The organism is Halosimplex halobium, assembly GCF_051414055.1.
Classification (GTDB): domain Archaea; phylum Halobacteriota; class Halobacteria; order Halobacteriales; family Haloarculaceae; genus Halosimplex; species Halosimplex halobium.
Map to the genome: position 1 here is coordinate 53241 of NZ_JBLKNX010000004.1, position 113036 is coordinate 166276.

Sequence of the window (113036 nt, forward strand, 5' to 3'; positions counted from 1 at the left end):
CGCGACGCTCGTCCATCGATCCCGGGTTAGGTTCTCCCCGGTATAAATCCCGGGACACCGCCGGCGACCGACGGACGTTCGTCGGCGGTCAGCCGGCCCGACGGGTCGACGCAGTCGACGACGCCGGCCGCGCCGCTGGCCAGCTAGCGCGGAGAGAAAGCGGGGCCGGGACGCCCGCGCCCGGGCGTCCCGCAGGGGTGTGGTGAACGGATGGTGTTCGGATGTGGTGTTCGGGCGCCGGTGCGTGTGGTGGGGTGTGGACGGGGTCGCCGTCCGGGTGTGGATGGGGTCGGGGGTCGGAGCGTCGGTGTCGCGAAGCTCGGGTCAGGCGACTTCGACGCGCCACGTGGTCGCGCTCGTGTAGGACCACTTCTCGACCTCGAGGTCCGTGGCCGAGTCGCGGATCTTCACCATGAGCGCGCCGATCTCTTTGGGCGACAGGCCGACCTCGTCGGCGATGAACTTGCTCTTGAAGTACATCTCGCCGTCTTCGGCCTTCCCGCGCAGATACGCCTTGAGTCGCTCTTCTTTCGACGGCGCGTCGTCGTTGGAGGGCTGGAGTATCGAGCTCATGTTGACACCTCGTTTCCCTCTGGGACCGGTAACCCCATATAAAGGGAGGAAGCTTCGGGTGGCTTCGTGTCGTTTCACGAACGACCCGGGGGAGTCGGCCGAGTCTCGAACTTTCAAAACGTTTTCTGACACTCTTAGACATTTTATACTCTTCTCTGAGTCGTCGAGACGTTTTTGCGCCCCGGTCGCACGGCCGACCGAAAAAGCGATGCGAAACGCGGATTCAGTCCGATCTTGAGGCAACGATTGCTGGTTCTTGCGGGCGGGCGGCCGCGTGGCGAGGTCGCGGGCGCCCGGGGCAGCGAGTGGTCGTGGATGGTATCGCGGGGGCGACGGCGGGGCGCTCGACCGTCGGGCTTGACAACCCTTAAGACGGGCTCGCGGCTACGCCGTCCCAATGAAAACTGTCGTCTCTATCGGCGGGAGCGTTCTCGTCCCGTCGGTCGGTCCCGAGCGGGTCCGGGCCTACGCGGACGCGATCGAATCGCTCGACGCCGACGGGCACACGCTCGGTACCGTCGTCGGCGGCGGGCCGACCGCCCGCGAGTACATCGAGGCCGCACGGGAACTGGGCGCCAACGAGATCGAACTCGACCAGCTTGGGATCGAGGTGACCCGACTCAACGGCCGCCTGCTGATCGCCGCGCTCGACGAGCGGGCCGCGCCGACGCCGCCGGAGAGCTACGAGACCGGACGGGAGGCGATCCGCCGGGGGGACATCCCGGTGATGGGCGGCACCGTCGCCGGGCAGACGACCGACGCCGTCAGCGCCGCCTTCGCCGAGTACGTCAACGCCGACCTGCTCGTCTACGCCACCAGCGTCGACGGCGTCTACGACGCCGACCCGGGCGAGGACCCCGACGCCGCGAAGTTCTCCGAGATCACCGCCGACGAACTCGTCGGCCTGATCGCCGACCTGGAGATGGACGCCGGGAGCAACGCGCCCGTCGACCTGCTCGCCGCGAAGATCGTCCAGCGGTCGGGCATCAGGACCGTCGTCCTCGACGGCACCGACCCCGAGGCCGTCGAGCGGGCGGTCCGCACCGGCGACCACGACGGCACCGACGTGGTCCCCGAGGGCCTGAGCGAACCGCCGGCCGAGTGGAGTCACTGATGAACGCCCGCCCCCTGGAGACAGCATGAGCGAGAGCGACTCCGACGCGACGACGGACGGGCCGAGCGCCACCGCGAGCGCCGACGGGACCGACGCGGCCGGCGACACGGAGGCGACGGACGACACCCGCAGCGACGAGACCGACGGGGAGGACCGCTACGCCTTCTGGGCCGACGAGGTCGCCGACGCCGTCGAGGCCCGCGACCCCGAGGAGCCGATCGTGATCAAGGGCGGTATCTCCCCCTCCGGAGTGCCCCACCTCGGCAACGTCAACGAGATCATGCGCGGCTACTTCGTCGCCGAGGTGCTCCGGGAACGGGGCTGGGAGGTCCGGCAGGTGTTCACCACCGACGACCGCGACCCGCTCCGGAAGCTCCCCCGGAAACTCGCCGACCTCGACGGGAAGATCGTCGACCTGGGCGACGTGAACGCCGGCGCGCTCGGCAAGAACCTCGGCCACGCGTACACGGACATCCCCGACCCGTTCGGCTGCTGTGACTCCTACGGCGAGCACTTCTCGACGCTGATCGCCGAGTCGGCCGACCTGCTCGACGCCCCCATCGACGTGGTCTCGACCACCGACCTCTACGAGTCCGGTCGGATGGACGACGTGGTCGAGCACGTCCTCGAACACCGCGAGCAGGCCCGCGAGGTCCTCGCGGAGTACCAGGACAAGGTCGACGAGGAGTACGTCCCGTTCAACCCGTTCTGTTCGGAGTGCGGGAAGGTGACCGAGACGGTCACCGCCGTCGACGTGGACGCCCGGGAAGTCGAGTACCGCTGTACCGACATCGAGGCCGGCAACCGGACCATCGAGGGCTGCGGCCACGAAGGGACGGCGACGTTCCGGGAGGGGAAACTCCCCTGGCGCTTCGAGTGGCCCGCCCAGTGGCAGGTGCTCGGCGTCGATTTCGAGCCGTTCGGCAAGGACCACGCCGAGGGGTCGTGGCCCTCCGGCGTCGACATCGCCGAGAACGTCCTGGACATCGAGCCGCCCGAGCCGATGGTCTACGAGTGGTTCACGCTCGACGGCCAGCCGTTCTCCTCCTCGGAGGGCAACATCGTCCTCGTCCACGACGTGCTGGAGATGCTCGAACCCGAGGTCGTCCGCTTCTTCTTCGCGAAGGACCCCAACCGGGCCAGGGACTTCAGCATCGAGCGGCTCGACCAGCTCGTCGACGAGTTCGACCGCGTCGAGCGACTCTACTACGGTGAGGAGTCCGGTACCGGGAAAGAGCAGCGGCGCGCCGACCGGGTGTACCCGTTCCTGCTCTCGCTGGCGGACGTGCCCTCCGAAGCGCTCGCCGCGAGCGACGTGTTCGCCGTCGGCGATACGGAGGAGGCGGCGACGCTGGCCGCCGACTTCGACCACAACGACCCCGAGGACCGCCGGCGCCGCCGCGAGTTCCTCGATGGCGAGTTCGCCGAGCGGGTGCGCCTCCCCTATACCTTCGCCGCCGTTCTGGGGATGTTCGACGACGCCGAGGCCCGCGCGGCGACCGCGCGCAAGGAGGGTCACGTCACCGACGGCGACCCCGAGTGGGCGGTCGACGACGCGTTCGGCCGCGTCGCGCTGGCCGGCGAGTGGGCCGACCGCACCGACAACGAGTACAACTACACCGTCTCGCGCTCCGAACTGCCCGACGTGAGCGTCGACGAGGCGACCGCCGCGGCACTGGACGACCTGGCCGACTTCGTCGCCGAGGGGGCCGACGGCGAGGCCATCCAGGGCGAGATCTACGAGACGGCCAAGCGCCACGGACTGGAGATCGGCGAGTTCTTCGGCGTCGGCTACCGCCTCTTTTTCGGCGAGGACGAGGGCCCGCAACTCGGGCACTTCCTCGGCGACCTCGACCGGGAGTTCGTCGTCGAGCGGCTGCGACGCGAGCGGTAGACCGGCCGTCAGTTTTCCGTGGCTCGGCGGCGTTCAGTAGGTATGCAAACCCACTTTTTGCGACGGAGAGCTCCTCGCTCGGCCTTCGGCCTCGCTGCGGGGATCCTCCGTCGCAAAAACTTGGGGAAAAAGACCGGACGGCGCGCTCGCTTCGCTCGCTTGCGTCCGGTGAACCGCCTCGCTCACTGCGTTCGCTCGACGGATGCTCGCATGCTAAGTCCATCACCTGCATTGAGCATCCGGCGCCGAAGGCGCCGGTTCACCGCATCGAGGCCGAAGGCCGAGATGCGGCCTTTTTCACCCATGTTTTTGGCGGGTGGGTTCCCACAGCGAGCCGGCGGCTCGCGAGGAAACCCACCCGCGAAAAAGATGGTAACCAAACCCTCTTGGCGGGGAGGCCCCTGACTCCGGGTAATGGTAAGCCCGCTGTACTGGGTACTCGCTGCGATCGTCGTCTTCACCGTGGGGACGATGGCGCTGCAGGCGAGGGGCAAGCTCCCCGACTCCGTCCGGGTCTCCGGACCGATCCTGACGCTGCACACCGGCCGCGGCCGGGCGTTTCTCACGTGGCTCGCCGAGCCGAAGCGGGTCTGGCGCGCCTGGGGCAACTTCGGCGTCGGGATGGCGCTGGTGACGATGGTCGGGATGTTTATCGCCGTCTTCAACGCTGGCATCCAGGCCATGCAACAGCCCGAGCGCCAGCCCGTCCAGAACCCTCAGAACGTGCTGGTCATCCCCGGCGTCAACGACTTCCTCCCGCCCGCCGCCGCGCCGGAGATCATCCTGGGCCTGCTCATCGGCCTCGTCGTCCACGAGGGGGGCCACGGCCTGCTCTGTCGCGTCGAGGATATCGACATCGACTCGATGGGGCTGGCCTTCTTCTCGTTTATCCCGGTCGGCGCGTTCGTCGAACCCGACGAGGAGAGCCGCCTCCGGGCGAGCCGGGGGAGCCAGACCCGGATGTTCGCCGCCGGCGTGACGAACAACTTCCTCGTCGCGTTCGTCGGCTTCCTCCTCCTCTTTGGCCCGGTCTCGGGCGCCATCGCCACCGCCGCGGGCGTCCCGGTCGGCAACGCGGCCGCCGGCTCGGCCGCCGACGAGGCCGGGCTGGCGTACGGCGACCTGGTCACCGAGGTCGAAGGCCAGCCTATCGCCAACGTCTCGGAGTTCGAGGACCGGCTTGCGGCGATCGACGAGCGGTCGGTCGATCTCACGCTGCAAAGCGGGGAGACGACCACGCTCGAACGGAAGCTCGCCCTCGTCCGGTCGGTCCCGTCGGTGACCGACGGCATCGAGCCGAACCAGGACAACGCCACCATCGTCGAGGCGGTCGACGGGACTCCGGTCTACACCGAGCACGGGTTCGCCGAGGCGATGGCCGGCCGCGAGACGGCGACCATCGAGACCACCCGCGGGACCGCCACTTTCCCCGTCGGCGCCTACGGGCTCGCAGTCGAGGACGGCCCGCTCGCCAACGCTTCCGTTCCCGCTGACGGGACCGACGTGATCGTCCTCTCGGTCGCGGGCGAGCGCACGCCCAACGCCTCCGCGTACGGCGACGCGGTCGGCGGCCTCGAATCGGGGCGGACCGTCGACGTGCGGGCGTCGGTCGGCGGCCAGATCGACACCTACAGCGTCACTGCGGGGTGGGGCGGGTCCGGCGACGCACTCGGGCTCCGCACCCAGCAGGGCTTCAGCGGCATCACGGTGACCGACGCCGGCATCGACGTCTACCCCGCGGCGCAGTTTCTCGCCTACCTCGGCGGGTTCAGCGGCCCCTGGGGCGGGCTGTTCTCCGGACAGTTCCTCCAGCAGATGTTCGTCGTGCTCCTGCTCCCGTTCCTGAGCACCATCGGCGCGGGCTTCGGCTACAACTTCGCCGGGTTCGTCCCCGACGTGGCGAACTTCTACACGGTGACGGGGCCGCTCGAACCGCTCGGCGGCGGCGTCTTTATGCTCGCGAACATCCTGTTCTGGACGGCCTGGGTGAACCTCAACCTCGGCGTGTTCAACTGCGTACCCACCTTCCCGCTGGACGGCGGGCACATCCTCCGGGCGTCGGCCGAGTCGCTGGTCGCCCGCCTCCCCGTCGAGGACGGCCGCCGCGCGACCACCGCCGTCACCGCCTCGATCAGCCTGCTGATGCTCGCCGGCCTCTTCCTCATGCTGTTCGGGCCGCAACTGCTGAACTGAGGTGAGCAGTCCGGCGCCCTCTGGGCGCCGGCACCGGACTCTCGTTCGCGGCCGCGACGGGCGGGAAAGGCAACTTTCCTAAACTGCGACCGGCTACTTCGGGTATGGTCAGACGCGAGCCGCCGCAGACGGAGGAGGGCTGGTACGCCCTCCACGACCTCAGGACGGTCGACTGGGAGGCCTGGCGGGACGCCCCCGAGCGCGTCCGCGAACGCGCCCTCGAAGACGCCGTCGACTTTCTCGGGTCGGCCGAGGCCGTCGCCGACGCCGACGAGGGCCAGTCGGCGCTGTACGCCGTCGTCGGGCACAAGGCCGACCTCATGCTCGTCCACCTCCGCCCCTCGCTGGCGGCGGTCGAACGCCTCGAACGCCGGTTCGAGCGCACCGAGTTCGCGCGGTTCACCGAACAGTCCTCGTCGTACGTCTCGGTCACGGAGGCGTCGGGCTACTCCGAACGGGCCCGCGAGTACTTCGACGGCGAGGTCGACGACGACTCCGGGCTCGCCCAGTACATCCAGTCGCGGCTCCACCCGGAAATTCCGGACGCCGAGCACGTCTCCTTCTACCCGATGTCCAAGCGCCGCGACCCGGACCAGAACTGGTACGACCTGCCCTTCGAGGAGCGGGCCGAACACATGGAGAGCCACGGCGACATCGGCCGCGGCTACGCCGGGAAGGTCGAGCAGATGATCACCGGGTCGGTCGGCATGGACGACTGGGAGTGGGGCGTCACGCTGTGGGCCGACGACATGACGGACGTGAAGGACCTGCTCTACGAGATGCGCTTCGACCCCTCCTCCTCGAAGTTCGCCGAGTTCGGCCCCTTCTACGTCGGCCGCCGGTTCCCGCCGGCGGACCTGGGCGCCTACCTCGCCGGGGAGTCGGTGCCGACCGCCGACGCCGCCGACGCGGGCGAGGCGTCGACCGGCGAGCGCGAGGCCCACGCCAGCGCCTCGAACGCCGGCCACGACGGCCACACGGGCGACAGTGCCCACGGCAACGGCGCACACGGCTCCCGGAGCGACGACGAGTCGGCCGATCCGCCCGCCGAGAGCCACGCCGGCGGGGCGACCGACGGGGCGACCGAGACAGTCGACGAGTCCAGCGAGGACACCGCCGCGAGCGGTGGCCGGCCGGCCGCGGCAGGGAAGGAGGTCGACGCCGAACGGCTCGACACCGACGAGACGGTCCAGACGCTCGCCAACTTCGGCGTCTACCCCGAGGAGTACGGCGCGGGCGACCACGCGCTGGTCTGTTACGCCGACGCCGACGCCGAGGCGATCGTCGACGAGGTCGACGGCCTCCGGAGCAACTTCGACCACTACGACACCCACGTGCTGACGAGCGTCCGGGCCAACCAGGGGCAGACGGCGGTCGTCAGCGTCTGGGAGACGGAGAGCGCCGCCGACACGGCCATCGGCTTCCTGACCGACATCGAGGGCGTCACCCGCAGCGCCCGCGGCTCGCTCGGCGACGCCGGCGAGGCCGACGGCGATGGGAGCGGCGACCAGTCGGCCGACGGCGACGCGGCGGGCGCCGAGACACAGGGCGACGACACCACGGCCGCGGACATCCGCGAGGAACTCGCCGAGGAGGGCGTCTACGCCGGCCAGCCCCACGGCGAGGACGTGTACGCGCTGGTGCTGTACTCGGAGGCCGACCCCGAGACGCTGGACGCGGAGGTCGCGGACCTGCGCGACGGCTTCGACCGCTACGACACCCACGTCAAGACCGCCGTCTACGGCGACGTGGCCGACGACTCGGACACCACGGCGGTCGTGAGCCTCTGGGACACCGAGAGCGCGGCCGACACCGCCGCGGACTTCCTCACCGACCTGCCGGGGGTCGTCGGCCGCCCGAGCGAGCGCGAGGGCTTCGGCACGATGGGGATGTTCTACACCGTCAAGCCCGACTACCGCGAGGAGTTCGTCGACACGTTCGGCGCCGTCGGCGAGCAGCTCGCCGAGATGGACGGCCACCGCGAGACGGCCCTGCTGGCCAACCGCGAGGACGAGACGGACATGTTCATCGCCAGCCGCTGGGACGCGAAGGAGGACGCGATGGCCTTCTTCCGCTCCGACGACTTCCGCGACACCGTCGAGTGGGGCCGCGAGGTGCTGGCCGACCGGCCGCGCCACGTGTTCCTGGCCTGAGCGGCGAACGCGGTTCCCGGCCGGCTTCGGTCGCCGACAGCTACAAGCGGGAGATAGCCGAACGGCGAGCCATGACAGGACGAGTCGCGGACAGCGTGGCGGTCGTGACCGGCGGGGCGCGCGGCATCGGCGAGGCGACCGCCCGGCGGTTGGCCGAGGAGGGCGCGGACGTGGCCGTCGTCGACGTACTGGGCGACCGGGCCGAGGCGGTCGCCGAGGACATCGCGGCCGAGACCGGCCGGGAGACGCTGGCCGTCGAGTGCGACGTGGGCGACGAGCGCGCGGTCGAGGAGATGGCCGAGCGGGTCGCCGACCGGTTCGGTGAAGTCGATGTCCTCGTGAACAACGCCGGGATCCGCGTCGACCCGAAGCCCGTCACCGAGGCCGACGAGGAGAGCTGGGACCGCATCCTCGCGGTCAACCAGAAGGGCGTCGCCTTCTGCGCGAAACACCTGATCCCGCTGATGACCGGGGGCGGGGACGACGAGCGCGGGAGCGGTAGCGGGGCCGACGCGAGAATCGAGGGCAACGGCTCGGTCGTCAACGTCGCGTCGATGGGCGCCGAGGTCGGGCGACCCGACTGGGCGCAGTACGACTCGACGAAGGGGGCCATCGTCGCGATGACGAAGGACATGGCCTGCGACCACGCGCCCGACGGGGTCCGGGTCAACGCGGTCTCGCCGGGCTACGTCGTCACCGAGTACCACCTCCCCGACGACCCCGAGGAGGCCCGCGAGTACCGCGACGAACAGACGACGCCGAGCGCGGACGGCCCGGGGATCCTCAAGCGCGCGGCCGAGCCGCGGGAGGTCGCCGACGCTGTCGTCTTCCTGGCCTCCGAGGAGGCGTCGTTCGTCACCGGGACGAACCTGCGGGTCGACGGCGGCGTGTCGGCGGTGGGGACCGGTTTCGACTGGGACCCCGATCAGGATTCCTGACCGGTCGCCCACAGGACGAGCGTCAGCGCGGTCGCGGCGACCAGTGCGGCCGCGAGCAACTGGAACGCGGGAGTGAACCCGGCGGTCTCGGAGAGGTAGCCGACGACGGCGGGCGAGGCGGCGCCGGCGACCATCAGCAGGGTCCTGACGACGCCGAGGCTGCCGCCGGCGACCGACTCGGGCGTGACCGTCATCATGTAGGCGCCGCGGACCGGCCGGTAGCCGTGGGCGCCCAGGCCCAGCAACACGACCGCGCCGCCGAGCACGAGCGGGCCGCCGGTCGCCGAGAACGCCAGCACGGCGACCATCCCGGCGGTGGCGACCGCGAGCGTCAGCGCGAGGATGGGTTCGACGCCGAACCGGTCGCTGGCCTCGCCGGTGACCAGCTGCACGAGGCTGACGACGAACAGCGCGCTGAAAAGCAGGTTCGCCGTCGCGGACGACACCGCGGTCTCCTCGGCGAGGTACAGCGGGAGGAACGCCACGGCGCCGTTGTAGGTGAACGAGAAACAGACCGTGACGACGACGAACAGCGTGAACCGGGGGTCCCGGAAGAGCGCGACGTACGCGCCCAGCGGGACGGATCCATCGCCATCGTCGTCCCCCGTCGCGGCGGCCGGCTCGTCGGGAAGCCGCCGCGGGGTGGCCCAGGCGAACGCCGCGGCGAGGCCGACGCCGACGACGCCGGCGACCAGGAACAGCGTCCGCCAGGGGGCGCCGAGGACGCCCGGTGCGGCCGAGGCGAGGACGACCGCAGCCGGCGCGGCGGCGCCGCCGAAGGTCCCGAACGTGTCGAACACGCCCAGCGCGCGGCCGGTCCCGCGGGGGTAGGCGCGTGCGAGCAGGCTGACGCCGACGGTCTTGTAGGTGCCCGTCCCCGCGCCGACCAGCGCCATCGCGCCGACGAGCACCCAGAGGGGGGCGTCGACCGCCAGCACGACCGCGGCGGCGGCGGTGAGCAGCGCCCCGGCGGTGATCACCCGGACCGACCCGATCCGGTCGGCGAGCAGGCCCGACGGGAACTGCATCAGCGCGTAGACGAGCATCAGGGCCGTGAAGGCCGACCCCAGGACGGTCCGCGAGACGCCGTAGGTCGCGCCGATCGTCTCGAACAGCGGCGGGAAGGCGTACCGGAGGAACTTCCCGAGGAACCACACCAGCGCGGTCGCCACGAGCGCGTCGAAGCGCGCGAACCGGCGCGGGATCACCGGCCCGACCCTCCCGGACCCGGTCGGGGCCGGGTCGACGCCCGCACCGGTCGCGCCGCTGGTCGCCGCTGACGAGCGGGCACGGGGGTCCGAGGCCGCTGTACTCGCACGGTATCGGAGAAGGCGGGTCGCGGGGAAAATACGTCCCGGTTTCGGCGAGGGCGACCCCGTCAGAGCCAAGGGACTCGGCGCCGAACCCGCTGTCGTGCCAGACGACAGCAACGACGGGGACGACCACCCGGGCGGCCCGACGCCGACGGAGCTGGACGACGCGCCGAAGGTGAGCTGCTCGCGCTGCGACCGCGAGTGGGACCTCGGGTACGAACTCGACGAGCTGGGGGTCGGCAACCAGGCGATCGAGCAGTTCGCGCTCGACCACAAGCGCCACACCGGTCACTTCCCCGACGACGTGGCCACGTGGTTCGCCGAGTGTCGCCGCTGTCCGGAGGGCTCCGAACACCTCGCGCGCCACGCCGCCGAGCGCTGGGCCAAAATTCACGCGCGCCACACGCGCCACTCGGTCGCGATCGAACACGCGGTCGACGACGAGACGACCGTCGTCGAACCCGAAGACGCGCAGTAGAAACGAGCGCCCGTCGACAGCGCGCAGCGACGCCTCGCGAGCCGGTCCCGGTGGGCGAGTCGGCTACTCCTCGTCGTCCTCGGTGGTCGTCTTCTCGACGTCCAGTTCGTCGAAGTAGATCTCCGCGCCGTCCTGTGCGACCTTCTCGGCGAGGACCGCGCACTTGACGCGCATCGGCGAGATGTCGACGCCGAGCATGTCGATCACGTCGTCCCTGTCCATCTCCTGCAGTTCCTCGACGGACATGCCCGCGAGCTGTTCGGAGAGCATCGAGGCGGAGGCCTGGGAGATGGCGCAGCCGTCGCCGCGGAAGGCGACGCGCTCGATGGTCTCCTCGGCGTCGTCGAGGACGACGTCCATCTCGATGGTGTCGCCGCACATCGGGTTCTCGCCGACGTGGGTGTACGTGGCCTCCTCGAGCTCCCCGTAGTTGCGCGGGTTCTTGTAGTGGTCGAGGATCTGCTGTCGGTACATGTCCGATCCGCCGATACCCATTGTCGGCCGACGATACGCCCTACCCGCGGAAAAGGATTCCGAGGGAGCGGTTGGCACGCGCCCGAACGATGGCGGGGTATACACCCTATACTCCGGATCGACAGGCAGTTTCGCGCCGTGAACCTACACCGAAGTTTATTACCTACCGTCCGGAAATACACGACAACCACAGGGCAATGTTCGACCGAGTAAACGACGCGATATCCGGTGGTGGGTCCGGGGAGGTCGACGCGGAGCATCTCGACGACCTGCTCCGCGACGGCGAGGAGCTGCAGCACGCGCTCGCCAACGACGGCACGATCGAGCACACGGAGGACGGTCGAACGACGACGATCGAATCGGGGGGCGGCCACGGCGCCTACATGCTCGTCACCGACGAGCGGGTGCTGTGGGTGCTGGGCGACCAGCCCGACGAGCCCGAGATCGCCTTCGAGCTGACCCGGCTGCAGACCAGTCACGTCCGCAAGGGGCTGATCAACAGCAAGCTGGAGGTCCAGACCTACGACGAGACGGTCGTCTTCGACCCCGACGAGGGCGACGCCGAGGCGGCCGAGGACTACATCAGCAACGTCGGCTCGTCGTGGGCGGACATGTCCAGCGCGCTCTCGCAGGCCCGCGACGCCATCGCCGCCTACGAGGACGCCTGCCAGCGCGGCGAGGACCCCAACCAGCACGCGCTGGCCGCCCGCTCGCAGTTCTCCCAGGCCCGCCGGTCGGCCACCCGCGAGGACCGCGCCCCCGAACAGAAGATCCGCGCCGAGATCCGTGAGGTCGTCGCGGAGCTGGCCCACACCCGCGTGACCTCGTGGCTCGACCGCGCCGAGGCACAGTACGAGGATGTCGAGACGGCGCTCGACGAGGGCCGCTACGGCGACGCCTGCGAGGCGTACGTCGACGCCGCCGAGGCCGTCGAGGAGGCGAGCGACGTGATCGACGACGTGGACGACGTGCCCGAGGGCGCCGAGGACCGTCTCGAAGCTATCGAGGCGGACCTGCGCGGGGCGGGCGAGCGGTTCCTCGACGACGCCGCGGGGCGCTGCGAGACGGCGCTCGACGCCGAGGACGCGACCGTCGCCGTCGACGCCTGGGAGGAGGCGTTCGACCGCTACCGCGCGGCCGCCGACGCCGGCTGGAACGGCCACGCCCCCGTCTCCGAGGACGCGCTGGAGTACCAGCTCACCTGGGTCACCGCCGGGCTGCTGGAGGCGATGAGCGCCCACGCCGCCGCGCTCGAACGCGAGGGCGACGAGACCGACGACTCCGACGCGGCCGGCGACTACTACGAGGACGCCGAGGAGTGGTTCGAGCGGGCCCGCGACCTGGCCGACGAACGCCCCCACCACGATCCGGGCGACTACGAGGCCGAGCGCGACCGCGTCGAGGAGAAGCGCCTGGAGAGCGCCGGCTGGGAGTTCGGCGGGTAACCCCCCTACTGCGCCAGCACCACGACCCGCATCGAGTCGAGTGTGAGGTCACTCCCGTCGAACCCACCGAACAGCGACACCGACTCGAACCCCGCGGACTCGCTGAGGCGCCAGAGAGCAGGCAGAGCGCGCAGTCGGTTCTTTCATCCCGCCCCGTCGCAGTACCGCAACCGTCGACGACCGTATAGAGCAGGTCGACTGCGTCGTCAATCGAACCATCGAGGCTCTTGGCGAACCGATCGCCCGTCCGCGAGACGTTCCGTCGGCTTCGCAGGTCACAGACATTCGGTCGGCCACCCTAGAGGCAGTTTTCGAAACTGCCCTCAGTGAGCAACGGCTGTGATTTCCCCGACGTGTGTTGCTCGTCTTTCGGGTTTTACTCTGTCGTGAGCAGGTAGAACGTAACACAACAGCCGAGTAGTATAATTATAATATCACCTTACAAGCGAAGAAATTAGTTATATTTATATACAAGACGAATGACTAATCAGTCGTATGAATAGACGGAATTTCATGCAAGCAACGGGCATTGTTGGAGCAAGTACTCTTGGGCTAGTCGGTAATGTACAGGCGAAAAAGCCAAAACAATACAAACACTTTGTGAAAGATTTCGACAAGAAAGTATCAAAAGAAGGATATCCGAGTTACAATCGGTTACTTTCGAAAGTAGACGGTGAAGTACATCAGGAGGACGAAGACGCGATGGAAAAAGTCCCCGAGGCTGACGACTACGAGACGATGATTGTGGACGAAGTCACGTTTGGAGACGGGCCGACTGAGAAAATAAAGTACTTTTCCGAAACTGAGAACGGTATTCGGTCCGAATTCGATGGGAAAACGTATAACGTAGATTACGACCGGTCGGGTGTTCGCGACAAAATAAAGAAGAAAAAGAAAGAATGGAAAAAAGATAAGGATAAAAAAGATAAGAAGGACGATAAGAAAGAGGAAGCCGGTATCACTCAACACAGAAAATCGGGTCGGGCCGCAAGGCGGTCGTCCAATGTGCTAGAAAATATCACAAGCACGGAGAAACATAATAAAGACGGTATCGACTTCCATGGCGGCGTCGCGAAAGGTGGTGTCGAGCACTTCGATAGCAAGGCAGAGAGCACAGTTCAGGTAGCGTATTTAGCCGACGTCGAGACAGGAGTAGAGATATGGAAGGACGTGTATCTCGACGATGATAACGGGTTGATCAAAATTTACGGATGGGGCGATTACGCAGGGGTCGCCGCATCAGCACTCGCAGGAGGCCTCATAGAAGGCGGAGTGTTTTTCCGACGACACTGGGCAAATATGTACAACGAGCGTGAATACGAGGAGGGGCTTTCTGTCGACCTAGGACTCGCAGACGGATGGGGAGAGTCGTCTAATTGGGAAGCCGAATTCTATACAGACGATTACGAGACTGGATGGTGGTCCGTGGGAATGCGGTTGAAAGTGAATGCTGCCGCCGCTGGTCCCGCCAGTGCTGTCGTAGATGTTGGTAATTACAAGGACTACAAGTGGGATCACAACGGTTACTTCAGCTTCGATTACATAAACGTGATCGACGCGTGATTCTGCGATAGGTATATAGGTGGATCGTACGCAACCAACATAGCAATCGAAATCATGGACATACTCACGAACGAAGAAGAGGCGTCACGCCTTCGGAGAGCGAGTGATTTTATAGTCATCTGGACACTGCTGTTCGTTGTGTTTCATTTTATTCTGGAGATCTCTTTCACACCGGGTGCTCTCTTGCTGTCTACGGTGATCTCTCTCGGGCTCACGTTCGCCATCTCGGCTGTGATATTCCGGTATCTGAAAAACGCATAGACGGGGCCGATCCGAGATCAGACAGGTGTCGCAGAAACAGATCTCACGAAGACAGATCTACCGGTCTATTCTCACTTTCACGACGAACTGTAGTAGAAGTCGGGCACGATGGCAAGACAGCGACGGCCCGCTACGACGTCGCTATCGCGCCAGCGCGACGACCCGTTCTGACTCCAGCGTCAACTCGCTCCCGTCGAACCCGCCGAACAGCGACACCGTCTCGAACCCCGCGGACTCGCAGAGTTCTCCGAGCACCGGCGGCGCGTACAGCCGGTTCTCCCACTCCATCGTGTCCACGTAGTCGTATCCGTCCCCGGTCGCGTCGAACACGTCGATAGTCGTCTCGAACTCCCCCGTCGCGGGGTCGTACGCCTGCCGATAGATCGAGAGCCGGCCGTCGCTCTCGCTGACGGTCGCCTCGTCGAAGTTCCGGAGCAGGAAGTCCCGATTGGAGAGTTCGACGGCGAGCACCCCGTTGTCGGCGAGCAACTCGCGAGCGTCCGCGAGAACTTCCTCGTCGGTCTCCCGACCGTAGTACCCCAGCGAGTTCCAGAAGACGGTGATCAGGTCGTACGTCCCCGACAACTCGTCGATATCGCGCATGTCGTGGTGGTGGAACGCCGTCCGGTCGGCGACGCCCCGTTCGCTCGCGCGGTCGCGCGCCCGGTCGAGGAACGGTCCGGAGAAGTCCAGCCCCTCCGCCTCGACTCCGCGGTCGGCGAGCGCGAGCACGTGCCGGCCGACGCCGCAGGCCACGTCGAGCGAGATGTCGGGTTCGCAGCCGTACTCGGCGGCCAGCAGGTCCAGCAGGGCCGCGACCTCTTCGTCGGCCGCCGCGAACATGTCCTCGAAGTGCTCGGCGAACAGATCCGCCTGCTCCCGGAAGACCCGGTCGGCCCAGTGAGTCACGGCCGGCCAGTCGTGCCGGTCCCCGAAAAATCCAGGGGTGCCGTGGAACCGAGTCCCCCCGGTCAGTCGTCGTGGGCCTGCTCGAACGGCCGCGGCGGGAGCAGCAGATCCTCCAGTTCGGGCATCGACTTGACGTTGTACAGCACCTGCAGTTCGTCGGTGACCGGCATCCCGTTACACGACAGCTGGAACCCCTTCTCGAGCATCTCCGGCGGGAGGACGTGGTCGACGCGGGTCCGCATCTCGCCCTCCAGCACGATGACCGCGCAGTTGGCGCAGGCGCCGCCGCGGCAGGCGAAGGGCCAGGCGAAGCCGTGGCGCTCGGCGGCCTCCAGCAGCGACTCGCGCGGGCGGACCCAGAACTGGCCGTAGTCCTCGCGGTCGAGGCCGCCGTCGGCGGCCATCTCCATCAGGTCGGGGTCGTCGACGCCCCACCCGTGGTCGTCGAGCACCTCGTAGTTGAGATACTCGACGCGACAGCGCTGCTCGCGGCGGGGTTGCTCGTCCTCGCCGGGCGACTCGGCGGCCGCCGCCCGCTCGGCCGGCGAGCGGTCCTCGCCCTCGCTCCCGTCTTGCTCGACCGCGTCGCCGCCCCCGTCCTTGATCTCCTCGTAGGCGGCTCTCACGAGTTGGAACTCGCGGGCCGACCCCCCGTGGTCGGGGTGGGCGTCCTTGACTCGCTCCCGGTAGGCTTCCCGTATCTCCGCCTCGTCGGCGTCGGGCTCGACCGAGAGAACCTCGAACGGCGACTCCACGCCCGCCCCTAGCGGCAAGAGGCGCATAAACCCATCTTTTCCCCCGTCCGGGTCCCGCGAGCCGCGGGCGTCCACCGCCTGCTGTCCCGTCGGGTCAGGGCTGGCCGGCGAGCGCCCGGAGGGATCCATCGCTCACCGAGCGTGGCGATCTCGACCGGTTCGTGGCGGTTAGTCCGATGGTTCCCCGGCCGAGACGGATGGCGTAACACATATCCCGAGCGTCGCGCGAAGTGGGGTCGTATGGACACGCGGTCGCGACTGGCCCGCGCGCTCGACACGCCGGTGCTGTTCTGTCGGCACGCGAACCGGCTGTACCACCGGCGGTTCGGGCTCCGCCGGTACAACGAGCGCGGGGTCGACCCGTTCGAGGCCGACTGGGACGCGCTGGTCGTGCTCGACGCCTGCCGGTACGACATGTTCGAGCGGCGGTCGACGCTGCCGGGCGACCTCGAACGCCGGGAGTCCCGGGCCTCGACGACCGTGGAGTTCCTGCGGGCGAACGTCGACGGGCGGGACCTGCGCGACACCGTCTACGTGACCGCGAACCCGCAACTCCACCAGCACCGCGACTCGATCCGGGCGGAGTTCGCCGATGTCGTCGAGGTCTGGTCGGGCGAGGGCTGGAGCGAGGAACACGGGACGGTCCTCCCGGAGACGATGACCGAGGCGGCGCTGCAGGCTCGCGATGACTACCCCCACAAGCGGCTCGTCGTCCACTACATGCAACCGCACTACCCGTTCGTCGGCGCCGAGACGGACTTCGACGGCGGCGACTTCACCGACCCCGGGGCGACCGAGGAGAACGTCTGGGTGCAGCTGCTCCGGGGGGACCTCGACGTCGACCGCGAGGAGATCTGGGAGATCTACGAGGCCAATCTGGACCGGGCGCTGCCCCACGTCGAACGACTGCTGGACGACCTCGACGGGCGGACGGTCGTGACGGCCGACCACGGGAACATGGTCGGCGAGCGGGCGTTCCCGGTCCCGTTCCGCGAGTGGGGCCACCCCCGCGGGGTCTACACGCCGGAACTGGTCGACGTGCCGTGGCTCGTCCACGAGGACGGCCCGCGGCCGTCCATCGACGCCTCCGAGCCGGCCGCCGGCGGCGAATCGCTCGCCGACGACGTGGTCGCCGACCGACTGCGGGACCTGGGGTACGCGGAGTAACCGTGCGGGTCGGCTTCGTCCATCCCACGTACCCGCAGGGCGAGGGGACGGGCGCGACCCACAGCGCCTCCCGTATCGTCTTCGAGCTGGCCGACCGCGGCCACGACGTGACGGTGTACTGCTGGGCGGACCCGCCGGACGGCTGGACGGTCGACGCCGACCTCGCGGTGCGCCCGCTCGACACCGACGGCGCCCCGTACCACTCGGCGCTGCAGCTGGACCGCGCGCTGCGCGAGCGGGTCCCCGAGTTCGACGCCTACGACGTGGTCCACAGCTACGTGATGAACAGCCTGCCGGCGCTTGGCGAAGTCGCCGCGGAGACGGGCGCGGCGACGGTCCTGACGCTGAACGCCTACGGGGCGGTCTGTCCGAAGAACGACCTCCGGTACATGGACCGCGAGCCCTGCGGGAGCAACGGGCTCGCGAAGTGCGCGGCGTGTTCGGTCGCGACCAGCGGCGGCCACGACGAGCACGGCCCCCTCTACCGGTCGGCCAGCCGACTGGGCTACCTGAAGCTGGTCCGCGACGGCGAGCGCGTTGCCGACCGGATCGACGGCTACCACGCGCTGTCGCCGCACATCCGCGAGACCTACGCCGACTTCGGCTTCCCGCGCGAGCGCCTCTCGGTGATCCCGAATATCCTCGACGAGCGGTTCGACAGGCCCCACGACAGCGACTTCGAGCCGCCCTACGAGCTGCTGTACGTCGGCTCGCTCGACGAACACAAGGGCGTCGACCGCCTCCTGCCGGTCCTCGACCGGCTGAACCGTTCGGGCGAGTCCTACCGGCTGACCGTCGTCGGCGACGGCGGGCTGCGGACCGACCTGGCGGAGTCAGCCGCGGAACGGGGGCTCGACGAGGCCGTCACGTTCACGGGCTGGCTCGCCAACGACGACCTCCCCGAACTGTACGCCGCCCACGACTGTTTCGTCTACCCCGGGCGCTGGGACGAACCCTTCGGCCGGGTGTTCCTCGAGGCGCTCGCGACGGGGACGCCCGTCGTCGCCAGCGACGTGGGTAGCGTCGCCGCGATCGTCGGCGAGGGCGGTCGGACCACCGACGGCTCCGTCGAGGGGTTCGTCACCGCAATTCGGGAGCTGTTCGACGGCGACCCCGAGGGTGTCTCCGCGGCGGCGACGCGGACCGTCGACCGCTACCGGGCCGACGCCGTCGTCCCGCAGTTCGTCGACCTCTACGAGCGAGCGGTCGAGCGGGCGACCCCGGGCGACCGGTAGCGTCCTCGAGAGTAGCGTCCCCGGCCGGACGGCGACTGTCCCCTGTCGACCCCGCGGATCCGTGATGTCGACTTATGGCGGTAGACAGACGCCGAGGAGCCTGTTTTAGGCCGACCAAACGATATGTGAAAGCCTTTTACCGTCGACCGAAGAGGTGCGGGTACGCTGATATCGCACATGCGACCGACGCCATCGCAGTCGTCCCCCGGGGGCGTGCTCCCGTGACGGTCATCGACGAGTCCGGCCGCCTGTTCGGCCTGGTCAACGTCTACGACGCGCTCGTCGTGGTCCTCCTCGTCGGCGCCGTCGGCGCGGGCGTCCTGTTCGTCGACCCCTTCGGCGGGGGCGGCGAGCCGGCCACGCGCTACGCGACGGTCGACCTGGGCAGCCAGCCCCTCTCGACGGCCGCGCGCATCGCCGAGGGCAACGACTCCGGCGGCGCGCTGACGGTCACCGACACCTACGTCGGACCCGGCGACGGCGACGGCGTGTCGGTCGTGGCCCGCGTCCGCGTCAACGGGACGCTCGTCGACGACCCGCAAGCGGCGGCTCCCGTCTTCGAGTTCGAGGGCGAACCGCTGCGTCGCGGTGACGAACTGGCCCTGGAGACGGCCGCCTACGACGCCGAGGGCGAGGTCGTCGAACTCGGAGGGCGGTCGGCGACGCTGGAGACGGGGCGGCTGCCCGTCCTCGTCGAGGCGAGCGTCCCGCCGGCGACGGCCGACCTGCTCGACCGCGGCGACGGCTACCGGATCGACGACCGGACGGTCGCGACGGTCACCGACACCACGGTCGCCTCGGTCGGGGCGGGCAACCGGACGGCCCTGCTCGGCCTCTCGCTGCGGACGGTCCGCTACGGCGGGGCCACCTACTTCGGCGACAGGGAGTTGCTCGTCGGCCAGACCGTCCCGTTCCGCACGGACCGCTACGCGCTGTCGGGGTCGGTGACCCGGTGGGGCAACGCCTCGCTGCCGGGCGCGCCTGCGACGGTGACCGCCGTGGTCCGGCTGGACGGCGTCGAGCCGGACATCGCCGACGGGCTCGAGGCCGGGATGGTCGAGCGCCGCGACGGGCGGACGGTCGCGGAACTGACCGACGTGCGGTCGGAGCCGGCGTCGGTCATCCTCACCAGCGAGGACGGCAACATCTACGAGCGCGACCACCCCCGCAACCTCGACGTCTACCTCACCGTCGACCTCCGGGTGCGCCGGACCGACGACGGGCTCCGGTTCCGCACCCGGCCGGTCCGGGAGGGCTCGGACGTGCTGCTGGACTTCCGGTCGGTCGTCGTCGACGGGACCGTCATCGATGTGGAGAGCTGAACCGGGTCGGCCGCCCGACCCGCGAGCGCGCCGCGTGGCGACCCTCTCGCGTCGGACACGGGTGGCGCCCGGTTCGCTCCGGGCCCGACCTGCGCCCCTATCGCGCCGTTCGCGGCCCAGCGCGGGCCGAAACTCCGGTTTCGGCCGCCCTAAAAAATCGGAACCGTTTTGAGGGTCGCCTAAAATTGATCCAGTCAACGAGGGCAACGCGAATGAGACTGCTAATCGAGTGCACGTGTTCGGGCGCGAACTGCGCCGGGACGGGGCCGGTTCGGGCATGACTGGGCCGCAGGAGGTCGTCAGTTCGAACTACAGTTACGTCACCGTCGACGAGGACGCGGGGAAGACGATCGGCTTCCGCGAGGTGGAGATCGAGCGGGACCTCGGGCGGCTGCACGCCTGGCTGAACAGCGAGCACGTCCTGCCCTACTGGACGCAGGACGACCCGCTGCCGGTCGTCCGCGAGACGATCGAGGAGCGGGCGAGCGACGATAGCCAGACGCTGTACATCGGCTCGCTCGACCACGTGCCGATGAGCTACTGGGAGTCCTACTGGGCGGCCGAGGACCGCATCGCCGACTACTACGACGCCGACCCGGCCGACCGGGGGATCCACCTGCTCATCGGGCCCGAGGAGTACCTCGGCGAGGGCTACGGCGCGCCGCTGGTGCGGGCGATGGTCGCCTTCCAGTTCCGCCACCCCGAGACCGACCGGATCGTCACCGAGCCGGACGCCCGGAACGAGCGGGCCATCCGCGTCTTCGAGCAGAGCGGTTTCGAGCGGGTCCGCGAGGTCGAACTCCCCGACAAGACGGGCCAGCTCATGTTCTGTGACCGCGAGCGCTTCGAGGAGGGATACGCGTGACCGACCACGTTCACGACGTTATCGGGATCGGTGTCGGGCCGTTCAACCTCGGGCTGGCGGCGCTGCTGGACGGCGCCGACGCCGACCTGGACGCCCGCTTTCTCGAACAGGAGCCGGCGTTCAACTGGCACGAGGGGATGCTCGTCGAGGAGACCACCATGGAGGTGCCGTTCCTCGCCGACCTGGTCACGATGGCGGACCCGTCGAACCCCCACAGCTACCTCAACTACCTCCAGGCCGAGGGCCGCCTCTACGAGTTCTACTTCTACGAGGAGTTCTTCATCCCGCGCCGCGAGTACAACGAGTACTGCCGGTGGGTGGCCGACCGGCTCCCCTCCCTTGCGTTCGACACCCGCGTCACCGACGTCCGGGTCGAAGACGACCTGTTCGTCGTCGAGACGGTCGACCCGAAGACGGGCGAGCGGGAGCGCTACGCCGCCGAGGACGTGGTAATGGGGATCGGAACTCAACGGCACGTCCCCGAGCAGTTCGAGGACTGCCTCGGCCGCGACGTGTTCCACTCGGCGTCGTATCTCCACAACCGCGACCGCTGTCTCGACGCCGACTCGGTCACCATCGTCGGGTCGGGCCAGAGCGCCGCCGAGGTGTTCCGCGACCTCCTCGAGCGCCAGGCCGACCGCTCGTTCAGCCTCGACTGGATCACCCGCTCGCGCGGTTTCTTCCAGATGGTCGACGGCAAGCTCGGCCACATGATCTACACCCCCGACTACACGGAGTACTTCTACGACCTCGACCAGGAGCGCAAGGACGACCTCCTCGAGGACCAGGACCACCTGTACAAGGGGATCGACGAGCGGACGAGCGCGAAGATCTACGACACGCTCTACCAGCGGTCGGTCGGGGAGGGCGACCCCGACGTGGGGATGCTCGCCGCGACCGAGGTGACCGACATCGGCACCGTCGACGTCGGCACCGACCGGACGGACCGCCACCAGCTGATCTGCGAGCACTGGCAGGAGGACGAACGGTTCCTCCACGAGAGCGAGGTGGTCGTCCTCGCGACCGGCTACACCCGGACGGACCCGCCCTTCCTCGCGCCGCTGGAGGACCGGATCCGCCGCGACGGCCAGGGCCGCCTGCAGATCTCGAAGGACTTCCGGCTGGAGACGGACCTGCCCGGCGAGATCTTCGTCCAGAACGCCGAGCTGCACACCCACGGGATCAACGCCCCGGATCTGGGGCTCGGACCGTACCGCAACGCGACGATCATCAACCAGCTCGCCGGCGAGGAGGTGTACGACGACTCGCGGGCCGACACCTTCCAGCAGTTCTCGGTCGACGACTTCGTCGCCGAGCGGGCGGCCCGGCGCATCCCCGAGTCGCGACCGCGGCTCCGGGGCGACGACTGAGATGGTCGGCCTCTCCGGGGTGTTCGGGGCGGGCGCCGGCAGCTGCGACGTGGAGACGGTCCCCGCCGCGGTCGACGACGAGGTCACCGACCGCTACCGCGACTCCGACGCCCAGGTCCGGTCGGCGTTCCACGCGGGGACGGCGACCGACCAGCCCGCCGAGACCGACGACGGCGCGCTCGTGTGGGTCTGGGGCGAGGTGTACAGCGTCACCGACGGCGGCGACCGGACGACGGTCGACCCCAACGAGTCCGCTCGCGTGTGCGCGCGCGAGTACACAGAACACGGCCTGGACTTCGTCGAGCGGCTCGACGGGGAGTTCGCCGGCTGGGTGTACGACCCCGGAGCCGGGACGGTCTCGCTGTTCCTCGACCGCCTGGGCGCGCGGCCGCTGTACTACGCGGACGCGGGCGAGGGCCTCGCCGTCTCCACGAACGTCCAGACGGTCCCGGTCGTCCCGGGCTTCGAGCCCCAGTTCGACGAGGAGTACCTCGCCGAGTACCTCTACAGCCGGCGGACGCTCGGCACGGAGACGCCGATCGAGGGCGTCCAGCAGCTACCGCCGGCGACGGTCCTGACTTACGACACCGACACCGGCGAGGCCGAGCGCTGGACCTACTGGGAGCCGCGCCACCGGCCGGTCGACGAGCCGCTGTCGTACTTCGCCCGGGAACTCGCCGAGCGCTTCGAGCGGGCGGTCGCCGACCGGACGGCCGACGGGGGCGACCACGGCCTGCTGTTGAGCGGCGGGAGCGACTCCCGGGCGGTGCTGGCCGCCGCCGACGAGTCGCTGGCGGCGTTTCACCTGGCCGACGGCGAGACTCGCGAGGCCCGCGTCGCAGAGCGGGTGGCCGACGCCGCGGGTGCGGAGTTCCACCGGCTGGACCGCGGGCCCGGCTACCACGCCGAACTGCTGGAGCGGGCGGCGCCGATCCAGGAGTTCGTCGGCCCGTTCCACACGGGCCACGCGCTCGGGTTCGCCGACGAGATCCGGAGCGAGGCCGACACGCTGCTGACGGGGCTGTACAGCGACGACCTCTTCGGCTCCTGGAGCGTCTCGCAGGCGACGCTGGACCTGCCGGCGGGCGTCCGGTTCTGGCTCCCCGTCGAGCGGCTCCCCTCGACGACCGACGCGTTCGTCGACGGCCAGGTGACGGCGGGGCCGACGCGCCGGCCGGCCTTCCTCGACGCGACGCCGCTGGGCGAGTTGCTCGCCGACAACGTCGAGGCCCGGGACGGCCGGGTCGACTACCACGGCGTCGGCTACGAGTCGGTCGAACAGCTCAGCCTCAGTTCCACGCTGTACCCCATCACGAACGGGATCGGCTTCGATCTGTACAGCGCCCTGCAGATCGCGCCGACGCGCAACCCGTTCCTCGACCGCCGGCTGGTCGACCTGCACCTGTCGATGCCCCTTCGGTATCGGCTGCGCGCGGACCCGCTCCACCGGGCGATCGACCGCCTCGACGGGTCGCTGGCCGCGATCCCCCACGCGGGGACGCGGCTGCCGCTGACCTACCCGAAGGCGGCCCACGCGGTCGGCAACCGCGTGGTCAACCAGCTCGACAAGCTCGGCGGGGCCGGCTACCGGACGGAGGGCCCCTGGCAGGACAGGGACGAGGTCGTCCGGACCGACGACTTCATCGGCCGGGCCCTGGAGCGCAACGCGGCCCTGCTCCGCCGGCTCCCGGGGGTCGACGCCGCGGCCGCCCGCGAGACCTACCGGCGCCACCGCGCGGGCGAGACGGACGCCGCCGAGGAACTCTACCGGCTGGTCAGCGTCCTCGAGATGCCGCTGACGCGGCGCGTGATCGGCGGGAACGACGCGGGGGACGACGAGAGTGACGGCGACGACGCTGGCGACAGACGTGACGACGGCGACAGAAGCGACGGAGGTGACGACGCCGACGACGACGCGGAGGGCGGCGACGAGCCGCGAAGCAAACGGGTCCGGGCCTGAGTGGGGACGGAAGCGACGGCGAAGCGAGCGCTCGCTCGCGGCCACTGATTCCCGGAGAAACGGGTTCCGCCGACTCGCTCACTCCCGCGGGAACCACTGCAGCGGGTGGTCGGCGACGACGTCGACGCGGACCGGCTGACCGATCTCGAAGACCTCGGTGTGGTTCTGGAGGCAGTGGACCGTGTCGCCGCCCGCCGTCTCGACGCGGTAGACGAACGAGGGGCCCTGGTACTGCCGGCTCGTGATCGTCCCGTGAGCGTCGGCCTCGTTGGTCGGCGTCGCCCGCAGGTCGTCCGGGCGGACGAGCACGTCGACTACCTGGCCGTGCGTGGCGTCGAGGTCGGCGACCCGGTCGGCGTCGATCCGGCCCAGGTCGGTCGCGAGGCCGTCGCCCTGGCGCTCGGCCGCGAGGAAGCCCGTGCGGCCGAGGAAGGAGGCGACGAACCGCGAGGCGGGCCGCTCGAAGATCCGCTCGGGGCGGCCGACCTGCTGGAGGCGGCCGTCGTTCATGATGCCGACGCGGTCGGCGACCGACAGCGCCTCCTCCTGGTCGTGGGTGACCCAGATGGCGGTGACGCCCGTCTCGTCGATGATCCGGCGGATCTCCTCGCGCATCGAGACGCGGAGGCTCACGTCGAGGTTGCTGAGCGGCTCGTCGAGCAGCAACACGTCCGGTTCGGGCGCGAGCGAGCGCGCGAGCGCGACGCGCTGTTTCTGGCCGCCCGAGAGCTCGCCGGGGTAGTCGTCGCCGTGCTCCGCGAGGTCGACCAGCGAGAGCAGCTCGGCGACGCGCTCGCGGCGGTCGGCCTCGTCCCAGTCGTCGAGGCCGAAGGCGACGTTCTCCGCGGCGGTCATGTGGGGAAAGAGGGCGAAGTCCTGGAAGACGAGGCCGATGCCGCGCCGCTCCGGCGGGACGAACGTGCCGTCGTCGGCGTCGGCGATCGCCGCGTCGCGCAGCTCGATCGACCCGGCGTCGGGGTGTTCGAGGCCGCCGACCAGCCGCAGGGTCGTCGTCTTCCCGCAGCCCGACGGCCCGAGCAGCGTGAGCACCTCGCCGTCGCCGACGGTCAGCGACAGGTCCTCGACCGCGGTCTCGGTGGCGTACGACCGGACGACGCCGTCGAGTTCGAGCACGGGCTCGCCGACGGGACCGTCGACGGCGTCGGTCGATGCTGCGGGCGCGGCGGACCGTTCCTGGTGGATATCGCGTGACATGAGTTCAGTCCTCCTGTGAGAGGATGACGACCATCGAGAGCCCCGAGACGACGATCAGCGCGAGGGCAGGGACGGCGATCTCCCCGTAGTTGCCACTTTCGCGGAGGCTCCAGATATACGTGACGAGTGTCTCGAAGCCCGTCGGGTGGAGCAGCAGCGTCGCGGGCAGTTCCTTCATCGTCGTGAGGAAGACGAGCGCGGCGCCGCCGATCACGCCCGGCGCGATCAGCGGGAGCGTGATCCGGCGGAAGGCGGCCGACCGGCTGCGCCCGAGGGTGCGGGCGGCCTCCGTGAGACTGCGGTCGACGCGCTGGACCGACGACCGGGTCGCGCCGACCGACTGCGGGAGGAAGCGGACGACGTAGGCGAATATCAGCAGCGGCAGCGCCTGGTAGAGCTGGGGGGCGTAGTCGGCGCCGAACAGCGACTCCGAGATCCCCCCGGCCGTCGACTGGTACCAGACGCCGAAGAACACGAGCGCCAGCCCGAGCACGATCCCCGGCATCGCGTAGCCGACGTAGGTCGCCCGGTCGAACAGCTCGGCCAGCCGGGAGCGATGGCGCGCCGCGTGGTACGCGACGGGGACCGCGGCGGCGGCGCAGACCAGCGCCGTCAGCAGCGACACCTTCGTCGAGTTGACGGCGAAGCCCCACTGGAACTCGGTCCCGAGCCGGGTGGCCGCCTCCGGGCTCCGGAGCAGCCACACCAGCAACACGGCGACCGGGACGACGAGACACAGGCAGGCGACGACAAAACAGAACAGAAGCGCCGGGAGCTTCCACCGGCCGAGCGAGACCGTCGTGTCGCTCTCCGGGTCGGGGCTCGTCCCGACGTAGGCGCCCTGCGTCGAGTCGCCGACCCGCGACTCGACGGCGAGGATGACTGCCGTGATCGCCAGCAGCTGCAGCGACAGCATCGCGGCGGTCGACCGGCCGAAGGCGTTGTACTCGACCATGATGACCCGGGTGAACACGTCCAGGCGCAACAGCGCCGGCGTCCCGAAATCGGAGAGCGCGTACAGCGCGACCAGCAGCGCGCCGGACGCGATCCCCGGCAGGAGCTGGGGGATCGTCACCCGTTTGAACGCCGCCCACCGGGAGGTCCCCAGCGTCCGGGCCGCCTCGACGAGCTGCTGGTCGAAGGAGAGCAGCGACGCCCGCGTCGTGATGAACACGTACGGGTACGTGTACAGCGTGAGCACGAGCGTCGTCCCGCCGAACCCGTAGATCGAGGGGAGCGACTCGACGCCCAGCGGCGCGAGCAGCTTGACGAGCTCCCCGCCCGGGCCGAAGGCCATGATGAACGTCAGCGCCCCGAGGTAGCTCGGGACGACCAGCGGCAGCGCGACGGCGACCGTCCAGAACCGGCGGAAGGGCAGGTCCGTCCGGACGGTCAGGAACGCGAGCGGGACGCCAAGCAGGACCGACGCCGCGGTGACGGCGGCGACGAGCGCGAGGCTCGTCAGCGTGATCTCGACCGTCGTCGGCCGCGCGAGGATCGACAGCGCGTAGTCGGTGTCGACCTGGAGGACCCGGAGGACGATCCACGCCAGCGGCGAGAGCACCGCCGCGGCGACGGCGCCGCTCAGCAGCGCCAGCCCGACGGGCCGGCGCTCCGTCTCCTCGCGGTCGAACGGCTCGGCCAGCCGGTCGACGACGGACATCTTACAGCACGCCGGTGTCGCGGAGCAGTTGCAGGGTCGGCTCGAGGTCGGACAGCTTTGCCAGGTTGAGGTCCGGCGGGTTCAGGTCCTCGATGCGGGGGATGTCGCCGACCGGCGGGACGCTCGGCAACAGCGGGTACTCGTAGCCGCGCGTCCCCAGGAACTCCTGGGCCTCGATGCTGAGCAGGTGGTGGATGAGGTTCGCGGCCGCCTCCTGGTTCGACGACCCGCGGATGATCTGGGCGCCCGAGCAGTTGATGAGCGCGCCGGCGTCGCCCTTCGTGAACGCCAGCTCCAGCGGCGCGTCCGGCCGCTCCTCCCGGACCAGCCGCGAGTAGTAGTGGTTCGAGAAGCCGGCGGTGAGCTCGCCGCTCGCGACCCGGTTGGCGACGACCAGCTCGTTGTCGTACGTGCTGATGCCCTGCTGTTGCATGCCGTTGAGCCACTGTCGCGTGGCCTCCTCGCCATCGAGCAGGCGCATCGCGGTGATGAACGACTGGAAGGCGCCGTAGGTCGGCGCCCACCCCATCGCGCCCTGGAACCGGTCGTCGTCGGGGAACGCGGCCACCTCGTTCGGGATGTCCTCGGCGGAGAACTCGTCGGTGTTGTAGGGGATGCTCCGCGCGCGGCCCATGGTCCCGACCCACTGGTCGGTGGGGTGGAACGTGTCCGGGATGCTCCGGACGACGCGGTCGGGCAGCTCCACCGTCGCGTCGTTCTCCGCGACGATCCCGATCGACCCCGCGTCGATGGCCCAGAAGATGTCCGCCGGGCTCGACCCCGCCCGCGCCTCCTCGATGATGGTGTTGGCGAGCTGCGAGGACGGCGCCTTGCGGACGTCGATGGTGAAGTCCCGGTAGCTGCTCTCGATCTGCCAGAGGAGGTTCTCGTAGAGACCGCCCTCGCCGCCCCCGAGATAGACCGTCAGTTCGCCCCCGGGGTTGGGGATGTCGTACATCGAGATGCCAGTGTACTCGTCGGGGCGGTCCTCGATCAGCGGCCCCGAACCGCGCCACTCCTCGATTTTGAACAGTTCGTCCTCGGAGTAGGTGCGCGGTTCCGGCACCGTCCCGGTCGGCGTCGCGCCCTCGCTGGTCGTCCCCGGCGCGGGGGTTGCGGTCCCGCCACCGCCGTTCCCGCTACACCCCGCGAGCGCGAGCAGGCCCGCCGTCGAACCGGCCGCCTTCAGGAACCGCCGCCGTCCCGGCGTCGACACCCGCCCGGTCGCCGGGCTCCGGTCGCCACCCTCGCCCTCGTCGCTCCGGTCTTCGTGCATGGGTGGTGATGGATTTTGGCCGACCTAAAACCTTGTTATGTTCGGCCGCAGGCGGGCGACGACGACGGTGTCCCGCGGCGCTGACTGCCGGCTCCGGGACCGGAACGCGGACGTTCGGCGCCCTCGCGACCGATCCGTTGCGTAAGATTTAGGCGTGCCTAAATGGACTGGCCGGGTATGAGAGACGGGCATCGGACGCTGCGGGCGAACGGGGAGTCGAGCGCGGGTCGCGCGGGGCGGCCGTAGATGGTCGGACTGTCCGGCGTCGTCGGCGCGCACGCGGACGCCGCCGTCGAGACGGTGGCGCCGACGGTCGACGACGAGCGGGTGAGCACCTACCGGGACGGGGGGATCGCCGTCCGGTCGGCGTTCCACGCGGGCGCGGCGGCCGACCAGCCGGTCGAGACCGCCGACGGCGAACTCGTCTGGACGTGGGGCGAGGTGGTCGCCGTCACGGACGAGAGCGGCGAGCGCCGGCGGGTCGACCCCACCGAGTCCGCGCGGGTCTGCGCCGCGCAGTACGCCGACCACGGGACGGAGTTCGTCGACCGCCTCGACGGGGAGTTCGTCGGCCTGGTCTCCGACCCCGACGCGGAGCTGGCGACGTTCTTCGTCGACCGCGTCGGCGCGCGGCCGCTGTACTACGCGCGCGGCGACGGGACGCTCGCCTTCTCGACGAGTATCCAGACGGTGCCGTCGGTGCCGGGCCACGAGCCGTCCTTCGCCGGGGAGTACCTCGCGGAGTACCTCTACGCCCGGCGGACCCAGGGCACGAAGACGCCCGTCGACGGGATCGAGCAGATCGCCCCCGCGACGCTGCTGTCGTACGACGCCGGGGGCGACCGCCTGGACGACCGCCAGTACTGGCGGCCGCGGTACGACCCGGTCGACGAGCCGCTGTCGTATTTCACCCGCGAACTCGCCGAGCGCTTCGAGGCGGCGGTCGCCGACCGGATGCCCCGCGAGGACGGCGACTACGGCCTCCTGCTGAGCGGCGGGAGCGACTCCCGGACGGTGCTGGCGGCCGCCGACGACCCGCCGGACTGCTACCACATGGGCGACGGCTGGAACCGCGAGGCCCGCTACGCGAAGGAGGCCGCCGACGCCGCGGGCGCACGGTTCGAACGCCTCGACCGCGGCGTCGACTACCACGAGACGCTGCTGGAGCGGGCCGCGCCGATCCAGGAGTTCCTCGGCCCCTTCCAGTCGGGGCACATGCTCGGGTACGCCGACACGCTCGCCGGCCACGACGCGCTGTTCTCGGGGCTGTACTCCGACGTGCTGTTCGGCTCCTGGAGCGTGCCCCAGCTGGAGCTGTCGCTGCCGTTCGGCGTCACGCTGTGGCCGCCCGTCGCGGACGTGCCGGAGACGCCCGGCGACCACGCCGCCTGGCTGGCCGCCCGCGGGATGGCGCGCGACCCCGCGTTCGTCGACGCCGCCCCCTACGAGGAGATCCTGACCGCCAACCTCGCCGAGCGAGGGGGGTACGTCGAGGACCACGGCGTCCCCTGCGAGTCGGTCGGGGCGCTCTCGCTCGGGACGTACCTCTTCCCGGTCACGAACGGGATCGGCTTCGACATGTTCGCGTCGGCGCAGATCGCCCCGACGCGCACGCCGCTGCTGGACCGCCGGCTCATCGACCTGCACCTGTCGATGCCCCTGAAATACCGGCTGCGGGCGGACCCGCTCCAGCGCGCGCTCAAGCGGATGGACCCGTCGCTGGCGGGGGTCCGCCACGCCTCCTCCGGCGTCCCGGTCGGCGCCCACCGGGCCGCCCACCTCGTCGGCGACCGGATCACGAACCAGATCGACAAGGTCCGCGGCCCCGATTCCTTCCGGACAGAGGGGCCGCTGCAGGACAAAAACGAGGTGATCCGCGAGAGTGACTTCCTCGAGCGCGCGCTGGAGCGCAACGAGGCGCGGGGCCGCGCGCTGCCCTGCGTGGACTGGCCACGCGTCGAGGAGACCTACCGCCGCCACCAGGCGGGCGAGACCGACGCCGCGGAGGAACTCTACCGGCTCGTCACCGTGCTGGAGAGTCCTATCGCCGAGCGCATCCTCGACTCCTGACCGCTCCGAGTCGCCCGACGACCGCGGCGGCCGCGACGCGCTTGCAGTCGCCGACCGACGCCCCATCGCGTCGCGCTCACCGACGCTGCATCGCGTAGAGGTCGGCGTACTCGCCCTCCCGTTCGAGGAGTTCGTCGTGGCCGCCGACCTCGGAGACCCGGCCGTCCTCTAGCGTGTAGATGCGGTCGGCGTTCTCGACGGTCGACAGCCGGTGGGCGACGGTGACGGTGATGTACTCCCGGTCCATCGCCTCGATGCCGCGCTGGACCTCGCGTTCGAGGTTGGCGTCCAGGTCGCTGGTCGCTTCGTCGAGACAGAGCACGTCCGCGTCGTCGAGCAGCGCGCGGGCGATGGCGACGCGCTGTTTCTGCCCCCCGGAGAGCCGGACGCCGTCGTCGCCGACGTAGGTGTCCAGCCCGTCCGGGAGGTCGTCGAGGAACTCGTCGACGCGGGCGATCGCACAGGCCCGCTCGATCTCCTCGCGGGAGGCGTCGCGGTCGGCGATCGTCAGGTTGTACCGGAGCGTGTCGTCGAAGACGTACGGGTCCTGGCCGACGACGGCGACGCGGTCGCGCCACTCGTCGACGGGCATCTCGTCGATCGGGACGCCGTTGGCGCGGATCTTCCCCTCGGTCGGCTCGTGCATGCGCGCGAGCAGCGAGACGACCGTCGACTTGCCGGCGCCCGACTGGCCGACGAAGGCGACGAACTCCCCCCGCTCGACCGAGAGGTCGACCCCGTCGAGGACGGTCGTCTCCTCGTCGTAGGCGAACGAGACATCGTCGAAGGTGACCGACTCGACGCGGTCGGGCGCCTCGCGGCTGGCGCCCTCGGGCTCGGCGTTCTCGGCCAGTTCACGCGTGAACTGCCGGGTCCGCACGAGATGAGGGAGGTCCTGGCCGATCCGGTAGTACAGCTCGTTGGCCCGGCTGGCCTTGGGGCCGAGCCGGAACATCGCGAACAGGAAGAGGCCGAGCGAGCTCAGCGTCAGCTCGACGTAGGTCAGCGAGACGTAGATGAGCACGAACACCGACACGGCCACGGTCAGCTGGTAGGCGTTGTTGATCGCGGCCTGGTTGCGCCGCAGCTTGACGCGGGCGCTGGTGTACTGCTGGACGGCGTCGACGAAGTCGCCGTACAGCTCGTCGGTGAGCCCGAAGATCCGGCTCTCGCGCATCCCCTGGGTGCCGGCCTGGGCGGCCGCCTGGCGGCGCTCGTTGGCGTCGGCGACGCGGTCGCCCAGGTCGTCCTCGGGGTCGACGACGCCGCGCAACAAAAGCGTCACGCCCCCGAGGACGGCGGCGGTCAGCAGCGTGAGCCGCGGCGAGATGAACAGGGCGATCAGCCCGTAGACGATCCCCAGGAACGACTGCTCGATGAACAGGACGAGCCGCCGGATGACCTGGCCGGCGTGGTAGGTCTGGGTGATGATCGCGTTGAGCACGTCGTCCGAGCCAGCCTCGTCGAGGTACGTGATCTCCGCGCGGAAGGCGTTCGCGAACGCCTCGGTCTGGAGGTGCTCGATGTAGGCCATCCGGAGCCGCTCGCGGAGCCACGCCACGAGGAAGCTCGCCGCGAAGCGGACGGTCATCACGACCGCGACGCCGACGACGGCCGTCGCGAGCGTCAGCGGGACGTTCAGCAGCCGGTAGGCCGTCGCGAACAGGCCGGCGGCGCCGCCCTCCAGCGACCCGCCGCCCGACTGGACCAGCTCGATGATCGGGAGGATGAAACTCAGGCCGACCCCCTCAAGCACGGCCGCGATCATGCCGACGCCGACGATCAGCCCCGTGAGCCGCGGGTCGTACCGCAGGACGCTCCGCAGGGCGTCGAGCTTCTCGCCTCGGGTCGCGGTCGGTGTGTCGGGATCTGTCATCGTGGGTGTCGAGAGGCCGTTCGTACAACGGTGCTTCTCGGTCGGGCGTATAAATCCATTCAATTTTGCCCGGATAATCGAGAGAACGTTGTTGTTTAGGTCGGCCGAAGCGAGCGGCCGAACCGGGGCGTTGATGGGTCCCCGTCCGCGATGTCGGGACGATGCAGCCGGGTCCATCGCGGACGTGTCGGGTGGTCGCGGGGGCGACGTGGACGTGAGTCCCCCGACGAGCGTCGTCGTCCCGGTGTACAACGACCCCGACGGCCTGGAGCGGACCCTGTCGTCGCTCGTCGAGCAGACGGCCGAAGCCTACGAGGTGGTCGTCGCCGACAACGGGTCGACCGACGGAACGGCCGCGGTCGCCCGCGAGTTCGCCGACGGCGAGCGGGTCCGCCACGTCGTCGCGGACGCGGTCCAGAGTTCCTACGCCGCGCGCAACGCCGGTATCGAGGCCGCCGAGGGCGATATCGTCGCCTTCCTCGACGCGGACATGTGGGTCGACGCCGACTACGTGGCGTCGGTCACGCAGGTGATGGAGTCGGGCGACCGCGACTACGTGGGCTGTCGCGTCGAAGTGGTCGGCGACGGCGGGCTCGTCGCCCGCTACCGGCGCGCGACGGGGTTCGACGTGGAGACCTACCTCCGCGAGAAGCGGTTCGCGCCGACCTGCTGTCTGGTGACTCGCCGGCGCGTGTTCGACGCCGTCGGCCGCTTCGACGGCCGGTTGCGGTCGAACGGCGACCTGGAGTTCGGCCGGCGCGTGGCCGCGGCGGGGTTCGACCTCGACTACGCCCCCGAGGTGACGGTGTACCACCCGGCCCGGTCGTCGCTCGGCGCGGTCCTCGCCCAGAGCGCGCGCATCGGTCGCGGTCGCGCCGAACTCCGGGCCCGCCACGGCGACCGGTTCGACGTGCGCCACCCGCTGGACCCCCGGCAGTTCCTCCCGGTGAACCCCCTCGCGTTCCGGGACCGGGCGGCCGACGCCGCCGACGGACCCCCCGAGGCGGCCGGCTGGTACCTGGTCGCCTGCCTCCAGAAGTGGGCGCTCGCCGCCGGCCACCTGCGCGAGCGTGCGCTTCTGGAGGCCGACGAGTCAGACCCGCGTTGATTCCGGGCGATCACTCCTCGCGGAGGACGCCGTCTTCGAGCGTGAAGCGGTCGGGGAACCGCTCGCCGAGCTGGGGGTCGTGGCTCACGACGACGAGCGCGGTGTCGAACGTCTCGCGGACGGCGAACAGCGTCTCCAGCACGGCGTCGGTCGTCTCGGGGTCGAGCTGGCCCGTCGGCTCGTCGGCGAGGACGACGCTCGGCCGGTTGGCCAGCGCGCGGGCGATGGCGACCCGCTGGCGCTCGCCGCCCGACAGCGTCGGGGGCGTCCGGTCGGCCAGGTCGGCGATCCCGAGGCGGTCGAACAGCGTGTCGAGCCACGCCTCGTCCACGTCGCCGGCGTGTTCCTGGGGCGCCCGCGCGTTCTCGTAGGCGGTGAGGTCGTCGATGAGTCGGAACGACTGGAAGACGAACCCGAGGTGGTCGCGGCGCAGCGCCGCCCGCTCGCGCTCGGAGACCGACGCGGCGTCGGTCCCGCGAACGACGACCGACCCCGAATCGGGCGTCGCGAGCAGGCCGAGCACCTCGAACAGCGTCGACTTCCCGGCGCCGCTGGCCCCGCGGACGAGCATCCGCGCGTCGTCGGGGACCTCGACGGAGAGCCCGTCGAGGACGCGCCTGTCGCCGCGGACGACCGACACGTCGCGGGCGGCGAGCACGGGGTCGTCGCTCACGGCGCCACCCCCGCGCCGATGGCGCGACACTCGCCGGGGTGCCACCGGAGGGCGATCGACGAGCCCGCGCCGCCGTCGTAGACGATGTCTCCCGTCACGGTCCACTCCTCGTAGCGCCGCGCTGATAGCTGGACCGGTCCGGTGCCGGTCGGCGCGCCGACGGTCGTCCACGACTCCCGGACCAGCGTCGGGCAGTCTGGGGGCGGGGCCGCGCCGCGGAGCCACGCGGTCGTCGGCGCGTCCGTGACCGCGGCGCCGCGGTAGTTGTACGCGACGTAGGTGAGGTGGTCGTCGGTGGCCCACCCGCCGTCGACGCGCTCGGTCGCGAAGGTCGCGGCGTCGAACTCGTCGGGTTCGGTCACGGGTTCGAACGGGAACGCCGCCAGCCCGGCGAAGGGGTACGGCGCGGAGACGAGCACGGCCGCGGCGACGACGACGACCGCCACCCGCCCGCGGGCCGGCCGGCGGGCGCCGTACCACGCCAGCGCGACCGCCGTCGCGACGGCCAGCCCGAGGTGGAGGTGCGTCGTCGAGCGGACGAACAGATCCAGGTACGCCGGGGTGCGTCCGCCCGTGAGCGCGAACCCCATCGCGGCCAGCGGGCCGACGACGGCGGCGAACATCGCGCGGCCGCGCTCGCTCGCCAGCCGCGGGAGCCCGCCCGCGGCGACGAGGACGACGAGCACCAGCGGGAGCGTGAGCACGACCAGCAGCGGCGAGGTGGTCGCCTCCCCCGGGAAGATCGACACGACGGCGTTGGCGGCGAGGACGGCGACGCCCACGCCGCAGATCGCGAGCGGGAAGCCGCGCTGGACGCGCCGCGGGGCGACATCGAGCCACCGCGCCAGCGCGACCGCGAGGATCACCCAGGCGAGGAAGAGCCCCAGCGAGCCGGAGACGGCCTCGGTCCGGGCCAGGTCGGCGAGTTCGTAGTAGCCGAACGCGAACAGCCAGAACCCGGCGACCCCGGCGGTCCCGCCGACCGCCCGGCGGAGCGTGAACCGGCGGGCGACGGCGAGGGCGACCAGCGTCGTGCCGGCGAGCCCGGCGACGACGGTCGAGAGGTTGTGGCCGAACGGGAGCAGGAGGCCGAGCGCGACGGCCGCGCCGAGCCAGCGCCGCCGGCCCGTGGCCAGCGCCCGGTCGAGCGCGAGGAGGAAACAGGCCAGCAGCGCCAGGCCGTACACCTCGGCGTTGACCGACATTGAACGGAACAGGTAGGGGCCGTTGACCGCCAGGACGAGGCCGGCGACGGCGGCCGCTCCCCGACGATACGGCCGCGGGAGGTCCGCGGTGAGCGACCGGGCGTAGGCCATCGCGACCAGCGCCGGGACGACGCCGAGGCAGGCGACCAGCGGCTGGGCGACGGTCATCGCGTCGAGGCCGACGACCGCGCCGGCCGTCGCAACCAGCGTCACGAAGAGGTACGAGTCGGGCGCCGGCGCCCCGGGCCCGGAGAGCGCCACGCCGTCGGTCGCAAGGACCCGCTCGGCGTCGCTGACGAACACGAACGCGTCCGTGTTGTACGGCAGCGGCGAGAGGTGTAGCGACGACAGCCGGGCGGCCACCACGACCGCGAGGACGGCCGCGACGAGCACCACGTCCGGGCGGCGCGCGCTCACGACTCACCCCCGAACAGCCGCGACGGGTCGACCGAGCTGTACCACCGGGCGACGGCGCCCGCGCTCGCGAGCGCCAGTCCCAGCGACCCCAGGGCGAGCGGGCCGACGACCCCGAGGGGGACGCCCGCGGTCACGCGGACACCGAACACGGTGAACGCCCCGGCCCACGAGAGCGCCCACAGCGCCAGCACCGCGAGTGCGACGCTGGCGAGCGTGGCCGGGACGCCGATGCGGAGGGCGTCGCCGAGCACCAGCCGGCCGACCCGGCGCGGGCCCGCGCCGACGGCCCGGTGGATCCCGATGTCGCCGCGGCGGGCCTGGACGGCGTCGGCGAACGCGGCGACGGTGCTCCCGGTCGTCATCACGACGCCGAGCGCGACCAGCGTCGCCAGCACCAGCCAGATGTTGCCGAACACGCGCGACAGCAGCCCGCTCGTGCCGGCCGCGCCCGAGACGCGGCCGCTCGACGCGAGCGCGCTCGCCAGCCGGTCGTCGCCGGCCACCCGGTAGGCCCGCTCGACGGCGGCGCCGCCCGCGCTCGCCCGGACGGTGTACGTCCCCGGCGGCCTGGGGTCCAGCGTCGCCGTCCGCGTCAGGTCCGCCCCGGGGGACAGCCGGACGGACGCCGAGCGGTCGACGCCCGGGCCGGCGAGCGTGACCGTCCGTTCGAGCGCGCTCGCCCACGGGTTCGTCACCCGGACCCGGGCCGTCGGCTCGGTGAGCGCGCCCGTCTCGTTGGGGACCACGAGCCTGAGCCCCGGCTCCCGGGGAGCGCCGTCGACCAGCCGGATCCGGGTGGTCGCGGCCCGGTCGCCGGCGGTCGCCCGGACCGCGTACGTCCCGGGCGTCTCGGGCAACCGGAGTCGCGCGACCCCGTCCTCGCCGGTTCGGGCCGTCCGGTCGCTGACCGAGACGGTCGCGTCCCCGACACGCTCGCCGGCCAGCGTGCGGACCGGGAGCCGGAGGGTGGTGCCGGGCGGCCCCTCGTCGGGCAGCGGCGGGAGGGTGAGCGTCTCGGGTGCGCGGACGCGGACCTCCCGCGTCGTCGACCCGACGGTCACCCGCCGGACCCCCTCGCCGGCCGCGTCGAACTCGACGGTGACGGTCCGGCGCTCGTCGGGGTCGAGCGACACTTCGGCTCGCTGGGTCCGGTCGCCGAATCGCACGCGGACCGTCCGGGTCGTCCGCTCGGCGCCGACGTTGCGGAGGTGGACCCCGACCGCGACCGTCTCGCCGCGGGCCACCTGGTTCGGCGCGTCCACGCCGAGGACGACGACGCCGTCGGACGACCCGTTCGCGGGGGGTTCGCCGACCCGGACCAGGTTCGCGTAGCCCGGGTACACGTCCGACAGGTGCCGCGCGAGCGGCAGCGAGACGAGGAGGTGGTCGTCGGCCGCGCCGCTCGCGTCGAACGCGCCGACGACGTCGACGGTGGCGACGGCGCGGCTCGTGCTCCCGCCGATGGCGATCGTCTCGCCCGGTTCGACGCCGAGCGTCCCGGCGAGGTCGGCCCCGATCACGGCTTCGTCGGTCCCGTTCGGTGCGCGCCCCGCGACGATGCGGGCGTCCGAGACGGAGCGGTAGGCCTCGAACGACGCACCGCGGGCGGGGAACGGCCGGCCGTCGTGGACGAGAAACAGGAGGATCTCGGCGCTCGCGGACGTGCCGGACTGCCGGAGGGCGTCGGCGTAGCCCGCCGGGACGCTGCTGTCGACGGGGTGGAGCGCGTCCGGCCCGACGATCGTCGCGCTCCCCTGGGTCGCCGTGGCGCCGACGCCGCCGACGACGCTCCCCAGCGAGACGACGACGAGGACGAACGTGACGAACACGGCCAGGGTGGCCGTCGTCGGCACGGCCGCCCCGGCCGGCAGCAGCGACGGCCCGTCGAACCACCCGGGCCCGCCGTCGAAACCGGGCAAGCCGTCGAACCCGAATAGGCGGTCGCCGTCGGGTTTCGGGTCCAGCGGCGCCCCGCGGGTGACCGACCGGGACGCGAGCGCGCCGGCGACGACGCCCACGGCGACGAACGTCGCGCAGACGGCGGCGACGAGCGGCGCGGTCCGCCCGTCGACCGCCAGCGGGAGCCCGACGGGCAGTCCCAGCGTCACCGCGGCGGCCGTCGCCGCGTTCGGCACGACGACGCCGATGGCGTAGCCGAGTGCGACCCCCGCGAGCGTGAGCAATCCGGCGCGGGCGGCGACGACGAGGCCGATGCGCCGCGGGGTCGCGCCGGTCGCCCGGAGGACGACCAGCGCCGCCCGCCGGTCGCGGACGGTCATCCGCGTGACGCTGAACACGACCACGCCGACGAGGACCGCGGCGCTCGCACAGACCACGGCCAGCACGCCGAGCATCTGTCGGGTGCCCGCGAGGAAGAACGCCAGCGCGCCCGTCAGCGGCGTCCCGCTGTCTGGAACCGGTGCGGACGCCGGGCGGACCACGAGCGCCCGGTCGGCGCCCAGTGCCCGGGCGGTCCCCGCGTCGGTGACCAGCCACGAGTCGGGGAACAGAGCCGTCTCCGCGCGGTGGTCGACCGTCCGGTCGAGCGTGGTCTCCTCACCGACGAGCGTGACCGCGTCGCCCGTCACCGGGCCGGCGACGCCGTCGGGTACCGAGACGCCCGCGATCCCGCTCCCGGAGGGCGAGGTCCCGTCGGTGGTCGAAGCGTCGTCAGCAGGCGTGGAGTCGTCAGAACGAGCGGCGTCGTCGGTTCCTCCGGCGGGGACCCCGACGACGGTCCGCGATTCCCCGTCGACCGTGGCGGTCGCCACCGGCAACGCCGTCCCGTCGGCCGGGGCCGCTCCGGGGTCGTCCGTCAGCGCGACCGTCGTCTCGGCCCCGTGTTCGCCGGCGATCGCCGTCGTCTGCCCGGCGACGCCGAGCAACACGAGCACCGCGCCGACCAGGAACGCCGTCGCCACGGCGACGACCAGCACCGCGAGCTGGTCGCGTGCCGACCACCGGGTGACGAGCGCCCGTGCGTAGTTCATCGGGACCGGACTGTCGTTGTCCGACCCCACCGGGGTTCCACCAATATATCTTGCTGTCGAGCCCGCCTCCGCCGGCGAGGCCGCCGCTCCGTCCCGCTCAGCGCCGGAACCCGGGTCCGATCGCCCGGAGGAGGCGATTCACCCGGTCGACGACCGCGGCGAACCGGGGCGATCCGGTCGACGCGTCGGTCGGGGCGTTTGGCTCCGCTTGCGGTGCGTCGGTCCCCGAGTCGGCGTCCGAGTCCGAACCCGCGCCGGTGCCTTCCGAATCCCGGGCGTCGCCGTCGTCGGCCGGTTCGCTCGCCGGCTCGCAGCCGACCGAGATGTTCATCTCCCCCTCGCAGGGGCTGCAGGTCGACGTGTCGAGCGCGTCGCGGACCGCCCGCGCGTCGTCGTAGTGAGTCTCGGCGCAGTCGTTCGGGTTGAGACAGAGCCAACACCCCTCGTCTTTTTTGTACTCGTCCTCGGCGACGTAGCCGACGACGACCTCCCCGTCGCCAGCGGTGTAACAGTGGGCGTCCCAGTCCCAGGGCACGTCCTCGCGCGGCCCCCGCTTCTCCAGCAGCCGGCACTCGTAGCCGTCGTCGACGGCGACGACCGCGTAGTCGCCGTCCGTCCCGCTGCACACCCGCTCGCAGCCGAAGAACTTCCCGTTGTGCGCGCTCGCGGTCCCCGAGAAGGCCGTCACGGCGACGGCCGTCCCGCCCGCCGCCTTCAGCACGGTTCGTCGGTCGACCCGTCTCGGTTTCTCGTCGGTCGCTCCCTGCCCGTCGTGGTCCGGGTTGCTGGTTGTCATCGAGTACGTGCGCCTCGCTTGTTTCGTGTCGACCAGTCGCTCGTGGTTTGTAATGGCGCGACTGAACCTCTCGCAGGCGGTGCTTACCGGTGTGTTCTCGTCGTCCCGGCAGGGAGTGCCAGCGCACCGTGGCTTCCTGGGGCTTCGTCGACCGGTGGGAATGCGCGACCCCCGCGAGTCGGACAGTCGCCTTCGACCCCTCGATCGGTGATGTTCATCCGGACCGACAGTGGGCAACGAGCGGCCGCTCGTCCGGACGGGGCATCGAGTGTGTCAACGTCCGGACTATCTTCGCCGAACCGGCCGCGATCTCCAACCCCCCGAAATTCCCGGATCGGTCGGAACAACCCTGTGTATTCCCTTTGATCGGGCGGTACACCCTGGGCGGATCACCGCTATAATCACGATTTTCGCCCCAATTCGCGCCGAGACACACCCCAAGTCCACCGGTCGAAGCCCGTCGGCTGCAAACCTGTCTCGGCCATATTCACGGTACAGACGCGCTACAGCGGCCGAACCGCTGCACACGCGACTCGCCGAAACATGTCAACACCCCCATCGCGGCGAACCACCGAAATCGGAAATACCTAGCAATAGAGACGCTCTAACACGTGGTATGTGACAATTCAGAATGATTATATGTGTCGGCTGGACGCCAGCCGCCGACCGCGCTCCGTCGGCATTTCGGACAGCTGAGCGACCCTGGGGTGGGTCCAGTCGCTCGCGTCGGCGGGTCTCTGGGTGTCTCGCTTCAGTTCGGAGGATTGTCCGCTATACTAGCGGGGATCGCCCAGCTATGCTATCCGAAATACTTCGACAGTCAGCGCGTGGTACCGGCAACCAGTCGATTAACGAGGGGTGCAGCGATGACACATCGCTGACTAGATTGCACTCCGCGGACAGCTGGTGTCACCGGTGGGTCCAGTCCCGCTCGACCGCGGGGTGAGCCGACGACTGCCGATCGAGACGCGAGACGACGCGCTATCGACGCCGGGCGCACACCCGCGCTCGCTCGATTCGGTCGCGTTCGTCACCCGGTTCGTGCCCGGGCGGGCGGCTGGCTCGCCCCGCGGACGCTACTCACCGGCGACACCAGCTGTCGCCGGGGCTGATGTCTCGGCGTCCGCTGGCTCGTCCGTCGAACGTGTTTCGCCAGGGATTGCTGCGTCCGCTGGCAGCACCACCCGGCGTTCCCTGTCCTGGCGGCCGTCGGCACGTCGCGACCGCAACTCGTCGTACAGCCGGTGGTTCGCCAGGTCCAGCAGCGCGTCGATCGTCCGCCGGGCGAGCTTCGTCGCGTAGTCCCGGCTCACGTCGCCCTCCTGGATCCGGATCCACGTCGCCAGTTCGCCGGCGTCGCGGTACTCCCGGACACCGTTGCACCCCTGGTTCCAGCGGTCGCCAGTGGACTCCTGGCGGGCGTGCCAGCCCTGTGCGGCCAGTCGCTCCGGGCGCGGGGGCGCTGCTCGCGCTGTCGGCCCGGGGGATGCTCGTCTTCTTCGGGATCAGCGTCACCCCCTCGCTCACCCCGGTGCGGCTCGCCCTCGTCGCCGGCGGGGCGCTCGTGCTGGTCGCCGTCGGCGTCGTCGTCCCGGCGCTCGCCCTCGTCCGGCGGCCGCCCGCGTCGCTGTTCGGCGGCGACACCGGCGCCCCCGCCGACTCCGACGCCGGTATCGCACTCCCGGGCGACGAAATCCCCGTCGGATCCGGTGGCGACGCTGCGGTCGGGTCCGGTGACGACCCCGGCGGCACGGAGGGGAGCGAGCCGTGAGCGAGCGCTGGACGCCCCGTCGGACGGCCGCGGCGCTGGCGGCCGTCTTCGCGGTCGGGGTCGCGCTCCGCGCGCTCCCGCTGTGGCAGTCGCCGCTCCCGTTCAACCCCGACGGGCTCGTCCACGCGCGCAACGCCCAGCGGGCCGTCCGGACGGGCCGCCTCCCGCTGGCGGTCATGGCGACCGACGACCTGGGGTTCGGCGCCCTCCTCGCGGTCGCCCAGTCGGTCACCGGCATCCGCAGCGTCGCGCTCGGCCAGCCGCTGATCGCCGCCGTCGGGACCGTCCCCGCGCTGGTCGCCGGCGCGCTCGCCGCGCGGACGAGCCGGCGGCTCGGCCTGGCGCCCGGCCGCGCCCGGTTCGCGGGCGTCCTCGCGGCGCTGCTGCTCGCCGTCGAGGGGATCTACCTCTACCGGTCGATGCCCGTCGACGAGCAGACGCCCGGCCTGTCGCTGCTCGCGGTCGCCGTCCTCGCCACCGCCCTCGCGCTGTGGTCGACCGACCGGCGCTGGTTCCTCGTCGCGCTCCCCGCCGCGCTCGTCCTCCCGCCGCTGCACAACCTCGAGGGGTTCGTCCTCGGGCTGTCGCTGCTGGTCCTCGCCGGGCTCGCGGCGTACCCGCGGACCCGCGGCCGGGCCCCAGCGGGCGTCGCCCTCGCGCTCGCGGTCGGGTTCTGGGCGTACTTCGCGGCCTACAACGTCGGCCTCGCGCGATTCACGCCGGCGCGGATCATCCAGACCGGCCGGCTCACGGCCGCGCCCGGGCTGCTCGTCGCGTGGCTGGTCCTCTCGCTGGTCGTCGTCGTGCTGCTGTCGCGGTCGCGGCCCCGCTCCCAGCGGCTCCTCCTCGCGACCCCGTTTCTCGCGCTGTTCGCCCTGCTGGCCGTCAACCTCCTCGGCCCGGTGTTCCCGGGGACGCCCGCGACGGCGCGGGGGACCCTCCTGCCCGCGCTCCCCCTGCTCGTGCCGACGCTCGTCGCCGTCTGGGCTTCCCCGTACCTCCGCCGTGCGCCGGACGCGAACGCCGCGGTGGTCGCGCTCGCCGCCGGGCCGCTCGCGCTCGTCGGGTTCGCCCTCTCGGCCGCGCTGACGCCGGCGTATCTCGACACGGCGGTCCGAACCCACTGGTTCCTGCACCTCCCGGTGCTCGCCGTCGCGGCGGTCGGCTGCGCCCTCGCCTTCCGGTCGGTCGCGCCCGACCGACAGACCCTGCGGACCGTCGCCGTGGTCGGGCTCGTCGTCGCCGTCGCGGTCAGCATCCCGGTCGCGTTCGCCGGCCTCTCGCTGCACCCCTACAAGGGCGTCACGACGACCGGCGAACTCGCCGCCTCGACGTTCGCCCACGACCACGTCGACGGACCCTGGACGAGCGACAACCACCTCGTCAGGATCACCCGCTACCACGGCGCCCGGATCGACGGGACGGAGACGCCGCTGTACGACTGGGTCCACAACCCCGGCGCGGCGCCGCCCGGCTGCCCGGTCGTCACGAAGTCCACCTGGCCCACGGTCGGCGCGCAGTTCTTCCCGCGGCCGCCCGCGACCGTCGCGCCCGACCGCCTCGCCGACCTGCAGCGTGGCTCACATCGCGTGTACCACGGCGGATCGGCCCAGTCGCTTACCGTGCTCGTCCCGCGGACACCGGGCGGGGCCGACTGCTGAGACAGGTTGCACCGGGCGCTGACGGGCGGGTGGCACCGGGCGCTGACGGGCGGGAGGTCTACCGGGTCGTCCACTCCCCGTCGTCGAACTCGAGGACGGTGTCGAACACCGCGCTCAGTTTCGCGACCGTCTGCTCGTCGTGGGCTTTCGGGTCGATGTGGTAGTGGGCGACGGCGTCGGCCGCCGCGCAGCGGTCGGTGACCACGTCGAGGAACCCGACGGCGTTGTCGACCTCGACGTACTGCAGCAGCGTCGTGAGCGACTGGAAGCAGACGGCGACCGTCTCGGGCGACTCCTCCCACTCGTCGAGACAGTCGGTGACTCTGACCCCGAGACGCGTCAGGTTGTGCGGCGAGTTGACCCGTTCGACCGACCGGTCGGCGTCGGTGCCCGTCTCACCCCCGGAGTCGTCCGACGTGTCGGTGCCGCCTCCCTCCCGGCTTCCATTCGAGCGGGCGTTCGCGTCCACGGTGACGATCCGCATCCGGGTCGGGAAGGCGCCCGCGATCCGCTGCCAGGTGTCGACGTACTCGCCCGGTGACTGGGTGAACAGTACCGAGAGCGCGCGCACGTCGGTCGACCCCTCGGGCGTCAGCAGGTCCAGACAGACGCGCGGCTCCGCACCCGTGAACGACGGGCAGCAGACGAGGACGTTGTCGCCCCGTCGTATTGTCATCTCTGACTGTTCGGTGACCGGACACATGCGCGGATAGTCGTTCATACCCGGCTGTCGGTCATAAAGCTACGTGTCCCCGCAGCCGACGTGGCCTGGTCAACCATGTTCGCGCGCCGGTCCCGCCGGGCCCGCGGCGTCGAACCCGTCCGGCCGAGCCGGTCGCCCCGGGTGACCGCGCGGTCACCGTCGACTCAGGAGTTGCGGACGAGCGGTTCGTACCACTCGCGGTTCGCCCGGTACCACTCGACGAACGCCGCGACGCCCTCGCGGATCGTGTAGGTCGGCTCGTAGCCGATCAGCTCGGCGGCCTTGGACACGTCGGCGTGGCTGTGGTCGGCGTCGACCTCGTAGGCGTCGGTGTACTCCAGGTCGAGGTCGGGCGCCAGCTGGTCGCGGATCTCCTCGGCGAGCGTCTCGATATCGATGTTGTCGGTGCTGCCGACGTTCATCACCTCGCCGTCGGCGGCGTCGGTTTCGAGCAGCGTCCGGTTGGCCGCGAGGATGTCCGCGACGTAGGTCATGTCGCGGGTCTGGGAGCCGTCGCCGTAGATGACCGGCGGCTCGCCGTTCATGCAGCGCGAGACGAAGTTCGAGATGGCCATGTTCGGGCGCATCCGCGGGCCGTAGACGGTGAAATACCGCAGCGCGACCGCGGGGACGCCGTAGCGCTCGGCGTACACCATCGCGTAGCGCTCGCTGGCCAGTTTCGAGGCGCCGTAGGGGCTGATCGGCGTCGTGGGGTGGTCCTCGTCGTAGGGGAGCGAGCGCGGCTTGCCGTACACCGACGAACTGCTGGCGAACACGAGCCGTTCGACCCCGTGGTCGCGGGCGGCGTCCAGCACGTTCAGCGTCCCGTCGACGTTGACCTCGTCGTACTTGCGAGGGCTGTAGTCGGTGCGGACGCCCGCCTGGGCGGCCTGGTGGTAGACGTACTCGGCGTCGGCGACGAGGTCGTCGACGAGTTCGCCGTCGCGCACGTCGCCCTCGACGAGTTCGTAGCTGCCGTCGCTGCCCTCGGCGGCCTCGCGGGCTGTTTCGACGTTGTGCTCCTTGATCCGCGTGTCGTAGTAGGGGTCGAAGTTGTCCAGCACGACCACGTCGTGGCCGTCGCCGGCGAACGTTTCGGCGAGGTGTCCGCCGATGAAGCCGGCCCCACCGGTGACCAGGATTCGCATTGTCGTATCGCTCGCGCGACGGGAGAAAAAGTCATCGGCATGGCGCGGCCCTGTACCGAACGTCCGTCTCACCGGCCCGAATTCTGTCTCTCGCCGGCGCCCCGGTCATTAAATAGAGTCGACCCGTGAGAGACACGCATGGAGCGCATCGGGGAGCTCGATCTCGAGTCTACCGTTCCGGTCCAGCGGCTTCAGTCGCGGCTCGACCAGGCGCCGGTGCGAGTCGCGATCCTGTTCGGCTCCCACGTGACTGGGCGCGCTCACGCCCGGAGCGATGTCGATATCGCCGTCGAGTTCGAGGACATCGAGCCGGGCGACACGGCGTACAACGAGACGTTCTTCGGTCTCAGTGCGGACCTGAGCGGGTTGCTCGGAACAGACGATGTCGACCTCGTCGATATCAGGTCGCTGTCGCCGTCGCTCGCTCGCTCTGTCTTCGATACCGGCGTGCTTCTGGTGGGGTCCGAGGAGCGCGTCGAGACACTGCGCGCGACGCTGGTGAGCGACGACCCGGACGAGCGCTCACCGCACGAACGGTTCGACGACGCGCTCCGCCGGATCGACGAACATCTGGCATGAGCGGCGGGCTCCCCGCGGACCGTCTCCAGCGGATTCTCGACGCCGTCGACACCATCGAGGACTCGCTGGGCGTTCTCGCCCGGAAGCGCCGGACAGTCGACCGCGAGACGTACAAAAACGATTCCGACACCAGAGACGTCGTCGAACGCCGATTCGTGAAGACGACCGAAGCCGCGCTCGACATCGGGACCGTGCTCGTCGTCCACGAACGCGGTCACCCGCCCGAGAGCAATCCCGAGACGATGCAGGCCCTGAGCGACATCGGCGTCCTCTCGGAGGAGTTGGCGGACGAGATGGCCGCCGCGGCGAGGTTCCGGAACGTGCTCGCGCACACGTAGGGCGATGCCATCGAGGACGACATGGTGTACGACGCACTCGAAGATCTAGAGCGGTACCGGTCGTTTCTGGTCTCCGTCCGAGAATATCTCGACGCGATCGGGGCGTTCGACGAGTAACCGGAGCGTCCGGTGACATCCTCCGCGCCGTGAACGGCGCGGCTTCCCTGCATGGGAATACCGGCTAACTACCGGCAGTGGGTTCCAACCCAACCTCTCCGAGCGTCATCTGCCGTGGTTGACTCTGCTCGGTGGGGGTCGCGGCGCTGTCACAGGCGCTCCCATCCCGTGGGATGTCATCGCCCGCCGGTTTCAGCGGCAGGCTCTCACCCCACGGGTCGTGGCGGTCAGCAACATTGACCGCCGCGTTGATGTCTGCGTGATACTCCGACACCCAACACTCGTCGTTCTGACACCGGAACTCATCGCCGTCCCGATATCCGATGTGGCCGCACTCGTGGCACGTCTGCGACGTGTAGGACGGTTCGACGTATTCGACCGGGATGCCAGACTCTCGCGCTTTGTCCTCGATGCGCTCCTGCAAGCGAGCGAACGCCCAGGCGTGGAGGCGTCGGTTCATCCACTCGCCGTAATCGAGGTCTTCGCGGATGTCCGAGAGGTCTTCCAGCACGATCACAGGCTTCTCGAACCGGCGAGCGTACTCGATGGCCTGTCGGGATGCCTTCTCGATGATGTCTGTGAGTGCGTTCTGGTAGTGATCGAATCGCTCGTCAATCCGCCACTGGGCGGCGTCACGCTCTTGCAGCCGCTTGAGCGTCGTGAACATCTCTTTGCGGAGGTTGCGAGCGTGGCCACCGGTGATGAGCAGTGGGTCAGTCGGAGTGCCCTGCTTGCAGGCACAGCCCGCGAGCAGGTGTGCTTCGCCGATGTCGAAGCCAACTGGTGTTACATCGTCGTCGGTGGGTTCGTAGCCCGGATTTTCGACCGGGAACTCGACGGTGACGTGGAGCGTCCACGACGTGCGGTGGCGTTGCAGGCGGAGTTGGCCTGCCGACGCCTCACCGTCCACGAGGTCGTGCCACAGTCCCTCCTGGGCGGGATTAATCCGAAGTGGTATCCAGAAGTTGGTGCCGCGACCGGGCTGTGGCACCCACCACGTAAACTCGTAGTCACGCGCCGCCGAGTGGTCGAACTCGGCAGCTTGGTTGGTGAGCCGAACCGGATGGTCGTCGTCCAACGCCTGTGCGTCGTAGGTGCCGTGCAGTTGCGGGACGTAGTTGCACAGGGCCGCTTTCGACTGATACGGCAGGTCGTAGGGCGTCACCACGTCGCTGGTGGCGGTCATCGTCTCGCACCCGGCCTCGAACGCCTCGTGGAGTCCTGCCCGGTAGGTGTCGAGCAGGTCGCACAGTTTGCGCTTTTTGTGGGCTGTCGGCGGGGCGAGCGTCGCCTCCAGCGTTTTCGTGGTTGTTGCGGTCATGCTACTGGTCGTCCACGTAGTCCATCAGCACGTCGATGCTCACTTGGCCGGTCGTCGCGAGGAGATATCCCGGTTGCCAGAAGGCATCTTCGAGCGTCTGTTTCACCTCCGGGTACTCCTGCCGAATCCGGCGCGAGGTGACACCTTTGAGCGAGTTGATGAACTTCGTGAGGTCGGTGGTGGGTTTGGTCGTGAACAGGATGTGAACGTGATCGGTGCCGCCGTCTACGTTCTTGATGTCGGCCTCAAAGTCCTCTGCAATCTCGTGAGCAACTTCGGCGACGCGCTCCAGTCGCTCATCGGTGAGGATGTCGGCGCGATACTTCGTGACGGTCACGAAGTGGTATTGGAGTGCGTATACCGTATGCGACCCGGATTGCAGGTGATACTCCATTTGGCCTTACCAAATTCAGACACCCAATTTCAATAACTCTTGTGGAGGTGGGTATTCAGTCGAGCAGACCCACGTGGACTGGGGCACCGGGCTTACGCGATTCACGCCCGCCGTGAACGGCGGGATTCTCTCGCTGAACCAAGATAGAGCGCTTACTCCGCGGTGGCGTCGGCCTGGTCGGCGTCGCTGGTGTCGACGACGCCGGCCTCTTCGAGCCGCTGTTCGGCTCTGTCGCGGTCCTCGGGGTAGCCCACGTCGGTGCGCCAGCCGTCCATGCGGATGGCGTCGATAGTCCGCCCGGAGTGGATGAGCAGGTCGATCGCATCCGAGATCTCGTACTCGCCCCGATCGGAGGGCTGGACGAGGTGGCAGGCGTGGAGGATCTCGGGGGTGAACGTGTAGAAGCCGGTCATCACGAGGTTCGACGGCGGGTCGTCGGGCTTCTCGACGACCTCGGTGATCTCGCCGTACTTGTTGGTGTCGCAGACGCCGTAGCGGCTCGCTTCTTCCCAGGGGACTTCCTCGACGAGGAAGGCGGCGTCGGCGCGGGACTCGGCCTGGCGGTTGACCACGTCCTGGAGGTTGGCCTGGAAGATGTTGTCGCCCAGCATCAGCATGAAGTCGTCGTCGATGTGCTCCTCCACAGTGAGGAGGGCGTGGGCCAGGCCCTTCTGCTCGCGCTGGTGGGCGTAGGTGATCGGCACGCCCTCGAACTCGTCCTCGTAGTGCTCGATGATCGCCTGTTTCTTGTAGCCGACGACGACCAGCAGCTCGTCGGCGCCCAGCTCGACCAGCTGCTCGAAGCAGTGTGTGAGGATGGGCTTGCCCGCGACCTCGACCATTCCCTTGGGTTTGTCCTCGGTCAGCGGACGCAGCCGCGTCCCCTCACCGGCGGCCAGCACGACGGCTTGCATACTACCGACTGGTTTGTCATCGCGTAAAACTCTTGCCTGACAGTATTCGGGTTGATACTCGGCGGTTCGTCCGGCGCTTCCGTCGGGTTCGCACCGGGGCGTGGCGCTCGCGCCCCCGCTTCGCGCCGGGACCACGCAGTTTCCGGCACCAGCGCCTTTGGCGTCGCCGGACAAACGGAGGCGATGGCTGGCCTCGACGACCCGGGTTTTGAGCGCTCGCGGATCGGCTGGTGGCTGTTCGTCGCGCTGCTGGCGGCCGCCGCGGCCTACGTCGCCTGGCAGTTCGTCGGCCTGTTCGTGCTCGGCGTGTTCGGCTACTACGCGACGCGGCCGATCAACGACCGCGTCGCCGCGGTCGTCGACACCGACTGGATCGCCGCGGGGGTCACCGTCCTCGTCGTCCTCGTGCCGGTGATCGCGCTCTCGCTGTACGCCGGCTACCAGCTCCTCCTCGCGGTCCAGGGGCTGGTGGCCGGGAGCGTCGACCCGGTCGCGCTGCTGGGCCAGTACGTCGGCCTCGGGGAGGTCCCGCTCGCCGAGCGCCGGTCGCTCGCGAGCGCGCTCGAGGACCCCGGCGAGTCGCTGTCGAACCCCCGGGAGACGGCCGCGACGGTGCTCCGGACCGGCCGGACCCTCGTCTCCGCGGTGGCGGGCACCGCCCTGCTGCTCGCGCTCTCGGTCACCCTCGCGTACTTCCTCCTCAAGTACGACGACGACATCGCCGCGGCGCTGGAGCAGCTGTTCGGCGGGAGCAACACCGTCGGCTACGCCTACGCGACGGCCGTCGACGCCGACCTGGAGTCGGTCTTCTACGGGAACCTCCTGTTCGTCGTGATCATGGCCGTCGTCGCTGGCACCGTCTACCTCGGGACGAACCTCCTCGCGCCGGCCGGGCTGGCCGTCCCGATGGTCGCCGTCCTCGCCTTCCTGACGGGCATCGCGAGCCTCATCCCGCTCGTCGTGGGGAAGATCGTCTACGTCCCGGTGCTCGCGCTGCTCGCCCTCCAGGCCGTCCGGTCGAGCGGGGTCGCGCTCGCGTTCGTCGGCGTCGTCGGCGCCGTCTACTTCCTCGTGCTCGATTTCCTCCCGCAGACGTTCCTCCAGCCGTACATCTCCGGCCGGGACCTCGACGGGATCATGCTCATGTTCGCCTACCTGCTCGGGCCCGTCATGTTCGGCTGGTACGGCTTCTTCCTGCTGCCGATCCTCTTCGTCGCCGTCCTGGAAGCCGTGCGGATCGTCCTCCCGGAGCTACTCCACGGCGAGCGGCTCACCCTCGACGCCTCGATGGGCGGGTCGGTCGGCGCCGACCCCCAGGCCGAGGGGGACGTGCCCACCGACGAGTTCGCGAACAACCGCTTCGAGGAGCGTGACCCCCGGTCGTCCGACGACGCCGACGACGGCACCCCCTCCGACTCCTCGCCGAGCAACTGACTGCCACTCGGTCGTCTTCACTCGGTGGACACGGGCGACCGTCCGCTCCGGTGACCCCTTCACCGACAGTGCTCCGTACAGACGGGAGCGGTTGCGGTGAGCGGTTGCGGTCGGCGTGCGCTGTCGCGGCCTCCGTGCCGCGACGGAATCGCGCGAGGTCTTCGTGAACGTGTGAACGAAGGCTTGTCAGAGCTTGCTCTGACAGTGGATGAGGGAACGAGCGGAGCGAGAGAGCGAATCGGCTGGGGAGGCTCGTGGCTGTCTGCGGTGCTGTGCGGGGCGGTTGCTGGTGCGGTCGCGGTCCTGGTGGACTGAAAGGGCGAGGCGCGCTCGCGCTCGTGTCGTCGCCTGAGCGGGCCACTATCCGCGCGGGCGGTGCGGAGAGCGCGGATATCCCGCTCAGCGACCGCGAGCGGGCCGAGGGCTTTCATCGCTCGCCGTCGAATGCGGTAGACACGATAGCTAGCGAGCGGGCCGAGGACTTTCAGCGCCTGCTGTCCCCTGCGGTTGCGATCACTCCTACCGAGCGCAATCGGTGTTCACGGTCGGCGACGAGTGGAGGGAGGAACGACGACACAGGCTGTCTCGACCGGTGCGTTCAAGCGGGGACGGACCAACCCGACGGTATGGACGGGACGCGGATCGCCGACGTGAGCGATATCTCGACGGACGACACCTTCCTCTTTCGCGTGCGCTCGGTGGACGAGAACGCCGTCGCCAGCGGCGACGCCGCCCTCCGATCCGACGAACGGACGGCCGACGCCGCCGACGAACGGACGGCCGAGGCGGAGACCGACGGCGGCGAGACCGAGACCGACGGCGGCGAGATCCAGAACGACGCCACCAACGACGACGGGATCGCGATGCCGGACGACATGCAGGACGATGACGACGTTCGAGAGGCCATCCTCCTGAAGCTGGGCGGCGAGGACGACGACGCCGAGGCGGTCGTCTGCTGGCTGAACTACTGCCAGCACATGACCCACATCAAACTCGACAAGGGCTCGGGCGCGCCGGTCCGCGACGGCGAGGTGGTCTGCGCCAACCACGGCGCGCTGTTCGCCGCCGACTCCGGGGAGTGTACCTACGGCCCCTGCGAGGGCGCGTTCCTGAACGAGGTCGAGGTGCGGGTCGCCGACGGCGGCGTCTACCTCGCCGACGAGGACTTCGAGTACGTCGGCGAGGGACCGGTCGAGAGCGACGACGGCGACCTGTCGTCCTCGTCGAACGTCATCCTGTAATCGGCTCGACCCGGTCGAGACCCGACGCGGGCGCGGCTACTCGATGACGAACGAGGGCTCGGCGACGGCCTCGCTCTTGCACTCCGGGCACCGCGCCGGGCGGTTGACCAGGTCGTCGAACTCCTCGAAGCCGCAGTCCTCGCAGGTCGGCGGCGCGACGAGCAGCGTCTCGTCGGTCGGTTCGAGCGACTGGGAGATGTGTTCGACGTGCGAGAGCGCGTCGGCCGCCCGCACGTCGAACTCGCGGGCGAGCGCGCTCGCGGGCAGCGGTTCCTCCCGCAGTCGGTCGGCGATCCGCTGGCGGGTCGTCCGGCTGGCCTCGCGCATACCGGACCAAGGACGAGCGCCCACAAATCGGTTCCGCCGGCGCCGACGACACCCCGCCCGCGGGCGGCGACGCGACCTGTCGGCGGTCCTTGCAATGAAAAAGGCCTTCACGGGGCGCCGTGCAGGGAGTCGTATGGACGCAGTCGTACTCGCGGGCGGTTACGCAACGCGGCTCTGGCCGATCACGCGCCACCGGCCGAAGATGATGCTGCCGGTCGGCGAGACGACCGTCATCGACCGGGTGCTCTCGGAGCTGGAGTCCGACGCCCGGATCGACGACGTGTACATCAGCACGAACGAGCGGTTCGCCGACGACTTCGAACGGTTCCTCGCCGACCGCGACTACGAGAAGCCGCGGCTGTCGGTCGAGGACACCACCGGCGAGGACGAGAAGTTCGGCGTCGTCGGCGCGCTCGGCCAGCTGGTCGACCGCGAGGGCATCGACGACGATCTGTTCGTCATCGCCGGCGACAACCTCATCAGCTTCGACGTGAGCGACTTCATCGACGCCTACGAGGCCAACGGGGCGACGACGCTGGCGGCCTACGACGTGGGCTCGCTGGAGAAGGCCAAATCGTACGGCCTCGTCACGCTGGAGGGCGACGAGGTCGTCGACTTCCAGGAGAAGCCCGCGGACCCGGCGAGCACGCTCGTCTCCATCGCCTGCTACGTCTTCCCGGCCGAGCAGGTCCGCTTCGAGGAGTACCTCGCGGACGGCAACAACCCCGACGAGCCCGGCTGGTTCATCCAGTGGCTCGTCGACAACGACGAGGTCTACGCCTACACGTTCGACGAGGCGTGGTTCGACATCGGGACGCCCGACAGCTACCTGGAGGCCGTCGCCTACTACCTCGACGGCGAGAACCGGGTCGCCGACGGCGCCACCGTCGAGAACTCGACGCTCGGGGAGAACGTCCACGTCCTCGACGACGCCGAGGTCGTCGACTCCAGCCTCGACAACTCCGTCGTCTTCCCCGGGGCGACGCTGCGCGACTGCGACGTCCGCGAGTCGATCATCGACCGCGAGACCACCCTCGAAGACCTCGACCTCGCCGGCGCGCTCATCGGCGCCCACACCACCATCACCAACGGCGACGACCACTGACGACGCGACGGCGAACCGCTCGCCCTCACGTTCTCTGCGGTCGCTCCTGTTTGCTCAGCAGCAGTCGCACTCGACCCCGGCCGCCTCGGTCCGGCCGTTCTGCTCGCTCACGTCGGCGTCGAACAGCGTCTCGGTCAGTTCGCGAGCAACCGCCGCGCCCTCCGCGGCCGGGACGGCCGTCGTCGCGGCGTCGACACCCGCCGCCCAGGTCTCGTACTCCGCCCGGTCCTCGAAGGTCTGGATGTAGCCGCAGACCTCCCGGTAGACGGTCTCGACCGGGCCGTCGTCGACCCGGTCGGGGTCCGTCGAGACGCCGACGGAGACGACGGCGTCCTCGTGTGAGACTGCTACGCCGTCGTCGCCGACCTCGACGGTGACCTCGGCCCCGCGCACCGGCGTCGTCGACCGGACGGTCCCGCGCTCGCCCGTCAGGAACGGGTAGACCAGCGGGTCCAGCACGCAGAGGTACGCCTGTTCGGTCCCCTCGCCGACGAACGCGTGGTCGCCGTCGTCGGTCGCACAGAGGTCGTCGACGGTCGGCGCTCGGCCGCGCTCGGCCTCGACCACCGCCCGCATCGTCTCGGCCCACTCGCCGACCGTCGCCGGCGGGTCGGTCCCGTACAGCCGCCCGAACGCCTCGCCCACGTCCGCCGGGAGCGACACGTCTTCGGCCGGTCGATTCTCCCCGCTGCCGTCGAAATCACCTGTATCGAGCCACATGCGTCTACGCTTTCGAGAGCAAAGTTATTAAGCTGTCACGTCCAAAGTATCGAATCCGATGGGAGGATCCGAAGCGCTGGCGGAGGACGGCTGTGCCTGCGAGGACCCGGCGTGTCACTGTCTGCTCGCGGAGCCGATGGCGCTGCTGGGCCGGAAGTACGTGATGGACATCGTCTGCGTCGTCGCCAACCACGGGACGGTGCGGTTCGGCGAGCTCGAGGCCCACCTCCCCGGGGCGAGCACGTCGACGCTGTCGACGCGGCTGGACGAACTCGTCGAGGCCGGACTGGTCGAACGGGAGCGGTACGCGGAGATCCCGCCGCGCGTCGAGTACGAACTCAGCGAGGAGGGCGAACAGCTCGGCGAGCGACTGGAGCCGCTGGTCGAGTGGGCCGTCGAGCGGGCGGACGGCGAGAACTGCTGTTGACCGACGTTCGGGGCTCGCGGGAGCGGCGGAGCCGTCGCTCGGCGGTGTGAGACGGCTGAGGGGAGTAAGCCCCCTTCTGTTCGGCCCGGCATTCGGCTGAGCGTCCGCGCTTGCGTCCGGGCTACCTTGCCGCGCGGACTTGCACCGGTGAGGATTCGCCGTTCCATCCGTTCTCCACCGTCGAACGCGGAGCGCCCGACGTGCCCGCGAGTCCAGGGGACTCGCGGATCCCGTCGACCCTCTGTGGGTTAGCTCCCCCTCGCTTCGGCGAGGCCTCGCTCGGGGTTCGCGCACGTCATCGGTCGGGGAGAGGGGTCTCGTTTCTGTTCCAGCGCCAGCGGTCTCCCGCTCCGGGTTTGCACCCGGTCACCTGCCCGGACGGTGGGGGGACTTTCCTCATGCCCCTGGCGCGCCGACGAGGTCGACGCGGGCCGGGGCACGGAGGCCGGGCTCCCTCTGCCGGTGAGAGATAGCGGACACCGACGATTAAGCCCGTCGGTCGCCGGCGGCGTCCGCCGACAGTGGGGCGATTTTTATGTCCGCCACCCCATGCTTCCGGTAGTCATGCGTTCCGCCCTCTCGGCAGTCGTCGCCGGGCTGGTGGTGCTGTCCGCGGTGGCTGCCGTCCCCGCCGCGAGCGCCGCCGGCCAGGCCGACGCAGCGACGACGGACCGGTCCTCCACCACCGCGGACGCCGCACCCGCGGGCCGCACGCAGGCCGGCGACGCCTGCGCACCCCTCGCCGAGGGGTCGCCGCCGGACAACCCCGACGGCGACCCGCTGGGCTGGGAGAACGGCTGCTGGTACAACGAGTCGATCGACGTGGACCGCTCGGACGGGCTCAACGAGACGGAGCTGGACGCCGTCGTCGCCCGCTCGATGGCCCGCGTCGAGCAGGTCCGCGAGCTGGAGTTCAACGAGACCGTCCCCGTCGAGGTCGTCTCCCGCGAGCAGTTCCGCGCCAACGCGACCTACAACACGACGACCAACAACACGCTGCACCAGAACGTCAAGTGGGAGGCGATGCTGATGGTCGGCGAGGACACGGACGCCGTCTCCGTCCAGGAGGGGAACACCGGCGCGATCGTCGGCGGCTACTACAGCCCGCGCGAGGAGCGGATCGTCGTCGTCTCGGAGAACACCACCGCGCCGAAGATGAACGAGATCACGCTCTCTCAGGAGCTGTTCCACGCGCTGCAGGACCAGCGCTACAACCTCTCCGCGTACGACCAGTACACCCGCGAACTCCACAACGCGAGGGACGGCATCATCGAGGGCGACGGCAACCTCGTCGACCGCCGCTACAGCCAGCGCTGCGCGGACGAGTGGGACTGCCTGATGCCCCAGACCCAGCCCGGCGGCGGTGGGGGCGGGGCCTCGATCCACTACGGGCTCTACTTCGTGACCTACCAGCCCTACAGCGACGGGCCGAAGTTCGTCAGGGGGATCTACAAGGACGAAGGCTGGGAGGGCGTCAACGCCGTCTACGAGAACCCCCCGGCCAGCACCGAGCAGACGATCCACCCCGAGAAGTACGGCGAGGACCCGCCGACGAACGTGAGCTTCACCGACACGTCCGGCGAGGCCTGGACGGTCCCGCACCTGGAGAACGGCACCGTCGACTACGCCCAGTTCGGTGAGGCCGGGCTCGCGACGATGCTGTTCTACCCGACCTACGCCTCCGGCGGCGAGGCGTCGCCCGTCGTCGGCGTCCGCTCGTTCTTCAACTACACGGCCGCCGGGTCGCTCAGCACGTACGACCCGTTCAACTACACGACGCGGTACACGGACGGCTGGGACGGCGACCGGCTCTACCCCTACGTCACGGACGACTCGGCCGAGACCAACGAGACGGGCTACGTCTGGAAGACCGTCTGGGACTCCGAGGGTGACGCCGCCGACTTCGTCGAGGGGTACGGAATGTTGCTGGACTACTACGGCGCCGAACCCGTCGACGACAGCGCGAACACCTACCGGGTCCCCGACGGCCCCTACGCCGACGCGTTCTACGTCAACCACACCGGGACGACCGTGACGCTCGTCAACGCCCCCAGCGTCGAGGAGCTGAGCGAGGTCCGCGCCGGCGCCGCCCCCGACGACAGCGGCGGCGAGACGGAGACGCCGACCGACACCGCGACCGACGAACCCGACGACGGGGAGACTGCGACCTCCGAACCGGGCGACGAGGAGACCGACGAGCCGACCACCGAACCGGGCGACGAGGGGACCGACACGGCGACCGGGACGCCGCTCCCCGCCGACGGCGGCGCGGGCGACGGCGGTAACGACGGCGAGGCGACCGACGCGCCCGCAGAGACCACCGCGTCCGGCGGGCCGGGCTTCGGGGTCGCCGCCGCGCTCGTCGCGCTCGCGCTCGCCGGCCTCCTCGCGGGTCGGAGGGAGTGAGCCCCGTCGATGGACCGGCAGGGACCCGGCTCGCGCCGCCTGCGCGTCGCCGTCGCGGCGGTGGCCGTCCTCGCGCTGCTGGCGGGCTGTACCGCCCTTGAGTCGGGCGGTCACCCCGAGGGCGACCCCGCCAGCGACCGCCTCGGCTGGGAGAACGGGTACTGGTACGACGACCCGGTGAACGTGACCGCGAGCGACGGCTACAACGCCACCGAGCGGGAGGCCGTCGTCGCGCGCACGATGGCCCGCGTCGAGCGGATCCGCGAGCTGGAGTTCAACTCCACGGTCCCGGTCGACGTGATCAGCCGCGAGCAGTACCTCGCCAACCGGAGCGGGGGCGGCGGGTCGGCGACGTACTCCCGCTGGAACGACCAGGTCTGGGAGTCGATCTTCGTCGTCGGCGAGTCGTCGTCGTACTCGAACAGCTCCGACGACACCCTGGGCCAGACCGTCCAGGGCTACTACTCGCCCGGGCGGGACGCCATCGTCCTCGTCAGCGACTCCGAGACGCCGACCATCGACCGGACGACGCTGGCCCACGAACTCGTCCACGCGCTGCAGGACCAGCACTTCGGCTTCGGCGCCGACGGGGAGACCCAGGACCAGCAACTCGCCAACCGTGGCATCACCGAGGGCGACGCCCGCTACGTCGACATCCTCTACGAGAACCGCTGCGAGGGCGAGTGGCGCTGTATCCCGCCGCCCGACAGCGGCGACGGCGGCGGCGGGTCCGCGGGGGCCGACTACAACCGCGGGCTGTTCCTGACCATCTACACGCCCTACGCCGCGGGCTCGCAGTTCGTCGACCGGGTGCGCGCCCAGAGCGGCTGGGACGGCGTCAACCAGCTCTACGACGCCCGCCCCGAGAGCACCGAACAGCTCATCCACCCGCAGCTCTACCCCGACGAGGACCCGGTCGACGTGACCGTCCCCGACCGCTCGTCGGTCGAGTGGCGCCGCTTCGACGTCGACCCCGTCGCCGACACGGTCGGCGAGGCCTCTATCTACGCCATGTTCGTCTCCAACGGCGTCGTCGACCCGGAGAACCGCTACGGCTACGAGTCCGAGCCCTCCGCGGGCTGGGGCGGCGACAGCGTCGTCCCCTACACGAACGGGACGACCGGCGCCTACGTCTGGGAGACCGCCTGGGACTCCGAACGGGACGCCCGGCAGTTCCACGAGGCCTATCTCGACGTGCTCGACAGCCACGACGCCCGCAACCCCCGCGGGAACGTCTACGTCGTCCCCGACGGCGAGTTCGCCGACGCCTTCCGCGTGGTCCGGTCGGGCGAGCGCGTCCGGGTCGTCAACGCGCCCACCGCCGACCAGTTGAGCGAAGTCCACTCGCGGTCGGGTTGACTGGAGCCCCCGCCGGTCGCGGCAGTGAACCAGCTCTCACCGAGACGCCACGGTCGCCGGAGATGGTCCGCGACACGGCGACCGTGGATCGATCCGCCGGGGACAGCGGGGCTACAGCCGCGCCTGCTCGGAGAAGAGCAGGAACGACCGGTTTCGTATCGTCGCGTTGGCGAACGATTCGAGCTGTCGTCCGGCGTCCGGCGGGCCGTCGGTCCCGACCCGCAGCTCGTCGCGCTCGGTGAGGCTCAGGAACACCCGGTCGCCAACCGATACCGGATTCGATAGCTGCCCGTTACCGTGCCCGCGTCCGTCGAACAGGGCGACCCGGGCGCCGCTCGGCACGTCGCCGCCGTTGACCATCTCCAGTTCGACCGCGGTCCCGTCGTCGGTCGGTGCCATCTCGAACTGGACCCCCTCTTCGCGGGCCGTCTCGGTCCACTCGGGCTCCTCGACGGTCGTGTCCCCGACGGCTTCGACGGTCCTGACGATATCCTGTCGCCGGCGCCCGTCGCCGGTCTCCGCAGTGATGTCGTAGTCGATATCTCGGACGTGACCGGATTCCGAGACCGCGATCGTCGCCTCGAATTCGGCGACCCGCTCGCCGAACACGAGGCGGAGCAGGGTCTGTTCGTCGGCGACTCCGGTCGCCTCGTAGGTGGCGGCGTAGCCGTCGCCCGCTTCGACGACCTCAATCGCCTCGCTCCAATCCGCGCCCTCCAGCAGTCGCCTGAACCGGCGGAACTCGACCACTTCGTTCGGGTCGGGCGCCCGGTTGTCGATGCGGTAGTTCTCGTCGAACCCGGACTCCATCCGGACGTAGGCTATCTGGTCGTCGGCCGCCGACCACGACGACTCCGTCAGGCTGCTCTGGACGTTCTCGCGCGTAATGGCGATCCCGTCCTCGCTCAGTCCTCTGGTCGTGCGGATCGTCTCCTCGAAGTTGCTGTCGATCCGCCGGAGTTCGCCGGTCAGCGTCGCCGACCCGGCGTCGGTGAGCGCGGACTCGTGTGTCCGGTAGAGCCGCGCCCCGCTCACGCCGTCGCGTGCGGCGCCGTCGGGATACGAGAACTCCGCCAGCGACGGCGTCGGGTCCGCGGGCGTCGGCGTCGCGGTCTCCGTCGCGGTCGGCGTCGCCGTCGGCGTGTCGGTCGGCGTCGCTGTCGCCGTCGGCGTGTCGGTCGGCGTCGGCGACTCGGTGGCCGGATCCGGGGTATCGGTCGGGTCCTCGTCCCCGCCGGAACAGCCGGCCAGCGATGCTCCCGCCGCGATGCTCGTCGCCAACAGTGCACGTCTCGAAATCTTCGGCTCGTCTACCATCGGCCCAATCACTTTCGGAGTGTTAAATAAAAACTCGCATCTAGTTACATAGTTTGATACCAGAAACCGGTAATTACTGACCGTTTGTGTCTGACACGCACGACAGAGCGGCGCCGAGGTTTCCGCCTCCGCCGCCCGGATCGCCGGGCGGGAAGCAGCGGAGACCCCACCAGTTCGTGTTTCGGGTAGCCCGTCGACCGTCGCCGTCGGCCACCGGATCCGCGACCGGAACGCGGACAGTTTTTGGCGCTCGCCCCGGAAGTCCACCCCATGACCGACGAGTCGGGCTTCGACATCGTCCCGCCGGAGGCCATCGCGGAGGGACGGGCCACGGACGCCTACTTCGACCGGACGGTCGAGACGCTGGAGCACGCCGACCGCGACCCGCACGTGGTCGCCGAGGTGACCGCCGACCAGTTTCCCACCGGCGGGTGGGAGCTGCTCGCCGGCGTCAAGGACGCCGCCCAACTCTTCGAGGGCCGCGACGTGGACGTGGACGCGATCCGCGAGGGCCGCCTGTTCGACGGCGGCCCCGTCATGCGCATCGAGGGGCCGTACCTGGAGTTCTGTCGGCTGGAGACCGCGCTGCTGGGCTTTCTCTCGCACGCGACCGGCGTCGCGACCGCGGCGCTGGAGGCGCGCCGGGCCGCCCCCGACTCGACTGTGTTGAGCTTCGGCTCCCGGCACGTCCACCCCTCGATCGGCGCGATGGTCGAGCGGTCGGCGCTACTCGGCGGGCTCGACGGCTTCTCGAACGTCGCCGCGGGCGAGGTGATCGGCCGCGAGGCCGGCGGGACGATGCCCCACGCCCTGCTCATCTGTTTCGGCCGCGGCGAGCAGGAGACCGCCTGGCAGGCCTTCGACGAGGCCGTCGGCCCCGACGTACCCCGGGTCGCCCTGGTCGACACCTACAGCGACGAGGTCGACGAGTCCCTGCGGGCCGCCGAGGCCGTCGACGCGCTCGACTCGGTGCGGCTCGACACCACCTCCTCGCGGCGGGGCGACTTCGAACACATCGTCCGCGAGGTGCGCTGGACGCTCGACGCCGAGGGGTTCGAGGACGTGGGCATCTTCGTCAGCGGCGGGCTCGGCCCCCGACAGCTGCGCGCGTTGCGCGAGCACGTCGCGGGCTTCGGCGTCGGCAGCCACGTCAGCAACGCCGACCCGACGGACTTCGCGCTCGACATCGTCGAGGTGGACGGCGAACTCGCGGCCAAGCGCGGGAAACTCACCGGAACGAAGGAGGTGTACCGCACCGCCGACGGCGGCCACCACGTCCAGCTCGCGGACGCCGACGCGCCCGCCGACGGCGAGGCGCTGCTCGAACCGCTCGTCCGCGACGGCGAGGTGGTCCGGGAGTTCGACCTCGACGCCGCGGCCGACCGGGCCGTCGCCGACGCCGAGGCCGTCGGGTTCGGCGCGCCCGACGACGAGTAGCGCCGCGTTCGGGCGATTGTGGCGGTCGCGCCGTCGGAAACGGTCGCGAGGATTTTTATTCCGGCGTCGCCTCCGTCGATCCGTGACAACCCTGGTCGTCTGTATCGACCGTGCGGGTGACCTCGTGGCCGGGACGGACCCGCCGGTCGTGGGTCGGGATGCCGTCGAGTCGCTCGTCGTCGACGTGGGGGTCGAGGACCCCGAGGACAGCCAGGTGAACTGTCTCCTCGAAGCGCTCCGCGTCTCCCGCGACCTCGCCGAGGGCGGCGAGGAGACGCTCGTCGCGGTGCTGGCGGGGACCGACGACACCGTCGGCGCCGACCGCGCCATCGCCCGCCAGGTCGAACGGCTCATCGACGACCACGACCCCGACTCGGCGGTGGTCGTCGTCGACAGCGCCGAGGACGAGCGGCTCGTCCCCATCGTCGAGTCGCGGCTCACCGTCGACGCCGTCGACCGCGTCGTCGTCCGCCAGGCCCGCGACATCGAGTCGACCTACTACCTGCTCAAGCAGTTCCTCGCCGACGAGGAGCTGCGCAAGACCGTCCTCGTCCCCATCGGCGTCGCGCTCATCGCCTACCCGGTGCTGTGGTGGGCGGCCACCCCCGCCGTCGCCACCGGCGCCATCGTCGCCGTCGTCGGGCTCTTCCTCCTCTACAAGGGCCTGGGCGTCGACGCCTACCTCGCCGCTCTCCCCGGCCAGGTCCAGCAGGCGCTCTACTCGGGCCAGGTCGCCTTAGTCACGTACGTCGTCGCCGCCGGCCTCTCGCTGGTGGGCGTGTTCGCCGGCGCCATCGGCGTCTCCGAGCTCGGCTCGGAGGGCACGCTCATCCTCGCCAGCCGCTTCGCCTTCGACGCCATCCCGTGGCTGACCGGCGCCGCGCTGGCCGCGAGTACGGGTCGGCTGCTCGACGAACTCATCCGCCGCGAGGGCGTCCGCAGCGCCTACCTCAACCTCCCCTTTGGCGCCGTCGCCGTCGGCCTCGTCGTCCGCGGGTTCTCCGCGTACTTCCTCGAACTCGCCGACGTGTTCGAACCGTTCCGCGTCCGCCCGTTCGAGGCCGGCCCCGTCGCCTTCGAGGGCGCCACGCTCGAACCCCCGGGGACCAGGCTCGCGCTGTTCATCCTCGCCGGCGTCCTCGTGAGCCTCGCGGGCGTCCGGTTCGCCGCGTACTTCAGCGGGACCACGGTCGAACAGGAGTTCGCCCACGGCCGCGAGGGCGGGGACTAGCCGTCGTGTCTCCCGCACTCGACTCGACCGCAGGAGGCCCCAGGCGCTGAACGCCCTCGGCGCGCTCGCCCTTTCAGTCCGCCAGGAACAGTACCGCGACCGCACAGCACCGCAACGGGCCACGACCCTCCCCAGCCGATTCGCTCCTTCGCTTCGCTCACTCGCTCATCCCTTGCGCGGCTACGGTCGCGCGCACGAGAGCGCGCTCCAGCGCGCGCCGACCGCACCACACTGCACTGCGTCACACTGCACCGCTCTGCACCTCGCGGCGGCTGACCGCGTCGGCCGACCCTCGAACTTATACCGGAAGCCCGGACCACCTCGGGGTATGACCGCGACAGCGGCGAGGCGGCGGGTCGGCGTGCCGGTGCGGTCGGCGAGCCGGCCGGGCCCGAAATCGAGCGACGAGAGCGGGGTAACGAGCCAACGACAACGCTTAAGCGGAGCGCAACCATGCCCAATGCTAGACTAATGGGAGCGATCGAGGAGGTCTACGCGGATCTCGATACGGATGTCTCCGAGGAGGAGTTCCGCGAGGCCGTCGAACAGAAGGTCGAGCAGATGGGCGGGCTCGCCGACGAGGAGACGGCGGCGATGCTGATCGCCCACGAGCTCAACGAAGGGGAGGTCGACACCGTCGCGGACATCGAACCGGGCATGGACGAGGTGAAGTTCCTCGCGAAGGTGGTCTCCATCGGCGAGTTGCGCACGTTCGAACGCGACGGCGAGGACGAGGACGGCCGCGTCGTCAACGTCGAGGCCGCCGACGAGACCGGCACCGTCCGGCTCGCGTTCTGGGACGAGCAGGCCGCCTCCGTCGCCGAGGGACAGCTCGAAGAGGGGCAGGTCCTCCGGATCGCCGGCCGGCCGAAGGACGGGTATAATGGCCTCGAAGTCTCCGTCGACAAGGCCGAACCGGACGAGGACGCCGAGATCGATGTCGACCTGGGGGAGGGGTCGACCGTCGACGCGCTGACGATGGGTCAGTCCGACGTGAACGTCCGGGGGATCGTTCTGGAGACCGACGCGATCCGCACGTTCGACCGCGACGACGGGACGGAGGGGAAGGTGTCGAACTTCCTGCTGGGCGACGAGACCGGGCGCGTACGCGTGACGATGTGGGACGACCGGGCCGACCGTGCGACGGAGCTGGAACCGGGGACGGCCGTCGAGGTGGTCGACGGCTACGTCCGCGAGCGGGAGGGCGACCTGGAACTGCACGTCGGTGACCACGGCGCAGTCGACGAGATCGACGAGACCGTCGAGTTCACGCCGGAGGCCGACGCGATCGACGCCGTCGAGATGGACCAGGTGGTCGACCTGGCGGGGGTGGTGCGGTCGGCCGACCCCAAGCGCACCTTCGACCGCGACGACGGCTCGGAGGGGCAGGTCCGGAACATCCGCGTGCAGGACGACACCGGCGACATCCGGGTGGCGCTGTGGGGCGAGAAGGCGGACAAGGAGATCGCGCCCGGCGACGAGGTGTTCGTCGCCGACGCCGAGATTCAGGACGGCTGGCAGGACGATCTGGAGGCGTCGGCGGGCTGGCAGTCGACGGTCGTCGTCCTCGACGAGAACACCGGGGCGGGCTCTGCCGCGCCCTCCCCTGGCGGTGCGAGCGGCGACGACGGCGGGTCGGGCGGCTCCGAGTCCGCCGGCCTCGATGCGTTCACCGACGAGGGCGGCGAGGGCGGCGGTTCCGGGAGCGAATCGTCGGCCGGTGGGGCTGCCGCGAGCGCCGACGGCGGCGCCGCGGCGGCCGCGGCCGAGGAAGTCGAGTTCACGGGGACGGTCGTCCAGACGGGCGACCCGGTGATCCTCGACGACGGCCAGGAGACGATGCAGGTCGAGACCGAGGCGGCGCTGACGCTCGGGCAGGAAGTGACCGCCCGGGGCGCGATGGTCGACGACCGGCTGGACGCCGACGACGTGTTCTAGCGGGAAAGCGCCGCTCGCGCCCGTTCACGGCGTCACTGTCGGGGCCGTGGGCGCGTGTCATGGGCCTCGAACCGCTATCGATGGCCGAGAGCGGGTTTCGGAAACGCTTAAGGCCGGAACGACCGGCTTGTGTTCTATGAGCGTCGAGCTACCGTTCGCGCCGGTCGACACGATCATCCGGCGCAACGCCGGGAGTTTGCGGGTCAGCGCCGAGGCCGCCGAGGAACTCGCCCGCCGGATCCAGCGGCGGGGGGCCGAGCGGGCGGTCGAGGCGGCGGACGTGGCGACCGCGGACGGGCGGAAGACGCTGATGGCGTCGGACTTCGGCACCGAGCCCGCCGGGGACAAGGACGACCTGGAACTGCCGATCGCCCCGGTCGACCGCATCGCCCGCCTCGACATCGACGACTACCGGGTCTCGATGGACGCCCGGCTGGCGCTGGCGGCCGAGTTGGAGGGGTTCGCGGACGAGGTGGCCGCGGCGGCCGCGGACCTGGCGCGCCACGCCGACCGGCGGACCGTCAAGGCCGAGGATGTCGAGGCCTACTTTCGACTGAGCGAGTACTACGAGTGACCGCATGAACTTCGGCTACCGGGAGGCCTGTCTCGACCACGACACCGGCAAGCGCCACCCCGAGAGCCCCGACCGCCTGCGCGCCATCCGACAGGGGCTCTCGGAGAGTCACGGCGTCAGGTACGTCTCCCCCGAGGACGCGACCGTCGAGCAGGTCGCGGCCGTCCACGACGCCGACTACGTCGACTCGGTCGAGGAGTTCTGCGCGGACGGCGGCGGCGACTGGGACGCCGACACCGTCGCCGTCGAGGCCACCTGGGACGCCGCCCTGGCCGCCGCCGGCATGGCCAACTGGGTCGCCGACGAGGCGCTCGACGGCGCCGACGGCCGCGACACCCCCTTCGCCCTGGGTCGGCCGCCGGGCCACCACGCCGTCTACGACGACGCGATGGGCTTCTGTTTCTTCAACAACGTCGCCGTCGCCGCCCAGCACGCCATCGACTCGCTGGGCGCCGACCGCGTCGCCGTCCTCGACTGGGACGTCCACCACGGCAACGGCACCCAGGACATCTTCGACGACCGCGAGGACGTGTTCTTCGTCTCCGTCCACGAGGACGGCATCTACCCCGGCACCGGCGACGCGAGCGAGATCGGGACCGGCGACGCCCGGGGGACGACGATGAACGTCCCGTTCCCGCCGGGGACGACCACCAGCGGCTACCTCGCGGCCGTCGACGACCTGATCCTCCCGGCGTTCGAGGCGTTCGACCCCGACCTGCTCCTCGTCTCCGCGGGCTTCGACGCCCACGAGCACGACCCCATCTCGCGGATGCGCGTCTCCACGGAGGGCTACGGCCTGCTCGCCGAGCGCGTCGACGCGTTCGCCGACCGTATCGACGCCGGGCTGGGGTTCGTCCTCGAGGGCGGCTACGGTCTCGACACGCTGACCGAGAGCATCCGCACCGTCCACGAGGTGTTCGACGGCTACACCCCCACCGAACCCGACGAGGACGTGCAGGACGCCGCGCGACAGGTCATCGACGACGTGCGCGCCCAGGAGTTCGACCTCGTCGAGGAGTGACTCTCCCGCCCCGTGCGGGGAGGCGACGCCGGTGAATCGATACCCGACTACTGCGGCATCCACCGGTTTATACGCTGAACAGGCGCAATACCACGGCGTTCACGCCGTGGATACGCGCCGTCACTTGTGCTCACAGTCCACCGTTCAAACGCCGTCACCGAGTTTCCCATAGTGACGTTTAAGTGATAGGACGCCCTACTGAGGAGTAGGAATCGGTCGGAACGGAGCGGATTCCGAACCGTCCTTCGGAGGTGGCCTGTCCACCCATCTAATGAGACAGTATCCGAAAGGGCAGTCGGTGAACACACATGCTAGAAGCGTGTGCCCATGTGCCGACTGCTCAAAGCAAACCAGACGATACCCCCAAGTCCGGTGACGCTTGCCGGCGTCCCCGTGGCAAAAACAACACCGGGACGCTGTACACGGTCGAGGAGAGGGGTAACGGCGGCTTGGCACCGCCAGCAGTCCACCAGTCCGATACCGTGGGACTACCCGTGCCCGAAAGGGCTGGGAGTCCGGTGATTGGACTGCGAACCTGAAACTCCCACCGCTCGGGATTCCTCCGCGTTTACGCGGAGGAGGGTGTCAACAGTCCACCGAGGGGCGAGCGACGCGCGAGTATCAGTCCGTGATCTGATGGGTACCGGCCTACACATCAACGCGCCGCGGAAACCTATACATGGGTGTGTGCGGAACCGTACTGTTGGTGACCTTTCCCCGTGTGCTGTTGTACGGAACAATCGTATCGTGACTGGGAATCGCAACTCGACGACCTGACACCGAGCGCGAAGTTCGTGTACACGGTCCTCGAGTACGAGGGCCCGCTGACCCAGAAGACGCTCGCCGAGGAGACCCGCCTCTCCCAGCGCAGCGTCCGCAGCGCGCTGTCGGACCTGACGGAGACGGGGCTCGTCGAGGAACGGATCTACCCGGCGGACGCCCGCCAGCGGCTCTACGCTATCGACACCGAGTGACCCCCTCCGACGGGGCGACCGTGTCGAGTGTCTTTATTTGGACCCCGACCGGGAACAGCTACAGCGCGACTCCGGGGAGCAACTGCACCGCGACTCCGAGGACCGCCCGCAGTCGCGACCTGGTCAGGGCCGCGGGTCGAAGTATCGCGCCAGTTCGACGCCGAACTCGTCGGCGAGCGCGCCCACCTCCTCGCCCGCGAGCACCGTATACTCCTCCCGCATAGCCGTCTCGACCTGCGCGCCCAGCGCCACGTCGAAGACGGCGTCGCTCTCCAGCAGGGCGACGGCGGTCTCGAACTCGCGGGGCCGCTCGACGACGTAGCGGTCGCCGTCGAGGAAGGGGCCGTAGGTGCCCGCCGTCCCGTCGTCGGGCGCGGCGGGGTCGTCGGCGTAGGCGTCGTAGAACCCCTCGGCGTGGTCGCGGACGCCGACCGGCGGCCCCGCGTGGCGCTCGACGGCCGGCCGCTCGGCGACCGCGAGTTCGGCGAGGAAGGCGACCGTCTCGTCGGCCCACGCGGCCGCCCGCAACACGTCGAACCCGCGGCGGTCGAGCTCGCCGACGAGCCCGTCCAGCGACCGGTCGAGCTGGGGGTACAGCTGGTCGTCGACGATGTCGGGGGCGTCGAACCGGACAGCGACCGGCGTGGTCCCGCGGCGCTCGACGGCATCGACGACCGCCTCTGTCTCGACCGGGTCGGGCTCGTCGGCGAAGAACAGCTCCTCGCGCGGGTCGGCGAGCAACTCGCGGGCGTAGTGCTGGAGTCGCGCAACCGCCTCCGCGCTACAGACCGCGGCGACGTTGCGCTCGGGATCGGTCGGGTCGATGACGACCAGCGGGTCGTCGAACGTCTCCCGCCCGTGGTCCTCGGGGTCGAACTCGACGGGGGGATGCCAGTCCGCCGCGGCGGCGACGAACGGCCGGAAGCCGCCGTACTCCGCGACGAGCAGTTCGGTCAGATAGCCGGAGAACCCCCGCGTCCGGAGGTCGCTCCCGTAGACGCCGATCCCGGTGAGGAACTGCTTGGCGACCCGCACCTCCCCCGCCAGGTCGGCGTCGATGCGCTCGGCCAGGTACTCGGTGTGGAAGGGGGTGCGGTCGACCGCCGACCGGATCGCGGTGGCGTCGTCGACCGCGTAGCAGGGGACCAGGTCCACGTCGAACCCCTCGTAGGTCCCCTTGACGTAGGGGTGTTCGGCGTACTCCTCGTGGCCGTCCGGCAGCACCGCGTGGCCGACTTCGAGGCCGTAGGACTCCAGGTCCGCGCGGTCGAGGCTCGTCGGGAACGAGACGAAGAGATCCACGTCGCGGTCGCCGGCCAGCCACGTGTCCCGGGCCGTCGACCCCACCTGGATCACCTCGGCGTCGACCGGCAGGTCCGCGACGGCCTCGCGTGCGCGCTCGCGGAGATCCGCGACGACCCGATCGAGCCGCTCGCGCTCGTCGTCGTCGGGCGTCACCCGCTCGCGGACCCGCTCGACGACGGCGTCGAACTCGGCGCTCATGGACCCGGGTTGTTCGGGGGCGGTGAAAACCGGTCCGATGTGTCGCGACGGGGAGCCCGCGGGTCGAATCGCCGTACGTGACTCCGTGCCGTGGCGAGGGCAAAGCGAAATCCCTATACAACAACTCCGGCTATGGTGGGATGCGTGCCGCCGTAGCTCAGTTGGTAGAGCACCTCGCTGTTAGGGTGCGCAGGGTACCTGCGTGCCGCAGACACGAGGTTGTCCCAGGTTCGAGTCCTGGCGGTGGCGTTTTCCACTTCGACGCCTCGTTCGGTGAGTCGCTTCGCTGCGCTCTCGCTCAGACCGCCCGGCCGACGAGGCGGTCGGCGACGGAGCCGACGAACGTGCCGGCGTCGGAGAGGTCCCAGCGGACCTCCCAGAACGGGTTGGCGCCGTTGACCTGCGGGACCACCTCGGGGTCGGTGTCCGCGGAGATGTACTCGCGGCGGCCGCGGCCGGCGACGCCGATGTCGTGGGACCGCCGGACGAGTTCGGCGGCGCGCTCGTCGCAGCTGTTGTACGGGTAGCTGAAGCGGTCGACGTCGACCCCGAGCGCCCGTTCGAGGCGGCGCTTGGCGCCGACGATCTCGCGTTCGAGGCGGTCGGGGGAGACCTCGGCGAGCTTCGGGTGGGTCCGCGTGTGGTTGCCGATGGTGACCAGCTCCTCGTCGAGGAGCGCGAGGAGGTCCCCGCGGTCCATGTACTCGTAGTCGAAGCGGTCGTTGTGGGTGAACGACGGGTCGTCGATGGCGTCGGCGATCACGAAGACGGTCGCGGGCACCTCGTACTCGCGGAGGACGGGCACGACGTGCTCGGCGAAGTCGCGGTAGCCGTCCTCGAAGATGAGGGCGATCCGCTTCTCGTCGCTCGGCTCCCTGACCGCTGGGAGGTCGACGAGTTCGTAGTGCGTGTCGAGGTACTCGATGTCGCGGCGGAGGCGGTCGGGGGCGATGTCGTCGTGGAAGCCGCCGCCCACAGAGTGGTAGGCGACGATCTTGTTCGTGCCGCGGGAGGACAGCGACTCCACGCCCGAGAAGTGACCGACGAAGGCGACCGTTCGCCACGCCCTGAGCAGCTGCGACTCGGAGACGAGCATACCGGTTGTGCAACCGATGGCCCCTTCGTTATGGTCGACCTGATACCGTTCGCGACCGGATAAGACGCCGCCTACGTGTGGGATACGTTCCGCGACGGGCGCGGCCCCGGCGGCGTCCGGTCGGTCACTCGGCGTCGGCGACCCGCGCAGTCGCGCCGGGTGCGGCCGGTTCCCCGTCCGGCTCGCCGTCGGGCTCGGGCACGTCCCACCCGCGCCGTTGCAACTGGAGCCGGAACCGCGAGTCGTCGAGCGAGACGGGGCCGTAGTAGGTGCCGACGCGCTCGCGGCGCCACCACCGGCCGGTCTCGCGCAGTTCGTCGAGGTCGGTGAACTCGTAACGATACCGCAGCGCGCGGACGTGCTCCGGCGGGTCGTCGGGGAACGGGTCCGTCCGCAGCAGCGAGCGAGCGCCGTCGTCGCCCGCCAGGAGTTTCGCGAGGAAGTGGACGAACCAGGGGTGGCGGGCGGGGGAGGGAGCCATCGCAGCGAACCACAGCTGCCAGTCCAGCCGGAGGTGATAGGGCGCCCACTGCGGCGGGCGCCGCCCGGGGTCGGTGGGCTTGCCGGGGAACTCGTAGGTCTTCCACTCGGTGTCGTCGGTGACGACGGCGTCGTCGGTCCCCTGGACGACGAGTTCGTAGCGGGTGCGGGTGATCGACCCGAAGGCGCCGTAGGTGTTGACGAGATTGAGGGGGTCGAACGCGCGGTTCATCGCCTGCGACGAGGAGACCATGTTCCGCACGGGGTAGTAACTCAGCGCCGCGACGAGGACGACCAGTCCGGCGATAGCGACCTGGAACCACAGCGGGAGCGGCGCGAGCGTCTCGGGGTCGGGGACCGGGAGGGACGCCCCCACGGGGAGCGCGCCGGCGACGACGGCGTCGGCGAAGAGGCTCCCGGCGAGGACGATGCTGAGGAAGCTCAGGAAGGCGAAGTTGCCGGTGAGCATCAGCCAGCCGTGGAACCCGACGGTGGCCAGGCCCGCCGCGGCGGCGACGCGGGGCGGGCCGAAGTACAGGACGGGGACGAGGAGTTCGACGACGTGGTTGCCCAGCACCTCGACGCGGTGGAAGCGGTCGGGCAGGCGGTGGGCGACCCACGAGAGAGGGTTGGGCATCGGCTGGGTCTCGTAGTGGTAGTCCATGCAGGTCAGCTCGCGCCAGCAGTCGTCGCCGCGGATCTTGATGAGGCCGGCGCCGAGCATGTTGCGGAACTCGACCCAGCGGAAGAGGTAGACCACCACGGCCGGCGCGACGAGGTCGGGCGCGCCCAGGAAGATGGCGAGGAAGCCCGCCTCGCAAAGCATCGACTCCCAGCCGAACCCGTAGAAGGTCTGGCCCGCGTTGACGAACGAGAGATACAGCGCCCACATCGCAGTCCAGACGGCGAGATAGGCACCGAGGCCGAACCGGCCGGGGAGGCCGACCAGCGCCGCGGCGGCCAGCGCGACCCCGAGCCAGGCGCCGACGGCGAGCGCGCGGTCGCTGTCGAAGTAGTAGAAGATGGAGGGTTTCTCGCGGAACTCGTAGCGCTCGACGTACTGGCCGAGCGGGAGCAGCCCGTCCTCGCCGGCGAGCGGGCGGAACTGCCGGGCGGCGACGAGGAAGGCGACGAGGTACGTCGCGGCGATCCCCCGCTGGAGGAGCAGCCGGGCGACCTGGAACTCGCCGCCCCACGGCGCCCAGGCGTACCACGGTGCCATCGGTTCCCGGAGGGACGGCCAGCGCCATAAGCCGGACGGACGCGGCGGCGGCGGGTGACGGACATCAGACAACTCGGCGGCCGGTCGCCACAGTCACTCCGAGCCGACGACCGTCGGCAGCGACACGTCCCGGTGGAAGACCAGTACGGCCGCGAGGGCGAACCCGGCGAGGGCGGACACGCCGGTCTCGATGTAGATACCGAACGGCGCGCCGAGGGCGGGGAAGACGGCGAAGTTCAGGACGGCGAGCGTCCCGAACCAGATGGCGGTGAAGTCGCCGAAGCGGCCCATATCACCGGGAACCTGTCGGCGACACAAGTGCTTTCGGGCGGACGACTCCCCGATGGGGCGGGGGCCCGCGCCGCCGCGGCCCGCGCTCGACCGAGAGACAGGGCTAAGTGCCCGGCCGCGCGATGTGTGTGGCGATGACCGACGCCTTCCAGGTCTCCGAGCGACGGTCGGTCCCGCCCGCCGAGGCGTTCTCTCTCCTGGGCAACGAACTGCGCGTCTCCATCCTGCTGGAACTGGGCGACGCCAGGGAGGGCAGCCAGCCCCGCCCGCTGCCGTTCGAGGAGCTGCGCCGGCGCTGTGACGTGTCCGACAGCGGCCGGTTCAACTACCACCTCCAGGAGCTGATCGACGTGTTCGTCACCGAGAAGGAGGGGGGATACGACCTCCTCTACCCCGGCGTCATCCTCTACCAGGCGATCAAGGCCGACAGCTTCACCGACCGGACGACCGTCGAGCCGTTCCCCGCCGACGCCGACTGCGCCGACTGCGGCGCGGAACTGGAGGCGACCTACCGCAACAGCATGCTCGTCGTGCGCTGTCCGGACTGCGGGGCGCTCGCGTTCAAGTACCACCTCCCGCCCGGCGCGATCCGGTCGAACGACCCCGACGCGGTGCTGTGGGCGGCGAGCGTCTACGCGCGGCGGGACCTGATGACCGTCGCCGGCGACGTCTGTCCCACCTGCGCGAGCGAGATGTACCACGACGTGGTCCCCGACGAGGAGAAGTCGAGCGAACTCGAACAGGCGATGCCGGGGCCGGCGGTCGTCCACCACTGCTCCTATTGCAAGAACTTCTTCTGCACCGACCTGCCGGAGATCCTGATCTACCACGCCGACGTGCTGCCGTTCGTCGCGGCCAACGCCCCGGACCTGCTGACCGACCCGCTGTGGACCGTCGACGCCTGCGACCCCGACGACATCGCCGTGGCCGGCCGCGACCCGCTCCGGGTGACCGTCCCCGTCGAAGCGGGCGACGACCGCCTCGACGTGACCGTCGACCGCTCGCTTGCCGTCCTCGACACCGAACGGGCGTGACCCGCGCCGCGTCCCTCGTCCGTCCGATCGCCTCTCGCCTGCCCGACCGCTTCCCGCCCGCCGGCTCCGCTCCCCTGTGTGTGAGTGACTACCGCTGAGATATTTGCCGTAACTCGTGGTTATAGATGTCTGTAGATATATGCACGACACACATGACCGATCCGTACGCCTTCGGGACCCGCTGTGTCCACGCCGGCCAGGCGGTCGATCCCGCGACAGGGGCGCGGGCGCCGCCGATCTACCAGACCACGTCGTACGTGTTCGAGGACGCGGACACGGCGGCCGACCGCTACGCGCTGGACGACGGGGGGAACGTCTACTCGCGGTTCGACAACCCGACCGTCTCGACGCTGGAACGCCGCCTCGCCGCGCTGGAGAACGGGACCGCCGCCGTCGCGACGGGGTCGGGGATGGCCGCCCTCGACGCCGCGACCTCGATCCTCGCCCGCGCCGGCGACAACGTCGTCACCGCTTCCTCCATCTACGGCGGCACCCACTCCTATCTCTCCAACATGGGCAGCCGCCGCGGGATCGAGACGCGCTTCGTCGACACGCTCGACCCGGACGCCTACGCCGAGGCCATCGACGACCGCACCGCCTACGTCCACTACGAGACCATCGGCAACCCCTCGCTGGTGACGCCCCCGATGGAGGCGATCGCCGAGGTCGCCCACGAGCGGGGCGTCCCCGTCTTCGTCGACAACACGTTCGCCACGCCGGCGCTGTGCAACCCGCTCGACCACGGGGCGGACATCGTCTGGGAGTCGACGACGAAGTGGATCCACGGTTCGGGGACCACGGTCGGCGGCGTCATCGTCGACGGCGGATCCTTCCCCTGGTCGGAGTACCCCGAGAAGTACCCCGAGCTGGGCGCGCCCAACGACGCCTTCGACGGCGTCACCTTCGCCGACCGCTTCGGCGACGAGGCATTCGCCACGGCCGCCCGCCAGCGCGCGGTCCGCTCGCTGGGCGACGGCCAGAAGCCCTTCGACGCCTGGGCGACCCTCCAGGGGACCGAGACCCTCGAACTCCGGATGGAGCGCCACTGCGAGAACGCCGGGCGCGTCGCCGAGTTCCTCGCCGACCACGACGGCGTCGAGTGGGTCACCTACCCCGGCCTGGCGTCCCACGAGACCCACGACGAGGCCAGCGAGTACCTGGCGGGCGGCTACGGCGGCATGGTCGCGTTCGGTCTCACGGGTGGGTTCGAGGCGGGCAAGCGCTTCTGCGAGGAGACCGACCTGGCGCAGTTCCTCGCCAACATCGGCGATGCGAAGACGCTGGTCATCCACCCCGCCAGCACCACCCACGCCCAGCTCACCCCCGAGGAGCAGCGCGCCAGCGGCGTCACGCCGGACCTGGTGCGCCTGTCGGTCGGCATCGAGGACGCCGCGGACATCCTCGCCGACATCGACGGGGCCATCGAGCGCGCCAATGCGGACGCGAACGATGGAACAGGAAGCGCGGGTGAGACCTGAATGGAGGTCGAACGGGACACCGTCTCGCTGGGCGAGTTCGAGTTCGAGTGCGGCCGCTCGGTCCCGGAACTCGAAGTGGCCTACGAGGCCTACGGGGAGTTCACCGGCGACAACGCGGTGCTGGTCTGTCACGCGCTGACCGGCAGCGCCCACGTCGCCGGCCGCCACGCCGACGATGGGACCGACGGCCAGGCCCGCGCCTGGTGGGACGACATCGTCGGCCCCGGCAAGGCCATCGACACCCGCGAGTACTACGTCCTCTGCGCCAACGTCCCCGGCTCCTGTTACGGCACGACCGGCCCCGCGAGCACCGACCCCGAGACGGGCGAACCCTACGGGACGGACTTCCCCGCGGTCACCGTCACCGACTGGACCGACGCCCAGCGGCAGTTGCTCGACGAGCTCGGGATCCCGCACCTCCACGCGGTCGTCGGCGGGAGCGTCGGCGGCATGAACGTTATCGAGTGGGCCAAACAGCACCCCGACCACGTCGAGCGCATCGCGCCCATCGCCGCCGCGGCCCGGCTGGACGTGCAGTGTCTCGCCATGGACGCCATCGCCCGCCGCGCCATCACCACCGACGACGACTGGCAGGGCGGCGACTACTACGGCGACGGCCCCGAGCCGACCGACGGGCTCGCCCTCGCCCGCCAGATCGGCCACGTCATGTACCTCTCGAAGGCCTCGATGGAGCAGAAGTTCGGCCGCCGCGCCGCCGGCCGCGACGCCGCCCGGTCGTTCCCGACCGACCCGGCAGCCGGCTTCTTCCCCTACCGCGACGTGGAGTCGTACCTCGACTACAACGCCGAGTCGTTCGTCGAGCGGTTCGACGCCAACTCCTACCTCTACCTGACGCGGGCGATGGACAACTACGACCTCTCGGCGGGCTTCGAGTCCGACGAGGACGCCCTGGCCGCCTTCGACGGCGAGGCGCTGGTGATGTCCTTCACCGCCGACTGGCACTTCACGCCCACCCAGGCCGAGGAGCTGGCCGACGCGCTGCGCGGGGCGGACGTGGCCGTCGCCCACCACCTCGTCGAGTCCGACCACGGTCACGACGCCTTCCTCGTCGAACCGGAGAGCGTCGGCCCGCCGCTCTCGGACTTCCTCGCCGACGGCGTCGAGGGGACGGCCGTCACCGACACCGACGAGCCGCCCGAGGACGACGACCCCTCGTTCGCGCCCGTACACACCAGTTTATTCTCCGATTGAGATGTTTTCGCGGCCAACAGGCTTTTTTCTTCCCGCCGCGTTCTCACGCGTATTCGCTCGCGCGGGCCGGGTGTGGGTCCACCCCGTACCACCGTGAGAGCCGACGTAGCCCTCCCTACCCATGAACGTCGATCTGGACGCGACCCGACCGCAGATCCGCCCCCACCCGAGTCGCGACGGCGTCCAGGTCGTCGACCCGATCCAGGAGACCCAGTTCTCGCTTTTGACCCCCGACGACCCCGGTATCGACGACTGCGACCCCGACCGGTTCCACTTCCCGGCGGACGTCGGTGCGACCGTGCGGACCACGGCCGTCGAGACGCCCTACTTCGTCCCGCTGTGGATCCGCGACGCGGCGGGTAACACCGTTGCGGAGGTCAACGACAGGGAGTCGGTGAGTCTCCCGCCCGGCCGGTACAACGTCGAACTGGCGACCACCCAGGTGAAACTGCAGTTCGCCGTCGACGCCGGGCTCGAGGTCACGTCGATGGAGGATACCGTCCGACTCGCGCTCTCGGAGACCGACCGGATCCACGTCGGCGCGCGGTCGGTCCACGAACAGCCGGCGGCGACTGTGACGACGACGGAGGACCCGTCGGACCTGATGACGGCGCTCTCGACGCTCGGGTCGGCGCTGAAGACGACCAGCTGTGAGCGTTCGTTCCCGTCACTTCGCGGACACCCGCCGCTCGTGGAGCTGGGCGAGGAGCTGGACATCCCGAGTTCGATCGAGCCCCCGGAGACGAACGTCGGTATCGAGGTCCCGCCGATCGAGGAGTACATCTACCCCGTCGTCCCGCTGGCGTACTACACCGGGGCACGGATCGAATCCGGTCCGTCGCCCCGGATCGCCGGCGAGGACTGGTCGTTCCCGCTCGACGGCGACGACGGCTTCGAGGCCGAGGTCGAGCGCGTCCTGAAACACGTGTTTCTCATGGACTGCGTCACGCGCACCGAGGGCTACTACGAGGTCGACCTCCACGAACGGGCTGAAGTCGAGTCGCGGGTCGATCTGGACTTCGTCGACGTGTACGAGCAACCGCTCAGCGAGCAGTTGCGAACGTACCTGGATGTCCCCTTCGACGCGGTGGCCGACGTGGTGCCCAAGTGGAAACTTACCGCCGACGTGCGGCCCGACGCCGCGAACGTCAGCGCGCTCCCGTTCCTCGCGAACGAACTGGCCGTGGTCCGCTGCCCGAGCACGCGCCAGTCCCGCGACGAGGCGCTGGAGGAGCTCACCGACCAGGTCGAGTCGTTCTTCAGGAACAACCCCGACGCGCTCCGGCGGAGCGCCCGCTCGAAGACCCGCTCGGAGTCGTCGTCCTCGACCGCGAGTCCGGAGATCTTCCGCCCGGACCCCGCGGACAGCATCGAGCAGGCCTACGTCGGCGAGGGGCTCCCGGTCGGCGCGAGCAAGATGACCGTCGACGCCTACTACCGGCGGCTGGACTTCGAGCCCACCACGGACCCGCAGATCCAGGTCGTCGTCGTCTGCAACGACCAGGAGATGACCGACGAGAACGTCGTCTCCGAGATCTACGGCACCCGCGACTGGATCGAGTTCGACATCGTCTTCCGGGAACAGCTGACCACGATGGAGATGCGCGAGCTCCTGCGCTCGGACGTCGACTTCCTCCACTACATCGGCCACGTCGACGACGAGGGGCTCCGCTGTACCGACGGTTACCTCGACACCCGCCACCTCTCGGAGGTCAACGTCAGCGCGTTCCTGCTCAACGCCTGCGACTCCTACGAACAGGGCCGCGGTCTCGTCGACGCCGGCGCGATGGCCGGGATCGCGACCGTCACCGACATCGTCAACGAGGCCGCCACCTCCGTCGGGCGGACCGCCGCGAAGCTACTCAACCAGGGCTTCTCGCTCGCCGCGACGGTCTCGATCATCAAGGAGTACGAACAGATCGGTCACCACTATCTCGTCATCGGTGACGCGAGTTCATCGATCGTTGAAAACCAGTCCGGGACGCCGAACAAAGCAATGGTTGAAGGATCCGGACCCGAGACTTACGAGTTGAGTTTGTACGGTTATCCGACGCTATCAACGCCGATGGGAACCATGTTCGTTCCACAGCTCGAGGGAATTAGTTCGTTCTATCTAAATTCCGGACTGATGGGTTCCTACGTGCTAGATGAAGCTACCGCTCTTGAATTTCTTCACAAGCAGGACGTTCCGGTTGAAATCGACGGCTCGCTTCGATGGAGTATGGACGTTACGAGTCTCTAAACTTATGGACCAGTCATTGAGCCGCCATTTGCCGCCGCCACGCTCCCGACCTGCGAGAGCAGCAGCAGCGCGCTGAACATGACGCCGATCCATTTGGGGTTCTCTTCGAGGAATTCGCGGAGTCGCGTTGATTCTTGGCTCATAGCCAAGTGTTTATTCAGTCCGTCTGTGATTGAATTTATCTAAAAGTTCGGGATAAATTAACCGTTGTATTATCAGTATGTTCTAGAGAGATTTGCGAGCGATACTTCTGTTGTAGGATCACTAACAGTAAGACGTTTCGGAATCGAGGGGAACGGCGGGGTGTCAGGGAACGGCAACACTCATTGTCGTGTGGGTCGGGAGAGTCGATACGAGGCGATGCCGACCAATCCGCGCGGGGGGAGCGAACAGTGACCGTCGACGGCAGGGGACGAGCGGAGATCGGGGACGCGACGACGGTGCTGTTGCTGGCGCCGGCCGTCGGTGACCGGCCGACGGACGCCTGCGTGACCCTCCTGGACGGGCTCGACGGCCGGATCGACCGGGTCGTTCCGGTCACGATCACCGTCCCGGCCGGGGAGTGGATCGGCCAGTGGGAGCGCGAGAGCGACGGCGGGCCCGCGCTCGGGACCTGCGTCGACGTGGACCGGACGACGCGGTCCGCGGCGGTCGCCGGCGACGACCGCTCCGTCCCCGTCGAGCGGGTCGTCGACCCGACGGACCTGGAGGCGGTCGGGCGCCGGGTCAGCGACGCCCTCCAGCGGGCCGACGACGACGGCGACCGCGCCGGCGTCGCGGTCCACTCGCTGACCGGTGTCCTCGGCCACGTCGACGAACCGACGGCGTTCAAGTTCGTCTACACGCTCGGGGAGGTGGCCCGCCGCGTCGACGGCGTCGTCGCCTTCCACCTCGACCCGTCGGTCCACGACGAGGAGACCGTCGAGACGTTCCGCATCGTCTGCGACGCGGTCGTCGACGCCACCCGGGGTCGCTCGACGTCGCCCGGCTCCTGACGAAATCGAGGGACGGCAAAGGAGTGGCTCTTTATACCCTCCGCCCTTCGCGCCGGACATGCCCCCGGCACGGCACCTGGTGGTCGTCGCCGGTGCCGAGGCCGCGGTCACCGACGCGCTGGCGACCGCGCTTCGCGACGACGGCACCGTCCGGACGGCCTACAGTGCCGACGCCCTCCGCGAGAGTCTCGACGCCGAAGTCGACGTGGTGCTCGTCGACATCGACCTGGTCGACGGCCCGGTCGACGCCCTGCTGGCGGACGTTCGCGCGCGCGAGTTCGACTGCCAGGTCGGGGTGTCGACGCCCGACCCGGAGCGGACCGCCGCGGAGACCGACGCCGCCGATGCGGTCGTCGAACGCGACCGGACGGCCGTCCGCGAGACGGTCCGGTGGCTCGCCAGGCGGGCGCGGTATCGAGCACGCCTGGAGGAGTTCTACGACCTGTCCGAACGGCGAGCGGAGCTGACCGACGCGGACGACGACGCGCGCGACCGGCTCGACCGGCAGCTCGACCGCCTCCGGCGCGACCTCGCCGAACTGTTCGACGATCTCGACGAGGGCTCGGCGTTCGACGCCGCGCTCGCACCCGACGAGCGGGAGCTCGGACCCCGCGGGGACGGCGACGTCGCTACCGACCATTCGAACGACCGCACCGACGGTGCGTGAGGACCCTGCCGGTAGCGGTCAGTACAGGTGGTGTAGGTATCACGCCAGCATCCGCCGAGCGACCGTCGGGAGCGAGGCGGTTCACCGGACGCAAGCGAGCGGAGCGAGCGCGTCGTCCGGCCTTTTTCCCCACGTTTTTGCAGCGGAGGATTCCCGCAGCGCGCCCCTGGCGCGCGAGGAACTCTCCGCTGGAAAAAGTGGGTATGCACGTTTCCTACCTCGCACTACTCCCCGGCGACGAACCCCGAGAAGACGCGCGATTCGATCTTCCGGAGGTGCTCGCCGACGGTGGCGGGCGACACCCCGAGCTCCTCGGCCAGCCCCTCCTGGGTCGCTCCCCGAGGGTCCTCGTAGTAGCCGGCCCGGACGGCGGTCTCCAGTACTTCCCGCTGGCGGGCGGTCAGCCGGCCGAACAGCTGTCGAACTCCCGGGTCGTACTCGCCGGTCTCGACGACCTCGATACTCACCTCCGCGGGCATCGGGTCGAAGGCGCCGGCGAACGCCGAGGCGTCGCCGACGAGCGTGACCACCGTGGTGCCGTCGGGCTCGGACTCGATGGGCATCTCGACGATCAGGTCCGAGCTGCGGCGGTACCGCAGGAGCCGCCGCGTCAGTTCGTCCAGCTCGAAGTGGGTGTACGCGAACCCGCGGTCGGCGCCCGTGGTCGTGTACTCGATGACGTACGGCGAGTCGGCGAGGACCTCGCTGTAGCGGTCGAGCCCCGACCGGACTTCCGACAGCGAGACGCCCGTGTCGCCGTCGATCAGCTCCAGCTGGTGGATCGGACCGGTCGTGACCGCCGGCTCGTCGGCCACCGCCGCGCCCAGCGGGTGGAACGCCTCGCCCTCTGCGTGGGTCGCCCGGACCGTCACGTAGCGCATACCGACCACTGGGCTCGCCGACGGAAAACTCTCACGTATAAAACAACCTCGTATGACCGGCAACAGGAATAGGCCGCATGCGTCCCAATCGACTGCTGCTGGACGGGCACGGTCCGGCGGTCCCTGGCGCTCGTCCCGTTGTCGCCCTGAATTATCCGCCCTCTCCCGGGACCGCCGTCCCTCGCTGACGCCGCCGGCGCTATCGCCGATCGGTCGTCTCGTACTCGCGCCGGTCGTCGCTGTCCTGACTCCAGCCGCCAGCCGCAGCGTCGTCGCCGTCGCCCCTTTCGATGTCTTCCCGTCCGCCGGACCCGCGACCGCTGTCGGCCCCGGCGGACCGCTCGGAGACCGACGTGACCGACGAGAGGGCGGCCTCGCAGGACTCGCCCGCTCCGCCGGGGGTTCCGGACGACGCGTGCTTCCGGTCGGTCGCCCGTCCGGACCCGGACATCAGCGACCGGAGACGCTCGACGAACCCGGGGTCGGACTCGGGGCCGAGGCGGTACTCGCTGCCCGCACGCTCGACCGCGCCCCGGTCCCGCAGGCGGGCCAGTGCGGCGTCGACGGCCTCGTCGTCGGCGTCGGCCGCCTCCCGGAGCTCTCGCCTGGTCCGCGCCCGGTCCGCCAGCGCCGAACGGACAGCACGGTCGGTCGACCCGGCCCGGTCCGTCACCGATCCCGCCCGGTCCGTCGCCGTCGACGGGTCGTCGCGGCCGGATCCGCTCGCCGCCAGGCCGGCCTTCGCCGCGCCGTACCCGCTCCTGACGCCGGCGAACAGGACGACGAACGCGAGCGACGGGTCACTCCCCAGCGCCCACAGTATGCCGGCCCCGCCGCCCGCGGCGAGCGCCGACGCGGCCTCGGCGACCCACTCGCGGGCGACCCCCGCCGCTTCGGCGACGGTGGCGCCCTTCTCGGCGTGCAGGGCCGCGAGGACGACCGCCAGTTCCGCGGCGGTCGCCTCCAGCACGCCCGCGAATACGACCACTATCCCGACCGCCGCGATCACCCACCAGCGGTCGATCTCCGCGCGGAGGCTCTCGCGAACGGTCGGCGACATCGCCGACGGCTTCGACCCCCACCCACTAGTTCCTGTCCGCTCGGATGAACGTCCGCCCGGGCGACCGGGTGTCGGTCGCGAACTGACCCCGGTCCGTCAGTCCGCCGACTCGCGTTCGCGGTCCCGCTCGGTTGCGGGCGCGTCCGGGTCGCTCGCTCCCGGGTCACCCCCTCCCGGGTCACCCGCCCCCTGGTCGCGGTCGGCCCGGTCGTCACGCCCGCGGACGGTACCCGCCCGGTCGATCGATCCCCCCTCGGGACCGGCACCGTCGGCGTCCCCACCGTCACCGAGTTCGAGCGTGAGCGGGCGCGCGATCCGCCGGGCGAGGCCTGCGACGCGGGCCGCGGCCCCATCGTCGTCGCGGTCGGCCGCCCGGAACGCGCTGCCCTCGCGGACGACGACGCCGCGCGACCGGAGTTTCGCGAGCGCCGCGTCGATGGCCCCGTCGTCGGCATCGAGCGCCTCGGACAGTTCCCGGCGCGTCCGCGGGCCGTCGTCGAGCGCCTCGTGGACCCGCCGGCCGACGTAGTCGTGGTACACCTCGCGGCCGGTGGGTTCGTTCTCGGTCGCGCCCTCGTGGCGGACCGTCTGGACGGCGTCGACGACGAACCACGCGCCGACCAGCAGGAAGGCGACGGGGAGCGCGACGAGCGCCGAGTCGCCCAGGAGGAGCAACGCGGCACCGCTGATCAGCACATAGATGCCGAACCCCGCGTGCCTGACCGACTGGCGCACGTCGTACACGTCGGTCACGAGTTCGGAGAGGCCGAAGACCGCCATCGAGACGGCCGTGGTCACGAACTGCGCGGGGGACGGGTCGAGCAGGTGCCAGAGGACGACGCCGACGGCGATCCACTGGAGCGCGGGCCAGAAACCCAGCCGCTCGCGGAGGGCGTCACGGAGGCTGTCCGCCATCGCCGTCGTGTTCGCCCACCGAACGGATAGACCCGTCGGAGCGCGCCAGCGAGCGCGGTCCCCGGCGGTCGGCGCTGACCAGCGACGGGCGCCCGCTGCACGCCGGTCCCCACCCCGGTCAGTCGTCGGCGCTGGTCGGGTCGCCCGCGCCGTCGTCGGTCCACTCGGGGTCGACCAGCGGTGTCCCGTCGGCCTTCGGACCGAGTTGCGGCCCGTGGGGGCCGTCGTCGGGGTCGATGCGGCGGCGCTGGCGGTAATCGGTCGACCGCTCCACGGGAACCCGCCCGATGGCGTCGATCATCTCGACGTACTCGTCGAACGAGCGGAGTTCGCCGAACGACCCGCCCGCGCGCTTTGTGATCTCCTCGCTGAGGATGGTACCCATGAAGTCGTCCGCACCGCAGGAGAGCATCTTCAGCCCCTGCTCGTCGCCGTACTTCACCCACGACGACTGGATGTGGTCGATATTGTCCAGAAAGAGCCGCGAGACCGCGATCAGCAGCTCGTCCTCGTCGGTGGTCGCCCCCGCCTCGACCATCCCCTCCTCGTACAGCGGCGTCTCCTGATGGACGAAGGATAGGGGGACGAACTCCGTGATCGCATCGGTCCGGTCCTGGAGCTCTCGGATCCGTTTCAGGTGGAGCACCCTGTGCATCTCGTTTTCGACGTGGCCGTACATGATGGTCGAGGTCACGTCGAGACCGACGTTCGCGGCGGCCTCCATCGCCTCGAGCCACTCCTCGGTGCCGATCTTCCCGGGGCAGATCACGTCGCGGACCTCGTCGACGAGGATCTCGGCGGCCGTTCCGGGGACCGAGTCCAGCCCGGCCTCCTTCAGGCGGCCGTACACCTCCTCGTAGGACCAGTCGGTGCCCCGCCGGCCGTGATAGGCTTCCTCGGGGGTCATCGAGTGGACGTGGACGCCGTCGACGCTCATCGCGTCGATCTGCTCGCAGTAGGTGCCCGGGTTCACGTCGTACTCCGCCGGGGGTCGGTAGTTCAGGTCGCCGCGGTCGCTGGATTCGAGGATCTCGCGGTGCTCGTCGTCGAGCGCGAACGCGGGGTGGAGTCCGGAGACGGACGTGACCTCGTAGATGCCGCGTTCGACCGCCTCGCGGACGATATCCCGCGATTCTTCGGGTCGTTTCGTGAACCCGCCGTGCTCCGCGTCGTTGGCCGATCGGAACTGCTCGGAGCGGTCCTTGAAGTTGCAGAACAGGCAGCCGGTGTTGCAGGCGGTGGTGACGTTGTTGTTGAGGTTGGCGACGAAGGTGACCTCCTCGCCGACCACCTCGGCGCGCCGGCGGTCGGCCGCTTCGAGGACGAGTTCCTTCCGCTCGCGGTCGATTTCCTCACTCTCGGTCCCGGTCGTCAGCAGCTCGACGCCGTCGGCGACCGTCAGCCGCTCGCCCGCGCGGACCTTCGCCAGCGCGTTCTCGAACGACCTGTCGGTCTCGGGGACGCGGTCGAACCCGAACTCCCCGCGGGGCACGTTCGGGCGCGTCTCGGCGGCGTCTGTCATTGCACACCACCACAGCACCCACCGGTATAAGCGGCCGGGAACCGGCCGATGGTCCCGCCGTCGGTGACGACCGGGTGTCGGCCCGCGCTCGGGGTCGGCCCGCGGTCAGCCGCCCGGGTTCGGCAGGAGAGTGACCGCGTCGGTGGCGGCCTCCAGGACGACCCAGGCGACGAACAGCGCGTAGGCGACAAGCAGCGCGACCGACTCCGGCGTCGAGAGCGCCAGGTCCGTCCGGAGGAAGGTAAAGAGGAGCACCGTCGCCAGCGTCAGGACGGCGAACATCGGCACGGCGAGTTCGAAGTTGAACGACCACGTCCCGGCGACGAGCACCCCCACCGGGATGGCGACGAGCAGGTCGAAGGTGTTCGACCCGAGGACGTTCGCCAGCGACGCGACCCCGCGGTCGTCCCGGGCCGCGCGGACGCTCACCAGCGCGTCGGGCAGGCTCGTCGCGCCGGCGGCGACGGTCACGCCCATGATGAACTCGTCGACGCCGACGGCCAGGCCGATGGTCTCGACCGCACCGACGAGTTCGTGGATCGCGACGAGGATCACGGCGAGGCCCGCGAGCAGGTATCCCCACTGCCGGCGGGCGTCGACCCCGTCCCCGGCGTCGGGGTCGGCGGTGTGGTCGGCGGTGTCCTGGGCCTGGATGAAGATGTACAGGCCGTACAGCGCCAGCGGGATGGCCGCCAGCGGCCGCGTCATCTCGCCCGAGATGAACTCGGTATCCCCGACGGGGTAGTAGATGACCGCCATCGCGAAGGTGATCACCAGTGCCGACACCGCCAGCATGTAGAACTGCGCCTCCTTGTAGACGAGCGTCCGGCTGGCCTCGATGTCCTCGTCGGTCGAGATGCCCGCGACCGCGGGGATCACGAGGATGTTGAAGATCGCCGACCCGACGATCGCGCCGGTCCCGATCCCGAGCGCGCCGCCCAGGGCCGAGACCACCACCGTCGCCAGCTCCGGGAAGCTCGACCCGACCGCCGCGACGACCGACCCCTGGACCACCTGGGGCAGCCCGTAGTACGCCGAGAGCCGCTCGCTCGCCGACTCCAGCCAGGAACTCCCGAGCCAGACGGCGCCGGTCGTGACGACGACGACCGCGACGGCCAGGCCGACGGATTCGACCATCGGAGCCATCTCGACGGGGCAGGCAAGTAGGCGTTTTGGGATGGCGCGACGCAGGGGTCGCACGCGACGCGAGTGAGAAACGACTTTGCCGCGGGCGCGAGAGGCTCCGGCAATGACTTCCGTGAAGGAGTTCCGGGTGGAGGAGGCCGCCACGGCCGACGAGCTGGGCCGCGGCGCGTTCGTCTTCACCGACGACTACTCGGTGTTCGACTGGGGGAAGATGCCCGACGAGATCCCCGACAAGGGCGCCTCGCTGTGCACGATGGGTGCGTTCAACTTCGAACTGCTCGAATCGGCGGGCGTCCCCACCCACTACGAGGGCGTCGCCACCGACGACACCGACGGCGCGGTCCCGCTCGACGAGGCGCTCGATTCGGGCGCGGCGCCCCGCGAGATGGTCATCGAACTCACGCAGGTGCCCGACCTGCCATTCGAGGGCGAGGCCGCCGCCGACCCCAGCGGCTACGACTACGACGCCTACCACGCCGACGCGGGCGAGAACTACCTCGTTCCCCTCGAGATCGTCTTCCGCAACCGCGTCCCGGTCGGCTCCTCGCTCCGCAAACGCACCGACCCCGCCGACCACGGCCTCGACCGCGACGAGTGGCCCGACGAGGCGGTCGACCTCGACGACCCGGTCGTCGAGTTCTCCACGAAGTACGAGGAGCAGGACCGCTACCTCGACCGCGGGGAAGCCGACCGCATCGCCGGCGCGGCGAGTATCGACGACCTCGAATCGGTCGCCCGCGAGGTCAACGCTGTCGTCACCGACCGGGCCGCCGAGGCCGACCTGACCCACGAGGACGGCAAGATCGAGTGCCTGTACTTCGAGGGCGAGGTCCGGGTCGCCGACGTGGTCGGCACGTTCGACGAGAACCGCTTCTCCTACGGCGACCAGCAGGTCTCGAAGGAGGTCGTCCGCCAGTACCACAAGCGCACCCAGCCCGAGTGGGTCGAGGCGGTCTCGGCGGCCAAGGCCGAGGCCGACGAGCGCGGCGTCGCCGACTGGAAGTCGCTGTGCGAGCGCCAGCCCGAACCGCTCGCCGACCGCGTGGTCGCCGCGGCCCGGGACCTCTACTGCGCCGGTACCAACGCCTACGTCGGCCGCGAGGTCTTCGACGCCCCCGACATCGAGGCCGCGGTCGAGGCAGTTCGGGACCTCTGAGCGGACCGCGAGGATGACCGACGACCCGTGCGACGAGCGGCGGACGACCGAACCACCGGGGACGGACGACCGATTCCCGGTCCCGCTGCGCGGCGTCGCGGTCGATCCCGAGACGCGCTGCGCTCACTACGACGCGGCGGTCGACGTGATCGCGCTCCGGTTTCCCTGCTGTGACTGCTACTACCCCTGTTTCCGCTGCCACGAGGCCGTGACCGACCACGACGCCGAACGGGTCCCCCGCGAGGCGTTCGACCACCCGGCGGTGCTCTGTGGCGCCTGCGGCGAGCGGCTCTCGGTCCGCGAGTACCTCGACTGCGGCGACGCCTGTCCGGCGTGCGCCGCGGCGTTCAATCCCGGCTGTCGGCGCCACCGCGACCGGTACTTCGCCGTCGAGGAGTGACCCCGCTCTGGAGACCGGTCGCGCGGTCGGCCCTCGGCACGTCTGGCCGTAGGTTCAAGTGCGGTGACGGGACCAGCCGGGCCCGTGACCTGAGAGCCGACGCGGGGCGCTCCGCGGGAGCGCGACACGCCGCCCCGCGAGCCGTCCGTGTCGCCTGTTCGCCAGAAAAACCGCCGGCCGTCGACCGGAGAGCCGCTCGCGGTCAGTCGTCGGCTTCGGCTTCCTGCTCGTCGTCCTGTTCGGCCACGTACTCGCCGAGCCCGTCGATGGGCCGGTCGGGGTTGGCCTGGTCCAGATCGCGGGGCGCGCCCAGCTGCGCGTCGGTCTCCTCGGGGTCGCGCAGTTTCGTGCGCCCGCGGTGGACGGTCACCTCGTCGTTGAGGTGGAGGTCGATGGCCTCCAGCAGCGCCTCCGCCTCGAGCGGCTGGCCGATCTCCTGCAGTTCCGCCTCGGTGGCGTCGTCGGGGACGTTGAACGCCCGCTGGGTGATGATCGGCCCCTGGTCGAGGTCCGTCGTCACGTAGTGGGCGGTGACACCCGCGATGCGGACGCCCTCCTCGATGGCCTGCATGTACGCCGAGGCGCCGGGGAACGCCGGCAGGAGGGAGGGATGGACGTTGATGATGCGGTCCTCGTAGCGGAACACCACGTCCGGGCTGAGGATGCGCATGTACCGCGCCAGCACCACGAGGTCGGTGTCGTACTCCGCCAGGAGGTCGAGCAGTTCGTCCTCGTCGGGCGTGCCCTTCTCGTCGCCGATGTCGTGGAAGGGCACGTCGTACTTCTCCGCCAGCGGTTGCAGGTCGGAGTGGTTGCCGATGACGACCTCCACGTCGGCGCCGAGGTCGCCGCTGGCCCACGCCTCGAAGATCGCCTCCAGGCAGTGCGATTCCTTGGTGACGAGGACGGCGATCTGCTGGGTCTCGCGGTCGTCGGGGAACCGCACCTGCACGTCGACGCCCAGGTCGTCGCCGAGCTCGTGGAGGTTCTCCCGCAGGGTCTCCTCCTTGACGATCATCTCGGAGGTGTCGACCCGCATCGTCATGCGGAAGACGCCCTCGCGGACTGCCTGGTCGAGGTCCTCGATGTTGATGTTGCGCTCGAACAGCAGCGAGGTGATCTCCGCGATCAGGCCCGTGTCGTCGTCGCCGACGACGACGATCTCGGTCAGGTCGCTGGTCACGGCGACCACCGCCGGGGTACCGGCGAGCGCGTGTGCGAACGGACAGTCATCGGGTAGCGCTGACGGGCGTCGGTGCCTAAAGCGTTCTCGTCGCTCGCCGCCGCGGCGTGCCACCGCACGTCCCGGTCGAACAGTATCAACGCTGGATCGCGTACGCAGAGAGTTATTACGGTGGAGTCGAAAGAGCCCGCAGAGACGGAATGCGCGAACTGACTGTGTTGTGCGTCGACGCCGACGACGAGGAGCGCACGGCCACGCGCGAGACCCTCGTCGCCGACGGCGTCGCGGTGACCGAGGCGGGGTCGGTCGCCGCCGCGGGCGACGCCCTCGAGGCGGGGGGCGTCGACTGCGTCGTCACCGGCTACGACCTCCCGGACGGGACCGGCCTCGACGTGGCCGCCCGGGTCCGGGAGACGACGCCGGACACCCCCTGTATCCTCTTCACCGACGCGTCGCCCGACCGGATCGACACCGCCGACCGCGAGGACGTGGTCGTCGAGTACCTCCCGCGGGACATGCCGGAGGCCAGGGAGACGCTGGCCCGCATGGTCGGCAACCTCGTCGAGCAGCGGACGCAGGTCGGCTACCCGCTGCCGACGCGGGAGGACGAACGCCTCGCCGCGCTCGAACAGTACGACCGCCCGGGCATGGCGGCCGCCGAGGCGTTCCGCCGGCTGACGGCGCTCGCCCGGTCGCACTTCGGTGTGAACGTCGCGTTCGTCGGGCTGGTCGACGCCCACCAGGAGCGCTTTCTCGCCTGCGCCGGCGCGTCCTGGGAGACGCTCTCCCGGGAGGACTCGATGTGTACTCACACGATCCTCCGGGACGACCTGATGGTCGTCGAGGATACCCACGCAGACGACCGCTTCGCCGACAACGACCGCCTCGACGAGCTTGACATCCGCGCCTACGCCGGCGTGCCGCTGGAGACGCCCCGCGGCGCGACCATCGGCGCCTTCTGTCTGACCCACGACGAGCCGCGCTCGTTCTCCGAAGATGGGCTCGCCGACCTCCGGCGGTTCGCCGACGAGGCGATGGACCAGCTGGAGCTGCGCCGGCAGCTCAACGAGTGCGAGGACGAGCGCGACGCGGACGGCCACGGGACTGACTCGGAGGAAGGCGACCGCGACGCAGCGACCGGAGCGGGGACTGGGGACGGAGACGAGGGCGGTGATGGGCCGTGAGCGTGCAGGAATCGACCTACACGTTCGAGGGACTCCCCCTGAACGGGGTCGAACCCGGGACGAACGTCCTCGTCACCGGGCCGGCGCTGGGGGGCATCCGCGAGCTGACGATGCGGATGCTCCTGCGGGGCCACGCCCGCGAGGGCGCGCTCGTCCTCGCCGCCGACGTGGACGGCCGCCAGGCGCTGACCGACTACGAGTCGCTGGGCGGCGACCTGGATTTCGCACGGGTGGGTGTGGTCGACTGTACCGAGAACGGCGCCGACGACGAGGAACACAACGTCCACGCGGTCGGGAGCCCCGCGGACCTGACCGGCGCCGGCATCGAGTTCTCCTCGCTGTACGAGCGGCTCCACGCCAACGGCGCCGCGCGGGTCCGCACCGGCGTGTACACGCTCTCGCCGTTCGTCGTCTACGCGCCCGCGAAGTCCGTGTTCCGCTTCGTCCACACGCTGACCGGCCGCATCCGCACCGCCGACGGCCTCGGGGTCTGCGCGATCGACCCCGGCGCCGTCGACGACCAGACCCTCTCGTCGGTCGCCCAGGCGTTCGACGGGAAGGTCGAACTCCGGGAGGCCGACGGCCAGCGGGCCGTCCGCGTCCGCGGGCTGCCCGACCAGCCCGACGGCTGGCAACCCGTCGAACTCGACACCCCCTGACCGCCCCATCGGACGGGCCGGTCGCGGCCGTCCGGGTCCGCTCGCGTCCGCTCGCGAGTCGGCGGCCGGGGCGAGTCAAAACCGTTTTCTCCCGGCGCCGCCGCGACTCACGTGATGACCGCGTACACCGCGACGGTCGAGGTGCGCCTGAAACACGGCGTGCTCGACCCGGAGGCGGAGACGACCGGGCGCGCGCTCGAACGGCTCGGGTTCGAACTCGAGGACCTGCGGGCCGCCGACCTGTTCGAGGTCGACCTGGAGGCCGAGTCGGCCGACGCCGCCGCCGAGCGCGCCGACGAGATGGCCGAGCGGCTGCTCGCCAACCCGACCATCCACGACTACGAGGTCTCCGTCGAGGAACGATGACCGCCTCCGTCTCTCCGACGCCGACGCTCTGCTCGCACACCGGGGGGTGCTCGCCGTGACCGTCGCCGTCGTCCAGTTCGGCGGGTCCAACTGCGACCGCGACACCGTCCAGGCGCTCGCCCACCTCGGCATCGACGCCCAACTCGTCTGGCACGAGGACGGCCTCCCCGCCGACACCACCGGCGTCGTCCTCCCGGGCGGCTTCTCCTACGGCGACTACCTCCGGGCCGGCGCGATGGCCGCCCGCTCGCCGGTCATGGACGAGGTCCGCGAGGCCGCCGCCGAGGGGACGCCGGTGCTGGGCATCTGCAACGGCGCACAGATCGGCTGCGAGTCGTCGCTGACTCCCGGCGCCTTCACCACCAACGAGAGCGCCCGCTTCCAGTGCGAGCACGTCCACCTCCGCGTCGAGAACGCCGACACCCCCTGGACGAGCCACTTCGAGGCGGGCGAGGTCGTCGAGTTCCCCATCGCCCACGGCGAGGGCCGCTACGAGATCGGCGACGACCGCCTGGAAGAACTCGAAGCCGACGACCGCGTTCTGTTCCGCTACTGCGACGAAGATGGGGCGGCCACCCCGGAGGCGAACCCCAACGGCTCGAAACACAGCGTCGCGGGCGTCCTCGGCGAACGGGACTCCGTCGCGGTCCTGATGCCCCACCCCGAGCGCGTCTCCCTGCCCGACATCGGGTCGACCGACGGCCAGGGCGTCCTCCGCGCGTTCGGCAAGTAGCGCTTCCATCGACGCCTTTCTGTCGGTCGGGTCGCCCGGTCAGGGGCCGTCGCGGAGTTCCCGGGCGCGCCCGTACACCCGACGCGTGTACTCGGGGTTGAACACGTCCGTCGGCAGCTCCGCCAGCCACCGCGCCTCGGTGATCTCCTCGTCGGGGTCCCCGAGGTCCGACCGCCCGGACACCTCGGGATCGGTCGCCCGACAGAGGAAGTGGACGAACCGCATCTCGGCTCGCCGCTCGCCGTCGACGACCACGTTCTCGTCGACGGCGACGGGACGGACGGGTTCGACCGCCACTCCGGTCTCCTCGCGCACCTCGCGAGCGACCGCGTCGGCGAGGCCCTCGCCAGGTTCGACGGCCCCGCCCGGGAGCGTCCACTCGGTCGAGTACGCCTCGTTGCGGATCGCGAGTAGGTGGGCCTCGTCGGACTGCGTCCGACTGCCCGAGGTGCTCCGCACCTCGCTATCGAAGACGACCCCGGCGACGCCCCACCCGGACCGGAACACCTCTGACTCCCCGAGTTCGTCGAAGCGCTCGGGGTCGACCTCGTGTCGCTCCGACTCGGTGACCAGGTCGTCGTAGCGCTCCCGGGGATCCGTCCGCTCCATGCGTGGCCGGTCGCCCGCCCGATCGATAACTTCTGTGACACCGCGGCGCCCGGCCGAGACCAGAACAGTCAACTGTGTGATGTTCGACGGATCGGCCGACATGGGGACGAAAGCGGTGCAGGTCGAGGACCTGCGCAAGCGCTACGGGGACGTACAGGCCCTCGAGGGACTGTCCTTCGAGGTCCGCCCCGACGAGATATTCGGGCTGGTGGGTCCGAACGGGGCGGGGAAGACGACGACGCTGCGGACGCTGGCGACGCTCATCAACCGCGACAGCGGCACGGCCACCGTCGCCGGCCACGACGTGGACGGCGACCCCGACGCGGTCCGGCGGTCGATCCGCTACCTCCCGGAGGACGCCGGCGCCTACGAGTCGATGAGCGGCCGGCAGTTCCTGGCGTTCGTCGCCGACTTCTACGCGGACGGCGAGGAGGCGGCGGCGATGGTCGAACGCGGCGTCGAGATCGCCGACCTGGGCGACCGGATCGACGACGACACCGGGGAGTACAGCAAGGGGATGACCCGCAAGCTCCTGCTCGGCAGCGCGCTGATGACCCGCCCCAGGCTGGCGATCCTCGACGAGCCCACCTCCGGGCTGGACGTGCAGAACAGCAAGACCGTCCGCGAGGTCGTCAAGGGGTTCCCCGACGACGAGCGGTCGATCCTCCTCTCCAGCCACGACATGCTCGAGGTCGAGTACCTCTGTGACCGGGTCGGCCTGCTCAACGACGGCGTCATCGCCACCACCGGGAGCCCCGCGGAGTTGATGGCCGAGTACGACGCCGAGAACCTCGAAGACGTGTTCCTGGAGGTGGTGGCCGAATGACCTTCGCGATTCCCGTTCGCACCCGCAGGGGGCTCCGTCGATGAGGCCGTTCGTCCGGCTCATCTGGAAGGAAGCGCGGGAGCTGCTGCGGCCGCGGTACATCCTGCCGATCCTCTTGCTCCCGCTGATCTTCATCGGTATGGGCCAGGGCTTCTCGGGCGTCGAGGCCCAGCTCGGCCAGGAGCCGACCGTCGGCGTCGTCGACCGCGACGGCGGCGAGTACGGGGAAGTCGTCGTCGAGACGCTCGACGAGCGCGCGGAGCTGGCCTACCGGTCGACGGACGGCTCCGTCGACGCCGCGCTGAACGAGACGACCGCGGCCGGCGGGTCGGCCGTCGTCGAGGTCCCCGCGAACTTCACCGAGCGGATACGCGCCGGCGAGCGGGGGCGGGTCCACCTCTACACGAGCGTCGAGAGCGTCAGCATCGTCGGCATCGCCAGCTCCGCGCAGGTCGAGGAGCTGCTCTCGGCGTCGGCCCACAACGTGACCGTCGCCGTCACCGGCGCGAGCGAGGCGCAACTCGACCCCATCGAGCGCGACCACACGACCTACGTCAAGGGCCGTCAGCTGTCGGCACCGCCGGGCGTGATCTCCGCGGCGTTCACCTCGCAGTTCATCTTCGTGCCGGTCATCATCATGCTCGCCATCGTCTTCTCCGGGCAGATGGTGATGAACTCGATGGCAAGCGAGAAGGAGCACAAGACGCTGGAGACGCTGCTCACGATGCCCATCGAGCGCCGCTCCATCGTCGCCGCGAAGCTCGTCGGCGGCAGCGTCGTCGGTCTCGTCGCGACCGCGCTGTACACCGGCGGGATCGCGCTCAGCAACCTCTCGATCGGCGACGTGGGCGACACCGCGGCGCTGACGCTCGGCGCCGGCGACTACCTGCTGGTCGGCGTCTCGCTGTTCTTCACGCTCGTCGGAACGCTGGCGGTCGCGCTCTCGCTCGGTATCTTCGCCGACAGCCAGCAGGGCGCCCAGATGCTGCTGCTCCCGCTCTCCGGGCTGGCCATCGTCCCGATGTTCGCGACGATGTTCACCGACGTGGACGTGCTCGGCCTCCCTGCCAGGGCCGCCCTGTTCGCGATCCCGTTCACCCACCCGATCATCGCCCCCAAGCGCCTGCTGTTCGACGACGTGGACCTCGTGCTCGCGGGCATCGCCTACGAGGTCGTCTTCGCCGTCGCCGCCGTGTGGTTCGCCGTCAAACTCTTCGAGTCGGACCGCCCGATCACCGGCAACGCCGGCTGGCTCGACCGCCTCGTGCGCCTCGTCCAGCAGTAGGAGCGGCGGTCGGCGACGCGTCAGTCCGCGTCCGCGGGCCGTCCGTCGCTCATCTCGACGAACCGCTCGCGGACCTCGGGCGAGGGGACCATACACTGGGCCTTCCTGCCGAAGACGGCGTAGCGGTGGCTGGCGACGACCCCGTAGACCGCGTCGCGGAGCGGCCGCGGTACGACCCGGAGCGCCCCCGCGAGCGACCACGGGAACTCGAGTTCGCTCGCGACGCGCAGCGCGGCCTCCGATTTCGTGTAGTAGTCGTCGCCGTCGACGAGGACGAACGTGTCGAAGTCGTAGTCCTCGAAGCCCACGTCCGAAAGTAGCCGCTCGGCCGCCTCGGACTGCAGCGGCGCGAACCGGAAGACGCCCTCGGGGTCGTGCTCGATCACGAACTGGATCGACCCGTTGCAGAGGTTGCAGACGCCGTCGAACAGCAAGATTGGCTTCTCGCGCGGGATGTCTCCGGTCATCGTCGAACGTAGGCGGCCGACACACTTGAAAGACCCCACGCCGCCGGCGCACCGGGGAGCCGATTCCGGGACTGCGCCGCGGTCACCCCGAGGGGCACTCCTCGCCGAATGGACCCTCGTCGTTCGCGCGGAGCCTGGCGTCGGCGGTGTACGCCTCGGTCGCGCCGCCGGGCTCGCGCTGTCGGCTGGGGCTCCCGAAGTCGACCTCGGCCCAGGCGCACTCCCCGCGGGGCCAGGTCCCGTCCGGCAGGTCCGTGTCCACGGCGAGGTCCGAGTCCACGGCGTCGACCTGCAGCCGGTAGGCGGCGGGGTCGCCCGACCAGTCGCGGGTGATCCTGGCGCTCGAATCGTTCGCGATGGTCTCGGTCGTCGCGAGCAGCTCCGACCCGTCCGCAGTGAGCGTGATCTCGACGGTGATCGAGTCGCCGGTCCAGTTGTACACCTCCATCCCCGTGAGGACGACCTCCTCGCGGCCGCCGCCGAGACAGCCCGCGAGCCCCGTCGCCGCCCCGGCGCCGACCGCGGCCAGGGTCGCTCTGCGGGTGAGTCGCCCCGGAGCGCCGTCGGTCGATCCCCGGCCATCGGCCGACCCCTCGCCGGCGACCCGGTCGGGCGGCTCGCGGGTCATCGTGCCCCCGATGTCACCGTTCGGTCGCCGCTCGACGCGCCCCGGCGCACCTGTGTCCCACACATCCGTCCCCGGGCGAACGGACGCCCCGCTGGTAAGGATTTCCCCGGGGCCGGGCGGACGACCGGGCAGCCGACGCGGCCGTCCGGGCGCTCGCCCGGGGTCGGGCCAGCGTTTAAGCCCCGCGGCCGCGAGGAACGGGTCGATGCGAGAAGTCACGGTCGAGCGGTTCGTCGGCGCGACGCCCGCCGAGGTCCGCCGGGCGCTCGACCCGGGGGTCGTCGTCGAGTACGAGGGCAGCTTCGAGATACTCGAGATCGAGGAGCGCGAGGACGCGACGTTCGTGACCGCCGGGGCCCGCGGCGTCGGCGTCACCCTCCGGTTCGAGCCCCGGGAGGGCGGCCTGCGCTACGAGCAGGTCGGCGACGCCGGCCCGTTCGACGAGATGTGGACCGACATCGACTGGGAGCCCGACAACGAGGGGAGCCGCGTCACCGCCCGGTCGGGCGTGAGCCTCGGCCTCCCGCTGGCGGCCGTCACCGACCGCGTCGCCGCCTGGAAGCGCCGGGGCGAACTCGACCGCGCGCTCGACCGGCTGGCCGCCGACCTCGAATAGGCCCGGGCGTCACCGCGCCCGAGCGCCGCCGCGCTCGCCCGCCGATACTCTCGCTCCGGCGCCCGTGCGAGACGCTCGCACGACCGGGCGGGGTATTTTGTCGGGGGCGGTCCCAGTTCCCCGCGCCCATGGGTGTGCTCACCACGGTCAGGAAGCTGCTCCGCGCCTCGACGCAGAATCCCACGCGAGGCGACGACCCGACCCGCCAGTCCGAGGGCGCCTACTGGTGTCACGACTGCGGCGAGCGGGTGCTCGAGGGCGACGCCGGGGACGAGCAGCCGCCCGACTGCCCGTCCTGCGGCGACGCGATGACGTTCGAGCGCTCCGCCGCGTCGACCGGTTGCGCCTGCTGAGGGTCGGGAGCAGCGACCCCGCGGTCCGGACTCGCCCACTCCGGCACCGCCCGTGCCCATGGGATTGGGGGAGCCACGACGGGTCCCGTGTCCGCGCGCCGCCACGGCGACGGTCGCCGCGGCGGCCCGCTGGCATCTTTAAATACGTCCGTCTGCTACGAACGTTCATGATAGACGGCGACCGGTCGCTCGCCGACCGCATCGCGTCGTTCCGCGAGCGGGTCGAGGAGTGGCTCCACGGGTTCTACCACGGGATGATCGAGCACCCCTCCTTCGAGAAGATCGAGAAGGAGGCCGAGGACGTCGAGGACACGTTCCTGTTCGCCTGTTTCGCCGACGCCTTCGGGATCCCGAGCCCGGTGTCGTACTACACGGTCGAACTGCTGCCGTACCTCGCCGACGAGTTCGAGGCCTGGGAACGGCGCATGTGGGACCGCGGGTCGCTGCTCGAACGCAAGGGCCAGCAGTACCACTTCCACTGATGACGGGGAGACGACTTCCACCGACGACGGATGGGCGACTTCCGACGACGGGCTCACGAGTTTCGCCAGTGGCAGGCGCCACCCCGCGGCCCGGGCGCGCGACGGGGGCGGTCTGACCGTGGAGAAGTTCGTCTTCTTCGGCGGGAAGGGCGGCGTCGGCAAGACCACCGTCTCAAGCGCCTACGCGCTGAAGTGTGCCGAGGCGGGACTGGAGACGCTCGTCGTCTCGACGGACCCGGCCCACAGCACCTCGGACGTGTTCGACCAGGACTTCGACGACGACCCGACCCCCGTCGACGGCCACGAGGGGCTGTGGGCGATGGAGCTCGACCCCGATGAGGAGGTCGAGCGCCACATGGGCGAGATCCGCCGGCGCATGAACGAGCAGGTCAGCGCGGCCATCGTCAACGAGATCGACCGCCAGATCGAACTCGCTCACCGGACGCCCGGCGCCTACGAGGCCGCGCTGTTCGACCGGTTCATCGAGGTGATGCGCGAGGCCGACGACTACGACCGGGTCGTCTTCGACACGTCGCCGACCGGGGGGACGCTCCGGTTGCTCGCGCTGCCCGACTTCCTCGGGGAGTGGATCGAGCGGCTCGTCGCCAAGCGGGCGAAGTCGGTCGACCTCTTCGAGAAGGCGGCCGTCGGCGACCGGGAGGCCCGCCGGAAACTCGACGAGGACCCGCTGATCGCCCACCTGCAGGGCCGCAAGGAGAAGTTCGAGTTCGCCGGCCGGACGCTGCGCGAGGACGCGGCCTTCTTCCTCGTACTCAACCCCGACGAGCTGTCCATCCGCGAGACCGAGCGGGCGGTCGCCGAGATGGCCGAGCAGGACCTGGCGGTCGAGGGGTTCGTCGTCAACAGGGTGACGCCCGCGCCCGACGACGACGAGCAGGGACGGGGGGCGACGTGGCTGCGCGACCGCGTCGAGACCGAGCGCGAGCGGATCGCGGAGATCCGGAGCGAGTTCGACGAACCGGTCGTCGCCGAGATCGAGTCCCGCGTCCGCGAGGTGAAAGGCGACCTGCTCGCGGCCGTGGCCGACGAACTCGCCGTCGACGTGGACCCCCCGCCCGCCGAAGCGTAGTCGGGGGTCGCCCCCGGGCGTCGTCGCCGCGAATCGTCCCCGGAAGTCGGCCCGTTCGACCGCCGGTGGCCTCCCGGGCGACCGTCGCTCCCGCGTCCGGATCCGTACCGCGGGACCCCACGTCCGGATCCATAACGCAGGCAACATCGATCGTCCGCGACGGGGACCGCCGCACCGCCCGCTGACCCTACACGGTCGTTCGTACCGTCGCTTTACGGCCAGTAAGTGTCAGGTATGTCATATCATAATCTTCAAGTTTTATGGTGTTCTTTCGTGATGTAGGGTGTGAGGTGGCAACACATGGTACAGGTGATGTGGCTCGCGATCGCGGCACTGGTAACGTTCTCGGTGGGGTATCTCGGATACTCCAGGTACCTGGCTCGGTTCGTCGAGCTGGACGACGAACGGGAGACACCGGCACACAAGTACGACGACGGACAGGAGTACGTCCCGTCGAAAAAGCCCGTCTTGCTCGGACACCACTACTCGAGTATCGCGGGTGGGGCGCCCATCGCGGGGCCGATCACGGCCGCGGCGGCGTTCGGCTGGATCCCGGCGATCATCTGGATCGCCGTGGGCAACCCGCTGTTCGGCGCGGTCCACGACTTCATGTCGCTGTCGTCGAGCGTCCGCCACGACGGCAAGTCGATCGGGTACATCATCGGGCAGTACGTCGGCGAGCGGGGCAAAAACATGCTGCTGTGGTTCGCGTACCTGACGATCATCCTCGTGATCGCCGCGTTCGCGTACCTGATCGGGCTCGTGCTGGACGCGTTCCCGGCGGCGGCGACGGCGTCGGTGATCTACATCGCGCTGGCGGTGCTGTTCGGGGTGTACCTCTACCAGCTAAACCTCCCCTTCCTGCCGGGCGCCGTGGCGTTCGTCGCCATGGTGTTCGGCGGTGTCTGGGTCGGGCTCCAGTACCCGCTGGCCATCTTCGCGCGCCCGGAGCTCCCCGAGGGGACCATCGTCCTCCTCGGCTCGGGCGGCGAGTGGCTGCCGCTGGCGGGCGCGTTCGACCCGAACATGGCCGCCTGGGTGCTCGTGACGGTCCTCTACGCGTTCGCCGCGAGCGTCCTGCCCGTGTGGGTGTTGCTCCAGCCGCGTGACTTCCTCACGTCGAGCCTGCTGTACACGGGCGTCGGCGGGATGATCCTCGGCGCCATCGTCGGGACGATCATCGGCTTCAGCCCGGTCGAGGTCGACGTGTTCGTCCCCGGGCTGGCGGAGCCGGTCCAGACGGCGACCATCGAGTCGCTGACGACGCAGGTCCCCGGCTGGACCGGCTTCGTCTCCAGCCTCGGGCCGCTGTTCCCGTTCCTGTTCGTCACCATCGCCTGCGGGACGATCAGCGGGTTCCACTCGCTGGTCTCCTCGGGCACGACCGCCAAGCAGCTCGACAAGGAGAGTGACGCTCGCCTCATCGGCTACGGTGGCATGCTCGGCGAGGGGCTGCTCGGCGTCACCGCCGTCCTGGCGGTCGTCATCGTCGCCGGGTCGACGGCCGGCCTCGGGTCGGCGCTGGTCACCTTCCCCTCGGGCGGCGGCGCCCTGCTGACCGTCTTCGGGCTCGGGACCGCCGCGGCCGCGACGTTCATCGGCCTGGTGTTCGTCAGCTTCCTGCTGACCAGCACCGACACGGCGATGCGCCTCGGCCGGTACATGCTCGAGGAGATCGTCGGCGCGCCCGAGACGAGCGTCGAGGAGACGGTCACGAACCGCTACGTCAACGCCGGGGTCCTGTCGCTGGCCGGCTACCTGCTCGTCGCGTCGGGGACCTGGGAGAACATCTGGCCGCTGTTCGGCGGCGCCAACCAGGCGCTCGCGGCGCTGGCGCTTTTGGTCGCGACCGTCTGGCTCGCCAACTGGGACGACTCCAAGCAGCTGGTCAGCACCGGCGCGCCGCTGGTCTTCATGCTCGCGGTGACCGTCGTCGCGCTGCTGTGGATCGGGCTCTACCGGAACCCGACCACCATCCTCGCCGGCGAGTACGAGACCACGATCGCCGCCGTCTCGCTGGGCTTCCAGAGCCTCATCGCGCTGGTGCTGGTCGGGCTGATCTTCGGGATCACCCGCCGCGCCTACAGCGACATCAAGGAGGCCCGCGGCGGCCTCGACCGCGAGGCCATCGTCGGCTCCGGCGGCGGAGGCGGCGGCGTCGAACCCGGCGACGACTAGAGGAACCGACCGAGGAGTCCCGACGACTCCTCCGCCTCGGGGTCGGACCACAGGTCGAACGCCCGGTCCAGGTCCGTCGCCCGGCTCGTCACGATTTCTTCGGCCTCGGGCGCCACCACGACCAGGTTCACCTCGTAGTGGCCGTAGTAGCCGTACCGGATGAGCGTCCGGTCCTTGAACCCCGAGACGAACTCCCGGACGGCCGCCGGAATCCGCGGGACGACCAGCGCCAGCGTGAAGTCCGTGCTGAAGTGTTCCTCGTCGGCGTCGATCCACTCGTCGGCCAGGTCGTGTGCCCACTCGACGAGCGCTTCCAGATCCGCGACGCCGACGCCGTCCCGGCGGGCGACGAACAGGTGCTCCGTCGAGTCGTGGTTCGCGTAGTTCAGCGCCGCGTGGAACAGCTGTTTGCGGCTCTCGATCGCCATCCGCCCGTACAGCGTGAACGACTCGCCGGCGACCGTCCGGTCTCGCTCCAGGTCGAAGTTGTGCATCAGCCGGCCGCTCACCCGCTCGACGTACTCGTCGTCCCAGACCGGCACGTCCTCGGGCCTCGCCTCGCCGGTCGCGGTCTCCTCGTCCAGGTCCGCGGCCGCCGCCTCGTCCGCGGCCGCCGCCTCGTCCGCGGCCGCCGCCTCGTCCGCGGCCGCCGCCTCGTCCGCTTCCTCGGCCTCCGTCGGCCCGGTCGGCTCTGGCTCTTCGCCGTCGGCGTCCGCGCCGGCTCGCTCCCGGTCGCTCATTGGTCGCCTCTCCCGTCCTCACTCTCGGCTCCCGCGTTTCCGTTCTCGCCTCGCCCGCCCCCGCTCTCGTCGTCGTAGGCGTGTACGTCGTCGACGGCCGGCGCGCCCACGACCAGCGCGACCGCCCGCTCGTCGGCCGACTCGGGGACGTGCGCCCGCTGAGGGCTGGCGGGCTCGACGACGAACGCCTCGTCGGGCGCGACCTCGTAGGTCTCGTCGGGCGTCTCGACGGAGAGCGTCCCCGAGAGCACGTAGAAGACCTCCTCCTGTTCGTCGTGGTAGTGGTAGGCCAGCGGGACCGCCTCGCCGGGTTCGACCTCGTAGCGGTTGACCGCCACGTTCTCCAGCCCCGCCGCGTCGGAGACCGACCGCTGGACGCTCGGCCGGTCCGGCGTGGGATCGAGGTCCGCTACTGCCACGTGGTGGTATCCCATGTCGCGTTCGATGGGTCCGGGACCGTAAAAACGTGCGCCCGGGACGGATCGGCGGTGTTCGCGTGCGAGTTGCGTCGTGGTCTCTGTCGAGTGGGTCGTGGACGGAAGTCAGGCGAGAGTGGCCGCAGTCGACGGCAGGCGCTGAAAGGGCGAGGCGCGCTCGCGGTCGCTGAGGCGGGATATCCGCGCTCTCCGCACCGCACCGCGACCGCATCCATCCGCACAGCACCGCAGACAGCCACGAACCTCCCCAGCCGATTCGCGACCCGCGAGTCGCGAATCCCTCGCGCGGCTACGGTCGCGCGCATGAACGCGCGCTCCAGCGCGCGCCGACCGCACCGCAGCGGCTCGCCTGTACGAAACCCGCGAAGTGCGAGAGGACGAGCGGAGACCCCCGGCTACTGCGGGTTCAGGTCGCCGGACTCGACCATCGCCTCCAGCGGGTTGTCGTCGATCTCCAGGGGGAACTCGACCCGGCCGCGCCGGCGCGCGGACTCCCAGATCCCGAAGATGATCTCGGTGCTGTTGAGGGCGTTCTCGGCGCCGATCACGGGCTGGTCGCCCGATTCCAGACAGTCGACGACGTGGGCGACGGCGTCGTTGATGGGGTCGGTCCAGGCGCCCTCCTCGACGGTCTCGCCGGTCCACTCGCCGCTGCCGGCCCGCCAGCGCAGGTCCGCGTCGGACTCCTCGGGCCCGACTTCGAGGACGCCGTCGGTCCCGACGAAGCGCATGTCCGCGGGGACGAACGAGCGGTCGCCCCCGGTCGAGACGACGGCGTCGACGCCGCTCTCGTAGCGCCAGTGGGCGTGGGCCTGGTTCTCGTTGTGGGCGCCGAACCACTTGTTCTCCTCCCGGTAGTCGATCCCCCCGATCGCCCACTCGGCGGGCACGTCGCCCGCGACGCCCGTCGCGAAGTCGATCATGTGGGTGCCGCCGTCGTAGATGTTCCCCGGGGCGAGTTCGATCCGTTCGAGTTCGCCGACGGCGCCGTCGTCGATCCGCTCGCGCGCTTCGACCCAGGTCGGCTTGAACCGGCGCATATGGTTGAAGGTGAGCTGGACGCCCGCCTCGCGACAGCCCTCGGCCATCCGCCGGGAGTTCTCCCACGTCAGGTCCATCGGCTTCTCGCAGTGGACGGCGTCGACGCTGTCGCTCCGCGCGCAGTCGAGCACGACCTCGGCGTGAATGTCGGGCCACACCGACACCGAGACGATGTCGGGTTCGGCCTCGGCGAGCATGGCCTCGTAGTCCTCGAAGACGCCGCCGTCGTCGATGTCGAAGCGGTCTGCGAACGCCGCGGCGCGCTCGCGCTCCAGGTCCGCGCAGGCGACCAGTTCGCACCCGTCGAGGCGCTCGTAGCCCTCGGCGTGGTAGTAGTTCATCGCGAACCCCTCGGGGTTCGGGTTCTTCAGGTCCGCCAGGTCGCCCGTCCCGACGAAGGCGATGTCGTGGGTAGTCACGACTACCTCTCTCGCGGGCGCTCCGTTAGTCCTTGCGCCCGCGGAAGCGCGGGCGACGTGGTGCCGGGAACGACTCTCCGCGGACCCGGTCAGTCCGACCGCCTACGTCGCAGCCACAGTCCGGCAGCGACGCCGACCACTCCCGGCAGGAGCGAGAACGTGAGCGTCTGTTCGAGCGCGACGGGGAAAACGCCCGCGAGCGTATCGGGGCACGGAGAACACCCGTAGACCTGGTACCACCAGAGCCGATACGCGAAGAACGGCGCCGCCCCGACGGCGAATCCCGGGACGACCCCACCGTTCAGTACTGTCGCCGTTGCGGCGACTAAACCGATCACGGCCGCGAACAGGACGTGGAACTGGTAGTCGGCGCCGGGGAACGCGATCAGCGGCGACAGCACACCGAGCGACGCGTACGCCGCGATTCCGAGCGGAATCCCAAACAGGATGACTATCGCTGATCTCTTGCTGTTCGGCCCGATCAGGACATCCTTGCTCATCCAAGACATGGATACGTCATCTTTATTGAAGGTAAAACCATCTCCGGTAGTGCCGAATGTATGGACTATGTCGTCAGAGGCCTTTCACCGATCCAAATTTTGCGCCGCTCGGCTGAACCCCGATAGGTTACACCTTCAGTCTTGATTATGGATTCTTTTCGCCGTCTCCGACTGTCACGGGATTGTTATTCACTACCCGCCAAACTGGGTAAGTAAGCATATAACTGCCCTTCCGTACCGTATCCCCTCCACAGTTCGTCGTTTTTGACTCGTATGGGAGCCAGTTATTTACTGCAATAACCGAAAGATTGCCATCCCAATCGATCCAGCAAGGACCGCCGGAGTCCCCCTCGGCGAAAGTGGTGCTCGTTTTGATGCCGGTCCAATTCGTTTTCAGACAGTTTTCACTGATGTATTTCCCCCGTTCCGTGACTGTCCCCGTTGTCCGACCTGACGTAATCCCAAATTGCTCAACTAACTTCGAGTTGCTTTGGATCGTCTTCAGTCCGTCATCGCTCACGTATCCATTGACTGTACGCTGAGGATCGTCCTTCGAAGAATCAAATGACGTATATTCGCGAGTGACGATCTGGTCGTCCAAGTCGGTGCTCGGATCAACTAGAATCCAGTCGTGGCCTTTGTGATAGATGCTGGAACCAACGCCGATCTTATCACCATCGGTATCTGTTACCTCAATTCCTTCACCGCTCTTGCTGCAATCTACGTTGGGTGCTAGAACGTGGTTCGCAGTGTAAAGGAACTCCTTGTTCTTGTCCGTATGCCACATTCGAAACCCTGCCGTCCCTCGTGGATTGTTACCCCCATACACCATGAGTCCTCCGGGGAAGGGTGAATCGGTGTAGTCGGCGTAGCAGCCGCCGGGACCGATCTCATGATTCCGTTCGTACTGACCAATGTCTTCGTTCAGGACGGCCGCGGGGACGGACACGTTGGTATCGCTGAGCTTCTCCGGTAAGTCGTCACGAACGGACTGGGGAGCGTTTTCGTCTATCTCGAAGGCCGCTTTCATACAGGAGAATCCATCGACTGTGCGATCAGACTGAATCAATCCTCCTCCGAGGACATACTCCCCATCGACGTGTGGTGCAAGCGCGTTCTCGTAGACCCGTTCTAACGCTGTCTCGTGTCCGTACCACCGCCCAGGCACTGACTCCGTGACGAGTGCGTCGTTCGACTTTCCACCTCGAACAGCCACGATGCGCTTCCCCCGTTCGTTTTTCCCGGAAACAGTTTGTGCTCCAGTGAGTCCAACTGCTCCTGCTCCTATGTAGCCGAGTACTTTCCGTCTCGATGTGGTATGATTAGGACACATCAAATGGATGTATAAATTAACACTATAAAAAAGTCCCTCAATAGAAAAAGTAAAATCGTAAATGTATTTAAAATAATCTATTCACTTTTGGGTTGAAAAGCCTTCGGCGCCGACTGAAACCATACTAGATGTGGTGCCGGAGACCTACGATCCAGAGCAGTCGCTCTGGGTCGGCCACGTCAGTATGTCATCTGTCGATGTCGACAGTTCTACCAACGGGACGATTTCTAACGCCCTTAGCGCGGCGAACTGATGGCCGTCTCTGGCCTTTGGAAAAGCGATTCCGTCCGTCTCTTGGTTTGTTTGCTGTCCGGTCACTCCTGCGTCGGCTAGAACCCGTCTTCCCACCTGAAAATGCCATCGCGCTGGATCACCTCGCCGTCGACCTCCAGCCGCGAGTCGCCGGTCATGTCGGTGATGAGGTCGACGTGGACGGCCGAGTCGTTACCGGACTCGCCCTCCGGCAAGTTGGCGTCGTAGGCGCGGCCCAAGGCGAGGTGGACGGTCCCGGCCATCTTCTCGTCGAAGAGGATGCGACCGGTCGGGCGGTCGATTCCGCGGTTCATCCCGACCCCGAGTTCGCCCAACTGCCGCGAGCCCCCGTCGGTCCCGATGACCTCGTCGATCACGTCCTCGCCCTGTGCGGCCTCCCAGTCGACGACGACGCCGTCCTTGAACGTCAGCTTCACGTCGCGCACGTCGCGGCCGCGGATCGTCATCGGCACGTCGAAGGTGACGACGCCGGCGGTGTCGTAGGGCGCGGTGAACACCTCGCCGGAGGGGAGGTTGTGCGAGTCGTAGGCGACGCTGGCCGCGGAGTTGACCGCAGTCCGGCCGTCGATGAAGAGGGTGAGGTCGGTCCCCTCGTTGACGATCCGGACCTCCTCGCCGTCGTCGAGGATGTCCTTCAACTGGGCCATCTCCCCGGCGAGCGCCTCCCAGTCGCGCAGGGTAGCGTCGTAGACGAACTCGCGGTACTCCTCGTAGGCCATGCCGGCCTGCTGGGCGAGCGAGCGGGTCGGGTGGACCGTCGAGACCCAGTCCGTGTCGAGTCGGGCCTCCCCGATCCCCTGGCGGGCGCGGTCGTAGCGCTGGGTGCGCCCGCCGGGCACGTCGGCCGTCGCCGCCGTGTTGCGGCCGCCGCCCAGCGAGAGCACGCTGTCGGCGTTCTCGTACAGCGCCTGCTCGTACTCCGGGTCCTCGTCGAACTCGCCGTCGTGGGCGCGGAGGTAGGCTCGCCGGACCTCCTCGGAGCTGTAGACGGTCACCACGTTCGCGCCGCGCCCTCCGAGTGCCTCCGCAACCGCCACTGCCAGGTCGTGTGTGCCCTCGTCGACGGACACGACCACATCGTCGCCCGACTCGATCCGTGCGCTCCAGTCGACCAGCGTCTCCGCGTGCTCGCGTACGCGTTCGTCCATACCCCGCGGTCGGTCGCCGCGGACTAAACGGTGGCGCGCCCGACCTGTCCGGTGGCGTCCCCGATCTGCCCGCGGCAACTCGCGGAGCACCCGTCGGAGCCTGCTGTTCCCGTTCGAGACGCCGATCCTGTCATTTGGCTTTAGGTCCACCTAAAGTCCGAAACGGCTTTATCGGATTAGGTTGGCCTAAATCGTATGGCCGATTCCGATCCCGATTCCGATGCGACGCGCAGAACGTACCTGGCCGCGGCGGCCGCCGTCCTCGGCGGTGGCGGTCTCGCGGGCTGTGCCAGCGACGGCGGATCGACCGAGACCCCCGGCGACGACGCCGGCGCGACCGACGAACCCACTGCCACGCCCACCGATACGCCGACACCGGCCGACGCCGCCGGGACGACGACCGGGACGCGATCGACCGTCGAAACCCCGTACTCGGTCTCGATCGAGCCCGTGGGGAGCGTCCAGTTCGACGCCGTCCCCGAGACGTGGGTCGCCAACAACGGCTCGTGGGCCGACATGGGGGTCGCCCTGGGGCTCGAACCGCCCGAGGCGGTCTGGCTGAAAAACCGCTACCACACCGACTACTACGACTCCATCCCGGGCGTCAGCGTCGACAAGAGCGACATGGTGTCGCTCTACCAGGACGGCGGCGTCGGCACGGAGCTGTTCTACGAGCTCGACGCCGACGTGCACGTCATGGACCCGAACTTCCTGATGAACCGCTTCAAGGGGTGGGAGCAGTCCGACGTGGACGAGATCGCCGAGGAGGTCGCGCCGCTGTTCGGCAACTGCATCTACGCCCAGCACTATCCCTGGCACTCCGACTACCGCTACTACACCCTCTTCGAGGCCTTCGAGAAGCTCGCGAAGGTGTTCAAGCGCACGGACCGCTACGAGGCCTTCGAGGCGGTCCACGACGAGTTCCAGTCGAACCTCGCGCCGGTCGTGCCCAACCAGGGCAGCCGTCCCGAAGTGGCCGTCCTCTGGGGCGTCGGCAACGAACCCGAGCAGTACTACCCCTACATCATCGGCGAGGGGACCGGCTTCAAGCATCTCCGCGACCTCCGCGTGCGCGACGCGCTCGCCAGCACGGACATCAAGGACTTCCACGGCTCGCGGGCGGCGATCGACCTGGAGACGCTGCTGAAGGTCGACCCCGAGGTTATGATGCTCCGCGGTTACGAGGCCATGTCCGCCTCGGAGTTCGAGAACACGGTCGTCTCGTTTCTCGAAGACCACCAGACCGCGAGCGCGCTCACGGCCGTCGAGAACGGGGACGTGTACCGCGCGGGCGGCCTCTACCAGGGGCCGATCACCAGCATGGTGCTGACCGAGCGGACGGCGGGCCAGCTCTACGGCGCCGACGCGGAACTGTTCGACCGCGAGCGCGTCGCCGAGATCGTCGGGGGTGACCTGTAGATGAGCGACGACCGACTGACCCGCCGGCAGTGGCTCCGCGCGGGCGGCGCGCTCGCCGGCGCCAGCCTGGTCGCGGGCTGTGCCAGCGACGGGACGACCGGCGACGGTACCGGTGACGCGACGCCGACGGACGCGTCGACCGACACGCCGGCGGAGACGCCCACCGCGACGGCGACGGGGACGCCGACGCCCGCGACACCGTACAGCGTCGAGATGGCGCCGATGGGGGAGGTGACCTTCGAGTCCGTCCCCGAGTCGTGGATGGCGTACTTCAGCACCTACGGCGACATGGCCGTCGCGCTGGGCCGGCTCGACGGGCTGGAGGCGCTGATCTTCACCGACAACTGGCCGCTGGAGCTCTACGACGCGCTCCCGGACGTCGACATCTCGTTCGACGACGTGCCCCAGCTGTACGCCGAGGAGAGCATCGACCGGGAGGCGTTCTACGAGTTCGACGCCGACGTACACCTGTTCGACCCGAACTTCATCCAGCTGCTCGACGACAGCTGGACCGACGGGGACTTCCGGGAGGTCGCCGACAACGTCGGCCCCATCGTCGGCAACTCGATCCGCCGGCGCGGCGAGGACTGGCACGACTACGAGTACTACTCGCTGTACGACGCCTTCGAGAAGGTGGCGACCGTCTTCCGGGAACGCGAGCGCTACGAGGCGATCAGGGGAGTCCACGACGGGATGCTCGCCGAGATCGACTCGCGGCTGCCGCCGACCGGGGAGCGGCCGACCGTGGGGCTGCTCTCGGTCAACTCCGACTTCGAGAACGGCTCCTTTTACGCCTACCCGGTCCACGACGGCAACGGCCACAAGCAGTACCGCGACCTGGGGATGCGCGGCGCGTTCGACGACCACATCGAGGGCAGCTACGCGGAGTGGGACTACGAGCAGCTGGTGGAGGTCGACCCCGACGCGCTCGTCTTCCAGTACGGCCTCTCGCACGTCTCCCGCGAGGAGTTCGAGGCCCGCCTCGACGCGATGCGCAAGGACCCCCTGGGGAGTCAGCTGTCCGCGGTGCAGGACGGCCGGCTCTACCGCGGCGGCACCTCCTACCAGGGGCCGGTCGTCAACCTGCTCCAGACCGAGGCGGCCGCCCGGCAGTTCTACCCCGACGAGTTCGGCGAGTGGGAGGGGGTCGAGACGCTCGCGGAGACGGACGACCCGCTGTTCGGCCGCCGGACGGTCGCCGACGCGATCAACGGTGAGATCTGATGGCTGGCGCGAGCGACGACGGCGGGAGCGACCGCGTCGACCCCGAACCGGACCACGCGGACGCCGTCGTCGTCGGCTGCGGCCCGGCCGGCGCGGCGGCGGGCGTGTTCCTCGCCCGCTACGGGCTCGACACCGTCGTCCTCGACCGCGGGACCGCGTCGCTCGACCGCTGTGCGTTCCTGGGGAACTACCCCGGCTTCCCGGCCGGCATCGACGTGGACACCTTCCAGCGGCTGCTGCGCGAGCACGCCCGCGAGGCCGGCTGCCGGGTGGTCGACGACCTCGTCGAGACGGTCGAGCGGGCGACCGACGCGGACGGGGCGGACGACAGCCCCGAGGGGGACGCCGGCGGCCCGTCCGACGGCCCCCTGGCCGTCTCGACCCAGGAGGGGCGCCGGGTCGTCGCCGGTCGGGTGGTCGCCGCGACGCGCTACGACGGGGAGTACCTCCGGCCGCTCGGTGGCGACGCGATGTTCGAGACCCACGAACACGACGGGGAGGAACACGAGCACTTCGACCCCGACTACCCCGATGTGGACGGCCGGACGCCGGTCGACGGCCTCTACGTCGCCTCGCCCGCGGGCCAGCGCGACGCGCAGGCGGTCGTCGCCGCGGGCCGGGGTGCCCACGTCGCGCGGTGTCTCCTCGAGGACCGCCGCGTCGCGCGGGGGTACCCGCACGAACTCGCCCGCCACTACGACTGGTTGCGGCCCGAAAGCGAGTACGAGGGCGAGTGGGCCGACCGCGAGCGCTGGCGCGAGTGGTTCGACGAGCGGATCCCCGACGACCACGACGCGAGCGAGGAGCGCCTCGCCGACCTGCGCGCCGAGTACGTCGACGACGCCTTCGACACCCGCCGGAGCGCCGACGAGGTCGCCGACCTGACCGACCGGGCTCACCGCCGGCTCCTCGAACACCTCGACGACGACGCGGTCCTCGACCGCGCCGCCGAGATCGAGGCCGAACGGGCCGAGGGGACAGATCCCGGGGAAGACGCGCGGTGACTCACCCCGCCGGCCACTCCACGGGCGAACCGCAACCTCTAAACCGCTGTTTAGGCATACCTAAATCGATCGAATGGTAGAGAACGCCGTGTCGGAAGCGGGGACGGAGTCGGGCGCGGAGGGGTCCGAGGGCGCCCGCCTCGACTGGGTCGACCGGTCGCTGCTGGGGCTGTGCCTGGGGAGCCTCGCGGTGGCCGTCGCCGCGGGGCTCGTGCAGGTGAGCTTCGGGTCGTACTCGATGTCGGTCGCGCGGGCCTGGCGGTCGGTCGTCGACCCCGCCGTCCTGCTCGACCACCGCTGGGTCCTCAACTTCCTGCTCGGCGAGGGCCTGATGCGGACGGTCACGGGCTTCCAGGGCGAGCTCCCGGAACTCGCGACGCCGACGCTCATCGTCTGGACGATCCGGCTGCCGCGGGTGTTCGTCGCCGGGCTCGTCGGCGCGAACCTCGCCGTCTCGGGCGCCATCTTCCAGGCCGTGACGCGCAACGAACTGGCGAGCCCGTTCATCCTTGGAGTCTCCTCGGGCGCGGGCCTGCTCATCCTCCTGACGCTGGTCGTCTTCCCGGTCCTGGCGGCGGCGCTCCCGATCATCGCCGCCGTCGGCGGGATGGCCGCGTTCGTCCTCGTCTACGTCATCGCCTGGAAGGGCGGCACCTCGCCCGTACGGCTGGTGCTGGCGGGCGTCATCGTCGGTACCGTCTTCCAGAGCCTCCAGACCGGTCTGTTCTTCTTCGCCGACAGCATCGGCGTGGTCCAGTCGGCCATCGCCTGGACGACCGGGTCGCTGACCGGCGTCGACTGGGAGCAGGTCCGCACCGCGCTCCCGTGGTCGATCGTCGCCATCGGGCTCGCGCTCGTCGGCGCCCGCCAGCTGAACGTCCTCCTGCTGGGCGAGCGCACCGCCTCGTCGCTGGGGATGAACGTCGAGCGGATGCGTTTCGCCCTCTCGGCGGTGGGCGTGCTCGCCGCCGCGGCCTCCATCGCCGTCGCCGGCATCGTCGGCTTCGTCGGCCTCATCGTCCCCCACGTCGTCCGCAACGTCGTCGGCAGCGACTACCGCCGGCTCGTCGTCGGCTGCGTCTTCGCCGGCCCCGCCCTGCTCGTGGCGGCCGACGTGGGCGCGCGGCTGGCCATCCCCGTCCTCACGGGCGGGAGCGGCCAGCTCCCGGTCGGCATCGTCACCGGCCTCGTCGGCGGCCCGTACTTCCTCTACCTGATGCGCAGACAGGACCAACTCGGAGCAATATGAGCCAGAGCGACACCACCCCGGCCGAACCGCACCGCGACGACCACACCGACTGCGACGAGACGCCCGACGCCCAGTCGGCGCTCTCGGCGCCTGCTATCGCTACCGGCGCCGACGCCGACGCTGACGGCACCCCCTTCGAGGCGGAGGACGTGGTCGTCGGCTACCCCACGAGCGAGGAGCCCGTCGTCGACGGCGAGTCGCTCGTCGCCGCGCCCGGCGAGGTCACCGCCCTCGTCGGCCCCAACGGCAGCGGCAAGAGCACCCTGCTCAAGGCGATGGCCGACCAGCTCGCCCCCGAGGCGGGCGCCGTCCGCATCGGCGGCAGCGAGGTCGCCGACATGGACGCCAAGGACCTCGCGCGCCGGCTGGGCCTGCTCTCCCAGGAGAACGTCGCGCCCGACAGCATCACCGTCGAGAAGCTCGTCGAACACGGCCGCTACCCCCACCGCGGGTTCTTCGACGGGCTCACCGACGAGGACCGCGCCGCGATCGACCGCGCCATCGACCTCGCCGGCGTCGACCACCTGCGGGGTCGCGACGTGGGCAGCCTCTCCGGCGGACAGAAACAGCTGGTCTGGATCGCCATGGTGCTCGCCCAGGAGACCGACGTGCTCCTGCTCGACGAGCCGACCACGTTCCTCGACATGCACCACCAGCTCGAAGTGATGGAGATAATCGAGACGTTGCGCGAGGAGAGCGACAAGACCGTCGTGGTCGTCCTCCACGACCTCCAGCAGGCGGCCCGCCTCGCCGACCGGGTCGTCGCGCTGAAGGACGGCGCCGTCCAGAGCCGCGGCGACCCCAACGGGGTCGTCACCGAGGAACTGCTCGCCGACGTGTTCGAGATCGAGGCCGAGGTCACGCCGACCGACCGCGGCCCGCAGATCACGCCGCTGCGGCCGCTCCACGGCGACGACGGCGACCGCCACGACTGAGCGGCTTCCCTCGATTCTGGCCGCTCCGCCTTGCACCGTGTTTCCTCCGCCCCCGCGCGTTCTTTCACCGGAGCGGCGGCGTCTGACGCTGTCGAGCACATCCCGGTGTATCGAATCGGATGTGGATGTCTCGAACCAGGGACGCGACCGAGCCACTCGGGACCGCGCTGCCTGGCCGCTCAGAGCGCGTCGCGCTCGGCTTCGATCCGCTCGACGTACGCGTCGGTCACCCGCTGCAGGATGACCTCGCCCGCTTCGGCGGTCGCTTCGCCGGGGTCGCCGAGGACGCCGTTCTCGGTGATCGCCCGGAACCCCTCGCTCAGCAGTCGCGCGGTCGAGAACTCGCCTTCGGGTCCGGGTTCGAGCTCGTCGGTCCGCACCAGGTCCTCGTCGATGGCCAGGACGACCGCGGTCTCGGCCGCGCCCGCGTGGATCACGTCCTGGTCGTAGTCGATCCCCGCCTCGTCGAGACCCTCGTTGAGCAACCGCATGTGCTCGTCGAGGTCGGCGAGCGCGATCACGCTCGCGTCGATCTCGCGGCCGATCTCCGGCGCGACGGTGGTGACCGGGCCGAAGTTCCCGCCGTGCGTGGGGACGAGCACCACGTGCTCGAAGCCGTGTTCGTCCAGCGAGCGGCAGTACGAGCGGATCGTCTCCATCAGCGTCTCGGGCGGGACGGTGATCGTCCCCGGGAACTCCATGTGATGGCCCGAACAGCCGGGGCGGATCGCCGGCGCGGCGAGCGCGTCTCCGAGGTCCGCCGCGATCCGCCGGGCGAGTTCTTCACCGTCCAGCGTGTCCATGTTCAGCGGGAGGTGCGGCCCGTGCTGCTCGATAGACCCGACCGGGACGACCACCGTCTCGGTCCCGTCGGCGAGCGCCGATTCGACCTCCGGCCACGTCAGTTCCGCCAGACGCACGGATCGACGAGCGGTCATACCGGCTGCACAGGCGTTCGCGGTGAAGTTCTTCCGGTCGGTTGTGGGTTAGTAACACATGCTGCCTGGGGCGCGGTCGCGGTCCGTTCTCGGCACCGACGGCTCGCGCGGACGAAATGTCGCTATCGACCTCTCTCGCGGTCGATCCCGTGTGTTCCGTCGTCGGGGTCGTTCCGGGACCGTCTGACGCTGTCAAGCGTATGCCGGTATATCGAATCCCTCGGGTCCGCTCGTCGCCATTCCGGAGCGCGAAGAAACGTGGCCCGACGCCGCGGTCTGTACCCGGAGGGGGGCGGTTTCCGCGCGCCGACGGCTCTCCCGGCGTGCTCTGGCCGTGGACGGTTTCCCGGTGTCGCCCTTCAGGGCTTTGGCTGGGCTCACACTACTGCCGGCGACCGACTTCCCGAACGTTGGTCACCAAACGTCCGGTAGTTGACCTTCGTGCCGATCCAGCGGCCGGACCGGTCCTGGCGCTTCGGTTCTCCGTCGAGGCGTTCATCTCGTCGCCCTCTCACGGGCGGTTCGATTTCGCCTCCAGCCCGAACGAGCGCGCCCTGTCGGGCGCACCCGTTCGGCTCGTCCGATCTGTCCTCGCCGCATCCGTAACTGTGTGACAGGTGTTGTTCGACAAGAGCGGCGTTGTGCCCTGTGTGCCGGTCGCGCTCCGGTCGCCGTGCCGTTCGACCGGCAACTGGGTCGACGCCGCGGGCCCGTCGGACCGTGAAACCACAACCCCTACTTGCGCGCCCGGTGAGACTCGGCGTATGCAACTGGGCGTCGTCGGACTCGGCCGGATGGGACAGATCGTCGTCGACCGCGTGCTCGACGCGGGCCACGACGTGGTGGCGTTCGACCTCGACGAGGAGGCCGTCGCGCGGGCGGCCGACGCGGGGGCGACCCCCGCCGACTCCGTGGTCGACCTCGCCGAGCGGCTCGGCGCGGACAAGCGGGTCTGGCTGATGGTCCCCGCCGGCGACGCCGTCGACGCCGCGCTCGACGACCTGGAACCGCACCTCGACGGCGACGACATCGTCGTCGACGGCGGCAACTCCTACTTCGAGGACTCGGTCCGCCGGGCGGAGGCCACGGAGGCCGCCTACCTCGACTGCGGGACCTCCGGGGGCCCCGCGGGCGCGGAACTGGGTTTCTCGCTGATGGTCGGCGGTCCCGAGTGGGCCTACGAGGAACTCGTCCCCGTCTTCGACGCCGTCGCGACCGGACCCGACGGCCACGACCGCATGGGCCCGTCCGGTTCGGGCCACTACGTGAAGATGGTCCACAACGGCGTCGAGTACGCGCTGATGCAGACCTACGGCGAGGGGTTCGAACTGCTGGCCAACGGCCGCTACGACCTGGACCTCGAATCGGTCGCGCGCACGTGGAACAACGGCGCCGTCATCCGCTCGTGGCTGCTGGAACTCTGCGAGGAGGCCTTCGCGGAGGAGGGGTCGGATCTGGGGACCGTCGCCGACCGCGTCGAGGGCGGGTCGACGGGCACCTGGACCGTCCAGGAGGCCCTGGAACAGGAGGTGCCGGTTCCCCTGATCTATCAGGCGCTCGCCGAGCGCTTCGACTCCCGCTCGTCCGGCGGCGAGGGGCCGGGGCGGTTCTCCCGGCGGCTCGCCAACCGACTGCGCTACGGGTTCGGCCGCCACGAGGTGCCTCGCCGGGAGGAGTAGGGCACCGCGGCGGCGCCGGCGCCGTCCCGTCGCTGGCAGAACACGTTCGGGGTCGGCGTCGGGCGGTTGCCCACCGTTGAAGCGTCAGTTAGTTATACGGGCACTCCGAAGCGGCAAACATGGTCGATACAGTGAGTGTCGCGATCGGGGCGGCGTTGACACTCGTCGTCGTCGCGGTCCACTACGCGCGGGGGACCGGCTGGGAGCCCCCGGCGGACATCTCCCAGGAGGTCCTCGAACAGCGCGCCGCGGCGGTGCCGGACACGGACTTCCCCGAGCCCATGAACCGCTCGATCGGCGGCGGCGCCGCGGGCGCCATCCCCTCGGGCGAGGGCGGCGCCGAGCTCGAAGAGGGCGAGGAGGGCGGCGACGAGGCGGAGGGCTTCGACCCCGAATCCATCCCCGACGACGAGGTCGAGTACTACGAGATCGAGTTCGCCAAGGAGGGCGAGACCATCGAGATCGCCAACAACGAGAACATCCTCGACGTGGGCGAGGAGGAGGGCTGGGACCTCCCCTACGCCTGCCGCCAGGGCCAGTGTGTCTCCTGCGCCGGCCAGATCCAGGACGGCCCCGCCAGCGACTACATCCGCCACGAGCACAACGAGGCGCTGTTCGACGACGACATGGACGACGGCTACTGCCTGACCTGCGTCGCCTACCCGACCGACGACTTCACCCTCGAGACGGGCGAACAGCCCTGACCGCCGCCCGGATTCTCCGCCCTTCGCCGCGTCTCACAACGGTTAAGGGCGCCACCGCGCTACCCGACTACGAGGGCCCGTAGCTCAGTGGACAGAGTGCTTGGTTCCGGACCAAGTTGTCCGGGGTTCAAATCCCCGCGGGCTCGCTTCTCCGATCTCGACCGGCGCGGAGTTTCATCTCCGCGTCCGCTCCGGATCGGTGTGCGTCCCGGGGGGATTTGAACCACGGCAGACCGCCATGCGGTCGGGCATCGGGTTCAAATCCCCGCGGGCTCGTTCTGCGAGGAACGGACGTGACGAGCGCCG

Annotated in this window: 102 protein-coding genes, 2 tRNA genes and 1 other RNA gene (1 of these 105 only partly in view); 60 read left to right on the forward strand and 45 right to left on the reverse strand. The window is 69.9% G+C overall.

Annotated elements, in window-relative coordinates; translation table 11 throughout:
• Window positions 1-16, reverse strand: partial view of a site-2 protease family protein gene (locus tag ACMGFG_RS05055; protein WP_436929267.1) — the start only. 1163 nt of this gene lie to the left of the window's left edge; only the first 16 of its 1179 coding nucleotides appear in the window; it begins with the start codon at window positions 14-16; its stop codon lies beyond the left edge, outside the window.
• Window positions 17-324: 308 nt separating this feature from the next.
• On the reverse strand, window positions 325-573 hold the full coding sequence (locus ACMGFG_RS05060) for a DUF7123 family protein (protein ID WP_436929268.1): 249 nt from the start codon (window positions 571-573) through the stop codon (window positions 325-327).
• A gap of 397 nt (window positions 574-970) precedes the next feature.
• Between ACMGFG_RS05060 and pyrH the strand changes: the two genes are divergently transcribed.
• The 5 genes from pyrH to ACMGFG_RS05085 all read left to right on the forward strand — a co-directional run bounded on the left by pyrH (window position 971) and on the right by ACMGFG_RS05085 (window position 8865).
• Entirely contained in the window at window positions 971-1687 is a 717-nt protein-coding gene (pyrH, locus tag ACMGFG_RS05065; protein WP_436929269.1) for a UMP kinase, read from the forward strand.
• Between the two features lie 25 nt (window positions 1688-1712).
• Window positions 1713-3581: a lysine--tRNA ligase gene (lysS, locus tag ACMGFG_RS05070; RefSeq protein ID WP_436929270.1), complete on the forward strand. Its 1869-nt coding sequence runs from the start codon at window positions 1713-1715 to the stop codon at window positions 3579-3581.
• Between the two features lie 414 nt (window positions 3582-3995).
• The gene (locus ACMGFG_RS05075) at window positions 3996-5774 is read left to right on the forward strand and encodes a site-2 protease family protein (protein WP_436929271.1); all 1779 of its coding nucleotides are present in this window, start codon (window positions 3996-3998) and stop codon (window positions 5772-5774) included.
• A 104-nt stretch (window positions 5775-5878) separates the two neighbouring features.
• Window positions 5879-7927 (forward strand): heme-binding protein, encoded by a 2049-nt coding sequence (locus ACMGFG_RS05080; protein WP_436929272.1) that lies wholly within the window; start codon window positions 5879-5881, stop codon window positions 7925-7927.
• Between the two features lie 71 nt (window positions 7928-7998).
• A complete protein-coding gene (locus ACMGFG_RS05085) occupies window positions 7999-8865 on the forward strand; it encodes an SDR family NAD(P)-dependent oxidoreductase (protein WP_436929273.1) in 867 nt (288 codons plus the stop codon).
• On the opposite strand, the gene ACMGFG_RS05090 is transcribed toward ACMGFG_RS05085, so the two are convergent.
• Window positions 8853-10073: an MFS transporter gene (locus ACMGFG_RS05090; RefSeq protein WP_436929274.1), complete on the reverse strand. Its 1221-nt coding sequence runs from the start codon at window positions 10071-10073 to the stop codon at window positions 8853-8855. The two genes, ACMGFG_RS05085 and ACMGFG_RS05090, sit on opposite strands and share 13 nt — an antisense overlap.
• A gap of 205 nt (window positions 10074-10278) precedes the next feature.
• On the opposite strand from ACMGFG_RS05090, the gene ACMGFG_RS05095 reads away from it, so the two are divergent.
• Complete coding sequence (locus ACMGFG_RS05095) at window positions 10279-10656, forward strand: DUF8062 family protein (protein ID WP_436929275.1); 378 nt, start codon at window positions 10279-10281, stop codon at window positions 10654-10656.
• 63 nt (window positions 10657-10719) lie between these two features.
• On the opposite strand, the gene sufU is transcribed toward ACMGFG_RS05095, so the two are convergent.
• On the reverse strand, window positions 10720-11151 hold the full coding sequence (gene sufU / locus ACMGFG_RS05100) for a Fe-S cluster assembly sulfur transfer protein SufU (protein ID WP_436929276.1): 432 nt from the start codon (window positions 11149-11151) through the stop codon (window positions 10720-10722).
• A gap of 176 nt (window positions 11152-11327) precedes the next feature.
• On the opposite strand from sufU, the gene ACMGFG_RS05105 reads away from it, so the two are divergent.
• Both ACMGFG_RS05105 and ACMGFG_RS05110 read left to right on the forward strand, forming a co-directional pair.
• The gene (locus tag ACMGFG_RS05105) at window positions 11328-12575 is read left to right on the forward strand and encodes a hypothetical protein (RefSeq protein WP_436929277.1); all 1248 of its coding nucleotides are present in this window, start codon (window positions 11328-11330) and stop codon (window positions 12573-12575) included.
• A gap of 513 nt (window positions 12576-13088) precedes the next feature.
• Window positions 13089-14138 carry a hypothetical protein gene (locus ACMGFG_RS05110; RefSeq protein ID WP_436929278.1) on the forward strand — a complete coding sequence of 350 codons (1050 nt, stop codon included), beginning with the start codon at window positions 13089-13091 and terminating at the stop codon, window positions 14136-14138.
• A 402-nt stretch (window positions 14139-14540) separates the two neighbouring features.
• Here ACMGFG_RS05110 and ACMGFG_RS05115 read toward each other — a convergent pair whose 3' ends face one another.
• Together ACMGFG_RS05115 and fer are read right to left on the reverse strand one after the other, a co-directional pair.
• Complete coding sequence (locus ACMGFG_RS05115; RefSeq protein ID WP_436929279.1) at window positions 14541-15308, reverse strand: SAM-dependent methyltransferase; 768 nt, start codon at window positions 15306-15308, stop codon at window positions 14541-14543.
• A 62-nt stretch (window positions 15309-15370) separates the two neighbouring features.
• The gene (gene fer, locus ACMGFG_RS05120; RefSeq protein WP_436929280.1) at window positions 15371-16063 is read right to left on the reverse strand and encodes a ferredoxin Fer; all 693 of its coding nucleotides are present in this window, start codon (window positions 16061-16063) and stop codon (window positions 15371-15373) included.
• 240 nt (window positions 16064-16303) lie between these two features.
• Here fer and ACMGFG_RS05125 point away from each other — a divergent pair, with 240 nt between their 5' ends.
• The 6 genes from ACMGFG_RS05125 to ACMGFG_RS05150 all read left to right on the forward strand — a co-directional run bounded on the left by ACMGFG_RS05125 (window position 16304) and on the right by ACMGFG_RS05150 (window position 23982).
• Window positions 16304-17230 (forward strand): alkaline phosphatase family protein, encoded by a 927-nt coding sequence (locus tag ACMGFG_RS05125; protein ID WP_436929281.1) that lies wholly within the window; start codon window positions 16304-16306, stop codon window positions 17228-17230.
• 2 nt (window positions 17231-17232) lie between these two features.
• Window positions 17233-18465 (forward strand): glycosyltransferase family 4 protein, encoded by a 1233-nt coding sequence (locus ACMGFG_RS05130; RefSeq protein ID WP_436929282.1) that lies wholly within the window; start codon window positions 17233-17235, stop codon window positions 18463-18465.
• Between the two features lie 221 nt (window positions 18466-18686).
• Window positions 18687-19787 carry a DUF4330 domain-containing protein gene (locus ACMGFG_RS05135; protein WP_436929283.1) on the forward strand — a complete coding sequence of 367 codons (1101 nt, stop codon included), beginning with the start codon at window positions 18687-18689 and terminating at the stop codon, window positions 19785-19787.
• Window positions 19788-20064: 277 nt separating this feature from the next.
• Window positions 20065-20652 (forward strand): GNAT family N-acetyltransferase, encoded by a 588-nt coding sequence (locus tag ACMGFG_RS05140; RefSeq protein ID WP_436929535.1) that lies wholly within the window; start codon window positions 20065-20067, stop codon window positions 20650-20652.
• A complete protein-coding gene (locus ACMGFG_RS05145; protein WP_436929536.1) occupies window positions 20643-22022 on the forward strand; it encodes a lysine N(6)-hydroxylase/L-ornithine N(5)-oxygenase family protein in 1380 nt (459 codons plus the stop codon). The genes ACMGFG_RS05140 and ACMGFG_RS05145 overlap by 10 nt, the downstream gene beginning before the upstream one ends.
• A 1-nt stretch (window position 22023) precedes the next feature.
• Window positions 22024-23982: an asparagine synthase-related protein gene (locus ACMGFG_RS05150; protein ID WP_436929284.1), complete on the forward strand. Its 1959-nt coding sequence runs from the start codon at window positions 22024-22026 to the stop codon at window positions 23980-23982.
• Window positions 23983-24060: 78 nt separating this feature from the next.
• On the opposite strand, the gene ACMGFG_RS05155 is transcribed toward ACMGFG_RS05150, so the two are convergent.
• The 3 genes from ACMGFG_RS05155 to ACMGFG_RS05165 are packed head-to-tail and all read right to left on the reverse strand — an operon-like array spanning window position 24061 to window position 28136.
• On the reverse strand, window positions 24061-25197 hold the full coding sequence (locus ACMGFG_RS05155; RefSeq protein WP_436929285.1) for an ABC transporter ATP-binding protein: 1137 nt from the start codon (window positions 25195-25197) through the stop codon (window positions 24061-24063).
• A 4-nt stretch (window positions 25198-25201) separates the two neighbouring features.
• The gene (locus ACMGFG_RS05160; protein WP_436929286.1) at window positions 25202-26860 is read right to left on the reverse strand and encodes an ABC transporter permease; all 1659 of its coding nucleotides are present in this window, start codon (window positions 26858-26860) and stop codon (window positions 25202-25204) included.
• A gap of 1 nt (window position 26861) precedes the next feature.
• Window positions 26862-28136 (reverse strand): extracellular solute-binding protein, encoded by a 1275-nt coding sequence (locus tag ACMGFG_RS05165; protein WP_436929287.1) that lies wholly within the window; start codon window positions 28134-28136, stop codon window positions 26862-26864.
• A gap of 246 nt (window positions 28137-28382) precedes the next feature.
• Here ACMGFG_RS05165 and ACMGFG_RS05170 point away from each other — a divergent pair, with 246 nt between their 5' ends.
• On the forward strand, window positions 28383-30206 hold the full coding sequence (locus tag ACMGFG_RS05170; protein WP_436929288.1) for an asparagine synthase-related protein: 1824 nt from the start codon (window positions 28383-28385) through the stop codon (window positions 30204-30206).
• A gap of 76 nt (window positions 30207-30282) precedes the next feature.
• On the opposite strand, the gene ACMGFG_RS05175 is transcribed toward ACMGFG_RS05170, so the two are convergent.
• Window positions 30283-32082, reverse strand: coding sequence for an ABC transporter ATP-binding protein (locus ACMGFG_RS05175; RefSeq protein ID WP_436929289.1), 1800 nt, complete (start codon window positions 32080-32082; stop codon window positions 30283-30285).
• Window positions 32083-32290: 208 nt separating this feature from the next.
• Here ACMGFG_RS05175 and ACMGFG_RS05180 point away from each other — a divergent pair, with 208 nt between their 5' ends.
• The gene (locus ACMGFG_RS05180; RefSeq protein WP_436929290.1) at window positions 32291-33190 is read left to right on the forward strand and encodes a glycosyltransferase family 2 protein; all 900 of its coding nucleotides are present in this window, start codon (window positions 32291-32293) and stop codon (window positions 33188-33190) included.
• Window positions 33191-33200: 10 nt separating this feature from the next.
• Here ACMGFG_RS05180 and ACMGFG_RS05185 read toward each other — a convergent pair whose 3' ends face one another.
• The 5 genes from ACMGFG_RS05185 to ACMGFG_RS24260 form a co-directional block, all read right to left on the reverse strand.
• Entirely contained in the window at window positions 33201-33863 is a 663-nt protein-coding gene (locus tag ACMGFG_RS05185; RefSeq protein WP_436929291.1) for an ABC transporter ATP-binding protein, read from the reverse strand.
• Window positions 33860-35485, reverse strand: a complete 1626-nt coding sequence (locus ACMGFG_RS05190; RefSeq protein ID WP_436929292.1) for a hypothetical protein — start codon at window positions 35483-35485, stop codon at window positions 33860-33862. The genes ACMGFG_RS05185 and ACMGFG_RS05190 overlap by 4 nt, the downstream gene beginning before the upstream one ends.
• Complete coding sequence (locus ACMGFG_RS05195; protein ID WP_436929293.1) at window positions 35482-38475, reverse strand: FtsX-like permease family protein; 2994 nt, start codon at window positions 38473-38475, stop codon at window positions 35482-35484. The genes ACMGFG_RS05190 and ACMGFG_RS05195 overlap by 4 nt, the downstream gene beginning before the upstream one ends.
• 97 nt (window positions 38476-38572) lie before the next feature.
• Window positions 38573-39271 carry a hypothetical protein gene (locus ACMGFG_RS05200; RefSeq protein WP_436929294.1) on the reverse strand — a complete coding sequence of 233 codons (699 nt, stop codon included), beginning with the start codon at window positions 39269-39271 and terminating at the stop codon, window positions 38573-38575.
• Between the two features lie 1076 nt (window positions 39272-40347).
• On the reverse strand, window positions 40348-40713 hold the full coding sequence (locus ACMGFG_RS24260) for a DUF8008 family protein (protein ID WP_495849348.1): 366 nt from the start codon (window positions 40711-40713) through the stop codon (window positions 40348-40350).
• Here ACMGFG_RS24260 and ACMGFG_RS05210 point away from each other — a divergent pair.
• Together ACMGFG_RS05210 and ACMGFG_RS05215 are read left to right on the forward strand one after the other, a co-directional pair.
• Complete coding sequence (locus ACMGFG_RS05210) at window positions 40704-41042, forward strand: hypothetical protein (RefSeq protein WP_436929296.1); 339 nt, start codon at window positions 40704-40706, stop codon at window positions 41040-41042. The two genes, ACMGFG_RS24260 and ACMGFG_RS05210, sit on opposite strands and share 10 nt — an antisense overlap.
• Window positions 41039-42703 (forward strand): hypothetical protein, encoded by a 1665-nt coding sequence (locus tag ACMGFG_RS05215; RefSeq protein WP_436929297.1) that lies wholly within the window; start codon window positions 41039-41041, stop codon window positions 42701-42703. The genes ACMGFG_RS05210 and ACMGFG_RS05215 overlap by 4 nt, the downstream gene beginning before the upstream one ends.
• Before the next feature lie 58 nt (window positions 42704-42761).
• On the opposite strand, the gene ACMGFG_RS05220 is transcribed toward ACMGFG_RS05215, so the two are convergent.
• Window positions 42762-43379 (reverse strand): DUF7504 family protein, encoded by a 618-nt coding sequence (locus tag ACMGFG_RS05220; RefSeq protein ID WP_436929298.1) that lies wholly within the window; start codon window positions 43377-43379, stop codon window positions 42762-42764.
• Between the two features lie 191 nt (window positions 43380-43570).
• Entirely contained in the window at window positions 43571-44554 is a 984-nt protein-coding gene (locus ACMGFG_RS05225; protein WP_436929299.1) for a GDP-mannose 4,6-dehydratase, read from the reverse strand.
• Between the two features lie 138 nt (window positions 44555-44692).
• On the opposite strand from ACMGFG_RS05225, the gene mntA reads away from it, so the two are divergent.
• Both mntA and hepT read left to right on the forward strand, forming a co-directional pair.
• Window positions 44693-45133, forward strand: a complete 441-nt coding sequence (mntA, locus tag ACMGFG_RS05230) for a type VII toxin-antitoxin system MntA family adenylyltransferase antitoxin (protein WP_436929300.1) — start codon at window positions 44693-44695, stop codon at window positions 45131-45133.
• Complete coding sequence (hepT, locus tag ACMGFG_RS05235; RefSeq protein ID WP_436929301.1) at window positions 45130-45471, forward strand: type VII toxin-antitoxin system HepT family RNase toxin; 342 nt, start codon at window positions 45130-45132, stop codon at window positions 45469-45471. Before mntA ends, hepT begins: the two co-directional genes overlap by 4 nt.
• Before the next feature lie 181 nt (window positions 45472-45652).
• On the opposite strand, the gene ACMGFG_RS05240 is transcribed toward hepT, so the two are convergent.
• From ACMGFG_RS05240 to aglF, 3 genes are all read right to left on the reverse strand, one after another.
• Window positions 45653-46909, reverse strand: a complete 1257-nt coding sequence (locus ACMGFG_RS05240) for an RNA-guided endonuclease TnpB family protein (protein ID WP_436929302.1) — start codon at window positions 46907-46909, stop codon at window positions 45653-45655.
• Between the two features lies 1 nt (window position 46910).
• A complete protein-coding gene (gene tnpA, locus ACMGFG_RS05245; protein ID WP_436929303.1) occupies window positions 46911-47303 on the reverse strand; it encodes an IS200/IS605 family transposase in 393 nt (130 codons plus the stop codon).
• A 152-nt stretch (window positions 47304-47455) separates the two neighbouring features.
• Window positions 47456-48217, reverse strand: coding sequence for a UTP--glucose-1-phosphate uridylyltransferase AglF (gene aglF / locus ACMGFG_RS05250; protein WP_436929304.1), 762 nt, complete (start codon window positions 48215-48217; stop codon window positions 47456-47458).
• Window positions 48218-48400: 183 nt separating this feature from the next.
• On the opposite strand from aglF, the gene ACMGFG_RS05255 reads away from it, so the two are divergent.
• Together ACMGFG_RS05255 and ACMGFG_RS05260 are read left to right on the forward strand one after the other, a co-directional pair.
• On the forward strand, window positions 48401-49651 hold the full coding sequence (locus tag ACMGFG_RS05255; protein ID WP_436929305.1) for an AI-2E family transporter: 1251 nt from the start codon (window positions 48401-48403) through the stop codon (window positions 49649-49651).
• A 626-nt stretch (window positions 49652-50277) separates the two neighbouring features.
• Window positions 50278-50892 carry a Rieske (2Fe-2S) protein gene (locus ACMGFG_RS05260; protein WP_436929306.1) on the forward strand — a complete coding sequence of 205 codons (615 nt, stop codon included), beginning with the start codon at window positions 50278-50280 and terminating at the stop codon, window positions 50890-50892.
• Window positions 50893-50928: 36 nt separating this feature from the next.
• On the opposite strand, the gene ACMGFG_RS05265 is transcribed toward ACMGFG_RS05260, so the two are convergent.
• On the reverse strand, window positions 50929-51219 hold the full coding sequence (locus ACMGFG_RS05265) for a transcriptional regulator (RefSeq protein WP_436929307.1): 291 nt from the start codon (window positions 51217-51219) through the stop codon (window positions 50929-50931).
• A gap of 133 nt (window positions 51220-51352) precedes the next feature.
• On the opposite strand from ACMGFG_RS05265, the gene ACMGFG_RS05270 reads away from it, so the two are divergent.
• On the forward strand, window positions 51353-52324 hold the full coding sequence (locus ACMGFG_RS05270; RefSeq protein ID WP_436929308.1) for a nucleotidyltransferase family protein: 972 nt from the start codon (window positions 51353-51355) through the stop codon (window positions 52322-52324).
• Between the two features lie 54 nt (window positions 52325-52378).
• Here the strand turns inward: ACMGFG_RS05270 and merB are convergent, their stop codons facing one another.
• On the reverse strand, window positions 52379-53044 hold the full coding sequence (gene merB / locus ACMGFG_RS05275) for an organomercurial lyase (protein WP_436929309.1): 666 nt from the start codon (window positions 53042-53044) through the stop codon (window positions 52379-52381).
• Window positions 53045-53102: 58 nt separating this feature from the next.
• Here merB and ACMGFG_RS05280 point away from each other — a divergent pair, with 58 nt between their 5' ends.
• The gene (locus ACMGFG_RS05280; RefSeq protein ID WP_436929310.1) at window positions 53103-53471 is read left to right on the forward strand and encodes a winged helix-turn-helix transcriptional regulator; all 369 of its coding nucleotides are present in this window, start codon (window positions 53103-53105) and stop codon (window positions 53469-53471) included.
• Between the two features lie 53 nt (window positions 53472-53524).
• On the opposite strand, the gene rnpB is transcribed toward ACMGFG_RS05280, so the two are convergent.
• An RNA gene (gene rnpB / locus ACMGFG_RS05285) (RNase P RNA component) lies at window positions 53525-53932 on the reverse strand.
• A 103-nt stretch (window positions 53933-54035) separates the two neighbouring features.
• Between rnpB and ACMGFG_RS05290 the strand changes: the two genes are divergently transcribed.
• Together ACMGFG_RS05290 and ACMGFG_RS05295 are read left to right on the forward strand one after the other, a co-directional pair.
• Window positions 54036-55877 (forward strand): Hvo_1808 family surface protein, encoded by a 1842-nt coding sequence (locus ACMGFG_RS05290; RefSeq protein WP_436929311.1) that lies wholly within the window; start codon window positions 54036-54038, stop codon window positions 55875-55877.
• A 9-nt stretch (window positions 55878-55886) separates the two neighbouring features.
• Window positions 55887-57236 carry an Hvo_1808 family surface protein gene (locus tag ACMGFG_RS05295; RefSeq protein WP_436929312.1) on the forward strand — a complete coding sequence of 450 codons (1350 nt, stop codon included), beginning with the start codon at window positions 55887-55889 and terminating at the stop codon, window positions 57234-57236.
• Window positions 57237-57347: 111 nt separating this feature from the next.
• On the opposite strand, the gene ACMGFG_RS05300 is transcribed toward ACMGFG_RS05295, so the two are convergent.
• Complete coding sequence (locus ACMGFG_RS05300; protein WP_436929313.1) at window positions 57348-58553, reverse strand: DUF7537 family lipoprotein; 1206 nt, start codon at window positions 58551-58553, stop codon at window positions 57348-57350.
• Window positions 58554-58823: 270 nt separating this feature from the next.
• On the opposite strand from ACMGFG_RS05300, the gene ACMGFG_RS05305 reads away from it, so the two are divergent.
• The 6 genes from ACMGFG_RS05305 (at window position 58824) to ACMGFG_RS05330 (ending at window position 65728) form a co-directional block, all read left to right on the forward strand.
• On the forward strand, window positions 58824-59990 hold the full coding sequence (locus ACMGFG_RS05305) for a nicotinate phosphoribosyltransferase (protein ID WP_436929314.1): 1167 nt from the start codon (window positions 58824-58826) through the stop codon (window positions 59988-59990).
• Between the two features lie 82 nt (window positions 59991-60072).
• Window positions 60073-61221, forward strand: coding sequence for a DUF373 family protein (locus ACMGFG_RS05310; RefSeq protein WP_436929315.1), 1149 nt, complete (start codon window positions 60073-60075; stop codon window positions 61219-61221).
• Window positions 61222-61692: 471 nt separating this feature from the next.
• A complete protein-coding gene (locus ACMGFG_RS05315; protein WP_436929316.1) occupies window positions 61693-63159 on the forward strand; it encodes a single-stranded DNA binding protein in 1467 nt (488 codons plus the stop codon).
• Window positions 63160-63295: 136 nt separating this feature from the next.
• Window positions 63296-63733, forward strand: coding sequence for a histone (locus ACMGFG_RS05320; protein ID WP_135366379.1), 438 nt, complete (start codon window positions 63296-63298; stop codon window positions 63731-63733).
• 4 nt (window positions 63734-63737) lie between these two features.
• Window positions 63738-64754, forward strand: coding sequence for a histone deacetylase family protein (locus ACMGFG_RS05325; RefSeq protein ID WP_436929317.1), 1017 nt, complete (start codon window positions 63738-63740; stop codon window positions 64752-64754).
• Between the two features lie 719 nt (window positions 64755-65473).
• On the forward strand, window positions 65474-65728 hold the full coding sequence (locus tag ACMGFG_RS05330) for a MarR family transcriptional regulator (RefSeq protein ID WP_495849347.1): 255 nt from the start codon (window positions 65474-65476) through the stop codon (window positions 65726-65728).
• Between the two features lie 123 nt (window positions 65729-65851).
• Here the strand turns inward: ACMGFG_RS05330 and cca are convergent, their stop codons facing one another.
• The gene (cca, locus tag ACMGFG_RS05335; protein WP_436929318.1) at window positions 65852-67231 is read right to left on the reverse strand and encodes a CCA tRNA nucleotidyltransferase; all 1380 of its coding nucleotides are present in this window, start codon (window positions 67229-67231) and stop codon (window positions 65852-65854) included.
• A gap of 146 nt (window positions 67232-67377) precedes the next feature.
• On the opposite strand from cca, the gene ACMGFG_RS05340 reads away from it, so the two are divergent.
• Window positions 67378-67480: transfer RNA gene (locus ACMGFG_RS05340), tRNA-Asn, on the forward strand.
• Between the two features lie 49 nt (window positions 67481-67529).
• On the opposite strand, the gene ACMGFG_RS05345 is transcribed toward ACMGFG_RS05340, so the two are convergent.
• The 3 genes from ACMGFG_RS05345 to ACMGFG_RS05355 all read right to left on the reverse strand — a co-directional run bounded on the left by ACMGFG_RS05345 (window position 67530) and on the right by ACMGFG_RS05355 (window position 70320).
• A complete protein-coding gene (locus tag ACMGFG_RS05345; RefSeq protein WP_436929319.1) occupies window positions 67530-68327 on the reverse strand; it encodes a polysaccharide deacetylase family protein in 798 nt (265 codons plus the stop codon).
• Window positions 68328-68451: 124 nt separating this feature from the next.
• Window positions 68452-70029: a lipase maturation factor family protein gene (locus ACMGFG_RS05350; protein WP_436929320.1), complete on the reverse strand. Its 1578-nt coding sequence runs from the start codon at window positions 70027-70029 to the stop codon at window positions 68452-68454.
• 93 nt (window positions 70030-70122) lie between these two features.
• Window positions 70123-70320, reverse strand: a complete 198-nt coding sequence (locus ACMGFG_RS05355; protein ID WP_436929321.1) for a hypothetical protein — start codon at window positions 70318-70320, stop codon at window positions 70123-70125.
• 134 nt (window positions 70321-70454) lie between these two features.
• On the opposite strand from ACMGFG_RS05355, the gene ACMGFG_RS05360 reads away from it, so the two are divergent.
• The 4 genes from ACMGFG_RS05360 to ACMGFG_RS05375 all read left to right on the forward strand — a co-directional run bounded on the left by ACMGFG_RS05360 (window position 70455) and on the right by ACMGFG_RS05375 (window position 76286).
• Entirely contained in the window at window positions 70455-71354 is a 900-nt protein-coding gene (locus ACMGFG_RS05360; protein ID WP_436929322.1) for a DUF7351 domain-containing protein, read from the forward strand.
• A 152-nt stretch (window positions 71355-71506) separates the two neighbouring features.
• Complete coding sequence (locus ACMGFG_RS05365) at window positions 71507-72832, forward strand: O-acetylhomoserine aminocarboxypropyltransferase/cysteine synthase family protein (RefSeq protein WP_436929323.1); 1326 nt, start codon at window positions 71507-71509, stop codon at window positions 72830-72832.
• A complete protein-coding gene (gene metX, locus ACMGFG_RS05370; protein ID WP_436929324.1) occupies window positions 72833-74044 on the forward strand; it encodes a homoserine O-acetyltransferase MetX in 1212 nt (403 codons plus the stop codon).
• 121 nt (window positions 74045-74165) lie between these two features.
• Window positions 74166-76286, forward strand: a complete 2121-nt coding sequence (locus ACMGFG_RS05375) for a hypothetical protein (RefSeq protein ID WP_436929325.1) — start codon at window positions 74166-74168, stop codon at window positions 76284-76286.
• 2 nt (window positions 76287-76288) lie between these two features.
• Here the strand turns inward: ACMGFG_RS05375 and ACMGFG_RS05380 are convergent, their stop codons facing one another.
• Window positions 76289-76429, reverse strand: coding sequence for a DUF7503 family protein (locus ACMGFG_RS05380; protein ID WP_436929326.1), 141 nt, complete (start codon window positions 76427-76429; stop codon window positions 76289-76291).
• Window positions 76430-76678: 249 nt separating this feature from the next.
• On the opposite strand from ACMGFG_RS05380, the gene ACMGFG_RS05385 reads away from it, so the two are divergent.
• Both ACMGFG_RS05385 and ACMGFG_RS05390 read left to right on the forward strand, forming a co-directional pair.
• Window positions 76679-77281, forward strand: coding sequence for a DUF7504 family protein (locus ACMGFG_RS05385; RefSeq protein WP_436929327.1), 603 nt, complete (start codon window positions 76679-76681; stop codon window positions 77279-77281).
• 58 nt (window positions 77282-77339) lie between these two features.
• Complete coding sequence (locus ACMGFG_RS05390) at window positions 77340-77948, forward strand: hypothetical protein (protein WP_436929328.1); 609 nt, start codon at window positions 77340-77342, stop codon at window positions 77946-77948.
• A 224-nt stretch (window positions 77949-78172) separates the two neighbouring features.
• Here the strand turns inward: ACMGFG_RS05390 and ACMGFG_RS05395 are convergent, their stop codons facing one another.
• The 5 genes from ACMGFG_RS05395 to ACMGFG_RS05415 all read right to left on the reverse strand — a co-directional run bounded on the left by ACMGFG_RS05395 (window position 78173) and on the right by ACMGFG_RS05415 (window position 83463).
• The gene (locus tag ACMGFG_RS05395; protein ID WP_436929329.1) at window positions 78173-78829 is read right to left on the reverse strand and encodes a helix-turn-helix domain-containing protein; all 657 of its coding nucleotides are present in this window, start codon (window positions 78827-78829) and stop codon (window positions 78173-78175) included.
• 199 nt (window positions 78830-79028) lie between these two features.
• Window positions 79029-79889 (reverse strand): hypothetical protein, encoded by an 861-nt coding sequence (locus ACMGFG_RS05400; RefSeq protein ID WP_436929330.1) that lies wholly within the window; start codon window positions 79887-79889, stop codon window positions 79029-79031.
• 96 nt (window positions 79890-79985) lie between these two features.
• Window positions 79986-80804: an MFS transporter gene (locus ACMGFG_RS05405; protein WP_436929331.1), complete on the reverse strand. Its 819-nt coding sequence runs from the start codon at window positions 80802-80804 to the stop codon at window positions 79986-79988.
• Window positions 80805-80922: 118 nt separating this feature from the next.
• On the reverse strand, window positions 80923-82326 hold the full coding sequence (cofH, locus tag ACMGFG_RS05410; protein WP_436929332.1) for a 7,8-didemethyl-8-hydroxy-5-deazariboflavin synthase subunit CofH: 1404 nt from the start codon (window positions 82324-82326) through the stop codon (window positions 80923-80925).
• A 105-nt stretch (window positions 82327-82431) separates the two neighbouring features.
• Window positions 82432-83463, reverse strand: coding sequence for a sodium:calcium antiporter (locus ACMGFG_RS05415; protein ID WP_436929333.1), 1032 nt, complete (start codon window positions 83461-83463; stop codon window positions 82432-82434).
• Between the two features lie 112 nt (window positions 83464-83575).
• Between ACMGFG_RS05415 and ACMGFG_RS05420 the strand changes: the two genes are divergently transcribed.
• Both ACMGFG_RS05420 and ACMGFG_RS05425 read left to right on the forward strand, forming a co-directional pair.
• Window positions 83576-84628, forward strand: a complete 1053-nt coding sequence (locus ACMGFG_RS05420; RefSeq protein ID WP_436929334.1) for a phosphoribosylaminoimidazolesuccinocarboxamide synthase — start codon at window positions 83576-83578, stop codon at window positions 84626-84628.
• Between the two features lie 13 nt (window positions 84629-84641).
• Window positions 84642-85028 (forward strand): CHY zinc finger protein, encoded by a 387-nt coding sequence (locus ACMGFG_RS05425; RefSeq protein WP_436929335.1) that lies wholly within the window; start codon window positions 84642-84644, stop codon window positions 85026-85028.
• A gap of 202 nt (window positions 85029-85230) precedes the next feature.
• Here ACMGFG_RS05425 and ACMGFG_RS05430 read toward each other — a convergent pair whose 3' ends face one another.
• Window positions 85231-86220, reverse strand: coding sequence for a formyltetrahydrofolate deformylase (locus ACMGFG_RS05430; protein WP_436929336.1), 990 nt, complete (start codon window positions 86218-86220; stop codon window positions 85231-85233).
• Window positions 86221-86411: 191 nt separating this feature from the next.
• Here ACMGFG_RS05430 and ACMGFG_RS05435 point away from each other — a divergent pair, with 191 nt between their 5' ends.
• The 4 genes from ACMGFG_RS05435 to purQ all read left to right on the forward strand — a co-directional run bounded on the left by ACMGFG_RS05435 (window position 86412) and on the right by purQ (window position 89153).
• Complete coding sequence (locus ACMGFG_RS05435; protein WP_436929337.1) at window positions 86412-87395, forward strand: GAF domain-containing protein; 984 nt, start codon at window positions 86412-86414, stop codon at window positions 87393-87395.
• Complete coding sequence (locus ACMGFG_RS05440; protein ID WP_436929338.1) at window positions 87392-88054, forward strand: DUF7504 family protein; 663 nt, start codon at window positions 87392-87394, stop codon at window positions 88052-88054. Before ACMGFG_RS05435 ends, ACMGFG_RS05440 begins: the two co-directional genes overlap by 4 nt.
• A 114-nt stretch (window positions 88055-88168) precedes the next feature.
• The gene (purS, locus tag ACMGFG_RS05445) at window positions 88169-88420 is read left to right on the forward strand and encodes a phosphoribosylformylglycinamidine synthase subunit PurS (protein ID WP_436929339.1); all 252 of its coding nucleotides are present in this window, start codon (window positions 88169-88171) and stop codon (window positions 88418-88420) included.
• A 55-nt stretch (window positions 88421-88475) separates the two neighbouring features.
• A complete protein-coding gene (gene purQ / locus ACMGFG_RS05450) occupies window positions 88476-89153 on the forward strand; it encodes a phosphoribosylformylglycinamidine synthase I (protein WP_436929340.1) in 678 nt (225 codons plus the stop codon).
• Between the two features lie 39 nt (window positions 89154-89192).
• On the opposite strand, the gene ACMGFG_RS05455 is transcribed toward purQ, so the two are convergent.
• The gene (locus ACMGFG_RS05455) at window positions 89193-89762 is read right to left on the reverse strand and encodes an NUDIX hydrolase (protein WP_436929341.1); all 570 of its coding nucleotides are present in this window, start codon (window positions 89760-89762) and stop codon (window positions 89193-89195) included.
• Window positions 89763-89841: 79 nt separating this feature from the next.
• Here ACMGFG_RS05455 and ACMGFG_RS05460 point away from each other — a divergent pair, with 79 nt between their 5' ends.
• On the forward strand, window positions 89842-90588 hold the full coding sequence (locus ACMGFG_RS05460; RefSeq protein WP_436929342.1) for an ABC transporter ATP-binding protein: 747 nt from the start codon (window positions 89842-89844) through the stop codon (window positions 90586-90588).
• Window positions 90589-90628: 40 nt separating this feature from the next.
• Window positions 90629-91873 carry an ABC transporter permease gene (locus tag ACMGFG_RS05465; protein WP_436929343.1) on the forward strand — a complete coding sequence of 415 codons (1245 nt, stop codon included), beginning with the start codon at window positions 90629-90631 and terminating at the stop codon, window positions 91871-91873.
• A 20-nt stretch (window positions 91874-91893) separates the two neighbouring features.
• On the opposite strand, the gene ACMGFG_RS05470 is transcribed toward ACMGFG_RS05465, so the two are convergent.
• Entirely contained in the window at window positions 91894-92340 is a 447-nt protein-coding gene (locus ACMGFG_RS05470; RefSeq protein WP_436929344.1) for a thiol-disulfide oxidoreductase DCC family protein, read from the reverse strand.
• Between the two features lie 82 nt (window positions 92341-92422).
• Complete coding sequence (locus tag ACMGFG_RS05475) at window positions 92423-93031, reverse strand: hypothetical protein (protein WP_436929345.1); 609 nt, start codon at window positions 93029-93031, stop codon at window positions 92423-92425.
• Window positions 93032-93173: 142 nt separating this feature from the next.
• Here ACMGFG_RS05475 and ACMGFG_RS05480 point away from each other — a divergent pair, with 142 nt between their 5' ends.
• The 5 genes from ACMGFG_RS05480 to ACMGFG_RS05500 all read left to right on the forward strand — a co-directional run bounded on the left by ACMGFG_RS05480 (window position 93174) and on the right by ACMGFG_RS05500 (window position 97687).
• A complete protein-coding gene (locus ACMGFG_RS05480; protein ID WP_436929346.1) occupies window positions 93174-93584 on the forward strand; it encodes an SRPBCC family protein in 411 nt (136 codons plus the stop codon).
• Window positions 93585-93712: 128 nt separating this feature from the next.
• Window positions 93713-93937: a hypothetical protein gene (locus ACMGFG_RS05485; RefSeq protein ID WP_436929347.1), complete on the forward strand. Its 225-nt coding sequence runs from the start codon at window positions 93713-93715 to the stop codon at window positions 93935-93937.
• 167 nt (window positions 93938-94104) lie between these two features.
• Window positions 94105-94419: a DUF7990 family protein gene (locus ACMGFG_RS05490; RefSeq protein ID WP_436929348.1), complete on the forward strand. Its 315-nt coding sequence runs from the start codon at window positions 94105-94107 to the stop codon at window positions 94417-94419.
• Between the two features lie 118 nt (window positions 94420-94537).
• Window positions 94538-95509, forward strand: coding sequence for an ArsA family ATPase (locus ACMGFG_RS05495; RefSeq protein ID WP_436929349.1), 972 nt, complete (start codon window positions 94538-94540; stop codon window positions 95507-95509).
• 300 nt (window positions 95510-95809) lie between these two features.
• Window positions 95810-97687, forward strand: coding sequence for a carbon starvation CstA family protein (locus tag ACMGFG_RS05500; RefSeq protein ID WP_436929350.1), 1878 nt, complete (start codon window positions 95810-95812; stop codon window positions 97685-97687).
• Here ACMGFG_RS05500 and ACMGFG_RS05505 read toward each other — a convergent pair.
• The 6 genes from ACMGFG_RS05505 to ACMGFG_RS05530 form a co-directional block, all read right to left on the reverse strand.
• Window positions 97684-98427 (reverse strand): DUF8052 family protein, encoded by a 744-nt coding sequence (locus ACMGFG_RS05505; protein ID WP_436929351.1) that lies wholly within the window; start codon window positions 98425-98427, stop codon window positions 97684-97686. The two genes, ACMGFG_RS05500 and ACMGFG_RS05505, sit on opposite strands and share 4 nt — an antisense overlap.
• On the reverse strand, window positions 98424-98861 hold the full coding sequence (locus ACMGFG_RS05510) for a cupin domain-containing protein (protein WP_436929352.1): 438 nt from the start codon (window positions 98859-98861) through the stop codon (window positions 98424-98426). The genes ACMGFG_RS05505 and ACMGFG_RS05510 overlap by 4 nt, the downstream gene beginning before the upstream one ends.
• Before the next feature lie 398 nt (window positions 98862-99259).
• Window positions 99260-100324, reverse strand: coding sequence for a Gfo/Idh/MocA family protein (locus ACMGFG_RS05515; protein ID WP_436929353.1), 1065 nt, complete (start codon window positions 100322-100324; stop codon window positions 99260-99262).
• Between the two features lie 89 nt (window positions 100325-100413).
• The gene (locus ACMGFG_RS05520) at window positions 100414-100824 is read right to left on the reverse strand and encodes a hypothetical protein (RefSeq protein WP_436929354.1); all 411 of its coding nucleotides are present in this window, start codon (window positions 100822-100824) and stop codon (window positions 100414-100416) included.
• 145 nt (window positions 100825-100969) lie between these two features.
• A complete protein-coding gene (locus ACMGFG_RS05525; protein WP_436929355.1) occupies window positions 100970-102157 on the reverse strand; it encodes a chymotrypsin family serine protease in 1188 nt (395 codons plus the stop codon).
• Window positions 102158-102486: 329 nt separating this feature from the next.
• Complete coding sequence (locus ACMGFG_RS05530; RefSeq protein WP_436929356.1) at window positions 102487-103578, reverse strand: aminopeptidase; 1092 nt, start codon at window positions 103576-103578, stop codon at window positions 102487-102489.
• Window positions 103579-103773: 195 nt separating this feature from the next.
• On the opposite strand from ACMGFG_RS05530, the gene ACMGFG_RS05535 reads away from it, so the two are divergent.
• The 5 genes from ACMGFG_RS05535 (at window position 103774) to ACMGFG_RS05555 (ending at window position 109409) form a co-directional block, all read left to right on the forward strand.
• Window positions 103774-104997, forward strand: a complete 1224-nt coding sequence (locus ACMGFG_RS05535) for an ABC transporter substrate-binding protein (protein WP_436929357.1) — start codon at window positions 103774-103776, stop codon at window positions 104995-104997.
• A complete protein-coding gene (locus tag ACMGFG_RS05540) occupies window positions 104998-106221 on the forward strand; it encodes an ABC transporter substrate-binding protein (protein ID WP_436929358.1) in 1224 nt (407 codons plus the stop codon).
• Window positions 106221-107225 carry an FAD-dependent monooxygenase gene (locus ACMGFG_RS05545; protein WP_436929359.1) on the forward strand — a complete coding sequence of 335 codons (1005 nt, stop codon included), beginning with the start codon at window positions 106221-106223 and terminating at the stop codon, window positions 107223-107225. Before ACMGFG_RS05540 ends, ACMGFG_RS05545 begins: the two co-directional genes overlap by 1 nt.
• A 73-nt stretch (window positions 107226-107298) precedes the next feature.
• Window positions 107299-108474: a FecCD family ABC transporter permease gene (locus ACMGFG_RS05550; RefSeq protein ID WP_436929360.1), complete on the forward strand. Its 1176-nt coding sequence runs from the start codon at window positions 107299-107301 to the stop codon at window positions 108472-108474.
• On the forward strand, window positions 108471-109409 hold the full coding sequence (locus tag ACMGFG_RS05555; protein WP_436929361.1) for an ABC transporter ATP-binding protein: 939 nt from the start codon (window positions 108471-108473) through the stop codon (window positions 109407-109409). Before ACMGFG_RS05550 ends, ACMGFG_RS05555 begins: the two co-directional genes overlap by 4 nt.
• Window positions 109410-109588: 179 nt before the next feature.
• Here the strand turns inward: ACMGFG_RS05555 and ACMGFG_RS05560 are convergent, their stop codons facing one another.
• Complete coding sequence (locus ACMGFG_RS05560; protein ID WP_436929362.1) at window positions 109589-110347, reverse strand: creatininase family protein; 759 nt, start codon at window positions 110345-110347, stop codon at window positions 109589-109591.
• A 764-nt stretch (window positions 110348-111111) separates the two neighbouring features.
• Here ACMGFG_RS05560 and gnd point away from each other — a divergent pair.
• The 3 genes from gnd to ACMGFG_RS05575 all read left to right on the forward strand — a co-directional run bounded on the left by gnd (window position 111112) and on the right by ACMGFG_RS05575 (window position 112876).
• Complete coding sequence (gnd, locus tag ACMGFG_RS05565; RefSeq protein ID WP_436929363.1) at window positions 111112-112026, forward strand: phosphogluconate dehydrogenase (NAD(+)-dependent, decarboxylating); 915 nt, start codon at window positions 111112-111114, stop codon at window positions 112024-112026.
• Window positions 112027-112145: 119 nt separating this feature from the next.
• Window positions 112146-112730, forward strand: a complete 585-nt coding sequence (locus tag ACMGFG_RS05570) for a 2Fe-2S iron-sulfur cluster-binding protein (protein ID WP_436929364.1) — start codon at window positions 112146-112148, stop codon at window positions 112728-112730.
• A 73-nt stretch (window positions 112731-112803) separates the two neighbouring features.
• Window positions 112804-112876 (forward strand) — tRNA-Arg (locus ACMGFG_RS05575).
• Window positions 112877-113036: the final 160 nt, after the last annotated feature.

What these genes read in the sequence shown, in the direction of transcription:
- ACMGFG_RS05060 (WP_436929268.1), bottom strand. Translation starts at nt 573, where the DNA reads ATGAGCTCGATACTCCAGCCCTCCAACGACGACGCGCCGTCGAAAGAA.
- pyrH (WP_436929269.1), top strand. Translation starts at nt 971, where the DNA reads ATGAAAACTGTCGTCTCTATCGGCGGGAGCGTTCTCGTCCCGTCGGTC.
- lysS (WP_436929270.1), top strand. Translation starts at nt 1,713, where the DNA reads ATGAGCGAGAGCGACTCCGACGCGACGACGGACGGGCCGAGCGCCACC.
- ACMGFG_RS05075 (WP_436929271.1), top strand. Translation starts at nt 3,996, where the DNA reads ATGGTAAGCCCGCTGTACTGGGTACTCGCTGCGATCGTCGTCTTCACC.
- ACMGFG_RS05080 (WP_436929272.1), top strand. Translation starts at nt 5,879, where the DNA reads ATGGTCAGACGCGAGCCGCCGCAGACGGAGGAGGGCTGGTACGCCCTC.
- ACMGFG_RS05085 (WP_436929273.1), top strand. Translation starts at nt 7,999, where the DNA reads ATGACAGGACGAGTCGCGGACAGCGTGGCGGTCGTGACCGGCGGGGCG.
- sufU (WP_436929276.1), bottom strand. Translation starts at nt 11,151, where the DNA reads ATGGGTATCGGCGGATCGGACATGTACCGACAGCAGATCCTCGACCAC.
- ACMGFG_RS05105 (WP_436929277.1), top strand. Translation starts at nt 11,328, where the DNA reads ATGTTCGACCGAGTAAACGACGCGATATCCGGTGGTGGGTCCGGGGAG.
- ACMGFG_RS05110 (WP_436929278.1), top strand. Translation starts at nt 13,089, where the DNA reads ATGCAAGCAACGGGCATTGTTGGAGCAAGTACTCTTGGGCTAGTCGGT.
- ACMGFG_RS05125 (WP_436929281.1), top strand. Translation starts at nt 16,304, where the DNA reads ATGGACACGCGGTCGCGACTGGCCCGCGCGCTCGACACGCCGGTGCTG.
- ACMGFG_RS05140 (WP_436929535.1), top strand. Translation starts at nt 20,065, where the DNA reads ATGACTGGGCCGCAGGAGGTCGTCAGTTCGAACTACAGTTACGTCACC.
- ACMGFG_RS05150 (WP_436929284.1), top strand. Translation starts at nt 22,024, where the DNA reads ATGGTCGGCCTCTCCGGGGTGTTCGGGGCGGGCGCCGGCAGCTGCGAC.
- ACMGFG_RS05155 (WP_436929285.1), bottom strand. Translation starts at nt 25,197, where the DNA reads ATGTCACGCGATATCCACCAGGAACGGTCCGCCGCGCCCGCAGCATCG.
- ACMGFG_RS05160 (WP_436929286.1), bottom strand. Translation starts at nt 26,860, where the DNA reads ATGTCCGTCGTCGACCGGCTGGCCGAGCCGTTCGACCGCGAGGAGACG.
- ACMGFG_RS05165 (WP_436929287.1), bottom strand. Translation starts at nt 28,136, where the DNA reads ATGCACGAAGACCGGAGCGACGAGGGCGAGGGTGGCGACCGGAGCCCG.
- ACMGFG_RS05170 (WP_436929288.1), top strand. Translation starts at nt 28,383, where the DNA reads ATGGTCGGACTGTCCGGCGTCGTCGGCGCGCACGCGGACGCCGCCGTC.
- ACMGFG_RS05175 (WP_436929289.1), bottom strand. Translation starts at nt 32,082, where the DNA reads ATGACAGATCCCGACACACCGACCGCGACCCGAGGCGAGAAGCTCGAC.
- ACMGFG_RS05195 (WP_436929293.1), bottom strand. Translation starts at nt 38,475, where the DNA reads ATGAACTACGCACGGGCGCTCGTCACCCGGTGGTCGGCACGCGACCAG.
- ACMGFG_RS05200 (WP_436929294.1), bottom strand. Translation starts at nt 39,271, where the DNA reads ATGACAACCAGCAACCCGGACCACGACGGGCAGGGAGCGACCGACGAG.
- ACMGFG_RS05220 (WP_436929298.1), bottom strand. Translation starts at nt 43,379, where the DNA reads ATGACAATACGACGGGGCGACAACGTCCTCGTCTGCTGCCCGTCGTTC.
- ACMGFG_RS05225 (WP_436929299.1), bottom strand. Translation starts at nt 44,554, where the DNA reads ATGCGAATCCTGGTCACCGGTGGGGCCGGCTTCATCGGCGGACACCTC.
- mntA (WP_436929300.1), top strand. Translation starts at nt 44,693, where the DNA reads ATGGAGCGCATCGGGGAGCTCGATCTCGAGTCTACCGTTCCGGTCCAG.
- hepT (WP_436929301.1), top strand. Translation starts at nt 45,130, where the DNA reads ATGAGCGGCGGGCTCCCCGCGGACCGTCTCCAGCGGATTCTCGACGCC.
- ACMGFG_RS05240 (WP_436929302.1), bottom strand. Translation starts at nt 46,909, where the DNA reads ATGACCGCAACAACCACGAAAACGCTGGAGGCGACGCTCGCCCCGCCG.
- tnpA (WP_436929303.1), bottom strand. Translation starts at nt 47,303, where the DNA reads ATGGAGTATCACCTGCAATCCGGGTCGCATACGGTATACGCACTCCAA.
- aglF (WP_436929304.1), bottom strand. Translation starts at nt 48,217, where the DNA reads ATGCAAGCCGTCGTGCTGGCCGCCGGTGAGGGGACGCGGCTGCGTCCG.
- ACMGFG_RS05255 (WP_436929305.1), top strand. Translation starts at nt 48,401, where the DNA reads ATGGCTGGCCTCGACGACCCGGGTTTTGAGCGCTCGCGGATCGGCTGG.
- ACMGFG_RS05260 (WP_436929306.1), top strand. Translation starts at nt 50,278, where the DNA reads ATGGACGGGACGCGGATCGCCGACGTGAGCGATATCTCGACGGACGAC.
- ACMGFG_RS05265 (WP_436929307.1), bottom strand. Translation starts at nt 51,219, where the DNA reads ATGCGCGAGGCCAGCCGGACGACCCGCCAGCGGATCGCCGACCGACTG.
- ACMGFG_RS05270 (WP_436929308.1), top strand. Translation starts at nt 51,353, where the DNA reads ATGGACGCAGTCGTACTCGCGGGCGGTTACGCAACGCGGCTCTGGCCG.
- merB (WP_436929309.1), bottom strand. Translation starts at nt 53,044, where the DNA reads ATGTGGCTCGATACAGGTGATTTCGACGGCAGCGGGGAGAATCGACCG.
- ACMGFG_RS05280 (WP_436929310.1), top strand. Translation starts at nt 53,103, where the DNA reads ATGGGAGGATCCGAAGCGCTGGCGGAGGACGGCTGTGCCTGCGAGGAC.
- ACMGFG_RS05290 (WP_436929311.1), top strand. Translation starts at nt 54,036, where the DNA reads ATGCGTTCCGCCCTCTCGGCAGTCGTCGCCGGGCTGGTGGTGCTGTCC.
- ACMGFG_RS05295 (WP_436929312.1), top strand. Translation starts at nt 55,887, where the DNA reads ATGGACCGGCAGGGACCCGGCTCGCGCCGCCTGCGCGTCGCCGTCGCG.
- ACMGFG_RS05300 (WP_436929313.1), bottom strand. Translation starts at nt 58,553, where the DNA reads ATGGTAGACGAGCCGAAGATTTCGAGACGTGCACTGTTGGCGACGAGC.
- ACMGFG_RS05305 (WP_436929314.1), top strand. Translation starts at nt 58,824, where the DNA reads ATGACCGACGAGTCGGGCTTCGACATCGTCCCGCCGGAGGCCATCGCG.
- ACMGFG_RS05315 (WP_436929316.1), top strand. Translation starts at nt 61,693, where the DNA reads ATGGGAGCGATCGAGGAGGTCTACGCGGATCTCGATACGGATGTCTCC.
- ACMGFG_RS05320 (WP_135366379.1), top strand. Translation starts at nt 63,296, where the DNA reads ATGAGCGTCGAGCTACCGTTCGCGCCGGTCGACACGATCATCCGGCGC.
- ACMGFG_RS05325 (WP_436929317.1), top strand. Translation starts at nt 63,738, where the DNA reads ATGAACTTCGGCTACCGGGAGGCCTGTCTCGACCACGACACCGGCAAG.
- cca (WP_436929318.1), bottom strand. Translation starts at nt 67,231, where the DNA reads ATGAGCGCCGAGTTCGACGCCGTCGTCGAGCGGGTCCGCGAGCGGGTG.
- ACMGFG_RS05345 (WP_436929319.1), bottom strand. Translation starts at nt 68,327, where the DNA reads ATGCTCGTCTCCGAGTCGCAGCTGCTCAGGGCGTGGCGAACGGTCGCC.
- ACMGFG_RS05350 (WP_436929320.1), bottom strand. Translation starts at nt 70,029, where the DNA reads ATGGCACCGTGGTACGCCTGGGCGCCGTGGGGCGGCGAGTTCCAGGTC.
- ACMGFG_RS05355 (WP_436929321.1), bottom strand. Translation starts at nt 70,320, where the DNA reads ATGGGCCGCTTCGGCGACTTCACCGCCATCTGGTTCGGGACGCTCGCC.
- ACMGFG_RS05360 (WP_436929322.1), top strand. Translation starts at nt 70,455, where the DNA reads ATGACCGACGCCTTCCAGGTCTCCGAGCGACGGTCGGTCCCGCCCGCC.
- ACMGFG_RS05365 (WP_436929323.1), top strand. Translation starts at nt 71,507, where the DNA reads ATGACCGATCCGTACGCCTTCGGGACCCGCTGTGTCCACGCCGGCCAG.
- metX (WP_436929324.1), top strand. Translation starts at nt 72,833, where the DNA reads ATGGAGGTCGAACGGGACACCGTCTCGCTGGGCGAGTTCGAGTTCGAG.
- ACMGFG_RS05375 (WP_436929325.1), top strand. Translation starts at nt 74,166, where the DNA reads ATGAACGTCGATCTGGACGCGACCCGACCGCAGATCCGCCCCCACCCG.
- ACMGFG_RS05380 (WP_436929326.1), bottom strand. Translation starts at nt 76,429, where the DNA reads ATGAGCCAAGAATCAACGCGACTCCGCGAATTCCTCGAAGAGAACCCC.
- ACMGFG_RS05390 (WP_436929328.1), top strand. Translation starts at nt 77,340, where the DNA reads ATGCCCCCGGCACGGCACCTGGTGGTCGTCGCCGGTGCCGAGGCCGCG.
- ACMGFG_RS05395 (WP_436929329.1), bottom strand. Translation starts at nt 78,829, where the DNA reads ATGCGCTACGTGACGGTCCGGGCGACCCACGCAGAGGGCGAGGCGTTC.
- ACMGFG_RS05400 (WP_436929330.1), bottom strand. Translation starts at nt 79,889, where the DNA reads ATGTCGCCGACCGTTCGCGAGAGCCTCCGCGCGGAGATCGACCGCTGG.
- ACMGFG_RS05405 (WP_436929331.1), bottom strand. Translation starts at nt 80,804, where the DNA reads ATGGCGGACAGCCTCCGTGACGCCCTCCGCGAGCGGCTGGGTTTCTGG.
- cofH (WP_436929332.1), bottom strand. Translation starts at nt 82,326, where the DNA reads ATGACAGACGCCGCCGAGACGCGCCCGAACGTGCCCCGCGGGGAGTTC.
- ACMGFG_RS05415 (WP_436929333.1), bottom strand. Translation starts at nt 83,463, where the DNA reads ATGGTCGAATCCGTCGGCCTGGCCGTCGCGGTCGTCGTCGTCACGACC.
- ACMGFG_RS05420 (WP_436929334.1), top strand. Translation starts at nt 83,576, where the DNA reads ATGACTTCCGTGAAGGAGTTCCGGGTGGAGGAGGCCGCCACGGCCGAC.
- ACMGFG_RS05425 (WP_436929335.1), top strand. Translation starts at nt 84,642, where the DNA reads ATGACCGACGACCCGTGCGACGAGCGGCGGACGACCGAACCACCGGGG.
- ACMGFG_RS05435 (WP_436929337.1), top strand. Translation starts at nt 86,412, where the DNA reads ATGCGCGAACTGACTGTGTTGTGCGTCGACGCCGACGACGAGGAGCGC.
- purS (WP_436929339.1), top strand. Translation starts at nt 88,169, where the DNA reads ATGACCGCGTACACCGCGACGGTCGAGGTGCGCCTGAAACACGGCGTG.
- ACMGFG_RS05455 (WP_436929341.1), bottom strand. Translation starts at nt 89,762, where the DNA reads ATGGAGCGGACGGATCCCCGGGAGCGCTACGACGACCTGGTCACCGAG.
- ACMGFG_RS05460 (WP_436929342.1), top strand. Translation starts at nt 89,842, where the DNA reads ATGTTCGACGGATCGGCCGACATGGGGACGAAAGCGGTGCAGGTCGAG.
- ACMGFG_RS05465 (WP_436929343.1), top strand. Translation starts at nt 90,629, where the DNA reads ATGAGGCCGTTCGTCCGGCTCATCTGGAAGGAAGCGCGGGAGCTGCTG.
- ACMGFG_RS05470 (WP_436929344.1), bottom strand. Translation starts at nt 92,340, where the DNA reads ATGACCGGAGACATCCCGCGCGAGAAGCCAATCTTGCTGTTCGACGGC.
- ACMGFG_RS05480 (WP_436929346.1), top strand. Translation starts at nt 93,174, where the DNA reads ATGCGAGAAGTCACGGTCGAGCGGTTCGTCGGCGCGACGCCCGCCGAG.
- ACMGFG_RS05485 (WP_436929347.1), top strand. Translation starts at nt 93,713, where the DNA reads ATGGGTGTGCTCACCACGGTCAGGAAGCTGCTCCGCGCCTCGACGCAG.
- ACMGFG_RS05490 (WP_436929348.1), top strand. Translation starts at nt 94,105, where the DNA reads ATGATAGACGGCGACCGGTCGCTCGCCGACCGCATCGCGTCGTTCCGC.
- ACMGFG_RS05500 (WP_436929350.1), top strand. Translation starts at nt 95,810, where the DNA reads ATGGTACAGGTGATGTGGCTCGCGATCGCGGCACTGGTAACGTTCTCG.
- ACMGFG_RS05505 (WP_436929351.1), bottom strand. Translation starts at nt 98,427, where the DNA reads ATGAGCGACCGGGAGCGAGCCGGCGCGGACGCCGACGGCGAAGAGCCA.
- ACMGFG_RS05510 (WP_436929352.1), bottom strand. Translation starts at nt 98,861, where the DNA reads ATGGGATACCACCACGTGGCAGTAGCGGACCTCGATCCCACGCCGGAC.
- ACMGFG_RS05520 (WP_436929354.1), bottom strand. Translation starts at nt 100,824, where the DNA reads ATGAGCAAGGATGTCCTGATCGGGCCGAACAGCAAGAGATCAGCGATA.
- ACMGFG_RS05525 (WP_436929355.1), bottom strand. Translation starts at nt 102,157, where the DNA reads ATGTGTCCTAATCATACCACATCGAGACGGAAAGTACTCGGCTACATA.
- ACMGFG_RS05530 (WP_436929356.1), bottom strand. Translation starts at nt 103,578, where the DNA reads ATGGACGAACGCGTACGCGAGCACGCGGAGACGCTGGTCGACTGGAGC.
- ACMGFG_RS05535 (WP_436929357.1), top strand. Translation starts at nt 103,774, where the DNA reads ATGGCCGATTCCGATCCCGATTCCGATGCGACGCGCAGAACGTACCTG.
- ACMGFG_RS05540 (WP_436929358.1), top strand. Translation starts at nt 104,998, where the DNA reads ATGAGCGACGACCGACTGACCCGCCGGCAGTGGCTCCGCGCGGGCGGC.
- ACMGFG_RS05545 (WP_436929359.1), top strand. Translation starts at nt 106,221, where the DNA reads ATGGCTGGCGCGAGCGACGACGGCGGGAGCGACCGCGTCGACCCCGAA.
- ACMGFG_RS05550 (WP_436929360.1), top strand. Translation starts at nt 107,299, where the DNA reads ATGGTAGAGAACGCCGTGTCGGAAGCGGGGACGGAGTCGGGCGCGGAG.
- ACMGFG_RS05555 (WP_436929361.1), top strand. Translation starts at nt 108,471, where the DNA reads ATGAGCCAGAGCGACACCACCCCGGCCGAACCGCACCGCGACGACCAC.
- ACMGFG_RS05560 (WP_436929362.1), bottom strand. Translation starts at nt 110,347, where the DNA reads ATGACCGCTCGTCGATCCGTGCGTCTGGCGGAACTGACGTGGCCGGAG.
- gnd (WP_436929363.1), top strand. Translation starts at nt 111,112, where the DNA reads ATGCAACTGGGCGTCGTCGGACTCGGCCGGATGGGACAGATCGTCGTC.
- ACMGFG_RS05570 (WP_436929364.1), top strand. Translation starts at nt 112,146, where the DNA reads ATGGTCGATACAGTGAGTGTCGCGATCGGGGCGGCGTTGACACTCGTC.